We start from the raw sequence: 115,343 nt of genomic DNA, 5'->3' as shown, positions 1-115,343 counted from the left end.
TTGGTACTGCAAATATGGCATCAGCTATCGTGCGCTTCAGGAGATGTTGGCTGAACGGGGAATCAATGTTGATCATACGACAATTTACCGTTGGGTACAGCGTTATGCGCCTGATTTAAATCGGAGATAATGCAATCTTGTGGCTTTGTTTACCATAATTAATCCTATTTCTAAAAAAACGGTGTTTAATAATTGATATTAGCCCCTAGGGTGCGAGCATACTTTGATTAGTATTTATCCTTAAAATGTAAATATTGTTCTTTAACCCTATGGTTTACTATAAAAGTTGAATGATTTTTTTGTGGTCATATTTTTCTCTATATAAATACTATAAAACTTCATTTTTAAAAACAATCGTCTTTAAAAGGTGATTAAAATAGTGTGCTCGCGCCCTGTATCAAACCCAACATCAGAAACTATAAATAAATCATGTTAGCTTCTGACGTTGAGATGATTTAATAGATATTTATAATTATTCTCATTGAGATATATTATTTATTTTCCAATAATCAATGGAGTCTCTGTTTAAATCTATTTTTCCATCTGGGTATTCAACTCTTGCATTTCCTCGAGGATATATTCCAGGAGGATTTTCTGAAACAATTATTTTGGGCATTTTAGTTTCGTCCAAAGTGGGCATGTAGGTGATTTTCCATTCACTTCCAGGAATCAAATTTAACCCGAACGAAGTTGTTCCACCTGATTCTCCATATAATCCTATTTGATTAGGCGTATCATAATCCTTTCGGAGAAAAGGATAAATAATTGGTTTATAATTAATATAATTTGTGAATTCTTTCATTTCCTTAGGCTTTTCTGAGTCATTGATATAAATCGTTATACCTGTTCCAGTATAGGGCACAGCATCTTTTATTAAATGATTAACATCAGTGTACATAATAACGAATACAATAGTATTGATGTGCCATTGACACCAGCCCCCTCCTTGAAGAGGTATTTTTTCCTTAAAATAACCAGTTGTGGGATTTACTGAAATATTAACGTCATCACCTTGATGCCTAGGGGTATGATAAATCGCTCCTCCAGCAGTATTGTGAGTAGACAAACATTTATTTGAGATATATCTTCTCTTCAAAATGGGAGTAGTATTCGGAGGAATAACACCTTCAACTGTGATCCACTGATTGTTTTCAGGAGGTGAAAATGGTTCAGAATTATCTTTATAAGTTTGCCAAGAGTCCGAAATGGCATTAGATAAAAAGTCACACCCTGTTAGGCACAAAGTGAGTGGTAATAATATAAATGGCATCAACTTTATCATACTCGCTGCGATTCCTATCTTTATTTAGAATAACGTTGTAAGGCAATAATGCCTCTTTCATCTTTTCGGGTTATTTCCAACGTAGTGGCCAATTGATTATCTATTTCTCTTAAGAAATAATATTCTCTGATTTTTTTTCTTTGAAATACTGCGCGAATCGAATGCGGTTCACTTTCAAGAAATGATAAATCTTCCTGCTTCCTTTGCAATTTTTTATCCGGTGAAAGAGTGCACAGTTCTCGCAATCTCTTATCAATATATTCAGCATATAAGGCGCTACTATGGTCAAGAAGGCCTGTCCCACGCTTACCTGTAGGATTTTCGTCACCCTGAAAAAATGAACGTATCTCTTGCTCTCTGTATTTATCTACTTTGGTCTGTTGTTCAATAAATTCTTTAGTCTCTTTTCTGGTTTTTTCATTTAACTCCGGAAGTAAATAAAGTTTTGATTCTGAATCAGGGAGAGCATAAAAGTAAACTAATTTACCATGGTGTAAAAAGGGGTCGTTATCACGGCTGAGTGACTTAACACTTTTTGCAGTGAGAGCACCTGCTATACTTAATGATGTTCCAATAGCAGTATCAAATACTTCGATTGCGTATCCTACAAATTTTTAATCTGCTTGAAGAGCAATATTATCCATATCCTTGTTAAACGGTACAGATGGAACAAAATCATCTTCATTAACATGACGATAATGAGTAATTTCAGTGAGTTCCTGCACTGCGCTTTGGGTAAATAAACGTGGCATACCGTAGGTATAGAGGCAGGGATTATAGGATTTGAGTTGTGCACTATGTAACAAGGCGAGGGCACCACCCAAACTATGACCGCAGACGAATAGTTTTCTTACTTTTGCTAGTCCCAAAACATGTTCGAATACTGTTTCCCTTTTTTCTATATCAGGAACTTGGATATCTTTGACAAGATGAAAAGCTTCCCAAAAACCTTTATGGACCTTTCCTTTTTCGCTAAAACCGCTACATACACCTTTAGGTGTACAGCCTAATTCTAGCGGCTGGAATGTTCCATCTGTGAGAATATCCTTTTTTTCCGTCATTTCAGTGCCGCGCCATCCAACAATAACTTCTTTATTATTTGCTACATAAAAAAGCTGAGTATGTCCCTGAGGGATATCTTGTTTATTTGAGTCAATGTAGACGACCTCAGTATAGCGATCACTGAATGGGACATCATAAACAACCGGGGTAAAAGATTGGTCATTAAACTTATAGGGAAGTTCTGAAATATCAAGCATCTGGTTATTAAAAACATTCACAATAGAGCCAGTGGCGTACTTATTGTCATCACCATAAGTTAATATGCTCATCAGTGAAAAATTATAGGCGTTAACCAGTGAATAATCTTTTTGGTGATGCAATAATAAAGACCATGCCCTGAATGGGCAGACCTCAATCACATAGCGATAAGTATCAAAAGCGGAAGGTATGACTTCAAGACCTACTGGTTCATCATTGGGAAAGTGGCAACTAGGAAGAGGGATTCCTTTTTTCCATCCTTTAATAACGGGCATTTTATCAACCAGCTCTCCAATCATTGCATAATAATATTGACAGCCTAATTTTTGACTTTCTGCAAAAACGGTTGAAATTTTGGACATAGAATCCTTAGAGCGTGCATATTTGTATTCGCCGTTACGCTTGACTCTCAATGGGCGTTTTTCCATTTCATCTGCAAATTCTTGCCCACTAAGAAATAAACGTAAAGGAGAAGCCAATAATTGTTCTTCCCGGATCATACCATTTCCGTCTGTTGTTCCTTTGCGCGTGGTTTTTCTATTTTTTAATGTATAGGGCATATTGGCTATGGGTTTATTATGTTCATCGACAAGCTGAATTTCTATTTTGTTCTTTAACATAGCCTGACAATCATGACAATAAATCGAATTTGCATTACTCATCAATCTTTCTCCTGTTCTTTTCTTGTTCCATCGTCAACAGATAATCCTGACCAGAGATTTTCTCAACGTATTGGCCCGCTTCAATTTTTTGCTGCAACCACTGTTCTATTCGTAGCTCCAGACTACCCACAGGTTGATCCAGTTGTTTCGCCATCTCACCGTGGTTTTCCCATAAATCATCATAAAGTGAACTGCTTAACACTTTCAGACCGTAAGGGGATCGCAGCCAGACTGTCAGCAGGTGTTCACCCAGTGTAAACGGGATTTTACTGTTACCTTCACCACAGGCTTCGGGACGGCAAAACCACATCGGCTGTGGTGTGTCGATCATCAGTTCTGTGACGGGAGTCAACATCAGTGACCAGTCGCTGGGTGTGAAGGCGGGTATCATCGAACCAAAAACACGGGCATCCATGATGCGGAACAGCACCTGCTCGCCATTCATCATCACCAGTTGTCGCCGCTGCCAGTGAGTAAGCTGCTCCTGCCACGGCATATCGCTGCGGTAAGCCCAACCCCAACTGTTATCACTCACCGCGTGGCGATCCAACACCATTCCTATCTGGAATAACTGATGGATTTTCGCCTGTACCAACCACGGGCTTTGTTTCAGCATTTTGCGCATCGGCGTACCGCTATACAGCGGAAATGCCTCCTCCACCCAGTCATTCAGGTAAAAATGTTCCACCGGATTCGGTGTTGCCAGCGAATTGAGGATAAAGAATACCGGGGCATCATTGGGTTTATTCAGCCATGCCTGCCAGCTTGTTGTAGTTTCTGTCATCGTCTCTTCCGTCATTATGATTATTCCTTTTTGGTGGGTTTAATCACTGGGCTGGCATCTTGCTGAGCCAGTAACGGGCAGTATGGGTGAGCTGGAAACTCCACCTCCGGCAACGGTGCCACACCTTCCGGTAATTGCAGTGCCAGCCCGCGCCCGCTGCCACCCGACCCTTGCCCGACATTAATCGGTGAACAGAGAATGCCGCCCGGCGTGACTTTCAGAAAACTGCCGCCCACTTTCAGGGTGATTTCTGCTGCGGCTTCCAGCACCACTTTGCCACCGCTTTTTAGGTGGATTTCCTGCCCGCTGTCAATGACGGTGGCATCCCCGGTCTGGATATGCTGGCTGCCGGCAATCCGGTGCGACACATCCCCTTCGGTGGTGATTTTGCGGGAACCGGCAACCTGATGGTGGTCATCGGCACGGATATCGTGATAACGGTTGTTATCGATGCGGCTCTTCTGGTCGTGCTTGATATGCCAGTAAGCATCATTTTCGATATGCGCGGTCAGGTCTTTCTGGCCGTGGAGATAGATTTCTTCGCGGTCTTTCGCATCCTCAAAGCGCAGTTCGTTAAACCCTTTGCCCTTGTGCGTCTTGGTCTTAAAGGTAGTGCGGGTTTTTTCTGCCGGTAAATCCAGCGGTGGACGGTTCAGGCCATTGTAGACACAGCCGGTGACAATCGGACGGTCAATATCCCCATTGAGGTAAGAGATAATCACTTCCTGCCCGATACGCGGTATCGCCATAAAACCAAAGCCGTTACCGTTCCAGCCCTGTGCTACCCGCACCCAGCACGACGCGCCATCATCCGGTGGGTCGTAGCGGTTCCAGTGGAAATGCACTTTAATCGCCCCGTCTTTATTGACGAAGATTTCCTCCCCTTCCGGGCCGACCACGATGGCGGTTTCATCGCCATCTGCCAAGGGTTTGTAGTGGAAAGGCGGGCGGTAATCATCGAGCCCTGAAATAAAACTGAACTGGTTGGAGAGCGTGGTGCCTTCGCCGCTACTGTCTCCCAGTGCCTGCGGGCAACGTCCGTGATGGCTGATACCGACCACCTGCCAGCGGGTATTGAGCGGGGTATGCGGATGACTTTTTATCTCGAAGATTTTGCCCGGCATCAGTTTGATGCAGTTACTGCTGCCGCTGCCGGTTTGTTTCTGGTTATCCAGCGCTTCCTGCCGGTATTTTAAAAACGGGATGGCGGCGGCATCTTTCTGGAAACGCCCGTAACTTTCAAACACGGTATAGGGGGTCTGGCTGCCAAAATCGCGGAAACCTTCGCTGCTCTGCATATGGGAGAGGTGATAGCGCGGGTTCTCCGGGTTGAAGTCTTTGTGCAGGCTGCGCTGCGGACTCATGCCGACCCCCAGCCGCACCTGATAAATCGTATCTGTCCCGTGCGCGGTTTCCGGCTGTGGTTGGTAAAGTAATGGCAGACCGGCGGTCATCCCCAGATGGCTGTCACTGAAAAACACCGTTTCATCCTCAAACCAGAAACTGACTCCCTCTTCCGCTGCTAACCGGCAGAAAAACGCATAATCGGATTCGCGTTTCTGGGTAACATACTCCCTGTCCTGATGCGCATCGTAGAGCTTCGAATTCGCTTTTACCCGGTGCTTTTTCAGCAGGCTGTTTAAAATGGCAGGGACATTTTGCTGATGATAAATCCGGCTGTCCTGATTGAGCGTCAGGCGCCAGCAGGCAGGACGCACGGTCACAGTATAAAGCGTCTTATTGCCATCGGTGCCTGTCCAATCCGCGTGGGAAATGATGCCGGTGATTTTTCGTTGTTCCGCCTCACCGTGAAAGATTTGCAGCACCGCTTCCTGCATCAGCAGTGAGGCCAAATCAATCTCCGCCTGCGGTTTAAACGGGTTAGCGTTACCGGCTCTGACTAACGTCAGGTTCAGGGTAAACAGTTCCGATAACCCTTCCTGTAGGGAGAATTCCCCCACGGCAAAAGTGTCTTCCGGCACACCGGCGATGTGGCAGACAAAGCGTAATCCACTTTTCATGTTAATTTTTTCCTTATGATTGATGTCATGCGTGCCTTAATCCATTACATTTCCGGGCGTAACCCGCCGACATGCCAGAACTGCCACAGCACCTTGCCGCTGTCCGGGGTGAAAACCTCCAGCATGACAAACGAAGACCGGGTGATAAAACAGGCCAGCGCCTGATTGATTAACCGGCAAAATCGGTACATCTCGCCCAGATTACGGTAGCAGTCAGGGTTCAGCGTAAGTGACAGTAAATGCCCGCGAATGGGGCGGCCTCGCCGCATCCGGTCAGTCAGGCGTTCTTTGACCTGAACAATACCGTCAATATGTTGGCGGAACTGGCGACTGAGTGGACGATGCGTGTCAGCATACGGGTCAAACAGCCGGAGAAACTGTTTCAAGCTGTCGGTGGCAAACAACATCATCGGCGGACTGGAAAGGCAGGACAGCAACGGCCAGCCGCTATTTTCCTGTAACAGCGGCGGGTAATCGGTGGTGACTGGTGTGATATTGCGTGCGCTGAGATGAGACGGTGAGCCTTCCTGTGTCACGTTGATGGTCTCTTGCGTTAATCCCGGTGCCTGTTCATGGTAGCCAGTGAAATAACACGAAACCTCAATGGCGGGTAAGTCGCTTGCTGGTTTGCCCGTCAAATTAAAAAAGTGCAACCAGTGCTGTATTCTGCCTAAAAAATCCTGTTCGGTCTGAAGCTGATAGTAAAACGTGTCGGGTTGCTCATTCTCATCCCGAAAACGCCCAGCGGGAGTAAACTGTTCAATCGGCAGCCAACGATAAGGCGTGCCCCGTTGCTCACTGTCATCAGGCTGTTGCACGACCTGAATATCACGCAGCCGGAACAATCGTACCGACTCCCCCAATGGCAGGGGATAGCGGTGATTGCCAGCCTCAAGTGCAATGGTTGGGCTGACCCGGTTTTCCAGCTGAATGGCGGGAACGCAGCCCAACAAAAATGCCTCATCGACATTTTCCAGTGGCAATTCACCTTCAAAACGAAAAATCAGTTCAAACGTGCCGTCTGTATTCAGTGGCACTTTTGTGCAACTGTTGCTGATATCCAGCGTGACAAAATTATAAAGTTCAGGCAGCGCATAATATTCCACCAACGGTTGCAGGCCGGAATACGTATTCTTTGGCGCAGGCAACACCGGACTATCAAACAGGTCATGCCAGCCATAAGGGGAACAGCCCAGTTTTCGCCGTTCTCCCTGTGTTCTCAGGCTGACGTCACAGAGATGCTGATCCAGCCACAGGCTGAGCTGTGCCGCCTTTTCTGTGTCTGTGCCGAGGAAAAAAGTTAATGCGCCGCTTTGCCAGACCGGAGAAACGGCGCCGGTTTGACACAGGGTCAGCATGATTTCACTGTGGGTGCCAGTTTTTTCACCGTGCGTTGTTGCACGATCAACGGCTCAATATGCAGGGGACGGCAGGTTTTAAAGGTCAGTAACTGCCCGTTGAGGCTGGCTGAAACGGACGTGCTCGCCGGAATATCGGTGCTGCCCTGATGCTCGCCCCCGGCAGGATAGAACTGCATTATCGTGGTCGGCGGAATCGGAGACAGGGCTAACGGCCAGATACGCGAGAGAATACCGTGGGTAATTTCGGGAAAGTCATCGTCCAGTTTATCCCGTAAATTGGACGTCAGCAGGGCAAAGGCTTCGAAAACCCGTTCAATATCGGGATCATGGGATGAAATCAGAAAATCAGCCAAATGTGGCGATTCTTTCGCCACACACTGTGCCAGTTCCCGCAGGTAGGCGCGTTCTTGCAGGTACAGCGATTCCTTGTTGTTTTTCATTGAATTTCACTTACGTTTTATCCATCAGGGATCGGTATTGTGCTGAATCATATGGATATAAAATGGATACTCGTCAGTCAAGGTGGTTTATTGTACACCCTTATCAATAAAATTAATTAATCAATTAGATTCAATTTTCATCTGATTTTGGCGGGATATGGGGATGTCAGCCGTTTTTGAGAAGGAATTTAGATAAAAATAGGGGAAACTACCGTTTGATCTCTCTATACTTAACCGCTAACTCTTGGAGAATGTTATGCAACTTTCGGATTTAGGAAATAGAATTTGTATTATAGGGCCTTCGAACAGCGGTAAATCTACTTTTGCTCATGCGATCTCAAGGAGATGTGATTTAAAAGTGATTCATCTGGATCAGTTTTTTCATTTACCCAATACAGACTGGCAGGAACGTCCCGTAGATGAATTCCTCTCATTGCATGATAGGGCAATACAAGAGGAAAGCTGGGTTATAGATGGAAACTATGGAAGATGTCTGCCACAACGCTTATCCAGAGCTACAGGGGTAATTTTATTAGACGTTTCGACTCCATCAAGCCTGTTACGTTATGCAAATAGAACCCTATTCCAACGTAACCATCGCTATGGTGCTCTGGAAGGCAATAAGGACACCATCAAATGGAAAATGATCCATCATATTTCTGTTGTCACACCAAAAAGCAGAAAACGTTATGCGGTATTGTTTGAACAATTGACTATACCGAAGATCAAACTCTCATCGATTAAAGAGATTAAAAAGCAGTTTGATGAATGGGGGCTAACTCCATAACCGATTGAGATGTTTTCCTTTCATTATATTTATATCTAAGCAAAATAATTTTCTAATTTCATCTGCCACTAACAGTATATAAATCTATGGTGATGTCATTTGGGTCACTATCCAATAGAAAAGTAACCCAAAATTAAAAAATAAAAGCGAATAACAGCTTCTGCCACCAACTTAACAAGTTGTTCTTTCACTCTTTCCGCCGTCTCAAGAACTTCTTCATAACTGAGCGATTGCTCCAAAATACCATATGCTCCTGTAACTATGCTCTAAAAGTGTGTAGTACATGCAGAATGCTTACTATTCCTGCGATTGAGGTAAGAATAAGTGATTACAATTATCGATATTGCAGAAGACTAAACTGGCTTGTCTATATTTGTTTTCTTGATCGGAAGCTCTGATCTTAAACGGGCAAGTAGTTTTGTTTTTCATCCAAAGTTCAGGTTAAAAATATTAAAATAATTTAAGGGAAAAATAAGCATGAAAGCTATTAATTTGTTCAGCCTAATAACACTGTTATGCTTTGTTTTAACTGGTTGTGATAAAACCAACTCTGATACCAATATCAACACTAATACCAACACTAATACCAACACTAATCCCTACGACAATGATAATGGCCCGTCTGAAAGCCAGATACATCAAGCTATTCAAACCCATTTTGATGAATGGGCTAAACATGACAGTGAATTTCAACATCAAACAGGACAGCTTGTTTTCGAATCAGTAGAGAAAGTGGGCTATTGTGAGCCATCTAAGGCTGAACCAACTAAGTTACGCTGTCCGGTAATAATCCATGTTAATCAGAAAAGAGCGCTGAATCTCAATCCGACACGCCATGAAGTGAGTCAGAAAATGTATATCTGGCAAGAAAATGGAGATTGGGTTGTCGATTTTCGATTAAGAGGACAAATACGGGCCAGTATTATTTTCGGTGCAGTAGGTTTTGAGATTAGTCACCTGGAAGACGCGAAGTAAGCATATTATTTGCTGTATTCGGTTCTTTATTAAACTGAAATTGATGGAAGCTGATTTATTAAAGCTTCCAATTCCTTGGGAATAAAACTCAACCCCGACAATACATCCGAAAAAGCCTTGCTAAATATTCCCCGGCGGGAGTGAGTTTGGTATCTTTTCGTTGAATAAGGCCAAAAGTGGCAAACGGAAGCTGTTCTTTAAGATTTAACGCCACAAATTGCTGATCAAATAAATCTTCATCAACCACATCTACCGCCACAATTGTTAAGAAATCACTTTCGGCGGCTAAGCTCATGCACGACATCAATGTTTCACAGGTAACACTAAAGACCGGTGGGTGATGCAGTGATGAGAATGTCTCAAGTAATCTACGATAATAAGTGTCCTTAGGTGTTGGCATCGTCCAATTGCAATCAGCTAATTCGTCTAAAGAGGTTGCACTCGCTTTTGGATGCCCTTTTCGTACTATTACTTTGTATTCTTTTTCCATCAGCTTTTCGAAGTTCAATTCTGCATCCAAACTGCCGGGATAATAGGTATTGACAGTAAAATCCAATTCACCTCGTCTGAGTTGAGGCAGCATAGTTAATAACTGCCCCTCAACAACTCTTAAATTTACGGTTGGGTAATCACGATGAAATTGTGTGATCACTTTCGGCATAATGGTCCGTGCAATACTGCCGGCAACACCAATATTAACCACCCCTCCGATCAAACCAATTTGTTGCTGAATATCTTCCTGTGCAATGCGAAGTTCCTCAAGTATCAAACTGGCACGTTGTAAAAAACCTTGTCCGCACTCTGTTAAATAAATACCCTGGTTACTGCGTATAAATAATTTTGCACCAAGTGAATCTTCCAGTTCCCGAATCGATTTAGTTAAGGCAGGCTGCGAGAGTGACAAAAACCGGCTGGCAGCCCTGATACTGCCATGACGGTTGATTTCAACAAAAGCACGTAGTTGATTGAGTTTTATTGGTGTCGCCATTTTTCTCTCTTACGATAACTTTTAATTATATAGGTAAAGTTAATTGTATCTTATTTGAATTGAATTTATTGTCTACATTATAAAATAGAAATAACGTGGTTATATGGAATAAAGTGTTAATAAATATTTTTTGATTATTATTCTTAGTAAGTGGAGTGATTAAAATAAAAATAATTCAATCTATTAACTCAAACCAATATGTGTGAAATAAACCAAATAAATTCCATCCTGTCCGATAACTATATCTAATAAATTTCAAATTTCCATGCTGTAGTAAAGAAACGAATCTTAGATCACATAAATAATGATGTGATTGAACATAGCCAACAAAACAGCAAATTGAAAAATGGGGAATAAAAGAGAGCATTATTATGGGTATTTTACTAAGCGAATCTATTCAGCAAATGACTGAAAAATTACAAAATTGGCGTCGTGATTTCCACCATTTTGCCGAATCCGGCTGGTTCGAATTCAGGACAGCAACGATTGTGGCAGATGAACTGCATCGTTTGGGTTATAGCCTGAAAATGGGAAAAGAGGTTCTCAAGGCAGAAGCCAGAATGGGGTTACCTTCAGCGCAGGAATTACAGGAGCAGGAACAGCGTGCGGTTAAGCAGGGCGCTTTGGCTGAGTGGCTTCCTCACTTTTCGGGTGGCTTCACAGGCATTGTTGCGACACTCGATACAGGAAAAACCGGGCCAACACTGGCCTTTCGGGTTGATATGGATGCCCTTGATCTGAACGAGGAGCAAACCCATGTCCATCGTCCTTATGCTGAAGGTTTTTCCTCTTGCAACGCACACATGATGCATGCCTGTGGTCATGATGGTCATACTGCAATCGGCTTAGGCCTCGCACATATACTGAAAAAACACCAAAGCCACCTGACCGGAAAAATTAAACTGATTTTTCAACCTGCGGAAGAAGGAACCCGGGGGGCAAAATCCATGGTGGAAGCGGGTGTCGTCGATGATGTTGATTTCTTTATTGCTATCCATCTTGGCCTTGGTGTGTCTCACGGGGAATTAGTCTGCGGTTGTGATAACTTTCTTGCCACTACCAAAATTGATGTTACCTATCGTGGTGTTTCTGCCCATTCTGGCGCGAAACCAGAAGAGGGTAGAAATGCCTTATTAGCTGCCGCTCAGGCAGCACTGGGACTGCATGCAATTCCTCGCCACAGCGAAGGCAGCTCACGCATTAACGTCGGAGTGTTACAGGCGGGCATTGGCCGTAACGTTGTTCCTGACTACGCATTAATGAAAATAGAGACTCGTGGAAAAACTAACGAGATCAATGAATTCATTTACCATCAAGCCCTCAGCATTATTGAAGGCGCTGCCAAAATGCAGGGCGTTGAATATGAACTAAAGCTAATGGGAGCCGCGCAAAGTAGCCTGCCTAGCCCGGCGTGGGTCGATTTCATTTATCAACAAACTCAGAAAAATATCCCAGAACTTTCCTCTGTTGCCAAAAACCTCCAGCAACCCGCAGGTTCGGAAGATGCGACCTATTTTATGGAACGGGTTAAAGCGAATGGCGGTCAAGCTACTTACCTCATTTTCGGTACAGAACTTAGTGCCGGTCATCATAATGAACGGTTTGACTTTGATGAGAACGTAATGAAAACCGCTGTGAAAACACTGGCCACTATTGCACTTCATCTGCCTGATTTCAGAACAACATGATTAAAAAATAATAACGACAGCAAATACACGAAGGAAAAAACCATGAGTGAAGCAACTATCCCTGCCAATAAGAGCCCAGGACGTATTCTTGGTTGGATCGAAAAAGTTGGAAATAAAATACCCAATCCTTTTGTTTTATTCGTCTATTTAACCGCTGTTTTAATGATCGCGACGGCTATTTTTTCTTGGTTTGATTTAGTTGTAAAAAATCCGACAAATGGAGAACTCGTCAGAGTTAAAAACTTACTTGGTGCTGAAGGATTGCAGTGGATTTTGCCGAATATTGTTAAAAATTTCAGTGGCTTTACACCACTTGGCGCAATATTGGCGTTAGTTATTGGCGCGGGGCTTGCAGAAAAAGTCGGCCTGTTGCAATCCCTGATGTATAAAATGGCGTCTGGCATTAATAAACGTTATGCCAGCTATATGGTGCTATTTATCGCCTTTTTCAGCCATATTTCATCGGATGCTGCGCTTGTTATCATGCCGCCGTTAGGGGCGTTGATCTTTATTGCAGTTGGTCGCCATCCCGTTGCTGGCTTACTGGCTGCTATTGCGGGTGTTGCGTCAGGATTTACCGCGAATTTATTGATTGTCACTACTGATGTTCTGCTATCTGGTATCAGTACCGAAGCGGCTAAAATACTTGATCCTAACTTACAAGTCAGTGTCATTGATAACTGGTATTTTATGGCAACCTCCGTGGTTGTACTGACGATTGCCGGGGCTATCTTAACGGATAAATTTGTTGAACCGCGTCTTCCTGCCTGGAACGGCAGTCATAATGACAAGCTGGAAAAGCTCACACCACAACAAAATCGTGGATTGCTGATGAGTGGTTTGTCAGCGCTGGTTTTCATTGGTATTACAGCGCTGCTGGTCGTTCCTGAAAACGGATTACTGCGTGATCCACAGACTGGAACAATCATTCCATCGCCATTTATCAAAGGGATTGTGCCGGTTATCATTTTGTTTTTCTTCGTCGTGTCGATTACATATGGTGTTTCGACAAAACAGATAAAAAAGCCCAATGATATTCCTGAGCTGCTGGTTGATCCCATGAAAAGCATGGCGGGCTTTATCATCATGGTCTTCCCTCTGGCCCAATTTGTTGCCTTCTTTAACTGGAGCAACATGGGTAAATTTATGGCAATAGGGCTGACTGATATACTGGAAACTTTGGGAATGACCGGTGTTCCCGCTTTCATCGGATTAATGTTCTTATCTTCTTTCCTGTGTATGTTTATCGCGAGTGGCTCTGCCATTTGGTCGATTCTGGCCCCGATTTTTGTACCGATGTTTGTCTTGCTTGGCTTTCATCCTGCTTTTGCCCAAATCATCTTCCGTATTTCCGATTCCGCGGTATTACCTTTAGCGCCGCTGTCACCTTTTCTGCCACTCTTTTTAGGCTTTCTTCAGCGCTATTATCAAAATGCAAAATTAGGCACTTATTACACGTTAATCCTTCCTTATCCTTTGGTGTTTTATGCGGTCTGGATAGTGCTGCTGATAGGGTGGTATTTTGCTGGATTGCCGATTGGGCCGGGGATCTACCCAGTGTTGTCGTGATTTTAATTAAAAGATATGACCGGAAATAAAAGTAAGGCGCATGATCATTTTAATCATGCGCCAAGTGAATTTACACCACATGTTTGTAACCGAAGTTGAGTTGAAAGCCACCAGATTTTGCATAGCTTAGTAGGGTACTCAACAACGAAAAACATTATGTTTTTTGTTAAGTGGTTATGTCTATTTTTTATCTCATCATCATTGAGAATGAATTCTTAATTCCAATATAAGAATGCGTTTTCTGCATGCTGCATCTTTCATTTGCATTTCATCAAAAGTTAAAAAAATGTAAATATTTATTCAAAACTGCCTTCAATATTTATAGAAAAATAAGAGGTCATTATGAATAGGCAAAAGCTCATGCAGCAGATCATTATCGCCATTCTACTGGGGATTATTACCGGTTGGGGATTTCATCATTATCTTGATGCCAGCCAAACAAAAGAAGTTGCCTCCTATATCAACATCATCACCGATGTATTTTTGCGCTTGATAAAAATGATCATCGCACCACTGGTATTTGCCACGATTGTTACCGGGCTGACGTCAATCGGCGGGTCATCCTCTGTCGGGCGCATCACCATCAAAGCGATGGCATGGTTTATTATCGCAGGGTTAGTCTCACTTGGCATTGGCATGCTGATGGCTAACCTATTCCAGCCAGGTGTTGGTCTTAATATCACAGTCCCACAGCAAGGCGAGGTGAATACTGGCTTGAATGCCAGCGGGTTCTCGTTGAAAACCTTTATCAGCCATATTTTCCCGAGTAGCTTTGCCTCCGCGATGGCGAATAATGAGATCTTGCAGATCCTGATTTTTTCCCTATTTTTTGGCGCAGCGCTTTCCTATATCAGCCACAATAGCCAGAAAAAAAGCCCGATCGTGTCCTTGATTGAAGATCTGGGGCGTATCATGTTCCGTATCACCGATTACGTGATGTCATTTGCGCCGATAGCTGTGTTTGCTGCCATTGCCTCCGCTGTGACTGTTCAAGGTTTGGGATTGTTGTATGACTACGGCAAACTGATAGGACTCTTCTACCTTGGCCTATTCTTACTCTGGGCTATTTTGTCCGCCGTCGGGTTCTTTTTCCTCGGTAATGGTATGTTTTCACTGATGAAATTGATTCGGGAACCGGTGACATTAGCATTTGCGACCGCAAGTAGTGAATCGGCCTATCCCAAGACCATGAACGCACTGGATCGTTTTGGTGTCCCGAAAAAAATCTCCAGTTTTGTATTACCGTTGGGCTACTCCTTTAATCTGGATGGTTCAATGATGTACCAATCTTTTGCGGTACTCTTTATTGCACAGGCTTACAACATTGACCTGAGCGTCACAGAACAAATCCTGATTATGTTGACGCTGATGATCACGAGTAAAGGTATGGCAGGCGTCGCACGTGCTTCGGTGGTGGTGGTTGCGGCCACGTTGCCCATGTTCCATTTGCCGGAAGCTGGGATCTTACTCATCCTCGCTATTGATCAATTCCTTGATATGGGACGTACAGCGACTAACGTAGTCGGTAACAGTATTTCTACGGCCGTGATTGCTAAGTTGGAAGAAAAGCAGGGAGGCGAAATCTTGCGCCAAGAAGTTTGAACAGACTTGCTGTACTCTGCTCAGCGATTACAACAAGTTTGAGTCTATCCCAATAGGTTCTTAATTTGATGGAAGAACGGTTAATTGGTGCATCGTGTTTTCATATATTGCCAAAAGCGCTCAGAAGAAGGATTAAGGCGGGAGTGAGTTCGATAAATGAAAACCCCCATTTTTATCGAAGCTTGCTCTGGCGCCAACAAACACAGCTTTTGCTTCTTGAGTTCCTCACGGATTGAATAATCCGGCAGCCAGCCGACGCCGTGACCCTCCAGCACCATACGTTTCAACAGTTCGCTCATGGATGAAAGACAAAAATAAGTGAACTGATCTTTGAAATCTTTCTCCAGTAACTGATTGACCTGACGCCCCATATAACTTTCATCAGTGTATTTCATCAATGGTAAGGGCGTATTTTCCAGATAATGTAACGGCTTTCCATCAGGCTTACAGCCAGAAACAAGATATAACTGTGCATCCAACACCTTATGATGAAGGAACGGTGACGTCATTAGCTCTTCATTAAAGAAAGACAAAATAAAATCATTTTTGCCGTTTTTAAGATTATTGACCGCTTCATCAACATTAATGGATTCGACATTAAAAACCTTGTCCGACTTCTCTGCGAAACCGGAAATTAACTGAGGTAAGAGGGAAATAGAAAGCGAATGGGCTGCGGCGATATTAATGCGGTATTTAGATATTTTCCCACCTTTTATTTTACCGATTTGATATTCTATATCACCAAGAAGATTCCTGGCATAAACAATAAATCCTCTTCCTTGTAACGAAAGTTGTAGTGGATTTGAATTACGATTAAATATTTCAAAGCCGACCGCATTTTCAAGCGCCTGAATTCGCCGACTAAAAGAAGATTGTGATATATTCCTCCGTTCTGCGGCAAGCGTAAAACTTCGTAACTCTTCCAACATCACCGCATCATATAACCACTTCAACTCAATATTATTAAGCATGAATTAAACCTTATTATTGATTGGATTTCCTAAAATGACTTATGCAAATACAGCATGACACATAGAAATATTGCAATTACGAACAATCGTTGTTGTGCCATCATAGCGATTATTTACGGAGGTGGTACATGAAAAAAATAATTGGAGTCCTTGGTGGTATGGGACCAGCAGCAACACTGGACGCAATGGAAAAAATAATTAAAAACACACCTGCAACTTGTGATCAAGAGCATATTCCGGTGATTGCGATCTCTTTCCCAGATATTCCTGACAGAACGGCAAGTATACTTTCTGGTGGGGAATCGCCATTAAATAAGATGTTGGCCGCATTGCGAATATTAGAAGCGGCGGGAGCACAGTGTATTATTATGCCATGCAATACAGCGCATTATTGGTATGATGAATTAAGGGTATCTACTAAAGCTCATTTTTTGAATATAATTGATATTACTTGTAATAAAATTGTCAGTGAAGGTGTTAATAATATTGCTATTCTTGCGACAACTGGGACGATAAAGGCAAATCTTTACCAAGACAGATTGAGAAAAGAGAATGTAAGGTTTGTTATTCCTGATGATATTCAACAAGGAGTTATTATGGACAGTATTCTGGCTTATAAAAGTGGGGATGGGGAAAGGGCGTATCAGTTATTAAAACCTGTTATTTATCAGCTTAAAAATATTGGTGTTGAGCGGTTTATTATGGGGTGTACTGAAATACCGGTTATTCTTAGGAAAGATTGTGATAAGAAGGAGTATATTGATGCTACGGAGGAGTTGGTTAGATGTGCGATTGATTGGTGTTAGTTTATTTCAGGTGTAATCTGACAGAAAAAATAAATAGGCGTGTCTCACTATTATGAAAAAATATTTAGCTGATAATGTAGAATATGATTCATTTTTGGAAGAAGTTAGTGATGAATGTCATCATATGCTAAATATGGTTAGTATTTATCGATATTTATTCAATCTCATTATTTGACTATTTTCTAAAATACATTTTTTTCGCCGGATAATAATTTTTACAAATTAAATACAATGCAATAATAAAATATAAAGTTAACTTTAATAATTCAATAAAAAGTTCATCAATAGAATAAACAGATTGAGGAAATATAAAGGATAAATAAGGTGATAAAGAACTTTCCAAAGGAATTGCCATTCCCGGCATCATGGAAAATATCCAAATGCTCAGATGGTTAATGTTATTTAATGATTTTTCAGAATTAAATCCATAACTTAAAGCAAAGCCTGTGCCTAATACTCCCATTGTTATCATTAATAATATAATATGTATTATAGAATATAAACTGGCATTTATAAAAATAAGCAATAAAATGGAAATAAGCGTTATTGGTAATAATCGTGTAATAAAAAATAGCGTTCTTGATAAAACTAATTTATATACTTTGGTCGACATATAGGGGTAAATACCTGCATAAACTTCAACTTCCCACGACAATAAACCAGAAACAAAGGCTTGAGAAGCAAATATATAAGAATATTTGTGCAAAAATACATCAATGAAATTGTTTTTATTTTCAGAAAACATCATTATTAAAATAATAATATTTAATGGAACATGAATGAAAACAAGGATAATATATTCTTTAATTGTTATTTGCCTAAAATAGTTTTTAAAAATTAAAATCATTATTTTCATTAGCTCATCCTCATTCTGCCGTCTTGTAAATATTTTTCCAATCTTTGATTTATTCTTTTATTCAGCCAATAAACCGTAGAAAGCCAAATAAATAGTGTAATAAAAAATAGCCAAATAGAGGTATGGCTTATTTCTTGTAATAACCAATAACTCGGGAATATCATCGATATTTTATTAACCCAAGGCAAATTAAATAGATTCAGGCCAATAATAAAAAGAATATATCCAAACCACGGCAATGCCAGAATAGGTTGCTTCCATAAATTAATTAGAAAAGAGATAACAAAGCAGAATACACAGGTGAATAATAACTCGCCCGTAATATAAAATAGAATGATCGAGTTAATATTAATGTCGCGCATAATATATCCAACAAAAGGAATAATAATGGCTGGCAAGCTGATAAACCCATTAGCCGTAGATCTTAATAAAATTAATTTATAAAATGGAGTGCCTGATGAAATAACATAGGAAATAGTTTCAAATTTAAATTCATTGGATATATTTGACATGGCAGAAAACAATAAAATACTAATGCAGGTAAATAAACCTGATCTTATGGCTAAAAAAAGTGCGCTGCTATTATCGCCATTGTATAAATAACAGTGGATTGCCAATACAATACTTTGCAGACTAATGCCAATTAAAAAAGAGGAAGTGACAATTCTTTCCTGCCATTGAATTTTTGTAAAAAACATCAATTCATAGAAAAAATTATTTCTCATTTTTTATCCTCCATAATTTTTAATAATTTAATTTCCCTATGTTGATGTTTATCGATAAAATTTTTATCGTGGGAAACACAAATAATCATCCCATTGTTGGCGCAATGTTTTTCTATCTTGCTATGCAGGAAATCAATACCATCACTATCCAGTCCATTGGTCGGTTCGTCCACTATCCATAATGGATAGTGCGCCTGGCATGCCCTTGCCAAATGTAACCGTTGGCGCATTCCCAATGAATAATTAGCATAGGGTTTATAAATATCCACTTCTTTCAAACCGGTTTCCAATACCAGATATTTGGCGGCGGCTCTGCTTAATCCATTACCTTTTAAGTGAGAAAACAAAACCAAATTATCAATGGCATTCAATCGGGGATAGAAACCAGAAGGGGCACCGAAAGAAACACCGATTTGTTGCCTATAACGGGATAAATCATGATAAATATTACGGTCATGAAAAAGGATCTGACCACGTGTAGGTTGCAAGACCGTTGCCAATATATTCAATAGTGTTGATTTGCCACTGCCATTCTCCCCTGTGATGGCAAGAAATTCCCCTGCATTCAATAAAAACGAAAGAGCATTAAGAATATTCAGGCCACCATTGTTGTAACAAAGATCGGTAACTTTTAGCATCGTTTCCCCTTTTTACAACTAGTTAAAAATATCACACATTATAAATTAACCTGAAATTACTTAAATAATTTCCTTTCCATAATTTCAATGCTTGTCACATATTTTCTTAATTTTTCTGGGACTTGTTTCTGGAAAACAGATCTATCACCATCAGTTGTTAAATATATAGGTATATCTTTTGCTGGTGGTTTTATATTATAGTTTGGGTGATCATATGCACGCATTATAATTCTTCTTTCTCTTGAGAGTTTTTTAGCCCAATCAAGATCTGAAACATACCTATCACTTGTTTGTATCCAGGATGGGCCATATTCAAGGAATATATTATATCTTGTTATATTACTTAAATTCTCAGATACACGATGCCAAAGCCCTCCCCACATTAAAGTAATGTCTCCAGCCTCAACCAAAAGGTTAACTTCATCGGAAACTGGAGAATGAGTATTATATTCTTGAAATGTTTGGGAGTAGTGTGAACCAGGAATATAAATAAGGTTTCCCATATTTATCCTTGGTATATCTGTCAGCCAATATCCAACTTTGACTCTAAGTGGCAATGAACTAAATACATTGAATGGAAGGTTACGTGGGCCATCAATATGCCAATTATTTCTTGATGTTCCATTCGGTGGTCTGACGAAAAATTGGCTCAATAATAATTTGATCATTTCACCATAAATATCATAGATAAATCCTATGTGATTTTTATTATCAATAAGCTCTTCAAAGACACTATTATTTTCAACAATATTTCTATCCATATGAGAGTTATTATCATCAATCTGAGATTCAAAACTACAAGACTTTATAATCTCATTTTTATATTTTTCAATATCATATGAATTCAATGCGTTTTTTATGATTAAAAAACCATTTTTTTTGAAGGCATTCCATTGTTCAATACTAAATCCTTCAGGTGCAATATTTAACATAATATTTATCCCTATCTAATAGAATAAGAAGTCAAACCATTATATGGTGCATCATATTCCAAATAATCAACAGCCTCATATATCCCAATAAAACTCATTGGAATCCTACTATATTTTTTCATTTCCAGGATACATGGCTTTATCACTTTTCTCTCTTTAATACCTGTATTCCCATTGGAGGAAATATGCTTATGGGTATGAATAAGAATAGGGATAAAACCACCTCCTGCAAATGCACCCTTTAGCATTGCAAATCCCCCTACACCATCAACCTTGCATCCTTTTCCTAAAGCTGAAAATCTCCCCATATAATACCAACTTGGTGAACATAAACTGCCATGTTCAACATGAAATACACCCGCTTCCAACCCAATAATAGCACCACTTGAAATTCGTAATACACTTCTATAGAAACTTAACAGCAATGTTCTTTTTCTTTTATCTGGAATATGATATCGACCATTTAACAACAAAATTCTGAGGAGTTCTGCTATAGAATAATTAAAGCCTTCAAACTCAACAACTTCTTTATCCCATGAAACAATCCAATCTAAAGGGCTTAATAAACAAGAAGTTAAATCGTTTTTAATATTTTCAAATACATTATTATTATAATAAGCATCAGGTTCCATTTCCGCTTTTGATAAAAATAAAACACGCTCTATTACTGTTATTATATTTAATATAGTACAGTTCTTACTGGCATGATAAATAATTAAATCTAATTCATCATTATTATCAGGGATTGGGTATATATGATCTATTCCATCTGTTGCCAATTTCCACTTTTCGTACTGTTTTCTTCTTTTTAATTTTGATATGCACTTATTTTTTTGAATGAAATTTAACAAATTTGACTTTATATTTTCTTTTTTCTTGGTTTTTTTTATAATAAATTCAGCCAATAACATTCTATAATCAAATGTTATCAATGGATTTATTGCTATAACCGCATTTAAAATAGATTCCTCTAACCACTCTATTTCAACGCTATTAAGATATATTTTATGTAATAAATATAAAATCGTCAGCTCATTGTCAATTTCAGTATTAAGAAGAAATGAACCATAGGATTCTTCATCTACATTAATACATTTTAAAAAAACCTCAACCCATTTTACATCGTAGTCTTTTATTTTTTCCTCAATAAAATCAATTAAAGAGTATCTATCATATTTCCATTGTTCATCAACGTAAGAATCACTACATAGTAAAATGTAGCTACCAATTTCATACTTATTTATTTTAGCGGATTCATTCATGATATGACCTATAAATTGGTACGAAATCTCTGGAATTTCGAGTCGTTTGTAAAATTTTCCCTATGGAAAGAAATTTCACATCCATTAGGAAATCTATCAGTGATATATTCAATAAAAACATTATAATCTTCATCTGAAATATCTACTTTTACATCAAACTTTCCTTCGTCTACCTTGGTTATTTGATATTCGACAAGCCCTTTTATATTTTTAAATATATGCATAAATATAGTTGGAGAAAATTTTGAACCATTTATTTCCCATAAAACAATAGAACGTCCAACCAGTTCTTTTATTAAAACAGCGTGTTCATTATTTTCAATCTTAGCAATATCTTTTGTATTATATCTGACAAATGGCATATATTTATCAACTTTAGTGATTATAAGCTCCCCTTGTCCATTTTCATCTGGATTTAGAATTTCGGCTCTCAATGAAGATGAATCCAGTTGCATTACACCATCGCACCTTTCTGAGGCTATAAAACCAAATTCACTCATTGAATACTGACTTACAATATTACACTCAAATATATTTTCAATCCTATGTCTTAGCTCTTTTGTCAATACCGCCCCTCCAGATAAAATCAAATCTGGCTTTATAGTTAAATCACCTTTTAATTTTAAATCTGCTAACATATTTAATATATTTGGTTTAGATGATAATATTGATGCATTTATTTTATTGATTAATTTCAAATCATCACTAATATTGTTCTGGAATGACATTGCGTATCTTAAAAATCCTTTTGATTTCTGAAAAATATCAGGGAAGAATGCATTTCCTGCTTCTATATTATCTGTTATAAACAAAGAGCCATATAGATCATTTGACCATACATTTCTACCATAGATAGCAACTATTTTATGATATCTCAAAAGTAACATCTCTAATACCGTACATGGATGTTGCCAAAATACTAATGGGGTACCAGAACTCCCCGAAGTGTGAAATTCAATTATATCTGTTATATCTTCATCATCTGAGCAATAGTCATCATTAAAACTTACATCTCTTTTTGTTATGATAGGATAATTTTTTATAATGTTGCTATTTATTTTATTGTAAACGGGAACTTTTCTCAATTTTTCCATTTCATTTTCGTTAAAAAAACATTCAGGAAGTTGCATTGGATTAGTTAAAGAAAAGATAAAGTTATTATATTTTTTTATAATTTCTTCATTATAAATAGGTAGATACTTTTCAACAACCTTATCATTAGGAAAATTATGACGTACATTAACATTTTTCATACTATATCCCCTTTTAAAGTACTATTTAACAAATTTAAATCTATATGTTTTCAAGTGGTATTATTGGGAAATAAGCAGCATTATTAACTATATTTTTAAATTGAAGAATAGATCCATTGTAATCTTTAAGTTTATCTATATTTCTTAATAAAGACGTATCAAAATGATTTTCATTAAAGCATCTTGCGACTATGCCGCTTTCATCCTTCCTTAATAACAAGTGAGAGTTTTTATAATCTTTTTTACAATCTATTTTAATCTCATCAAATTTAAATTCAAACAAAGCAAAATATCTTGCTTTGTTTGTTTTTATATTAATAATTCTATATTTAAACTGTGACCCATAAGGTATATTCCCTGTGCTTTTGATATTTCTTTTTATATTTTTATTAAGGTGATTTAAAACCCAATTAGGTGGTAGATATTGTATGAATCCATCGAGATTAGAAATCAACGATAAATCTGATTCATCATTATTCCATGTTTCATATACTCCTACCGCCTTTTCATTTGATGACATTCTTATTTTTGTTTTTGTTTTTTTGTAATCATTTCGCTTCTTTCCAAGAATAATGTCTGCCAAACTTAATAAGTGAAACCATTCATATCCTACAATACCAATTTCATTATCAACAAATCTACCTTCACTTATATCTTTATTCCTATTTTTGCTCATTTCTATCGTTATAGAATAAATTTTTTCATCCTTAATATATTCTGCTATATTTTTCACCATTAAGGAATTTTTATAAATATCATTAACAACTATCCTTGTATTTTTTTCCTCGCATTTTCTAATTAAAAGTGATATTTTATCTATATTCTTATTATGACAAAATGGTTTTTCAACTAGAATTTTAGACCCAGATTGTGATGAGATGATAGTTTCTATTATGGTGCAATGTACAGGTGTAGGGGCAGATATAATCCATATGCAATTCTTCATGGAGTTCTTTTCAAAAAAATATATGGCTGTTTCTACATCAGAAAAATCAGCTTCTTTTTTATATGGATCAATAGTATAAACATTTGTTTTTGGTAATAGAAACTTTAATCTATCTTTATATAACCCCCCTATTTTCCCTAAGCCGACAATTATCATAAACATATATTTTCCTTATAATGAAATTATACAATAAATACATTTTTTATAAATCACAAAAAAGTAAATTATATCATAATCCTGAAAAGTGTTGGGCATGAATACCCCCAACACTTATTTTTATAAAGCCATTCAATAGTTCTATTAGCCAACGCTATCAGACGCTGTTAACTTCACGATTACTTTTTTATTTGATTTCATAATAATATCCTCATATAAGTTTATAAACTGAGATATATGCCTGAGTGATATATAACCTCTTAATTATATTAAAAATATATATATCTCTTTAAATCAATTAAGCCATAATCTCTAGTGGTTGTATCTTAACGATACGGCTGATAACATAACACAACAAATTAGAAACAACTATATTACATTTTTAACGGTTTTTAAACGTACCGCAAATTAACTAATTTTCACAGTTAACCATTTGATTTAACAGTTTTTTAAAAAATAATTCGATTAATGACCTCTAAACACTTTCTTTGACGGATAAAAAGAGCAAAAAAGATAAGTTAACAACCGAAGATTAATACGATAAATAGTTCATACACTATGTAGGTATTAAAAAGATATCCGACGACTCTCACCAGAGATACAGTAATATAATAATCGGCAACTTGGCTGTTTCAGTTTCATATTGATCTTCACATTGATATTAATCAAAAACGGGTCATGATTCCAAAGCGTTATAATGATGTTTTTCAATATAGGCACCCATAAGTTTTTCATGAATTTCTATCGAACGTGAATAACAAATCGTTCTTCTTGCTAATCGTTTGATATGAATGCGTAGAGTAAGATTATGTCGCTCTATACGCTGGGTAAAAATTTTGCCCACCAAATATTTTTCTGGTTCAATTTCCCGAGCATAACTTCCCCAGTTATCGGTCGTCATAAAACGAATATTGAAAGGTGCCAATAAATCAAGGCGTTTTCGGCAGGTTTCATCGTTTCGGGGACCAAATACACGGGCTATGACTTGTTTTCTTTTTATATCAAAAGCATACCAAAGCCAATCACGTTGTTTTTTATTACCTACGAAAGACCATTGTTCATCCAACTCGCAAATGAGCGTGACATCATTGTAAGCCTCCTGCCTTGATGTTACCTGCTTTGGTGAGAGTTTTTTAAAGTCCGTATAACCGTGTTGATGCCGATGCCTAAAACACGACCGGTATCCCTGACACCAGAACCATTCATCGCCATATCAATCACTTTTTCTTTCATGCCAGGCTTATGACCATTGTAACGATAGTTAAGTTGAAAGGTTTTTTGGCAGTCTTTACAGTAATAGCGTGGAAAACCCGCTTTACCTGTTCCGTGTTTACGGACTGGTTCTGTTTGGCTGCAGTATCGGCAAACAACTGCTATCGTGACAGACATGATGATCCCCCTCTGGAAAAGCATAATAATAATCAAATTAACGCCTTGGAGTCATGACCCAATATACTGTATTTTATTGAATTTATTTTTATTTCTTATTTGATAAATTGTGAGGTATAAGTTACATAGATATAGTAGAACAATAATTGCTAACAGTCTCAGTAAAGAAATTGAATCAATTTTATCAATTGAATAGTCATTTATATCAAAAACCCTTGAAGAGGGGTCATTACTACACCTGTGTCGTAAAAAATTATCTTGGAAAGCTGATAAATGAGTTTCAGGAGTTGCCAATAACCGCAACTCCTCCCAAACAAAAACCTCAACTAACTACCCCAATCTCCTTTCTCTTTACCACCCCATAAACTCCACCCGCTAGCATTGCACCAACCAAAATAGCGCCCAAATAAGCCAATACAGGCGTAATCGTTCCCGGAATTAATAATACAAACAACCCACCATGTGGTGCCATGAGTTGCACACCAAAGTACATCGAAAGCGCCCCCGTCACTGCACCACCCAGAATACAACTTGGCAGTACCCTAACCGGATCTTTCGCCGCAAATGGAATCGCCCCTTCGGTAATAAAACACAGCCCCAATACCAGTGCCGCTTTTCCACCTTCGCGCTCACTGTGCTCAAATTTATTCCGTGCAATCATGGTTGCCAGCCACATTGCTAATGGTGGAACCATTCCCGCGGCCATAATTGCCGCCATTGGTCCATAGGTCTGTGCACTTAACAACCCGACACCAAACGCATAGGCCGCTTTGTTAACCGGACCGCCCATATCCGTACACATCATGCCGCCAAGAATCATGCCAAGGATCACCGCGTTGGTGGTTCCCATTGATTTCAGCCAGTGGGTCAGCCATTCCATAATTGTGGCTACGGGTTTACCCACGACATAAATCATGGTTAATCCGGTGACTAACGCCGCGACCAATGGGATGATTAAAATCGGTTTTAATGTCTCCATGCTTTGCGGTAGATGTAGTTTGGTTGTCAGGAGCTTGGCAACGTAGCCCGCAAGGAAGCCTGCGATAATACCACCAAGAAATCCTGCGCCAGTGCTGACGGCGAGCATACCACCAATGAGTCCGGGCGCTAATCCGGTGCGTCCTGTGATGGAATAGGCGATATAACCTGCAAGCACGGGCACCATTAAAGCAAGTGCGGAGCCGCCACCGATTTGCATGAGTGCTGATGCTAATGTGCCGGGTTCTTTGAAGGCTTCAATGCCAAATACAAATGACAATGCGATGCACAATCCGCCTGCGACAACCATCGGCAGCATGTAGGATACGCCGGTCATCAAGTGTTGATAGATATTGGGGTTTTCCTGTTTTTTATTGATGGACGGATTGAACGCGTTGGAAGCGGAAGTGCTGCCTGTGGCTGTGTAAATCTCTGCTTCGGTTAATGCGTTATCCAGCTCTTGAGTGGTTCTTTTCAAGGCTGCGCCTGTGGAGGTACGATAGAGGCGTTTTCCGGAGAATGACGAGAGATCTACATCAATATCTGCCGCTACAATCACCAAATCCGCTGCTGCAATCTCTACGTCGGTAATCGCGTTATTGGTTCCCACGGAGCCACGGGTTTCTACTTTGATCTGCCAGCCGCGTTTTTGTGCTTCGGTCTCCAGTGCCTTGGCTGCCATAAATGTATGGGCAACACCTGTCGGACAGGCGGTGATAGCGATGATATTGACGGGGTTTTGTTGATCCATGCTGACGATATTTTGCTGTTGGTAAATATTGGCTTTTGTTTTGGCATGATGGAGAAATGTTTCCGGTTCACGGATCGCTTGTTCAGCAGGGCCTGTGAAGGCTTTTTTGCCGTGCAGGTTAAGTGAGGTTGGTGCAGATTCACCGATAATGATCACCAGCTCGGCATTGTCCACGTCGGTAACAAGAGAAAGGCCATGCCTGACGGCTGTATTTTCCAATATATGTTTAGCGAGGTAAGCGCGTGCCTGTCCCTGTTTATCGTTGCTGATAATGAGTGTTTTCATGATGTTCTCTTCTTATTGTTGTTTTTCGATGGATTAGGGGTTAACGCAGTCAGTTCGACTTTTGCCATTAGTCGGGCGAGTTGCTGGCGGTCGATGTTCCCAATGTTGCTTTGGCTGACAGTCATAGCGGAGATGGCGGTAGCAAGGCGTAATGTGTGCTCACTGTCTTGTCCCATCATCAGGCCGTAAATCAGTCCGCCGACCATGGCATCACCTGCGCCAACGGTGCTGACGATTTCGCAATGCGGTGGTTTAGCGAGCCATATTCCCGTTGAATTGACCAGAACCGCGCCTTCTTCACCCAATGAAACGACAACGTGCGAGATCTCCGTGGCACGCAGTTGATGGGCGGCAGTGATGATATCTTCGAATGTCGGTAAAGGCCGCCCCGCCCAGATCTCCAGTTCGCGGCGGTTGGGTTTGACCATCCACGGTAGAGCCTTGAGTCCGGCAGTCAGGGCTTCTCGGCTGCTATCAAATACCACGCACAGACAGATTTCGCGTAGGCGCTGCATCCATTCAGTGAAGTCATCCAGTTCTACACCCGCTGGCAGGCTGCCGCTTACGCACACCATATTGAATTCACCTAGCCACTGGATGGAATCTTTGGCGAAGCGTTGCCACTCTTCTTTGCTGACACTGAATCCTGAAAAGTTGAAATCAGTAACCAAACCATTCTGTTCAGTCAGTTTGACGTTGGTGCGTGTTCGTCCCTCTATAACCTGAAATCGATTGACGATGCCCAGTTCTGCAAAGTGTTTTTGAAAGGTGCTCTGGTTTTCTTTGCCCAGAAAACCACCTACGGTGACGTCGATACCGAGTGTTTTGAGGATCTTGCCAACGTTGATGCCTTTGCCTGCCGGATATAATCCCGCGGTCTGGATGAGATTGACTTCGCCGGTTTTGATGCTTTCAACCCGTCCAATCAGATCATAAGCAGGGTTTAGGGTGATCGTCGCGACTTTTTTGTTGATGCTATTTGTGTTCATGCCATTTCCTCGCCCATATTTTTGTTAATAAGGGATTCAATGGCGAGCAGGGCGTCTTTGGCATCGGAGCCGACCGCGGTAAAGCGAATCCGTTCGCCTTGTTTAACACCTAAACCTGCAACTTGCATCAACTTACACCCATCGACGGGAATGCTGTTTCCATCAAGATAGGTGATGGTGATTTGGCTATGGAATCGTTTGATGGTATTAACCAGAAGCGCGCTGGGGCGGGTATGCAGGCCATGTTTATTAGGTAGGATAAAATCCGCGGTCAGTGCGTTTTTTTGAGGCAGTATCGTTTCTTGTGGTACATCCATTGTCAGTAGGTCTACGATGGCTGTGCTATTTTTGGCACGTAACAGGCACTCACCTTTACCTTGTTGCAGCAGGGTGCTGAGATTATCTAGAAAACCGTGCAGTTGATCGTCTGCGCAAGCGATGGTTAATAACAATCCAACGGGTTGTTTATCAACAGTAAAAGGGGTTTTGGGGCGGGAGATGGCAATTGCATTGTGCAAATTGCCCTGCGAACTGTCACTGAACCAGATACCTTGTCCAAGGTGTATTGGCGGTTTGGTAAAGATATCGGCAATAAATTTTGCATTCACTGCGTTGGCTTGTTGTAGCCGAGAGATGTTTATTACCTGCAAGGTTGTCAGGTCATGTGCGTCAATATCCAATGTGAGCGTGGAGTTATCCAGCAAATAGGCGGATTTGGTGTTCATTAATAAATGATAGAGTTCATTTACATCAGTGGTTTTTGCCATCCGGCTGGCGCGGTTTTCATCACGAATGATCGGGATCAACTGATGCAGCAGATTAAGGTGTTCGTCGGATTTTGCCGCGATGCCGATAACAAGGTGGACCGTTTGGTTATCGCCCCAGTCGATTCCGTTCGGAAATTGCATCACTTGTACACCCGTTCTCAGTACGTTGTTGCGGGTTGTATGGGTGCCATGTGGGATGGCAATACCATTGCCCAGATAGGTTGAAGAGTGTGTTTCACGTTCCAGCATTCCTTCGACGTACTCTTTATTGGCATATCCCGCCGCAGTGAGAGCTGTGGCGACTTGGCGAATAGCATTTTCTTTATTGGTAGCATATGCTGCCAGATGGATATCTTGTAACAATAGATGAAACATTGATGTTTACCTTTTTATTATTAATTGAAACGATTCAGCTTTTTGAGTAAAAAATAACATTAAATGAATTCATGTTATTTTTATTATTTAATGAACCAAGTAATTTTGTTTTTAAATAGCAAATTCTTACCGAAATAGTTTAATCTTAATAATAAAATGAACTAATATAATTTTTATTACCAGCTTGTTTTATAGCTATTAATTATTTGTTTCGTGATGAGGATGGATAATGTCAATTACCTGTATTATTGGGAACCGTATCGCCAAAGAGTTAGAATGTAAAGTGAGGTTGTAGGTTATTTTATGAAATGGTGATGGCGATCTTGGTTATTTAAATTTTAATGCAACTTATTAATGATAAAAATAATGTTAATCGAAGGAACGTTTCAATTAAAGGGAATGAGTTATTCAAAGGAATGCCGACTCATTGGCTTCGTTTATCCGGTGCGCCGTAAAACCCCGTCCTTTAGGGTAATACCGCTCGCTTAAGGAAAATGAAGAAGAAAACTGTCGCATTCTCCATCTGAAAAATCCAGTTATATCGGGATCCTTCAGTTTTCTTTGTTAGCACTTCCATGAATAATTATTCAAAAAAATGCTTAAGAGAGCGGTATTACGTTTCAACGGTCAGTTTTTTGAGAAAACGAGAGAGCTGACTTAAATCTTCCGGAGTTTTGAGATTTTTAGCCAGCTTAGTGGCCAGGGCTTCTAACTGTTTCTCGTCCATCTTTTCACCTGTTTTAGTTAATAAATTAAACATACCAAAAACAGGCAATTACACAAATTTAGAAACAGGGTCCATAAAGTGACTAATTATGCAAAATACATTTAACTCTATCGAATGTAGCGTATCTAATCTGTGGCACCCTGCAAAATAAACTCCCGTAGTAGCTTGTTCAGTTCAATATTGACTTTAGGTGGCGTTAGCTTTGTGCCTAATTTATCTTCTAGATAGGCCTTAGCTTTGGCTTTATCCACTGTTGCCTTAAGTGCATCAAAACGACCATAATCGTTTAAGTTAGCGGCGGTGAGATTTCCTTTCGTTAGTTTTTTAAGCTGCTTACCATCAAGTCCCAAAGCATCGACCATTACCTGCAAGGCTTTATCTTCTTCCTCTGCTTGAGCACGGGTAATGTAATCCTGTAAGGATCTGCCTGCTTCGATGATTAAATTACCTGCTTGTACATCAAGCAGTAGCTTGTTTGCCTGTTTTTGTTCCGCTTGGCTTAAGGTAGCAAAGGATTTATGCAGTTCATCAAGCGTTTGTTGCATCTCCTCTGACGTGACATTCGGTTGATCGCATTGCTTAAGAAATTTGGTGAACTGAGCGTTCATATAGTTATGATCAATTCGCCCCGTGTTTTGCTTGGTTAAATAGCCCAAAATGGCATAAGGCACAGCAGCAGGCTCACCACCACCATTACCTGAAGAGGATGACAACTCTTTATAACGTTGTAACATCGCTTGATACTGATTCTCATCAAAATCAATATCCACGGTATTACCCGTTTCTTCAAATGAATAGCTGTTTTTCTGCCAGTTAAATCCTTGAACTTTCGCAGCCTCCAAGATTTTGCTGAATTCATTAAACAGACTGGCAAATTTAGCACGAGTTTCTTCATCTTTCGGTAACTGACTAAAATCGCTGATCTTCGCGTTTTTGAAAATGATTTCTATCTCGGCAAATTTTTCATTAAGAGAATGTAAGTTATCTTCCAATTTCTCCACAAATACACCATAAGGACGGTCTCCAGAATAGAGTTTGAGTGCTTTATTGATGTTGAGTTCCATTGTGTGCGGTTTGCGATAATAACGAATGTTGCCAAAAGGTTTATCGATACCAAATAATCGGTTAGTGCGAGAAAACGCTTGAATGATATTCGCGTACTCAAGTTCTTTATCCAAATACAGGGTATTCACCCATTTGGAGTCATAACCGGTGAGCATCTGATCAACAACAATCAGTAAATGTAATTGCTGATCCGGTTGTTGTTCGACATATTGATAAGGTTTTTTGTGCGCAAGACGTGCCGCAATATCCTTTTTAAATTGCGCATGAGTGGGCAGGGTATAAGTCGTATTGTAGGTTTTGTTATAGTCTTCAATAATCTCAATTAACCCAGCCTCTTTAGTCACGGCGTTACCTTTGTTATCAAGATTAGGATCAAACAATGCTGTTATCTTCAGTTGAGGAGCTTGCTGTTTGAATAATCGATAATACTGTAAGGCATCAGGAATACTGTGTGTGGCAAAAATGCCATGAAACTGATTATTACGGCTAAAACGTACCCAGTTAGCCAGAATATCATTAATGACTTGCTGTTTATGCTCTATACGATCATATTGCGTTGTAGGCAGTAATTCTTCAATGCCTCGCACTTTTTTACCATTGATTTCTTGGGTCGCCATTGGCACTCGAGCACTGTCCATGTACTTTTCATAAATTTTAGTTTTTGCAGGATCGGCAAACACTTCAGCAACACTCGTTGCTTTGGCTTTTTCAAGTGCAACCGCCTCGCGTAAGTCATCATCACGATACGTCATCACTTTGCAAGGGTCGAACCCCAGCACGTTACCATCTCTAATACCATCCGCAATGCTATAACGATGTAACTCATCACCAAAAATCGTACTGGTTGTACTGTCCTTCTTCTGGTTTTCTTCTTGGATTGGCGTTCCTGTAAAGCCAAAGAACACCGCATTAGGGAAAGTGGCTTTGATGATAGAAAGCATATCGCCAAAGGTTGAACGGTGGGCTTCGTCGACAATGAACACAATGCGCTTTTGATTAATACAGTCGATATCCGCAGTTTTTAGTTGTCCTTCATCGTGGATGTTGCTCATCTTTTGAATTGAAGTCACAATCAAGCCATCGCTTGGCTTTATGCTTTTCAGTTTGGCGATCAGGACATGGGTATTTTCTGTTCCTTGAACATCATCACTGGCATCGGCAAAGCTGCGATATTCTTCTAAGGATTGTGTTCCTAACTCAATGCGGTCCATCAAAAACACCACTTTATCGGCATCGCCAGAGTTAGCAATCAGTTGCGCAGACTTAAAACTGGTCATGGTTTTACCCGAGCCAGTGGTATGCCAAATGTAGCCACCTTTATTTTTAATAGACCAGTCCAGGCTGGCGACTTTACTTGAAATAGCATTAGCAGCGTAATACTGATAGCTGCGCATCACTTTAAGAATGCCATCGGCATTGTCGGCAACAGTATAAAAACCAATTAATTGGTGAGCCATCGGGATGGATAGCAACCCCTCGATCACTTTCTGCCAGTGGTTGATGGGTTCATTAGAAAAATCGGCCCATTGGAAGTAGTAATCATGATTAAAGATTCCGTCCTTTCCAGGGTTAGCAAAATACAAGGTGTTATCTGGATTCATTGCAACAAACACCTGCACTAACGCCATGATGCCGCCGCTAAAATGCCCTTCATGGGTGTATTTTTCTATCTGGTTACACGCTTCAATCACTGGGACGCCAGAACGTTTGAGTTCAAGGTGGATAACGGGCATGCCATTAATCAGCAACAAAAGATCACCGCGCCTGTCGTGCTGGACGGCACTTTTGCGTTCAAATCGAGGTTGCTGAACAATTTGATACCGGCTTTTCCCCGCGGCTATTTCTTGGCGGTCGTAAATATTGAGACTGATCTCTTTGCCATAGTGCAAAGTGTCTGCGGCATTGTCACGTTTAATAGAGACCGTTTTACCGTTAATAAAACCGTTTAGTTTGAGAGGTGTTTTAAGCGCATTGATTTGCTCTATAATTTGCTGCATCTCACTCTGGCTGAGTGGCACATTGTTTAGGCGATCAATGCTGTTGTTATTTTGATAAAGAATATCCGCCCAATTTTGCAGCAAATCGGCTTCGGTGAGATTGGTTAATACCTTATCTTCCCAGCCTTTCTTGCATAGCTCGGAGATAACATCTTGTTCAAATTGGGCTTCACTAGTGTAGGTCACAGCTTATCCTTAGCGTTCAGTCTAAAAAGCTCAGTTACCTTTGGTTTATGAGTGGTAACAGATAAAATTGACATCAGAGTGCGCCCCAACCCAACGTTATGAGCGCATCCATATTGAGTATTAATTCAGTGTTTAAACAAACATTTTTTCTAAGCACGCTTGCTTAATATTTTTCAGCTTATTAATGTGTTGCTGCTGGAGCACAATTAAGCGATCGAGGTTATGGAAGTAATTGCCGATTTTAGTTTGTTCAGCTAAATCATTAGGGTAATAGATTAACGTTTCTTTAATCGATGATTTTGATATTGATAACACTTTTGTTCCTTGCATTATTGGTATCAACTGATCATGATATAAGTTCGAATTCAGAAAATAGCCTAAATATTTCGGCGCGAAAGGTGTTGATGGTCTAATAGCGATAGTATGCAAGCCAGCAAATAATAACTGTTCACCTAAATTGTAAATTTCCGTACATTTACCAACGGATGTATCTTCTGCCGCATCAGCAATAACTATATCGCCATTCTGTAAACAATTGGGCATTAGGTTACTTACTAGCGCCTCATTAGAAATATACGGTATGTTTGTCTCAAAAACGTCTAATACTTCATCGAATTTAATCAGAACGTCACCATAGTGAACATTCATAGCTAATCCGGATTTATCATTTAGCTGCGCTCTGGAGAGACTGTTATTAGCGATATAATTAAAACTATCTTTAAAAACTTTAGTTTCCCAATCCCCACTAAACCCAGTAAAACGCATCTCTGGCACTTTTGCTCCCGCTTTCGGGAACATCTTACCCAGCATTGCCTTTTTTAACTGCTGCAACTTGGTATATTTTAATTGATGGAGTTTTAGTTGTTGGTCGATATGTTGGAAGAAATCTCCAATCTTTTTTTGTTCAACTTGATTTTGTGGATAGCGGACAAATGTATCCTTAATCGCTGATTTAGATATTGATAAGACCTTGATCCCTTGCATCAAAGATAACAGCTGATCATGGTAACAGTCCGAATTTAGGAAATATCCGAGATACTTTGGGGCAAAGGGCGTAGTAGGTCTTACTGCAATGGTATGCAAACCTGAAAATAGTATATTTTCACCCAAGTTGATGATTTCCGTGCATTTACCTACAGAAGAGTCTTCTGCTGCATCTGCAATAACAATATCTCCATTTTTTAAACGGTTTGGAATCAACTTCTTCGCAAGGGAATCATTAGTAATATAAGGCACTTGATTAGCCGAAATATCTAGCACTTCACCAAATTTAATTAATATATCACCATAATGAATATTCTTTGCTAACCCAGCTCTTTCATTGAGTGCTGCTCTAGATAAACTGTTGTTAGAAATATAGCTAAAAGTACCTTGAAAATCTGACGTTACCCAATCACCTTCAAAGACATTAAAACGCAGAGCAGGTTGCAACGCTTTTTCCTTACTCATCGGCGCCACCTTGCAACTTTTCACCAGAAAGGAACTGTTGCAGTTCTTTTAAGCCCAGCATATCAAAATCACTACCTTGTAACTCGCCCATCATTGCAGCCAGGCGTCGCTCCACTTGTTGCGTTTCTTGGGCAATATCGGCATACGTTTGTGCATACTTTCCTGCCAAAGTTTCTAGCTTACAGGTCAGTTGCTGCAAGATTTGATTTGGCAGTTTATCTAGGGAATTAACAATGGGTTTTACCCATTTAAGCAGCAATAGATGATCAATCTCATCTTGGGTTAAGTTTTCGATTTTTTTACGTGTTGCTTCCAGCAAATCTTCATTTGCGGCTTTGAGGTTTACCTTCAGTGATTTCTCTTCTGTTTGTAACTTATCTACAGCAAGTAACTTGCTTTCAAAGCTGTCATCAGCAAAGGTTTCGCCTTTCTTTTTGTCGGCTTTGATCTGTTTCACTTCTTTGTTCAGCGCTGCGGTAACAAATGCGGTTTTGTCGTCGTTAACGTATTCCGCTTCTTTATCATCTTCGCTAAGCGAATCGAAGATCTCTTGAACCTCGGATTCGATGCTTTGCAAACGTTCTGCCATTATTTGGATTTTTTCTAGGTCTTTTGCAAAGTAGGTTTTTTCAACCAACGCAAAGGGGAAGATGCGACCAAACCAACCGTCTTGAACCTGAACGTCTTTGCCTTTTTGCTTTTTGGTCACCATATTCGGTTCAACTACTTTACAGGTATCCATACCTTCGGTTTGGATCATTTCCAAATCCGCACTGAGCTGCTGCCATTGATCATCAAACAATTGGTAAGCATCGTATTTATCAATCAGTGCGATTCCTTCTAAGCGGCGGAAAATCTCTTCACTGATGATATCTTGTTGGTGCGATCGTTTGACTTGTAACAGTTCTTTAATCAAACTCTTTGTCAAATAAGCCTCAAAATCACTAAAAGCTTGTTGATACGTTGCCATAAATTGCTGCACATCACAGTTAGCTTCAATCGCTGCTTTCACATCAGCAACTTTTAATGCTGAGTAATTACTGGATGTTAGTTTAAACAGGCTTGCCTTGAGGTTAGGCATGGCTTGCCAATAGTGTTTTAGCGCATCCAGTTCGTTATTAGGGATACCACCAAACATAGAGGCGTAAATATCCCAACTTTCCGCTGCATCTGAAGAATCCACATAACGCGGGATATTGAGGTTATAACCATTATCGCGAATGGTGTCACGGCTAACTAAGGCTGCAAATTTTTCCTGTGGTTGACGGGTGACCACAGCATCCACAATACGTTTTATGTCGCAAGCGCGAAGTTTGTTGTTCTTACCTTCTTTCACGAACCCTTTTGAGGCGTCGATGATCAATACATCGTCATTGTTACGTGTTTGCTTAAGCACCAAAATAATGGTTGGAATGCCCGTACCGAAGAAGATATTTGCTGGTAAGCCGATAATGGCATCAATATGATTCTTTTCAATGAGGTTCTCACGGATCTTTCCTTCATCACCACCACGGAATAATACCCCGTGTGGTAAAACGATGGTCATAATACCATCGGGTTTCAAGTGGTACAGATCGTGTAGCAAGAATGCATAATCTGCCTTCGTTTTTGGCGCTAAACCAAAAGGCGAATAGCGAGGGTCTTTGTCTTTAAACTCTGGATCCCACTTTTGTGAATAAGGAGGATTAGAGACAACCGCATCCACACGCATTGGTTCATGGGTTTTATCTTCATCCAGAGGCCAATCATCTTCCAGGGTATCGGCGTTACGGGTGATGATGTTATTTGGCAAAATACCACGCATAAACAAGTTCATACGAGTTAAGTTATAGGTGTTTTGCTTGAGCTCTTGCGCGTAATAACGGATGTTATTTTCACCATCAAGACGTTTTTCTACCGATTGACCGATGTTGATCAATAGAGAGCCGGAGCCACTGGTTGGATCGTAAATTTTGATATGTTTGTGGTCTTTCAGGTGTTCAGCCATGATTTCTGACATCAATACCGAGACTTCATGGGGAGTGTAGAATTCTCCGGCTTTTTTCCCCGCATTCGCAGCAAACGAGCTGATTAGGTATTCGTAGATAAAACCAAGCACATCATAATCATGCTTGTCTTTCATCGGAATACCATTAATCAGATGAATCAGATTCATCGCCGCTTTGGTTTGTGCAGCGGCACTTTCGCCCAACTTGCTTAGCCCGGTTTCCAGGGTAGTAAAAATACCGTCAAACAAGTCTTTATGATCTGGATTAATCAAGCGGCTGAACGCCGATAACGCATCACGTACATAAGCAATGTCGAAATCTTTACCATCACTGATCCAAGTTGAGAACAGATTGTCATAAGCGATGAAGTAACCTAATTCGTCTTGAATGTATTTGAGAGTGTCGGTATCGCCCTCATTCAATTCTTTGATCGATTGCTCATCAAATTCGTTTTGGATTAAGAACTGAATTTGCTTATCAGACAAAAACTTATAAAAAATGAAGCCTAAGATATAATCTTTGTAGTCGTTTGCTTCGATTTTAGAACGCATTTGGTTAGCCGATTCCCAAATCTTGGCGGCCAGTTGTTGTTTATTCATGTTTTACTCTAATTACTATTCATCAATGACTGAGCAATGCGCTTAAATGAGGCAAAGCAGGTATCAAAATCGGGTGTTTCTGTATCAAACACCATTGGGGTGACAAAGTCTGTAAACCTTTGACTAAACAGCGGGTTAGACTCTAGCTCTTGCAAGCCTAGCTTTAATTCTTGAACAGGGTTAGCAACAAACTCCGCATGCTGATTACCAAATCGCTTAACGTCTTCTTGTAACACGGTTTGGAAAAGGGACATAAGAGTTTCAAAATCAAGTTTCTGGTCTGCGTCAATACAATGTACATCGTAGATATGGCGTATCAACGTAGCGTCATCTTTGCGCTCAGAATCTCGTTTGACTAGCATGGTACGGCGCAGCATAGAAATGACTTTCTCCACCAAAGTGGATTGAACGGAGATACAAGAAAATGCGTTGACTTCGTGAGGCTGATGATACAGCTCAGCAACCAGTGATTGAATGCTACGCTGTTCTACTTGAAACAGAGGTATGGTCTCCATCAGTTCCAGTTTAATGATTGGGCGCAAGCAAGGTGCTTGTCTAAATTGCTGTGGGTATTTCAGTTCATATTCGACGTAGCGGTATTCATCACGGGCCTTTTTTTCTTTAATAGAAAAATGGCTTGATTGGTGAGTTAGAGACTCTTCGATTTGTTGCACCAGAGCCTTACGTGTCGCCTTGCGCTTGTCACGACCGAATGAGTTAAATACATCCGTTGGGATGAGTTTGATGTCGACATCTTCCGACATCCTGAGGATTTTTACATTGGATTTAGCCAGTGCCGTCCCGCCAGAAAAGACCATTTGATGCGTATCAAAAGCAAGCTTTGCTAACTCAGCAAGCAAAGCCACTACCCAGTAATCTTTTTCAATAATGGCTGGGTTTCCGAGCTCTAAGGCATCGGAAACCTCTAAGAATTGATCTTTTAATTTTTTCATTTTTAACTTGGTGAGTTAAGTACGCGATTACCAACAACCAGCTTGCGATTAAACTGTTTAGGATTCCACGAATACTGCACAGATGAAGGGATTTGCGTGCTATTACCGGAAAGACTTTGCAACGACAGATTATTTACTTCGAAGTCTACGCCTTTCATCTTAAGAATTTCACGTAAAATCGCATCGGTGCCACCAGGATTCGTTGGCATTAGGCGACCTGTGAGGCTGTTCTTACGTGCTTTAGTATACAGGCCATATCCGATTTTCATCAGTTCACCTTGCTTGATCAATTGATTAAGTGCACGGCCGATCTGGTCATAACTGGCAATGTCTTCAAAATCTTTGCGCTCAAAGACGTAACGTCTCGAACGTTTCAACTTTTGATTGATTCGATCTGCTGCTGTCATAGGACCTCCTTCTTTATGTATAGGAAGTATACACTAGAGGAAATAAAACTGGAATAAATACGACATCATCTCAAAAATAGATACGGCATTAAAACTAAAAAAATATTTTTAATGAATTGATTTATAATAAGTATTTTTGATTAGCATGAATGTCAGTCCAAATTATCAAACATAATGAACTCGTTTATAAACCAATGTCTTCGGATAGTTTCAGAGCATCTTCAATTTCAACACCCAAATACCGAATTGTGTTATCGAGTTTGACATGCCCGAGTAAGAGCTGAACTGCCTGAATATTTTTAGTTCTGGCATAAATCAAAGTTGCTTTGGTTCTTCTCATCGAATGAGTTCCATATAGATATTCATCATACCCAAGTTCTCTTGCCTATCGTCGAATTATGCTGGCGTTATAACTATAACTCATAGGCTTACCGATTTTACGGGGACTGGGAAAAAGATAATCAGAAGTAGTTAACCTTCGAAGTGATACCCACAGTGTAATGGCTTGAGCTGTTTTTGAGGTTATTTCAAATTGAACATCGCGATCAGTTTTGCTTTGCTGATAAAGCACTCTGTTAATGGATAACACCATTACTACTAATATCACGAACCTTGATCCTGAGTAGATCGTATGATCTCAACTTGCTATCAATAGCTAAGTTGAGCAAAGCAATATATTGAATATTCTCCTGGGCGGGTAGGATGTCAATCGTAGTTCTTTTCATTACAGGGATTAGAACCAGATTTAGGCTGTTGCTTTTCATGTCCCAGATAAGCAGCCAGAATTCAGCCTTAAAAATGGTTTCAAAACGGTCAGTTTTTTAAAGAAGCGGAAAAGCTGGCTCAGATCTTCTGAGGTCTTGAGATTTTCAGCCAGCTCAGCGTCAAAAACTCACTTCCCAATCCCAACCGGATAAGACTCAAACAAAAAACCATCAAAATTAGGATCATCCACATCTGATAATTCAAGCAAACTCTGTTTCACGTTTTCTAAGTGTTGCCACATCGTTTGCTTCGCTGCCGCGGGATCTTTTTTGATCATAGCCGCCAAAATAGCCTGATGATCGCTCAACCATGCTTTACGATAGTCGGTATTGGTAATTCGGCTATGTAACTTCACCCACATAGGATTATTCTCACGCCACGCCCAAGATTGCTTAAGTAATTCAACTAACATACTGTTATGCGTTGCCTGCGCGATGGCTAAATGAAACTCTCTATCTCCGGATTCACTTTCTCCCGAAATCAGATCATTTTTCTCTTTTTCCAATGCGTTGCGCATATTGGCAATATCGACCGGAGTCACCTGGAGCGCCGCAAACTCAGCGATATTACTTTCCAATAATTGGCGCGCTTGTAATAACTCAAAAGGCCCTGCGGCATTGATAGTTGTATCGCTTAAATAAGAGCATGGCAGGCGGGTGAGATAAATACCTGAGCTTTTGCGTACTTCAATGAGGTTTTCCAATTCCAGTACAATTAACGCTTCACGAATAAGAGTGCGTGAAACGCCAAACTTTTCTGCAATTTCACGTTCTGTCGGTAGACGATCACCGGGAAAATAATCCATATCTACAATCATCTGACGTAATGATTGGGCTACTTCATGATAGGGGCGCTTGGAGTCTGCAAAGTTCATCATTTAATGCCGCCGTAAGGTAATATACTTAAATGGAACGACTAAAAATGATGTTATTCTAAGGCATCAATGCCAGAAATATAACCACCTATTCTTGTTACAATAGGTGGTTTTGAGAGAAAATTATTCTATTTTACGCACTCGATTTACCATTTCGAATAATTCCGGTTGGGTTTTAGCAATATCGTCATACATGGGTTTAACCGCGTCTTGAAAGAGGGTTTTATCCACGACAACAAACTCAACACCTTGTTTTTCTGCTTTAGCCCGCTCTTCCTTTTCTGATTTTTCCCAAAGTTGAATCATGTATTTTGAGGAGTTCAGAGCCGCTTTTTTCACAATCTCTTGCTGACCAGTGGTTAATTTACTCAATGAATTGTTCGAGATTAACAGGACATCAGGGATCATCGTATGTTCATCCAGCGAAAAGAATTTTGTCACTTCACTATGGCGGCTTAGCGTAAAAGAAGTAATGTTGTTTTCAGCCGCGTCTACAACACCCTGTTGTAATGCGGTATAGAGTTCACCATAAGCTAATGGTGTTGGATTTCCTTCCAACCCTTTCACCATCGCAATTGCCGTTGGACTGGGCTGTACGCGAATTTTCAAACCTTTTAGATCTTCTGGCGTTCTAATCGGTTTTTTCGCATAAAAACTGCGGGCGCCCGCATCATAATAAGTGAGACCAATAAATCCCATGTTTTGGCTTGAATCGAGGATTTCTTTACCGATATCGCTATTGATGACTTGTTGATAGTGCCCTTTATCGCGGAATAAATAGGGCAGGTTAAAAATGGAATAAGCCGGAGAGAAGGCTTCTAATTCTGCCGCATTGGATTTAGCAATATCCAGAGCACCGTTCTGCATCAATTCGATGGATTCACGTTGGTTGCCCAATTGAGAATCAGAATAGATGCGAATACGGACTTCCCCGTTGGTTTTTTCTTTCACTTCGTTAGCAAACTGGGTCATGGCTTTATGAACAGCATGATCTCGGTTCTGGTTATGGTTGAGTTTTAACGTTGTCACGGCGAAAGCCTGAGATGCCCCCAGCATAAACATTACGCCTGCTGCTATGCCGACTATATCTAAGACCTGTCGTTTGTTGTTCTGCATGTTTGATCCTCCAGAGATGAGTGTCGATTTTTGTTATTTTCTTCTGTGGGCAAACCATAATCAGATCTCACTTATTGGGCAAAGGGTAAAATCCAATTGGTCGATCTGAATCGCAAAAAATGGCATTATTGGTTGACCTTTTGAGTTTGTGATCTATCTCACCCTCTTTCAACTACTTATTTCAATGTTTTTAGTGCGATCAGTATAGATTCTGATGTCTGGGTAGACTTTAATTGGTAAACCAAAATGACAGGAATCGGATAAATGAAAAACCTTGTAGCGATGACCAATAAAAGTTTGGCATTTTTTACCATCTGCCTGCTGGTCTTTCTGGTTTTATGTGTGTCGTGGCAGGTAATTTCACGCTATGTCTTAGATGCACCAAGCACCGAGACTGATGAATTAGCGCGTTATCTGTTTATGTGGATCGCAATGATTGGCGCTGCATATACAACCGGGCAACATCGTCACCTTGCTATCGATCTGTTGATGATGAAATTAACAGGAGTAAAGAAAAGTATTGTTGGTCTGATTATTCAGGCAGTAATTATTTCATTTTCTTCCATTGTGCTGCTTTATGGTGGCAGCCTGCTTGTTTCATCGACACTGGAAAATGGTCAAATCACACCTGTATTAGGTTGGAAGATGGGGTACATCTATTTATGTTTGCCTATCAGCGGAATATTGATGATTTTCTATGCACTCGTTGATGTGATCTCGATTCTTCAGCATTTTTCTGGTCAACCGCCAGTTGTGTCTGAGAGTCATTAATTTGTGGAGATAAGGGGAATAGAGTATGGATTGGTATGTCATTGCCGCACTCTTTGGCACATTTGTAATATTACTGGTATTGAGTGTCCCTATTTCTTTTGCAATCGGCTTCTCTTCGTTAGTCGCTATTACGATGACATTGCCGTTGGGATCGGCGATCACGGTTGTTGCACAACGTATGGCTGCGGGAGTAGATAATTTCTCTTTATTAGCGATCCCGTTCTTTATCCTGGCAGGAAATATTATGAACCAAGGCGGGATTGCTGCGCGTTTGATCAATCTGGCTAAAGTGATTGGCGGCCGTTTGCCGGGATCATTAATGCACGTCAATATTATGGCGAACATGCTTTTCGGGGCAATTTCAGGCTCGGCAGTGGCATCCGCTGCTGCGGTAGGGGGGACAATGGCGCCGATGCAGAGAAAAGAAGGATATGATCCTGAGCTGTCTGCTGCTGTGAATATCGCTTCTTGTCCTTCTGGTTTACTGATCCCACCCAGTAATACCTTGATTGTGTACTCGTTGGTTTCGGGGGGGACATCTGTTGCTGCCTTGTTCTTAGCGGGTTATATCCCCGGCATTATTATGGGGATTTCACTCATGATTGTGTCTGCCATTATTGCCAAGAGGAAGCGCTATCCTGTTGCACCTCGGCCAACATGGAGCGAATTTTTTGATACAGCGTGGAAAGCAATACCGTCATTAATGCTCATTGTGGTGATTATGGGCGGAATTATTGCGGGGATCTTCACGGCGACTGAAGCTTCAGCCATTGCCGTTCTCTACAGTTTTATTCTCGCAGTGGTGATTTATCGTGAAGTGAGTTTCAAACAACTGCCCAAAATTATTCTTGATTCTGCCGTTACCACATCGATTGTTTTACTGCTGATTGGCGTATCAATGGGCATGTCCTGGGCGATGGCCAATGCTGATCTGCCATATTTGATTGCGGATGCGTTGATGGCGGTTTCTGATAATCCACTGACCATCCTGCTAGTCATTAATATCATCCTGCTGATAGTGGGGATCTTTATGGATATGACACCTGCCATTTTGATCTTCACGCCTATTTTCTTACCCGTTGCGATGAGCTTGGGTATCGATCCTGTTCATTTTGGCATCATCATGACGTTTAATCTGGCCATTGGGATTTGTACCCCTCCCGTAGGCAGTGCTTTATTTGTGGGTTGCTCTGTGGGGGATGTGAGTATTGATAAGGTATTGAAGCCACTGTTACCAATGTATATTGCGCTGATCTCGGCGCTAGCACTGGTGACATATCTGCCGCAATTGAGTTTATGGTTACCTGAATTAGTCTTGAACTGAATTAGTCTTGAATGAGTTATAGGGGGGAATTATGAAACAAACTTGGCGTTGGTATGGGCCTGAAGATCCCGTTTCATTAGCGGATATCCGTCAGGCAGGAGCAACAGGGATTGTGACGGCGTTGCACCATATTCCCAATGGCGGAGTCTGGCCTATCGAAGAGATAAAACAGCGTAAGGCACTGATTGAAGAGAATCAACTTGAGTGGACAGTTGTAGAAAGTGTTCCCGTTCATGAAGATATCAAAACGCATACCGGGGAGTACGTTCGATGGATCGAAAACTATCAACAAACCTTACGTAACCTCGCTGCCTGTGGGATCAAAACAATATGCTACAACTTTATGCCTGTTCTGGATTGGACCCGCACTGATCTCGAATATGAATTACCTGATGGTTCAAAAGCGCTGCGTTTTGATCAAATCGAATTTGCTGTTTTTGATATCCACATTTTGCAACGCCGTGGCGCAGAAAAAGCATATTCCGATGCCGAAATTGTACAAGCACAATCACGCTTCGCCTCAATGACAGAAGAAGAAAAACAAAAACTGACAAGCACGATCATCGCTGGTCTTCCCGGTGCAGAGGAAGGCTATACCTTAGAACAACTTCGCCAACACCTAACACGCTATACTGGAATTGATAAGGCCAAGTTGCGTGAGCACTTTGCTTATTTTCTGAAAAAGATCATTCCGGTTGCGGAAGAGATCGGTATCAAAATGGCCGTCCATCCTGATGATCCGCCGCGTGAGATTTTAGGTCTGCCACGCATTGTTTCTACGATAGAGGATATGCGTTGGATAGCCGAAACGATAGACAGCAATGCCAATGGCTATACGATGTGCACCGGATCTTATGGCGTGCGCGCGGATAATGATTTGGTGAAGATGGTCAAATCATTTGGTTCCCGTATCTATTTCCTCCATTTGCGTTCAACTGTACGTGAAGAAAACCCATCCACATTCCACGAAGCGGCGCATCTTGCTGGTGATGTAGATATGTATGAAGTGATCAAAGCGGTTGCGGAAGAAGAACATCGTCGGTTGGCAGCGGGTGAAAATCACCTTATTCCAATGCGGCCTGATCATGGTCATCAAATACTTGATGATTTGAAAAAGAAAACTAACCCCGGCTATTCGGCAATCGGCCGCCTGAAAGGGCTGGCTGAAATTCGTGGCCTTGAGTTGGGTATCCATCGTGCCATCATGGAAAAAAACCTTGTCAATGCGATAACTTCTGTCCCATGCCCTCGCTGGACAACCAAACGCCTTACTTCCCGTATTGTGCATTTAGGGTGCGGTGCTTTTCATCGCGCGCATCAGGCGGTTTATACACATCATGTATTAGAACAAACAGACAGTGATTGGGGATTCTGTGAAGTTAATCTGATGCTAAACGATGCCTCACTGATTGAAAATCTTAAAAAACAATCCATGCGCTATACCGTCGCAGAGAAAGGGCAGGAGGGAATCACATTAAAAATCATTGGCTCAATGAAAGAAGGTATGCACCCATTAATTGATGGCGTTCAGGCGATTATCGAAAAAATGGCGAATCCTGATGTCGCTATCATCTCTTTGACAATCACTGAAAAAGGATATTGTACCGATGCCGCGACAGGGCATTTAGACCCCAATAATGAATTGATTATTAACGATATTGCCAATCCTGCTGTGCCAAGATCAGCCATCGGGTATATCACTGCGGCCTTAAGATTACGTTTTGAACGAAGGTTACCCGCTGTGACGATTTTGTCGTGCGATAACGTTCGGGAAAATGGGCATGTTGCCCGTGAAGCCGTATTGGGTCTGGCGCGTTTGCAGGACGAAAAATTGGCACAATGGATAGAAAACCAAGTGACATTTCCCTGTACGATGGTGGATCGTATTGTGCCGGCAGCCACACCAGAAACGTTAACTGAAATTGCCCAACGGCTGGGCGTTGAAGATCCTTGCGCTATTGCCTGCGAACCTTTCCGTCAATGGGTGATTGAAGATAACTTTGTGAATGGGCGTCCAGATTGGGATCTGGCCGGTGCGCAATTTGTGGACGATGTAGTGCCATTTGAAATGATGAAATTGCGCATGTTAAATGGCGCCCATTCATTTCTGGCCTACCTGGGCTATTTGGGCGGCTATGAGCATATTTCCGATACGATGACAAATGCCGATTATCGTCGGGCAGTGTATGCACTGATGCTGAATGAACAAGCTCCAACACTGTCGATGCCAGAAGATATCGATTTAATGGCTTATGCCGATAAATTGATCGAACGGTTCACTAACCCTGCGTTAAAACATCAGACATGGCAAATTGCGATGGATGGCAGCCAGAAATTGCCACAGCGCATGATTGATTCCATTGAATGGCACCTTTTGAGGGGAAGTGATTATCACCATTTAGCGCTCGGTGTGGCGGGTTGGATGCGTTATGTCAGTGGCGTGGATGAACAAGGTCAACCCATTGATGTGCGTGATCCATTAAAAGGGACCTTTGCTGCGATTTTTGCCGCGATTTCTACCCAATATGGTAGTGGTCATTCTGTTGCTGTGGCGGAAGATGTGGTGAAAGAGCTACTGGCAATTGAATCGATCTTTGGTAAGGAATTGGTAAAAAACCGTGACTTTGTCGATAACGTAACCAAGGCTTACCAGAACTTACTGAATGTTGGCGCACGCCAAGCGGTTGCGGCTCTTTAGGCCATAGAGGAAAATATGATGAAAACCTTTATGTGTGAAACTTTTATGGGTGAAAATTTCCTGTTAAATAATGACGTAGCCCGCCGCCTTTATCATGATTACGCTGCGTTGATGCCTGTCTATGATTATCACTGTCATCTCAATCCAAAAGAGATTGCGCAAAACCGCAGTTTCCACAACCTTGGTCAAATCTGGTTGGAAGGCGATCATTATAAATGGCGGGCGATGCGTGCGGCAGGGATTGAAGAGGGGCTGATTACCGGTACTGAAAGTAGTGATTATGAAAAATACCTCGCATGGGCGAAAACGGTTCCTCTGACGATCGGCAATCCACTGTATCACTGGACACATCTGGAATTGCGACGCCCATTTGGCATTAGCGGAAAATTATTTGGGCCTGACACCGCAGAGGCTCTCTGGCATGAGGCGAACGAGAAACTCTCTCAGCCTGAATTTTCTGCCCGTGGCATTATGCAGCAAATGCAGGTACGAATGGTTGGAACAACGGATGATCCCATTGATTCTCTCGAATATCATCAACAGATTGCAAAAGATAAAGACTTTACCATCAAAGTATTACCAAGCTGGCGTCCAGACAAAGTCTTCAAGATTGAGTTGCCGGGTTTTTGTGACTATCTCGAACGATTAGGAGAAGTCGCAGATATTGTTATCAGGCGTTTTGCTGATTTATTGCAGGCGTTAGAGCGCCGCCTCGAACACTTTCAGGATCACGGTTGTGTGGCATCGGATCATGGTATTGAACAGTTACGTTATGCGCCGACACCTGACGAAAAAGTGTTAGATATTATTTTGCAAAAGCGCAGACAAGGGCAATTACTCAGCGAATTAGAAATAGCGCAATTCACAACCGCGGTGCTGGTTTGGTTAGGTAAGCAGTACGCAAAACGCGGCTGGGTAATGCAAATACATATTGGCGCTTTGCGCAATAACAACACGCGTATGTTTAATCTGTTAGGGCCGGACAGCGGCTTTGATTCCATTGGGGATAATCAGATCGCTTACCCATTATCACGCTTGCTGGATGAGATGGATAAAACAGACGAATTACCGAAAACCATTCTCTACTGCTTAAACCCCCGCGATAATGAAGTGATCGCTACCATGATCGGCAATTTTCAGGGCGGAATTCTTGCACAGGATGGGAAAAGTATCGGGGGAAAAATCCAATTTGGATCGGGCTGGTGGTTTAACGATCAAAAAGATGGTATGCAGCGCCAACTAGAGCAACTCTCTCAGTTAGGCTTATTAAGCCAGTTTGTCGGTATGCTGACAGATTCACGCAGTTTTTTATCCTATACCCGTCATGAATACTTTCGGCGCATTCTCTGCGATATGCTGGGGAACTGGGCCGAAAATGGCGAAATCCCACATGATGAAAAAATGCTGGGACAGATAGTTCAGGATATCTGTTTCAATAATGCTGAACGTTATTTTCAGGCAGTGAAGGGTTAAAGAATGCAGATGCGGAAAATTGCCCTGATTGGCGAATGTATGATTGAGCTAAATGGCATCCCATTTGGTGCCATGACACAAAGCTATGGCGGTGATGTGCTGAACAGTGCGGTCTATCTGGCTCGCGCTGGGGGCGATATGCTTGATATCCATTTCGTTACGGCGATGGGAACGGATCCCTTGAGTGAAGGCATGATCTCACGCTGGCAGCAAGAGGGCATTAATACTTCGTTAGTGTTGCGTGATAGCGCACATCAGCCCGGTTTATACCTGATCCAACTTGATGAAAAAGGTGAGCGCACGTTTCTTTACTGGCGCAATAACTCGGCGGCGCGTTATCTCTTGCAGCATCCTGATTACCCCATAGTGCGCCAGCAATTGCAGAACATGGATGTGCTCTGTCTCAGTGGGATCAGCCTGGCTATTTTGCCCGAAAATGATCGCCAATTGCTGCTAATTGATTTGAAACAGTTATCTTCTGAAGGGAAAGTGATTTTCTTTGACAGTAATTATCGTCCGGCCTTATGGGAACATGAAACGCAAGCCCGTGAGTGTTATCAGCAAATGTATGCCATCACGGATATTGCATTAGTCACTGACGATGATGAAGCGAGTCTCTGGGGAGATACTTCAACTGAGGAAAGTTTTCATCGCCTGCAAAGAATGAGGGTTAAACAAGCCATTATCAAAGCGGGTAAACGGGGCTGTTTTTATCGTGACTTAAGCGGTTGCAATGCCACACAACATATTAAGACTCAACCTGTTACACCCGTCGTTGATACCACTTCGGCGGGTGATGCTTTTAATGCGGGTTTTATTGCGGGGCTGTTAAATGGGAAATCCGTTCATGATTCAGCATTAATGGGGCATCAGCTCGCAGGGGTTGTGATCCAGCATAAAGGGGCGATTATTCCGCAGGCTGCGACACAAGAGGTTACCGCCCGTTTTTTTAATTCGAACGAAATCGGAGAGAATGAAAATGCAAGAGATGATGATACGTCTGCGTCAGATTAAAATTGTACCTGTGATAGCCATTGAAGAGGCCAGAGATATCATTCCTCTTGGTCACGCATTAGCAGACAACGGCCTGCCTGTGGCTGAAATTACGTTTCGTACCGAGAGTGCCGCCGAAGCGATTAGCCTGCTGAAGGCTGAGCGGCCAGATATGCTGATCGGTGCAGGAACCGTGCTTCATCGTGAACATGTTCGTCAGGCAAAATTAGCAGGGGCAGAGTTTGTTGTCTCCCCGGGACTTAACCCAAACACCGTACAGGCGTGCCAGCAAATCGGTATCCCTATCATTCCCGGTGTGAATAACGCCAGCACGATCGAACAAGCGCTGGAATTAGGCATCGATTTTGTCAAATTCTTTCCTGCTGAGCCATCGGGCGGAATTGCGATGATTAAAGCATTACTTGCACCGTACCCACAGTTACAAGTCATGCCAACAGGTGGGATCAGTGTTAAGAACATTCGCGATTATCTTGCTATCCCACAAATTGCTGCATGTGGTGGATCCTGGATGGTCAGCCCACAGTTGATCCGAGATAAGGAGTGGAAAAAGATAGGTAAATTGGTACGGGAGGCGGTGGAGTTAGTTACTGTTTGCTGAGGTGAGAATTTTGGTGATTTTTACCTTGGGTTTGTAGCATCTATGATACGTTGAGTGTATCACGTGGTTGACCACATGAAGTTTCTCTGCCAGCATCTTCTTTATTCTTGATGAGCCTATTGTTGCCTTACCACGTCAATTTTCGACGCATGATTGGTTTGTTATTCTGTTCCCCATATATATGGATATATGGGGATCGTCCTCATAATAATCTTCCTTATTACAAGGATAGTGGGCTTATGAATTATTTATTAGTGTAGAGTTATGTAAGTAACTTACATAACAATAGGATATAGAAGAATCTGCTGTATTTTTGTGGATCAAATCTCATTAGCAGTTATTTATTTCAGAAAATCCATGATAAGAGAGTTAATCACTGCTATCAGTGTCGTGAAGAGCTATATTAAACCGACGATTAGGTAAGTTTCAGGAGTTGCAGCCACCTACAAAAAACCTCAATCAACACCGTCCTAACCAAGATCGCCTCTTCGGAGATAAAAGCACAATCCAAGCTTAATTATTTTAATTTCAGTAAAAATAATAAATTATAAAACTCGTTATTAAAACAATAAAAAATAATACTAATAAATTAATGAATTCCGATATCAAAAAAAGAGTTCTGTTTTTGAATGATGATTATTAGTATGAAAAGAGAGTCAGAATGTTGCAACAGGAAGACAAATGTTGGTGTTTTTGTAAGCCTCGGTGGGTGGGGGGAATGATTGAGGTGAAACCGGGGTGTTTGTGTGGTTGCAAAATAATCAATAAGAAATTATTTCCAACAGGAAAAATTAGGTTCGAAATAGTACATAATGTTATCATCCGTGAAATGATAATAAAAAATGACATATTGTCATTGTTTCGGCTTTCAATTTGGGCTTACTGCGTTTATTATGCGCGCTTCGTAATTTCAACCGGCGCCACTGGCTTTGAGCTTTAGCGAAGAAATGATGCTTCCTGCTAGCTAACACAGTCTTTTCCCGTGGCGGTTCTATCTGCATTATTCCAAGGGATAGATGATAGCATAAATGACTGAGAATACCTCTCTGACACCACTTGTTGAATTGAAAGCCTTAAGTAAAGGCTTCGATGACAAACAAGTTATTTCACAGCTCGATCTGACAATCAATGATGGCGAGTTCCTGACCATTCTTGGGCCATCCGGTTGTGGCAAAACCACAGTACTCCGTCTGATTGCCGGGCTGGAAGATGCGGACTGCGGCAAGATTTTACTGGAAGGGCTGGATATTACCGATATCCCGGCCGAGCACCGTCACGTTAATACGGTCTTCCAAAGTTATGCCCTGTTCCCCCATATGACCGTATTTGAAAACGTCGCTTTTGGCCTTCGAATGCAGAAAACACCGGAAAAAGAGATTGCTCCGCGTGTTGAGGAAGCATTGCGCATGGTTCAGCTTGAAGAGTTTGCCCAGCGTAAACCCGCCCAGCTTTCCGGTGGCCAGCAGCAGCGTGTGGCAATTGCCCGTGCGGTTGTGAATAAACCCAAGGTCTTGCTGTTGGATGAATCACTGTCCGCACTCGATTACAAATTGCGCAAGCAGATGCAAAATGAGCTGAAAGCGCTTCAGCGCAAGCTCGGTATTACCTTTATCTTCGTTACCCATGATCAGGAAGAAGCGCTGGTCATGTCAGACCGTATCGTAGTGATGCGTGACGGGCGGATCGAACAGGATGGTTCTCCGCGTGAGATTTATGAAGAGCCGAAAAACCTGTTTGTTGCCCGTTTTATCGGCGAAATCAATATCTTTGATGCCGAAGTGTTGCATCGTATTGATGAGCAGCGGATACGCGCCAATGTCGAAGGACACGAATGTGATATTTTCACCGCACTGCCAGTGACGGTTGGGCAAACGCTGAAAGTGTTGCTGCGCCCGGAAGATCTGCGCGTGGAAGAGATCAATAACGGTGAGCAAGTATCGGGTTTGATTGGTTATGTCCGTGAACGTAACTACAAGGGCATGACACTGGATTCTGTGGTCGAAATGGAAAATGGCAAAATGGTTATGGTGAGCGAATTCTTTAATGAAGACGATCCTGATGTTGACCATTCCCTGAACCAGAAGATTGCCGTCACTTGGGTAGAAAGCTGGGAGGTTGTGCTGGTCGATGAAGAAGACGCGTAAACTATTCCAGAATGTCGTCATTACGGGCGTGGTATCGTGGTTGATGCTGTTCGTCTTTCTGCCGAACCTGATGATCATCGGAACCAGCTTCCTCACCCGTGATGATGCCAATCTGGTACAGATGGTATTTTCACTGGATAACTACACCCGGTTGTTCGATCCGCTGTATGCCGAAGTGTTGCTGCATTCGCTGAATATGGCGATTGTGGCGACGCTGTGCTGTCTGGTGATTGGTTATCCGTTTGCTTTTTTTCTGGCACGAATGCCGAAGAAACTGCGTCCGCTCATGCTGTTTTTGCTGATTGTACCGTTCTGGACGAACTCGTTAATCCGTATTTATGGCTTGAAAATGTTCCTCAGTACCCGTGGCTATTTGAATGATTTTCTGCTGTGGGTGGGGGTTATCGATAAGCCGCTGCGCATAATGTATACCTCTGAAGCGGTTGTGCTGGGACTGGTTTATATCTTGCTGCCGTTTATGGTAATGCCGCTCTATTCCAGCATTGAGAAACTGGATAATTCCTGTCTGGAAGCGGCGCGCGATTTAGGTGCAGGTAAGTTACAGACCTTTATCCGCATTATCGTACCACTGACGATACCGGGCATTATTGCGGGTTGTCTGCTGGTACTGCTGCCTGCGATGGGGCTGTTCTATGTGGCTGACTTGATGGGCGGGGCGAAAAATCTGCTGATCGGTAACGTGATTAAGAGCCAGTTCCTCAATATCCGCGATTGGCCGTTTGGGGCGGCGACCAGCATCTGTCTGACGCTGGTGATGGGGCTGATGTTGTTGGTTTACTATCGTGCGGCTAAGCTGCTGAACAAGAAGGTAGAACTGGAATGATCGGACGCCTGTTGCGCGGTGGCTTCATGACCATCGTTTATGCTTACCTGTATATCCCGATTATTATTCTGCTGGTAAGTTCGTTTAACCAGTCACGCTTTGGCATTAGCTGGCAGGGTTTTACCACCGAGTGGTATAGCCTGCTGTTCTCCAATGACAGCCTGCTACAAGCGGCAGGCCACTCCCTGACGATGGCAGTAGCATCCGCCACGTTCGCCACGCTGATTGGTTCCCTGACTGCGGTTGCCCTGTATCGTTACTCGTTCCGTGGCAAAAAGTTTGTTGGCGGTATGTTGTTTGTCGTGATGATGTCGCCGGATATTGTGATGGCGATTTCATTACTGGTGCTGTTTATGCTGCTCGGCATCTCACTTGGGTTCTGGTCACTGCTGTTTTCGCACATCACTTTCTGCCTGCCGTTTGTGGTTGTGACGGTTTACTCCCGCCTGAAAGATTTCGATGTCAAAATGCTGGAGGCGGCGCGCGATTTGGGGGCAGGTGAACTGACTATCCTGCGTAAAATCATCCTGCCATTGGCGATGCCGGCAGTGATGGCAAGTTGGTTACTGAGCTTTACCTTGTCGATGGATGATGTGGTCGTTTCCTCATTTGTAACAGGGCCAAGTTATGAAATTCTGCCACTGAAGATCTATTCAATGGTCAAAGTCGGGGTTTCGCCGGAAGTTAACGCATTGGCAACAATTTTGTTAATGATGTCGTTGGTTCTGGTATTGATTAGCCAATTTGTTATGCGTGATCGCACCAGTAAATCCTAAACTTCTCTATTCAGCGTGGTTGCAGGTTGGCCACGCTTCAGGAATAACATCGTGGTATTCAGAGCTGTTCGCTTGTTTTCATCAATAAAAATATGACCGCGAGCAATAGCGAACCAATATGTTGCGGCTAGTTCGTAGATAGATGTAAAAGATAGTTATGAAGGGCAATCACTTCAGGCTTTACCCTATAAAATGCGGCTTTTATAATAGCTTTTTTTGGGGGGTAGGTTCATGTTGAACCTATATACGATACTAACGCACTGACTGCGTGGAAAGCATGACATGAAAAAGTGGTTTTATCTGTTAGCCGCTGGGATGATGGCATTAAGCATGGGTTTGGTGAATGCCGCTTCTGCTAATGATGGCAAGACGCTGTATTTCTACAACTGGACTGAATATGTTCCGCCTGGTTTGCTCAACCAGTTCACTAAAGAAACTGGGATTAAGGTGATTTATTCCACCTATGAATCCAATGAGAGCATGTATACCAAGCTGAAAACCTATAAAGACGGCGCTTACGATTTAGTGGTTCCATCTACTTACTTTGTCTCAAAGATGAGTAAAGAAGGGATGTTGCAAAAAATCGATACAAGTAAATTGAGCAATTTCCATAATCTTGATCCTAACTTGCTGCATAAGTCTTTCGACCCGAATAATGATTATTCGATTCCTTATATTTGGGGCGCAACGGCGATTGGCGTCAACAGCGATAATATTGATCCTAAAACTATTTCTTCCTGGGCTGATTTTTGGAAGCCAGAGTACAAAGGCAGCTTAGTACTGACTGACGATGCGCGTGAAGTCTTCCAAATGGCGCTGTTGAAACTGGGATATTCCGGTAATACTACCGATCCGAAAGAGATTGAAGCTGCTTATCAGGAACTGAGAAAACTGATGCCAAACGTACTGGCATTTAACTCTGATAACCCGGCCAATCCATTTATGGAAGGTGAGGTTGATATCGGCATGATGTGGACTGGCTCTGCTTATGTTGCGCGTCAGGCTGGCACACCTGTTGATATTATCTGGCCGAAAGAAGGCGGAATTTTCTGGATGGATAGTCTGGCTATTCCGGCGAATGCCAAGAATGTCGATGGTGCAATGAAGTTAATTGATTTCTTGTTACGTCCAGAAATTGCGGCACAGGTTGCCAATAAAATTGGTTACCCAACCCCGAACTTGGGTGCGAAAAAATTACTGTCAAAAGAAATGACAGAAGATAAATCTTTGTATCCCGATGAAGCTGTGATCCAGAAAGGGGAATGGCAGAATGATGTTGGCAATGCCAATATCCTGTATGAAGAGTATTTCCATAAATTGAAAGCAGGTCAGTGACCTGACATTCAGTTGAATTATTGGGGGAGCTCTGGCTCCCCTTTTTATATATTTTCAGGTTATTCTTTAAAAACCTGATTACGATGCCAGGTGATGAAATTTTCCAACGGATAATAGTTTTTATTTTGGGGAAGTAATATAGGTTGTTTTGCAAAACTCCAAAAAAGCTGCTTAACCATTCGGCCGCCATTAATACTTTCTGAAACCAGTAAATTCATATTATTGTCAATACTGATTGAACCCATATCAAATGCGGAATGGTGCAGTGAACATAAGGCCAGCCCGTTATTTACGGTACACGGCCCACCGTGTTGTTTCCATTTGATATGTGCCGCCTCCAGCCCAACGGGAGTACTGTCATGCCGCAGGTTGTAACCACATATAGCACACTCGTAGTTATAGGCGCGTAATATTTGCCGGCGAAAATGCGGATCACGTTTTTTACGGATATCACTTAAAGAGAAATCCAATTGATTGGCGAGCAGTTCCTGTATGCTGTCAGGGAAATGTTCACTGAGGATTTGTTGTGCCAATTTATCGATGGTAGCGGGTTTACTGCGCAATAACTTATAGCTTGATTGGTCGAAACCGGCCTTAACACCGAACTCAATTAGCTCACGTCTTGGCGGTTGCCTGCTGCCATTTTGTGGTGTGCAAAGCTCGGCATTCTGCAATTCCCAAAATCCATCGCCGCGTAATCGCCAGAAGGGTAAGGAAGGATCGTGGCTTTTACGTCTTGGACCAAAGTTATTGAGTAATTCCAGTAATGGCCGGTGGATCTCCTCCCCATAATCAAACAGTTGTTCATGGCCTTTCTGATATTGAGAGAGCACGTACAACAACAATAATGGCTTATGTGGTGCACGTTGATCCCCTTTACGCCATATAGAAAGGTTTGAGATTGCAACTTGTAGTTCTTTGATTGTAGGCATGTAAGCTGTTTGATTAATGAAGAAAGGTATTGCGATCATGCTCGCAAAAGTGAGAGAGGGCAAGGTGTTGGTTTGGGTGTTTTTTGTCGTGAGTTATGTCATGGTGTGTTGATCGGTTTTTCCATCATTCAGTTACGGCGGCATTTATTTATTGATCTTATATCGGGGGTATTGACGGCAATTGTTATTGGCGCATTGTGCCAGCTAATCTTACAGGCGGCTGTCGCGCGTTCTGATTGTAAGAGCAGCAGAAAATGGGATATGGGAAAATAGGAATAAGAAAGAAAATAGCATTTTATTTAGTGGATTATTCCTCTAAATAGTCTGCTATTAATTCAGAGGATTAAACTGGATGTTTTTATTTTCAAAAGATATATGTGCTGGTGAATTGATTATTTTCTTTTGTTTAAGAGCAAGTAAAAGAATTGGATTAATACTTGTACAGTATTTATATCATGCCTATATATAAGTAATTTATTTATGAAATAAAAACAAAAATGACTATTTTTAATGATTAAATCAAGTAAGTTTATTTGTAAGATAATATTAATTTTTACGTTACATAAACACAACAAACACGATGATTAAATCTCATAATACATTTTTTTATTAAAAAAAGTTTATGGCATTGAAATGGTTAATTGATAAAACTTTTTATTTTTCATGTATCTGTAATCTATATTTCAATTTAGTAATGTGATGTATCATAAATATCTACTTCCTGTTTAATCAGCTATCTGATAAATACTAAATTGATTTAAGCCCTATACTCAGAATTCATTTCATATTCTGACAATATATTTAAACAAAAAATTAACATTCGGAAGTAATAAAAAAATGAAAAACTCAAACGAATTGATCCCATTAAAGATCATTGCCTCTGGAACTGCTTTGCCTGAGCATAAGGTGTATTCATCCGATTTAGATCTGAAATTAAATAAACCGACTGGATTTGTACAAAAGCATTCGGGAATTGAATATCGTTATCATTCTGATTATGAAGCCTCTCCGGCCAAATTAGCGGTAGAGGCATTGCATAATACTTTACAAACATACCAAATTTCGCCGGATTCGATTGATTTATTGATTTCAGCTTCCGCAATACCCATTCAGGCTTTACCTTATTCTGCCGCGCATATTTTGAAAGAGAGTCAATTAAAGGCAGGAACCGCCTGTTTTGATATTAATGCAAGCTGCGTTAGTTTTGTTTCCGCTTTGGATATTGCAGCAGGGTTATTGGCAACCAAACAGTATCGACGTATTGCAATTGTTTCTGCGGAGATGGCTTCCCGTGGTATTGATTGGTCACATCAAGAATCCTCATTGATTTTTGGTGATGGCGCGGCTTGTATGATCGTTGAAAGAGGGGATGGAAAAAGCGGGATTGTGACTTATAAACATGAAACTTATCCAGAAGGCCTTGAGTTATGTGAAATTCGCGCTGGAGGAACCCGTAAAAATCTCCGTACGGGTATGGAAGATAAGGATTTTCTGTTCCAGATGCAGGGGCGGCCATTGTTTAAACTGACCGCTTCATTAATTGAAGGTTTTACAGAGCGCGTACTGGCGAGTGCTGACCTTAAGATGTCCGATATTGATACCGTGATCCCCCATCAAGCCAGTCATTTGGGATTGGAACATATCCGTAAGCGGCTGAATATCAAAGATGAGAGATTTGTGAATATCTATCGTTATCGTGGCAATCAGGTCGCGGCATCGATTCCCACTGCGTTGCACGAAGCCATTATGACGGATCGCTATTATGGTCGTGATTATGTGATGTTGCTTGGTACGGCGGCCGGGCTTTCACTCAGTGAGATGATTCTGAAACCATGAAAATTCTTGTAACTGGTGCAACAAGTGGCTTAGGGCGTAATGCCGTTGATTACCTGTTATCACATGGGGAGTCAGTTGTGGCAACCGGACGTGATCAGCGGGCGGGAGGGGTATTAACCCAGTTGGGTGCGGAATTTCGCTGTGCTGAATTGGAAACCTTAACCGTGGATGAGGCCATTGAGTTGATGGCAGATTGTGATGCGGTCTGGCATTGTGCCGCTAAATCCTCTCCCTGGGGCGATCCTGATGAATTTGACCGCATCAATTTGACCGCAACGTCTATATTGGCACAAGCAGCGGGAATATGTGGTATCCGGCGGTTTGTTCATATTTCCACCCCTGCCGTATATTTCAATTTCTCGCACCAACAGCACATAACTGAAAATCAACGTAGCCAGCGTTTCGCAAATGATTATGCCCGAACGAAATTCTTGGCTGAGGAATGTGTACTCCGGCTGATGCGCCGTTATCCTGAGACTACGTATATTATTCTGCGTCCTCGTGGGTTATTTGGCCCGCATGACAGAGTATTGTTACCACGCTTGATGGCACAAGTTAAGGCCAGCAAGGGAGTCATGGTCTTGCCTGCGGGCGGGAAGAATGCTCTGGATCTCACTTATGTCATGAATGTCGTCCATGCGATGTCATTGGCGACGCATCGGGAAGGATTGCAAAGTGGGGCGATATATAACATTACCAATCAACAGCCACAGCCATTGGCAAAAACATTAGGGCAGTTATTTGACGAGATGAAGTTTGGTTATCGGATTAAATCATTGCCTTATTCACTTTTGTATGGGTTTGCGGCGGTGTTGGAAGGTATTGCGATGCTCACCCGGAAAGAGCCGTTATTGACGCGTTATGGTATTGGTGCGGCCTATTACTCTATGACGCTGGATAATTCAAAAGCACGGGAAGAACTGGGCTATGAACCGGTTTATACCATGGAGGAAGGCATTCATTTAACAGCCAATTGGTTGAAACAGATAGACAAGCAGGCGGGTTAAGATGGTTAAGATGCGTGTTTTTGAAGTGGGATATTGTACCCATCCCGGCTGTATGGCGCTAAAAGGTGCAAGTCTTCGCGTATGTAAATTTCCTGCCCGCGCATGGTTGTTGGAGTGCCATGACAAGCGCTGGCTGCTTGATACCGGATATGCCAGCCATTTTTACGATCATACCCGCAGTGGGGTTATTCGGTTTTATCGCACTGTCACGCCAGTCTATTTTGACACCAAAGATTCGTTGGTGATGCAACTGAAAGAGGAAGGCATTCAACCCCATGATATTGATGGCATCATCATTTCTCATTTTCATGGTGACCATATTGCTGGATTGCGGGATTTTCCTCAGTCCAAATTTATCTGTTCGGGAGAAGGCTGGCAGCAAACACGCAATTTACGGGGTATCGCTGCGCTGAAAAGGGCGTTTGTACGGGGATTAATTCCTGAGAATTTTGAATCCAGAGTCAGTTTTTATGAAGGGTTTGAAGCGTGTCCGTTGCCAGAAGAATTGGCGGTATTGGGTGAAGGGTATGCTGTGCCAGATAGCCAAAAACAGATGCTTATTGTACCACTGCCCGGTCATGCGGCGGGGCATCTGGGCCTCTGTGTATTGACTGAACAAGGCTGGATCGTGTTGGCGGGCGATGCGGCATGGTCACCGAGTAACTATCGTGAATTGCGTGGGCCGGCACGGTTGGCGAATATCATTATGGATGATAGCCGCGCCTATTATGAGACGTTAAATAAGCTGCACCAGATTGACCAAAAGCAGGTTCCTATCCAGCTATGTCATGAGGGAGATTTGGAATGATACTTAAAACGCTTTGGTACTATTGGCGTGCCAGAAAACTGTGGAAATTTTCCAGCCGCCAGCAGCTTGAACAGCATCAATCGAGAGAATTAGCGGCATTTCGGCGCAATGTACTGACGAAAAGCCCCTATTTTGCCTCGTATGGCAATTTACCGTTGGCGGCATATCCGCTGATGAATAAAGCCATCATGATGGAGAACTTTGACCAGATGAATACGGCGGGTCTCAAGCGTGATGAACTGTTGGAATGCGCACGGTTGAGTGAACAATCACGTGACTTTAAGCCGACAGTCGGTAAATTCAGTGTCGGAATGTCGTCAGGGACGTCAGGACAGCGGGGTATTTTTGTTATCAGCCCTAAAGAACGGAGCATTTGGGCGGGAACGATGCTTGCCAAGATGCTGCCAAACGGTTTATTTCACGGCGAACGCGTCGCACTGTTTTTACGGGCGGGAAATAACCTTTACGATAGTGTGCAGAATCGTTGGATATCTTTCCGTTTTTTTGATTTGTTCGCTGACTTTAATCAGCAGGTGCAAGCGCTGGTGGAATACCAGCCTACTATTGTTGTTGCACCCGCTCAGGTTTTGCGGGCGCTGGCATTGAAGATCCAGCAAAGAGAGGTGTCATTATCGCCAACGAAAGTGATTTCGGCGGCAGAAGTGTTGGAACCACAAGATCGTCAATTATTAGAGAATGTATTTCGGGAAGTGGGCGAAGTTTATCAGGCAACGGAAGGTTTTCTGGCGTGTACTTGCCCACAGGGAACGCTGCATCTTAACGAAGAATTTCTTCATGTTGAGCCGAAATGGATCGATGAATCACGTTTTAATCCGATCATCACGGATTTTACGCGGGAAACTCAACCTATTGTGCGTTATCAGCTTGACGATATTTTGGTGGCGAAGAAAACCCCGTGCCCTTGTGGCAATCCGGCATTAGCGATAGAGCGCATTGAAGGTCGCAGCGATGATCAGTTGATTTTGCCAGCACATAATGGCGGAAATGTGAGTATTTTTGCCGATCCTTGTTCGCGGATTATTGCCAATACTTTACCGCTGACGAGTGATTATCGGCTGACACAGACGGATTTATTACTAAACTTGGAAGGGGATTGTGATATGGCGATCCTTCAACAATGCCGGTCCGCCTTGACGGACTATTTCGCCAAACAGGGCGTCAATGTAGATAAAATTGAATGGCAGTGTGTGTCACAGGCAATATCGCCGGATCTGTTTAATAAACGCCGTCGGATTATCAGGAAAAAGGGATAGCTGGGGGCAGGGGAGACTATTTAAATAGGCTTGGAATAGACTGCTTGCCTGTCACAGCGCAATCGTACCGGAGGTAGTCGATTGCGCGTTTTTATTTTGGAGATTCGGATGGGAAAATTTCGGCGTATAAAATTAATAGTGATAGCGACATTGCACAATAACTATTGCGGTGTCTGTAACCTTGTAAACTAGACGATGCTCGCGATCAATCCGCCTGGACCAGTATCCTGACCAGCTGTGCTTTAAGGGCTCTGGAGCACCCAGACCATCAAAGGGCTGCCGTGCGATATCCCTAATAAGAATATTAATGCGTTTTAGGGTTTTTTTATCGGTTTGTTGCCAGTAAAGATAATCTTCCCATGCAGTTTCTGCCCAAGATAGAATCATTCTTCCAGCAAGCCTTTTTCGAGGGTTTTAGCGCTTTCCACTTCTGCAATGGCTTGGTTTAAGCGAGCTGCATTTTTAGGGCTTGCCATCAAATAGGCAGTCTCTTCATAAGCTCGAAAATCTTCCAAACTGAGTACAACCGCTGGCTTACCATTCTGACGAGTGATCATGATGGGTTGATGATCATCGTTCACTTTATCTAGGGTACTGGCTAAATGAGTTCGAAATGCTGAATAGCTCATAACATTCATGGTCATTACCTCATAATGCTTACGTACTTATTATTGTACATGTACAATAATAAGTACTCAAGTGTAATATTTGAACAAATTGTTTCCTTTACAACCCTAATTTTCATGGGTAATTAACTTATCAATAATAAATATTGGTTTCCTGATAATTTTTTATGATGAGTGTCATCATTTTTATTATTTCATCGATATCAATAAATATTGATATCGATGATTTATTATTAAATCAATAAATAATATTGAAAATTATTTTGCTGCATCCAGAGCTTGTGCAAGATCGGCAATAATGTCATCGCTGTGTTCGATGCCGATAGATAGGCGAATCAGATCGCGAGACACCCCTGCTTTTTCCATTTCTTCGTCATTCAATTGACGGTGAGTGGTGGATGCTGGATGACAAGCCAGTGATTTGGCATCACCAATATTGACCAAACGTACGATCAGTTGCAGGGCATCAATAAAGCGTACACCTGCTTTTTCCCCGCCTTTGATGCCGAAGGATAGAATGGCAGCAGGCTTCCCATTCATATAACGGATAGCCAAATCATGTTCAGGATGTGACGGCAAGCCCGCATATTTAACCCAAGAAACTTGAGGATGTTGTTCCAGATACTGCGCAATTGTCAGGGCATTTTCAGTATGGCGTTCCATACGAAGAGCCAATGTTTCAAGGCCCTGTAAGATCAAGAAAGCATTAAAAGGAGATAATGCTGCGCCAGTGCTACGCAGTTGCCCGACACGACAGCGAGCGATAAAAGCTGCGGCTCCAAAATGTTCGGTATAGTTTATTCCGTGGTATGACGGATCCGGAGTATTTAAAATCGCAAAGCGATCTTGATGCTCTGCCCAAGGGAACTTGCCTGAATCGACAATCATTCCGCCGATAGAGGTTCCGTGGCCTCCGATATATTTGGTCAGGGAGTGGATAATGATATCTGCGCCATGTTCAAACGGGCGGCATAAATAAGGTGTTGCGACAGTATTATCGACAATAAGAGGAACTCCGTGCCGATGGGCAATGTCTGCCAATGCCTGGATATCAACGATATTCCCGCTTGGGTTGGTGATAGATTCGCAAAAGACCGCTTTGGTTTTTTCGTCAATCATCGCTTCAATGGTTGTGAGATCGTTATGATCAACGAAACGTGTTTCGATCCCCATACGTGGGAAATTGTGCGCCATCAGGTTATAAGTTCCACCATACAATTTCGCTACGGAGACAATGTTATCTCCCAGACTGGCAATCGTCTGGATAGCGTAGGTGATTGCCGCCATGCCAGAAGCAACCGCAAGCGCCCCAATTCCTCCTTCTAAAGCGGCGACACGTTTTTCCAGTACATCATTGGTCGGATTCATGATGCGGGTGTAAATGTTGCCTTCAACTTTCAAATCAAACAGGTCAGCGCCATGTTGGGAATCATCAAAGGCGTAGGAAGTTGTTTGATAAATTGGAACAGCAACGGATTTGGTGGTGGGATCAGGTGAGTAACCGGCATGGATGGATAGCGTTTCTAATTTCATTCTCATTTCCTTTAGTGAATTGCAGGGTGAAATTATTTTGATATTACAGGTACTAAGAAAGTGATTTTATTTTGAAAACATAAATAGAATGATAATGTTGAATATTATTATTAACTTATTAAACTGGAATAAAAATTGTATCTAATTTACAAAAAAATAATGTAATGGATCAATATCAAAAATAAATGTTTAGATATCAGTTTGATATCTGTTTAAAACAAAAGTTCACTTGTTTTTTGAAGGTGTAATTTCTATAGGTAATGATTACTCTCCATCGTCAATAATTCTATTTTTTCAAGTTTATCGCATTTTATCTAAGCATCCCGCAAAAACTATCTATACTTTAAATAGTTAATAAACATGAAGGGTAATTATTAATTATGATGATGAAAAAAGCGTTTATTGCGACTTTAGCCGTATCCGGTTTTATGTATGGTTCATTGGCTTATGCGGATTCTAATACTGTTGCTGTAGGTTACGCACAAAGTAAGGTTCAAAATTTTAAGAATATTCGTGGGGTGAACCTTCACTACCGTTATGAGACGGATTCTCCTGTCAGCATTGTTGGTTCATTCACCTATATGAAGGGTGATAGAGATGGTTACTACGCTGAGAGTAATTTTGTTGAAAAATTTAATATTGACATAAAATATTATTCATTTATGGCAGGGCCTGCTTATCGTATTAATGATTATGTGAGTGTATATGGTTTATTGGGCTTTTCGCATTCAAAAGTTGATGCAACTTTTAACTTTGTTAAGAAAGGAGGCAAACAAGATCATCATGATAGCGGAGAGTTGAATAGAAAATCGACCAATCTGGCCTATAGTGCCGGCGTAGAGGTTAACCCAATTCAAAACCTCAGCCTTTATGCTGGCTACGAAGGATCATCAATAAAAGATCATGATGTACGTCATAACATCAATGGGTTTAATATCGGTGTAGGATATCGGTTTTAAGTAACAGTCTTGGCTAAAAAATAATTCAGGCACACACAAAAACAAGGCGCTTTTCAATATTGTTGAATGCGCCTTATTTTCATGGGGTGAATTAATATGTTTTATGTATTTTTTTAGAGAAAAAGCCTATCTGATTTGGAGGCTGGTTAAACCATTTCTGGCTATTACAAGATAATAAACTCACTCTTTTTCTGAATTTTCTCCTTTTTAAAATATTCATGACATACCTGCACTGAATGGATCTTTTCTGCATATAGCGGCTATTTGAACCTTTATATTTCACGTAATGATGACTCCCTAATTACATATCGCATTACGTATTCGCCCACCATTAAGCCCAGAGTAATGATTGATTATGGGTAAAAGTCATGGTGGGCATATACGGCAAAAGGGGAGCACTCATGAAGGGCTTAAACGATAAAGTCGCTATTGTCACTGGTGGAGCCACCAAAATAGGTACAGCCGTTGCCAAGGTATTGAGTGAATATGGGATTAAGGTCGCGATTTTTGATATTGATCAGGAAGGCGGGAAAAATGCCGCCAGCCTCCAACCCGAATCCATCCGTTTCTGGCATGTGGATATTACTGATGACAAACAACTCTCCCAGGGAGTACATGAAGTCGTTGCTTATTACGACCGTCTGGATTATCTCGTCAATCTTGCCGCAACTTATCTGGATGGCGGCGCCAATGCCGACCGTGAAACATGGCTGACGGCCTTGAATACCAATGTGGTCAGTGCTGTCAGGGCAGCTCAGTTTGTGCGTCCTTACCTTATTGCCGCAGGTGGTGGAGCCATTGTTAATTTCACCAGTATCTCCTCCTCTATTGCCCAGACTGGTCGTTGGTTATATCCCGCTTCAAAAGCCACTTTATTACAAGTCACCCGCAACATGGCAATGGATTATGCCGCCGATCGCATCCGTGTTAATTCCGTCTCACCGGGTTGGACGTGGTCACGAGTCATGGATGAGCTGACTCAGGGCAATCGCCAGAAAACCGATGCTGTTGCCGCCGATTATCACTTGCTTGGCCGTGTGGGCGATCCCGAAGAAATCGCTCAAGTCGTAGCCTTCCTTCTGTCTGATTCAGCCAGCTTTGTGACAGGGGCGGATTACGCCGTTGATGGTGGCTATTCAGCAATGGGGCCGGAGCAGGCAAAACCTGCCATTCCACGTTTAGCGGAATAGTTTAACGGAGTAGTTGGGCGGAGTAGTGGACGGAATAGCTGGACGGAATAGCTGGGCGGAATAGGCGTTCCGGACAATTGGTATCGCGGGACGAAATAACTTTAGTTCCGAAATCCGAAAAAAATGAAAGAGGAAAATATTATGCGCCGTATAGCTATCGTAGGAGGTGGTCAAGCTGGACTGCCTTTGGCCCTTGGTCTGCTGAACAAGGGCTATCAGGTGACGGTTGTTACCAATCGCACTCCCGATGATGTTCGCAATGGTCGGGTCATGTCGAGTCAGTGTATGTTCGATTCCTCTTTACAATTTGAACGTGATTTAGGATTGAATCAGTGGGAAAAGCAGTGCCCGCCCGTTGAAGGCATCGGTTTTACCGTTCCCCACCCTGAAATTCCTGATGAGAAGGCGATTGCATGGAGTGCCCGGCTGGACAAATACGCGCAAGCGGTCGATCAACGTATCAAGATGCCATTCTGGATAGAACAGTTCGCTGCCCGTGGCGGTAATCTGGAAATCAACGACGTGGGGATCATTGAACTGGAACAGTTGGCTGCCCGCCATGAGCTGGTTATTCTGGCGGGAGGCAAGGGAGATATTGTGAAATTACTGGAGCGTGACGCTTCACGTTCTCCTTTTGATGCCCCCCAACGCGCACTGGCATTAACTTATGTCAATGGCATGCTGCCAACGCCTGAATATTCCCGTGTTTCTTTTAACCTGATTCCGGGGGTGGGAGAATATTTTGTTTTTCCTGCCCTGACGCTGAATGGTCCCTGTGACATCATGGTGTTTGAAGGCATTCCCGGAGGGGTAATGGATGGCTGGCGAGAGGTCAGAACACCACAAGAGCATCTGGCCTACAGCAAGCAAATCCTCAAGACTTTTATGCCGTGGGAAGCTGAGCGTTGTCAGCAGGTGGAGCTTACCGATGAAAATGGTACTCTGGCGGGGTGCTTTGCGCCAGTGGTGCGCAAGCCGGTATTAACACTGCCTTCTGGTCGTCAGGTTTTTGGATTGGGGGATGCGGTCGTCACAAACGATCCACTGACCGGACAAGGCTCCAATAATGCAACCAAAGCCTGCAAGGTATATTACGAAGCCATTCTTGCCCACGGTGACAAACCCTTTACGGCAGAATGGATGAACGACACCTTCGAACAGTTCTGGAAATATGGTCATCATGTTGTGGAATGGACAAATAGCCTGCTTATTCCGCCAGAGCCACATATTTTACATTTATTGGCAGCAGCCCAACAATTGCCGGCACTTGCCAGCACGCTTGCCAATGCTTTCGATCATCCTCCCGTGTTGTTCCCGTGGTGGAAAGACAGTCACGCCTGCGAAGAATACATTCATTCACAGATGGTTGAAAAAACCAGAGCTTGAGCGGGGAACTTGTCATGACTTTGAATATTCTGAGCAGTCAGATACCGTTGCCTGATACCGAATGGGGGGCAACTGAATTTGAAGCAAGGGCGTTGCGCGCACTTTTGGGTCATTATCCAACAGGCGTTGCCATTGTTGCGACACGTACTGCTGGCGGGCGCAATGTGGGATTGACCATCAACTCATTTGCTTCACTTTCATTAGAGCCACCGCTGGTACTCTGGAGTCTGGTCAATCACTCCCCCAATCTGCCCGTCTTCCGTGATTGTGAATATTTCACGATCAGCATTCTTGGATGTGAGCATCAAGAGTTGGCTTTGCGTTTTGCCAACCCGAGGGTTGAAAACAAATTTCGGGATATTCCCGTACAGGAAACACCGGAAGGCGTTCCCTCGATTGGAGGAGCGATAGCGACCTTGGTTTGTGCCAATCATCAACAAACGCATTTGGGTGATCATTTGCTGATGATTGGTCACGTGAAGCGTATTGCCAGCATTGAAGGTAAGCCACTGGTTTTTCATAGCGGTATGTTTACTGTACTGCATGATGTTCGAGAAATATGAAAAAAATCATTCTGTTGTTTTTTGTCAGTACGTTCTTTTGTTGGGAAAACATTCAGGAGAACATTATTAATGAAAAGTCCATTACGTGCGTTTGTCACTGCATTAAATCAGGGGAATGTGAAGATTATCGACCTCACCCAAACATTGACCCCTCATTTTCCGGCCTTACAGTTACCTGAACAGTTCGGGCAAGTCTGGTCATTCAAGTCAGAGCGTATTTCTCACTATGACGAGAATGGCCCGGCCTGGTATTGGAACAATTTCAGTTGTGGTGAACATACAGGCACGCATTTTGATGCCCCGGTACATTGGATCAGCGGTAAAGATCATCCCGATAACACGGTCGATACTATTCCCTTGCACAACTTTGTTGCACCAGCGGTGGTAGTGGATGCCAGCAGGCAAGTGGCACAAAACCCCGACTGGCTACTGACGGTTGAGTTCTTACAGTCTTGGGAAGGGCGGTACGGGCGTATTCCTGCGGGTGCATGGTTACTGTTCAGAACGGATTGGTCTAAGCGGGCAGATGATCCCATTCGTTTCCTCAATATGCACGATGACGGCGCTCACACGCCGGGGCCGAGCCAGGAGGCTGTAGAGTGGTTGATCCATGAGCGTGATATCAGGGGATTCGGGGTCGAAACCATCAATACAGATGCCGGACAATCCTACGCCTGGCCGGTGGCTTATCCTTGCCATACCTTGATGCACGGGGCGAATAAATACGGCTTGCAGTGCCTGAAAAATCTCGATTTTCTGCCACCCACGGGCGCAGTCATTATTGCCGCTCCTCTCAAAATTGAAGGGGGTTCGGGAAGCCCGCTGCGTGTTCTGGCTCTGGTCGAATCCCTTGATGGAGGAGAGTCATGACAGTATCAAAGCCACAAGTGATTATCGTTGGCAGTGGGATAAATTCTCTGGTTTGTGCGGCTTTGTTGGCACTCTGGGGTAAATCCGTCCTGGTACTGGAACGGAATGCAGTACTGGGGGGCTGCATTCGCACAGAAGAACTTTTCCCCGGTTATGTCCACGATGTGCTCTCTTGCTGGTATCCGCTGTTTTTGAGCAGCCCTGCTTATCAAGTGCTCAAGCCCGCTTTGGAAAAGGCGGGTCTGGAATTTATACAAAGTGATTATTCAACCGGATTGGTGCAACCGAATGGCAAGGGAATTGCCTTGAAACGGGATGTTCTGGCTGCTGCCTTGCGGCTTGATGAAATTTCGATGGGAGATGGTGTGGCATTAAATCGCATGGCACAGCAAATCCTCCATGATGATGCAGCACTGGTCTTTGGCCTGTTGGGGCAGAATCCTTATGGTTTGGGCATGCTGAAATTGCTGTTCTCAGAGTGGCGGAAACGTGGCATTGATGGGCTGGCAGCGTTTGCTGGCAACTCGCTGGAAACTTTCCGGCGTTGGGCTGAGCGTGAATTACAGTCCGATTTCAGCCGCGCTTTGATTGCACCGTGGGTACTGCATACGGGGCTGGGGCCGGATGATGCCGGCTCAGCCCTGATTGGCAAGCTTACTTTCGCTGCGGTGGTTGCGGGAGGCATGCCTGTGGTGAAAGGGGGCAGTATTCGCATTGTGGAAGCACTTAAGGCGATCATTGAGCAGCATGGCGGTCAACTTATTACCCATGCTCACGTTGATCGCATCATCACCCACAAAAGAGGGAAAAAGTGTTATGCCTCTGGCGTGATAGTCGAGGGAAACGTTTATCACGCAAGTGAAACGGTGGTTTGCAATGTGACCCCTCAACAGCTTTATGGTCATCTGTTGGATAACATGCCTGAAACTGTTCTGCAACGGGCGCGGAACTATCGTTATGGGCGGGGAGGAATGCAGATCCACTTTGCCTTGAATGCGCCGCCGCCGTGGTGTGAGCCGGAATTACGCCATGTGCCGCTTATCCATCTGACGGAGAACATGGAACAGGTCTGTCTGTCCGTGGCACAGGCGAATAACGGTTATTTGCCGAGCCATCCTACATTGAGTATAGGGCAGCCAACGGTCCTTGATCCTTCTCGTGCTCCAAACGGCGGTTGGATTTTGTGGATTCAAATGCAGGAATTGCCGACACACTTGAAAGGCGATGTTTTGGGCGAGATTCCAATTCCCGCAGATGGCAGATGGAATACAGCCGTTCGCGAAGCGGTTGCGGATCGCGTGCAGGCCCGTTTGGAAACGGTGATGCCCGGTTTTTCATCCTCCATTGTGGGGCGTAAATCCTACTCTCCAATGGATTTGCAGGCATTGAACTGTAACTTGGTAGGTGGTGATCCCTATTCCGGTATTTGTTCACCCGACCAATTTTTCTGTCTGCGTCCGTTTGCTGCTTCACAGGGCGCAAAGGCGCATCAAACTCCTGTCAGTAATGTTTTTCACATCGGGGCTTCAACGCATCCCGGCCCCGGATTAAGCGGGATTTCCGGCTATCTTGTTGCCCGCCGGCTTGCGCGGCGCTGAGCAAATTAGCCACTCAATTTACTCATTATGGATTCATCTCTTACAGAGAGGAGAGTTGTATGGCGATAAAACTTAGAGATCTTGTTTGTACAGCGGCTTTATCACTGACTTTATCTTTATCACTGATAAGCACTTCGGTCATGGCGGCAGAAGGTGGTGGTGTGGGTACTTATCCTGATGGCTTGGATAATTATTTGGCTGGTGCTTTACCGCCTCCGGGTATTTATGCGCTGTTTTATGGTGGCAATATTCACTACAAAAAGCTTAGGGGAAATAACGGTGCTTTGATCCCGGTACCGGGTTTCAAAGTGAATGTGAATCTTCTGGCACCCAGATTGGTTTGGGTGACGGGAAGACAGGTTTTGGGAGGTCAACTGGCCTACCATACCATCGTACCGTTACTGGATGTGACCACAGACGCTGCTGGCAAACACAACAACAGCAAAGGAATAGGAGATATCACCTTTGGTCCTGCCTTGGGCTATCATCCCGCTCCTGATTTAGGCTATGTCATTGGGTTGGATGTCAACATACCAACAGGTCACTATGATCGCAATGATCCTTCCAGCTTGGGAAAAAATTACTGGACGATTCGGCCTGTCTGGGCAGTGAGTTATTTTCCTGCTAATGGCATTAATGCCGATTTGAAAGTGATGTATGACGTCAATTCCAGCAATAAAGAGACCAAAACCACTTCTGGTCAGGCGATCCATGCAGATTATGCGTTGGGTTGGGGATTTGGCAATGGGCTGGTGGCAGGAGTGGGAGGTTATGTTTTCCAGCAAATCACCAACGACAGCGGGCCAAATTCAGCACAAGGTAAAGCAAGCGCGTTTGGTTTTGGTCCTTCTATCCGTTATGCCAATGCGAAAGGTTGGCTGATCGCGCTGAAATGGCAAAAAGACCTTGCAGTGAATAACCGCCCGGCGGGTTCGCAATTTTTCTTAAAAGCGGCGATTCCATTTTAATATGAGTTTATTTTTATCGTGGTATAGCACTTTTTTACGGATTAAAGTTAAAGGGCTAAAAATACCCATTCATATAGGGTGACAAGATAATATGGAAAGAAATAAGAACGCTATTCATTAATATGAGTAGCGTTTATTTTTATCAGTTAGTTAACAATTCCAATAATCACAATTAGGTACTTAATATATTGTTACTATTTTCTCTATTATCAGATAATAACTTGACCTCATTTTCCTTTGAATATATAAGTTTTGTTTAAAAAAGTATCACTCTAAGATTAATGAAGATTTTTACGATGGGGACATAATAAATGTCAACGCTGATTCATTGTAATAAGGTCAAATTTAGCATTAATGCCAAGCCATTATTTAACAATCTTTCCATAACCATCAAAGAAAACGACAGGATTGCATTAGTTGGCTATAACGGTACGGGAAAAACGCATTTACTGAAACTATTGGCGGGCATTGAAAAACCGGATGATGGACTGATTGAATACGCCAATGGCTTGAGGCTGGAAATGGTTTCTCAGTTTATCGACGAGGCATTACTTGAAATGACCTTACTTGAGTCTATTTCTCAAAAAGTCAAACAAGTTGATGAATATGGTGACTATAAGGCGGTATCCATACTGCATGGTTTTGGTTTTCAGGATGCTGATTTTACGACTAAAGTGGCTGATCTCAGTGGTGGACAAAAGACGAAACTGATGTTTGCCATGAGTGCGGTTGTGGAACCGGATATTATTTTATTTGACGAACCCAGTAACCACCTGGACTCAAATACCTTGAAATTCTTCGAGGACTTCTTTAATAACAGCCTGAAAAGTGCCTTTATTATTGTTTCCCACGACCGAAACTTTTTGGATAACGTCACCAACCAGACGATTTTTTTGCGTGATCAACAACTCGCTGCTTTTTCCCTGCCGTTTAGTCAGGCATTTTCTGCTTTACAGGAAAGAGATGAAGCGGATGCTTTGCGCTTAAAAGCAGAAGAAAAGAATATTCGCCGCATACAGGAAAGTGCAAAACGTTTGGCGCAGTGGGGAAAAATTTACGATAACCCTAAATTCACCAGAAAAGCCAAATCGATGGAAAAACGGGTTGAAAAACTTGAACAAGGCAAAACGAAAATAACCGAAGGGGAAACTTATCGACTATCGCTGGATGCCGATCTGATCAAATCCAGACATATGCTGCAAATTGGGGAAAAGTGGATTGGCTATCAAAAAAATGGAGAGTTTAACCCGTTATTTTCCATCAATGGCTTGTATATTCGTCCGGGAGATAGAATCGCGCTGTTAGGTGATAACGGAGTGGGGAAATCCACCCTGATTCATTCTCTGGTTGAAGCTTATAAAAAGGCGAGAAGTGCACATGATGGCAGGTTGGATAATTCAGCCTATGATACCGAAAATATTACTTTCTCACCGCAATGTAATATGGGCTATCTCGATCAGGAATTGGAAAAAATCCCATTGAATGAACCGATATTTGATGTGGTAAGAAATAATGCACCGAAAATTGATGATATCACCTGTAAACAACAATTAATTTCGGCAGGGTTTGAATATGCGGATTTTACTAAATTAGTAGGAAGATTGAGCGGTGGTGAACGTTCAAGGCTGATGTTTTTAATATTGAAATTAAATAAACACAATTTCTTGATTCTCGACGAACCCACCAACCACTTGGATATTTTCGGCAAAATGGAATTGGAAAGTGAGTTAATTAATAACGATATGACTCTATTAATTACCTCGCACGATCGGGCATTTATCGACAACACCGCCAATCGCTTTTTGCTGATAAAAAATGGCAAACTGGAAGAAGTGACGTCCAGTGATGGATATTATCAGTTCCTGAATGAAAAAGTGATTACCTATCAAAAAGAAGAGATTAAGGCTAAGGAAATCACTCATAATGAGCCAGAGGTATTCGCGAATGAAGAGGACATTCTTCAACGCATTGTGATATTAGAGAAAAATCTGGCAGAGGATTTGGCGCGGAAACCGAAGCATCAGAAGCCGAAAAGTCAGGATATATGGAAAAAGGAAATTGAGAGGCTTTATGAAATTTTGGGATAAATACCCAAGGTGAGCTATAAACTATGTGCCCCTTATTTGGGGCACTCATATTATTCATAACTACAGAATACGTTCAGCAATAGCGGCGTCGTACCAATCTCTAAACTCTTCCAACAACAAGTCGTACAGCACATCTTCTTTTACCGTTGCAAAATTGTCGATCTCGAAGAAATGGGTGTTATCCAGACGACGATCGGTAAAGTTATCGAGATCTTTCAGTATCCCGTAACTTGAACCCCCCAAACCAACAAACTTCCAAAAAATAGGATAATTCGCTGAACGTCGAATGGCATCCTTAATTTGACGGGTTTTACTGATCCCTCCATCCGTAATAAATACGACATAGACAGGCAGGTCACTGTCTTTAAAAAAGTCGATAACCTCTTCCATCACTGGCGGTTCATTGTTTGTACCGCCGAGGCCGGGAAGAATTTCCCATCTGGAGCCTTTTATCGCGGTCTGTATGGTATGAATATAGCCATCAAGGTTATCAAGGGTGACGTCCTGGTATTTCTTGTGTTTCGCAGCAAATCCCCAGACATCCATCGAACCGTCATCATCAAACTGCACCGCCAATACCGCAATACGATCCAGAACCGCCTGCACATGTCCCTTTTTGAATTCAGAGTGCATTGATCCTGATGCGTCAAGAACAAAAGCAACACGCGCCTTGACCGATTGCAGCTTGTGCTTATTCAGGCTGACAGTGGCATTCTTGGCAAGGTTTACAAGGCGCGGTGCTTTATCCTGTAGCTTTTTCTCAAGGCTGATAGTCGGGACGGGAGGTGGATTTGAAGAAGCGGGTTGCTCTATATCCACACCAAAATTCACCGCCAGAGGCTCCAGCCCGCCATTGAAACCTTGCCCAAGAGCCCGAAGCTTCCAGTTGCCGGAATGCCGATAAATCTCTGCAATAATCATGGCCTTTTCCGTTCTGCCCGCAGTTGAAATGGTGAAGTCTGCCATATTTTTTGCTTCAACACGTTGCGTTTCAAGACATTGCGCTTCAAATTTCAACTGTTGAAGATTGGCGACAGAATCCGGGCCGTCGATCACCAATGTGATAGCAATTTTATTCACATCAGCCGCTATTTTTGTCAGGTCTACAGCGATAATACTGCTCTGGTGAGATGTCTCTAAAACCAGACTGTTATCTGCGGCTGCACGATTATTGTAAAAGTAGAAATCACTATCTCCCCTGACTTTTCCATTGGCATTCAATAGAAAAGCAGAGGCATCTACTTCACTACGAAAAGAAGGTGTTGTTGGGTAAGAGAGAGTAAGCCGAAGAGAGGTTTGAGATAAAACGATATTTTGTCCTGCCTGAAGATTCATACCTGATATCCTTTTAAATATGTAGTCAATGTTTCTGGCGGGTGTTTTTTGTCACGTTAATGGTTTTTATTTCATTATAAAATTTTCTTATGAATGATAACAGAAAACGTCTTGTGTTGCTGCTATAGTTGCATTCCTTAACGGAAATCTTGATATTTTTATCTCAGTTCCTGATATTGCCAGAAAAAAAACTATAAATTCCCCTATTATTATTTATTGGGAACCAGCGTCTCATATTTATTTTCTTCTTTGTGTTTAATATTAAATCTTATTTCATCTATCTATTTGTTTTTTCCTCCAGCAAGAAAGTCTGAATTAAATTCTCTTGTTATACATTTGGTGGAAATATATTTTGCTGAAACTTTTGGTTCGGTATTAAGCGGAAAATAGCCATCTTCACTCACGTTTCAGGCTCTCGCTCGGTGTTTCTCCATAGCGGGCTTTATATTCTGCACTAAAGCGTCCCATATGGGCGAATCCCCAACGCAGAGCAATTCCTGTAACGCTGCTGGCTTCTCCCGCCAGTAGTTCTGTGCGGACATGCTCCATGCGTAAGTTGCGTAAATATTGCATCGGGCTGATGTCCAGAAATTCTTTGAAGCCGGCGTAGAGGCTGCGCAGGCTGACTCCGGCTATTTGGGCGAGCTGTTCTACCGTAATGGGTTCGTGGGCATGAGCCTGTAAATATTCCTGTACCTTACGTACATGTCGTGGACGAATGGTACACCGACGATTCGCCGAAGATTCACTGTAATTATGTTGATGTGTGGATAGCAATGTCACGGAAAGCAATTGCTCGATTTGGCTGGTAATCAGTTTGTGTTGCAAAATATCGGGCACTTGGGTGGTACATTCCAGAAGATAAGGCATCAGACAGCGCCATGCCTGACAGCGTTGCCACTCAAAACCCAGTTCAAATATCAGCGGTTGATCCAGCGGATGCCCCAATTGCCCGACAAGGGTTCTCTCCAGCAGAGAGCGGGAAATTCGGACCATAAACTGGTCGTTGTCAGTACTCCAGCGCATAGACGTCTGTTGGTTGGGGCTAAGAACAGAAGCAATATTCGGTGTTGAATCCAAGTGTTGTTCGCCACTTTCAATGCAGGCACAACCCGTCAGCGGCATCTGGACAAGAAAGAAGTTGTCCAGTTCTCCCGGATTGATTTCAACGTTGGCACTGTAACGCAGCCGGCTTATAGAAAGATCCCCAAGTGGAATGTAGTGCATTCTGGCATTCAGTTTTTGGCTGTGACCCAGTATCTTCAACTGATGGGGCTGCATGACTCTTCCAACCATAGATTTGACTTCATCAAGATCATTAGATGAAAAAAGCAAATGTTTTGGGGAATTGAGGTGTGACTCAATTTTTGACACCGCATATTTGGGATCTGAGCATTTTGAATCTGCATATCTTGATTCAGCGCTTTTAGATTCAGAATAACCGTGAGGCCACGAGCTGCCCGTCATTTCAGATACCTCCAGTCAATAACATGATTATTATGATTGTGTGAGATACCCCGCCAATAATGTGTTTATTCTCCGTTGTGATGTTTCGGTTGCGATGATTCGGGATATTTATCGAATGGTTAAAAGTAATAAAATAAATAACAAACTGATTGTTTCTACTCACAGTATCCACATTTTACTTAAATGAAATATATATGATTGTGAATATATTTATGAATGACACTATTTATCGTTATCGACCTTATCGTTATCGACTGTAATTTATTATTAGCGACGGTTATTTCCTCTGACCATCCCGCTTTTGCCTGCGTTTATGGATAATTTTTCCGTTTTGCTGCGAGCTTTATCCAATCACTGCATAAATCACAAGTACATGACAAATCATGTATTGACCATTAACTGACATCCGAATTACATAGAAGACATAGCGAAAAAGACGTAAGGCAGAAAAACACGATGAGGTGAATATGTGAGGTGAATATGGCTGAGCGATCATTTGTCGAAGAAGTGAAAAAATTACGTCTGGGACAGGGCGAAGTTTTCAGCGGCGAAGGCATACTTGCCGTGACAAAAGCACTACTGGAATCGGGTGTTGCCTATGTGGCGGGCTATCAGGGAGCGCCGATTTCCCATCTGATGGATGTACTGGCAGATGCGCAGGATATTCTGTCTGAGTATGGCATTCGTTTTGAAAACAGTGCCAGTGAAGCGACTGCGGCTGCGACCCTTGCGGCCTCCGTTAACTATCCAATGCGGGGGGCTGTTACGTTTAAGGCCACTGTTGGTACGAATGTTGCCTCGGATGCGCTGGCGAATTTGGCATCGGGCGGTGTGCTTGGCGGTGCGTTGATTATTGTCGGGGAAGATTATGGCGAGGGTTCCTCTATCATGCAGGAGCGCAGCCATGCTTTTGCGATGAAATCTCAACTCTGGTTGCTCGATCCGCGCCCTAATCTCCCCTCAATTGTGCAGGCTGTGAAGATGGGGTTTGCATTGTCGGAAGCCAGCCATACGCCAGTGATGTTGCAGATGCGCATTCGTGCTTGTCATATGCGTGGCCGGTTTGTTTGTGAAGACAACCGTACGCCAGCTTTTATGATCAAAGATGCACTGGAAAACCCGACGCGTGATCTCAGCCGCATTGTTCTGCCGCCCGCCAGTTTTTTGCATGAGAAAGAGAAAGTGCAGGATCGTTGGCCTGCTGCGGTACGTTTTATTCAACAGCACGGATTGAATGAGTTTTTTGCCGAAGATGCTCAGGATATTGGCCTTGTTCTGCAAGGTGGGTGCTATAATACCGTGATCCGCGCCCTGAACTTACTTGGGCTGGCAGATGTTTTCGGAAAGAGCCAAATCCCGCTGTATGTGATGAATGTGGCTTATCCGCTGATCGATGAAGAGTTTAAGCGCTTTTGTCACGGTAAGCAGGCGATTTTGGTGCTGGAAGAAGGTCAGCCCAATTTTGTGGAGCAGAATGTGGCTAATATTTTGTGTCAGCATGACATAACTACCCGGCTGCATGGCAAGGATTTGTTGCCAATGGCGGGAGAGTACAACACGGCGACGGTGTTGGCGGGGCTTCGTGCTTTCCTTGAACGTTACGGCAAGATTGAAACCGAAGTTCCGGTGGCGGCCTGTCAGGTACGTATTCCTGCTGTTAATTTATCGGTTGATGATGAGCTTTATGGCACAGATGTGGTATCGGAAGATTCACTGGAAAAGGCCGTTCATGCCCGCCCCCCCGGATTTTGCACGGGCTGCCCGGAACGCCCGATCTTTACGGCGATGAAGCTGATAGAGCGGGAATTGGGGCCACATCATGTCAGTGCTGATATTGGTTGTCATCTGTTTGCCATTCTGCCTCCCTTTAATCTGGGCAACACCACAATGGGCTATGGATTGGGGACAGCAAGCGCAGCAGCGTTGAATACGCCGGTAAAGCATAAACGGGTGATTTCGGTGATGGGGGATGGTGGGTTTTGGCACAATGGCCTGACGAGCGGCATTGCCAATAGTGTTTTTAATCGCAGTGACAATCTCACCATTATTGTCGACAACAGCTACACCTCCGCGACGGGCGGACAGGATATTTTGTCCTCAACTGCATTGAATCCCATTCGCAGTACAGGCCACGAAATTGAAAATGCCGTCAAAGGTGTTGGTGTGAAATGGGTGCGCACGATCAAGCGTACTTATGATCTTAAAACCATGACTCATACCTTACGTGATGCTCTGACAACGGGCGAAAAAGGGCCAAAAGTCGTGATTGCGCAGAGTGAGTGCATGTTGAATAAGCAGCGCCGCGAGAAGAAAAAGGTCAAGCGTGCGCTTGCTGCGGGAAAAAGGATCGTCCGGGAGCGTTTTGGCATTGATCCTGATACCTGTACCGGCGATCACTCCTGTATTCGCTTATCTGGCTGTCCTTCCTTATCGATTAAACCGAATCCAGATCCGCTGCGCACCGATCCGGTGGCGACGGTTTTGAATAGTTGTGTGGGTTGCGGGTTGTGCGGTGAGGTTTCCCACGCGGCGGTGTTGTGCCCCTCCTTCTTCAAGGCTCGGATCATTATCAATCCCAATCGCCGGGAGCGGCTGATTCATCGTATTCGCAAAGGGATCATCGGTTATTTGCAACGTCGTGATGCTAAACGTCGTAAGCAATATGATTTTTAGGGGGATTATGCAGATGAAATCATCCACTGGTTTATCTAATCAGGTACCGCTTGCTCAACCGATCAAAATTGCGATTCTGGCGATGGGAGGAGAAGGGGGAGGCGTACTGGCTGATTGGATCGTCAATTTGGGCGAAGAAAATGGCTATTTTGCTCAGACAACTTCAGTACCCGGCGTAGCACAGCGAACCGGGGCAACGATCTACTATGTCGAGCTGTTTCCCGGCGCGGATGATCCTGAGGTATCGGCTCCCGTACTGGCGCTGATGCCAACGGCGGGTGATGTGGATATCGTGCTGGCTTCTGAATTGATGGAAGCCGCACGTGCGGTTCAACGCGGTTTTGTGACGCCGGATCGCACGACGTTGATCGCTTCAAGCCATCGGGTGTACTCAATAGAGGAAAAATCAGCAATGGGGGATGGACGTGTGGATAGCGAAGTGTTGATCCAGCAATCCCGTCAGGCAGCTTTGCGTTTTATTCATTTTGATATGGCGCTGATGGCTGAGAAGAGCGGCAGCGTAATCAGTGCAGTGTTATTTGGCGCACTCTGTGGTACGGAAAATTTGCCGTTTAATCGCCTCCAGTTTGAGAAGGCGATCATCAAGGGGGGGGTAGGAACAAAACCGAGTCTACAAGCCTTTAGATTGGGAATGAGCCGGGTACAGTCAGAAGCATCAAATCCCGGTATTCGCAAAAAAATACACTCTTCCTGTCAGCGCGTTTTCAAACGCAACCTGTCTGATCAACAGGTTTCTATACAACAGCATAATAATAGCGTGAGTAACTTGTTGCTGCGTATCCGGCAAGAATTGCCGTCTTGTATCCATGATATTGCGATCGAAGGGATCAGACGTTTGATGGATTATCAAGATCCGGCTTATGCCAGTTTGTATCTCGATCGGTTGCGACATTTGATCAATCAGGCAGTCAGGCATGATGAACAATTATTGCACGAAACCGCCCGTCATTTGGCGCTGTGGATGGCTTATGAAGATACCATTCGGGTGGCCGATCTGAAGATCCGTGCCAGTCGGTTCGAGCGGGTTCGTAAGGACGTAAAGGCACGTGACGATCAACTGGTTGAGATCAATGAATTTCTGCATCCCAGAGTGGAAGAAGTATGCGATACCTTACCTGCCAGCGTTGGCCGCTGGTTGTCTCGTTCCCATTTCGTTAAGCGAATGCTGGCGAAATTACTCAGTCGTGGCCGTGTGATTACCACGAGTTCAATTTGCGGATACCTGCTGTTTTATACGTTGGCAAATTGGCGTCGAATGCGCCGTCATACTCTGCGTTTTCAGCATGAAACAAAACGCATTGAAAGCTGGTTACAGCGAATAGTGGTAACAGCAAAACGCGATCCGGGGCTGGCTTTGGAAATTGCACAATGCCAGCGATTAATCAAAGGATATGGCGATACCCACATCCGCGGACTGCGCAATTTCCAAACCCTGATGGACATTGTTGATCATCATCTGAATCACCTGTCTTCTGCCAGTTTGCGGCAACTGCGTGAAGCTGCGTTGGCGGATGAACATGGCAACCAATTACGCGAATGCCAACAGCGACTCTCTTTATATTAAAGCAGTACGATATTGAAACAATACATTGAAATAACACATTGAAACAACACAGTTTATTGAAATGACGGTATTAAGGAGGAATTTGCAATGAGCCTGCTCAGGTTTATACAACCGCATAAAATTCGGTTTGCTGAATGCGATCCTGCGGGAATCGTCTTTTATCCTCAGTATTTCGTAATGTTCAACAACTTGCTGGAAGATTGGTTCGATGAATTAACACCAATGGGGTATGCCAATTACATTGCCAAATATCGCTTTGGCCTGCCAACGGTTCATTTAGAGGCGGAATTTAAAGCTGTCAGCAGAATCGGGGATCAGGTCTGGCTGGAATTAAATGTTGAGAAAATCGGCAAAAGATCATTGAAATTGCTGCAACGTTGTATCAGTAAAGGCGGGGAATTGAGGATGAGTGTTACCCAGACTTACGTCACGACTTCACTGGATACCCATCAGGCCATCCCCATACCTGATGAGATTTACTATGCGTTAACTGAACAGATGCCTTAACCCATTTATATCCTCACCGGGCCATCGCGTAGGTAATCGTATCGTGGCAGGCATTGTGTAACAGGTATTTGTGTAACAGGCATTGTGTGACAGGAGAGGAAGCATGAGCATAAAAGCGATAAACGAAGGTACAAATAACGAAGGCATAAACATAGTCTGCATTGGCGGTGGCCCGGCAGGATTATATTTTGGCCTGCTGATGAAGCTGCAAAATCCTGATAATCGTGTCGTGGTGATCGAGCGCAATCGCCCGTATGACACTTTTGGCTGGGGCGTTGTGTTTTCGGATGCAACGCTGGAAAACCTGAATATGGCGGATCCCATTTCAGCCAGAACGATTGGCGGGGAATTCTGCCGTTGGGACGATATTGATATCTATTTCAAAGGAACACTAAACCGCAGTGGCGGCCATGGATTTATTGGCATTGGTCGTAAAAGATTACTGAATATTCTGCAAGATCGCTGTCAGGAATTAGGCGTTGAATTAGTGTTCGAAACTCAGGTTGAAGATGAACAGGAAGTCGCCCGTCAATATCATGCAGATTTACTGATTGCTTCTGATGGGATCAATAGTCAGATCCGTACTCGTTACGCGGAAGTGTTTGTGCCGGATATCGACCAACGCCATTGCCGTTTTGTCTGGCTGGGAACCCGCAAGATATTTGATGCTTTTACGTTTCTGTTTGTCGAAACAGAACATGGTTGGTTTCAGGTTCACGCTTATCAATTTCAGGAAGGACTATCGACTTTTATTGTTGAGACGACGGAAGAGGCGTGGCTGGCTGCGGGTATCGACAAAATGTCACAGGAAGAGAGCATCGCATACTGTGAAAAGATATTCGCGCAGTGGTTGGATGGGCATGAATTAATTTCTAATGCAGCACATTTGCGTGGGGCGGCCATTTGGATACGCTTTCCCCGGGTTATTTGTACTCATTGGGTGCATTGGATCAAACCGGAAGAGAACAGCGGCAAACATGTCCCGATCGTGTTAATGGGAGATGCGGCTCATACAGCCCATTTCTCCATTGGTTCTGGTACGAAACTGGCACTGGAAGATGCGATTGAACTGGCGAACAGCCTGAAAGCCTATCAAGGGAATTTACCTGCGGGTTTGTCACATTATCAGAAAGTACGCAGCGTGGAAGTGCTGAAGATCCAGAACGCAGCGCGCAACTCAACGGAATGGTTCGAAAATGTGGCGCGTTATAAAAGTCTGCCACCTGAACAATTTGCTTATTCATTATTGACCCGCTCACAACGTATTTCCCATGAAAACCTGCGCCTAAGGGATAAAGCATGGTTGGAGAATTATGAACGTTGGTTTACCCAACAACTTAATCACGAATTTCCCTTAGTCCCGCCGTTGCTGACACCTTATAAAGTACGGGGGGTGATCCTGAAAAATCGTGTCGTCGTTTCGCCTACGTTGCTCTATAACGCAGTGGATGGTGTGCCGGGGCAATTCCATCAGATTCACCTGGGTAGCAGGGCATTGGGGGGAGCGGGTCTGGTGATCGCTGAAATGACAGCAATTTCACCTCAGGCGCGCGTGACGCCCGCTTGCACAGGGTTATGGAACGAACAACAGGCACAGGCATGGAAGACGATCACTGATTTTGTCCATCAGAACACAGATGCCCTGATAGGGGTCCAACTGGGCCATGCAGGGCGCCGGGGATCAACGCAACTGGGGTGGGAACAATCCGATCATCCTTTGCCTGAGGGTAACTGGCCCTTGGTTTCGGCATCAGCCATCCCTTATCTCTCCGGTGTTTCACAAGTGCCTGCCGCTATCACCAAAGCACAGATGAGTGAACTCATTGAACAGTTTGTCGCGGCGACGCGCCGTGCCATCGACGCGGGTTTTGACTGGCTGGAAATTCAGGCAGCTCATGGCTATTTGCTCTCCAGTTTTATTTCACCGCTCACTAATCAGCGTGATGATGAATATGGGGGTTCACTGGAAAACCGGCTGCGTTTCCCGTTGGCTGTTTTTAAGGCGGTGCGTGAGATCTGGCCTGCTGAATTACCGATATCTGTGCGTATCTCTGCCACCGATTGGGTTGAGGGAGGAACGAGCGTTGATGAAGCGGTTGTGATTGCCCAATATTTTCGTGACGCGGGGGTGGATATGGTGGATTGCTCCACAGGTGAGGTTTCCGCCGAGCAACGGCCCATTTACGGGAGAATGTACCAGACCCCAATGGCTGATCGCCTTCGTAATGAGGGCAAAGTGCCGGTTATTGCTGTCGGTGCGATTACAGATGCAGATCAAATCAACGGCATTATTGCTTCTGGCCGCGCCGATCTCTGTGCCTTATCACGCCCATTCTTATCCAATGCTGCCTGGCTGCTACATGAATGCGCCAGATACGGCTGGAATATTGATTGGCCGAAACCCTATCTTTACGGCAAAGAGCAATTTATAGCAAAGAGCAAATTATAGAAAAAGGCAATTGGAGCGTCAGTTAACTCAGAGATATACCCGATAAATTTCAAATTGCAGTCACTTTCGACTTTATCCGTACAGGAGATATCCCATGTCTCAAAAAGAAAATATTCAATCCCATGATCAATACCGGGAAGATATTGCTGGCCGTGCTAATGTCGCTGATAGCCCTGAACTGTTGGCGTATTACAAGGAGTTGGAAACTTACAAGACAGGGGCACTCTGGACAATCGCCAATAAAATAGAACCGTGGCAACCGAAATCAGCGTCGGTTCCGGTACTTTGGCGCTATCGTGATCTGCGTGAACTCGTCCTTAAATCCGCTGATTTGGTCACACCGGAAAAAGCGGGACGTCGTGTGGTTTATCTGAACAATTCTGAAAAAGCAGGTTTATCTTCCGCTGTGGGGTTGCTCTATTCCGGTCTTCAGACAATGCGACCGGGCGAAGCCGCATCGGCCCATGCCCACTCTTCTTCCGCCCTGCGTTTCATCATGGAAGGACACGGCGCTTATACCATTGTCGATGGGCAGAAAATGTTGCTGGAAGCGAATGATTTTGTCTTAACCCCCACTGGGACATGGCATGAACACGGCGTTGATTCTGATGGTTCACAGTGTATCTGGCAGGATGGTCTGGATATGCCGCTGGTCAATGTGCTGGAAGCGGGTTTTTATAAGGTACACCCTGACTTACGTCAGGCTGTGACTGAACCGCTGGATTCCTCTGTTGGGCTTTGGGGTGCACCAGCCTTGCGTCCCCAAAATGTCGGCTGGAATAAGCCATATTCTCCGCTGTTCAGATATCAATGGGGAGCAACTTATGAGGCTTTGCAACGTTATGCCCGTGTTGCAGAAGGCTCACCTTTTGATGACATTCTGATGTACTACACCAATCCACTGACAGGCGGCCATGTTATGCCGACTCTCGGTGCCAGTATGCAGTTGTTAAGGCCGGGCTTCGTTGGCAAAGCGCATCGGCATACCGGCAGTTTCATCTATCAGGTAGCGAAAGGACAGGGTTATTCCGTGATTGACGGCCAGCGGTTCGATTGGCAGGAGCGGGATATTTTCTGTGTTCCTTCATGGGCATTCCACGAACATGTGAATAGCTCACAAACAGAAGATGCTTGCCTGTTCTGTTTCAGTGACCTGCCGGTCATACAGGTATTGCACTTGTATTATGAAGAAGCCCTGATTGATAACGATGGGCACCAACGAGTGGGGGGATAAAGATGCGTTTAATTACTTACCGTACTGAAATGACGGCTGACACACGATTAGGGGCAATTGTGGATGACCATGTGGTGGATTTAGCAAAGTTAGCAGCCTGTATGGGTAACGTATTGCCGGATAATATGCTGGATTTTATCGACTTGGGGCCATTGGCCGTAAGCAGTGTAACGGCGTTACTGGATTCATTTGAAGGTTTATGGCCAGTGGGCGTGGCCCTGCCATTGCAGAATGTGAAAATACTGGCGCCGATTCCTCGTCCACGGAAAAACATCTTTGGTATTGGCCTGAATTATGTTGAGCATGTGGCTGAATCCAGCCGGACTCTGGATACGGGCAAAGATCTGCCAAAAGAACCCGTCATTTTTTCGAAGCCGCCAACCACGGTGATTGGCCCAGGTGATGCAATTGAACACAATAGTGAAATCACCCAGCAATTGGATTGGGAAGTGGAACTGGCAGTGATTATCGGGACACGCGCCAAGGGAGTATCGGAAGCTGAGGCACTGAAATATGTATTCGGCTATAGCTTGATTATTGATATGAGTGCCCGTGATTGCCGCCGTGCCGGACAATGGATTTATTCTAAGGGGCAAGATACTTATGCACCTTTCGGCCCTTGCATTGTCACCGCGGATGAAATTCCCGATCCCCAAAATCTCGCGCTTAACCTAAAAGTTAACGGAGTCACTAAACAGGACTCCAATACACGCCATATGTTATTCAAGGTTAACACCCTGATTGCAGATATCAGCAAGGGCATCACATTGGAACCGGGGGATATTATCGCGACGGGAACCCCGGAAGGTGTCGGGGCTGGCCGCAACCCACAAGAGTGGCTATGGCCGGGGGATGTTGTTGAAGCACACCTTGAAAAGATTGGTGATTTGCGTCATTCCGTTATCGCCGTGTAAGAACGGAAATACAGGAGCCTGATATGCTGAATCTCCCTAAGTTCAAGGCGGCTGCGGTACAGGCTGCACCCATCTTTCTGGATACGGAAGCGACGGTTGAGCTTGTTTGTCGGCTGATCCGTGAAGCCGCCGACAATGGCGCTGCTCTGGTGGCTTTTCCTGAGGTATTTGTTTCGGGTTATCCCTATTGGAACTGGGTCATGAACCCTGTTCAGGGTAGCCCGTGGTTTGAAAAACTGTGCAAATCTGCCATTGAAGTGCCGGGGCCGGAGATCCATAAAATCGCACTGGCTGCGGCACGCCATCACATCAATGTTGTGGTCGGCGTGAATGAGCGTAGCCCCAATGGCATCGCGACGCTCTATAACACATTGGTGACTATTTCTGATGAAGGCCGCATTTTGGGACGCCATCGAAAACTGGTGCCGACATGGGCAGAGAAACTAACGTGGGCGAATGGAGATGCTTCTTCGCTAAAAGTACATGATACCCGGATTGGTCCATTAGGTACGCTGGCTTGCGGAGAGAATACCAACACATTGGCGCGTTTTACTTTATTGTCTCAGGGAGAGTTAGTACACGTTGCCAGCTATATTGCCTTGCCTGTTGCACCTCCGGATTATGACATGGCTGAGGCGATCCGCTTACGGGCGGCAGCCCATTGCTTTGAAGGGAAAGTTTTTACCCTCGTTTCTTGTTCCACTATCTCACAAGAAATCGTAAAAGCGATGACAGCCACTCATCCTGAAGCCGAAGAGCTGTTGGCACGTCCTGATAGCGCGTTTACGGGAATTATCGGGCCTGATGGCCACGTAATGGGTGATTCCCTGATTGATGAAGAAGGGATTGTTTATGCAGATATCGATCTGAATCGCTGCATTCAGCCTCGTCAGATGCACGATATAACGGGGCATTACAACCGGTTTGATATTTTCGATCTCAAAGTAAACCGCCGCCCGATGAATCCGATCCAGTTTACAGATCTACCTTCGGAGCAGACGGATCTGAATACTTATGTCGATTGGGCGGATCCTTCACAGGAGAACCTGCCATGAACGAGAAGCGTTATTTTCGGGTTGGGCAGATTGTGCCTTCTTCAAATACGACAATGGAAACGGAAATTCCGGCCATTCTGCGTTCTCGTGAAGCGGTTAGCCCTGAACGTTTTACCTTTCATGCCAGTCGCATGAGAATGAAAAACGTCACGAAAGAAGAACTGGCGGCAATGGATGCGGATAGCGATCGCTGTGCGCTTGAATTATCGGATGCTGCGGTGGATGTGCTGGGGTATGCCTGTTTGGTGGCGATTATGAGCATGGGTAAAGGATATCACCGAATCTCTGAAAAACGCCTTCACTTGCGGACATTAGAAAACGGTTATCCGGCTCCGGTTGTGACCAGTGCAGGGGCGTTGGTGGAGGGATTACATGCTTTGGGAGCGAAACGGATCTCAATATTGACGCCTTACATGAAGCCATTGACCCAACTGGTGATTGATTACATTGAGAGCGAGGGGATTGAAGTTATCGATAGCATCTCATTGGAGATCCCCGATAACCTTAATGTCGGACGACAAGATCCCCTTGCACCGTTGGAAATTACCAAACGGCTCAACAGCAATGTGGATGTGATGGTGGCCTCTGCCTGCGTACAAATGCCTTCTCTGGCCTCGGTGCCATTGATCGAAGATCGTATTGGATTGCCTGTTATTTCCTCATCTGTGGCAACAACCTACATGATATTGAAACAACTGGGGCTGGATACATACGTTCCGAGATTTGGCTCACTGTTATCAGGAAAATATTGATTGAATCACGGTCGTGGGCGTGTTTTTCATGGATGAACCTTTTAGAATCGGAAAACAAAAAACCTCCTGAGATAAAAAGGGTTGTTCAACTTATGCCAGATGCAAAAGTGTTTGTTGACAATTACTTGCCTGCCTTGCTTGGGCAGGCATGGATGCTAGTTTCCTCTGAATTTCATGATACCGTTGAAGCGCAGGGATTGTCAGTGTTGGAATGGCGGGTGTTATCGACGTTGGCGGGAAGTGGCCCGGTCGGCATCAGCCTTTTGGCCCAGAAAACGGTCAGTAAACAACCGACCATTACCCGCGTTTTGCAGCGCCTGGAATTGCAGGGGTACGTAGCACGTTTTTCCAACGGTGGCGGTGATCGCCGCGTCACTTTGGTACATTTGACAGAGGCCGGTCTGCAAGTGGTAGAAGGCCTATTGTCTGAAGCAGAATCCCATGAAAAAAGTGTGCTGGAGCCATTGGGCAAAGGCAAGAGTCAGTTATTGAAAGAGGTATTACAAGAGCTGATTAAGCGGCATACGCCAATACGTAGGGCATTGGGAGAATTGGGTAAGTAACCTGATTTCTGAAGGAGGCATATTTATATTTTTGTCTCCTTTGGAAGGAAATACTTTTAATAGCCATACTTTTCATTAAGCAATAATGATATTTTTTGCGATTTTAATTGTTTTTTAAATGAACAGCGTGCCAATATTCCAGATGTTTTCAATAAATATCTAAAATAGAGTATGTATATTAAAAATATTATCAAGATTGAATTATTTTAATAAGCTAATAGTTAATGGCATAAATCTTAACATGTGCATAATTCAATAGATTTGTTTGTATCCCTCGCCTCTACGGGAATTAGGAGTATGACTCCAATCTATATTAGCGCGTTCGGTTTATCCCCGTACTTACGGGGAACACAGGTACTTCTGTGATACCGAATCCGCACCAGTCGGTTTATCCCCGTACTTACGGGGAACACAGGTACTTCTGTGATACCGAATCCGCACCAGTCGGTTTATCCCCGTACTTACGGGGAACACACCCATGAATAATTTTGGCCAGAATATTCAAACGGTTTATCCCCGTACTTACGGGGAACACTGTCCATGGTGACAGCATGTCTCCGGTAATCCCGGTTTATCCCCGTACTTACGGGGAACACTTTTCAGCAACACGGATGAATTAATACAATGGCGGTTTATCCCCGTACTTACGGGGAACACAGCCTAAAAACTGTGCATGTACAGGTTGTTAGCGGTTTATCCCCGTACTTACGGGGAACACTGTGGACTAATTGTTTCTTTGATCAGAATTTGCGGTTTATCTCCGTACTTACGGGGAACACCGAATTTCCTCTTCAAGAGGCATCAAGACCTGCGGTTTATCCCCGTACTTACGGGGAACACTGTCTGAGTCATGTTTAGCTCATATCTACGCGCGGTTTATCCCCGTACTTACGGGGAACACCGCCTTATTGATCGCACCACCCTGCCGTAAATCGGTTTATCCCCGTACTTACGGGGAACACTCCTTCTTCTGGCTGTGCCTTCCCTAACACCCCGGTTTATCCCCGTACTTACGGGGAACACAGTGTCACTCTCAAAATCGTTCTCGCGTTCCACGGTTTATCCCCGTACTTACGGGGAACACTCCGTCATGCTGACAATATCCTGCGAGGCGTACGGTTTATCCCCGTACTTACGGGGAACACTCCTGTTACTGACTGCCAAACATGCATCTCTACGGTTTATCCCCGTACTTACGGGGAACACATACCATGATCGACCTTATCCCGCCAATGCGCCGGTTTATCCCCGTACTTACGGGGAACACTCCTGTTACTGACTGCCAAACATGCATCTCTACGGTTTATCCCCGTACTTACGGGGAACACTCTTTGGGTAGGTTGCTGAGCAGAATTGTTGGCGGTTTATCCCCGTACTTACGGGGAACACTGACCCAATTGACTCAACAGGGCAGGAATGACCGGTTTATCCCCGTACTTACGGGGAACACGTTTTATAGACTGGAATGCCGATCAGTTCGGTCGGTTTATCCCCGTACTTACGGGGAACACGAGGCAAGCAAGGTAGCCATGCAAGCAATTTTCGGTTTATCCCCGTACTTACGGGGAACACTTTTTTATCAGCTGATCACCATCATCAAATCCCGGTTTATCCCCGTACTTACGGGGAACACTGATGGCTACGCCACATAGCAATTAAATCACACGGTTTATCCCCGTACTTACGGGGAACACGAGGATCGGTACACTCTCCGGTCAGAATTCGACGGTTTATCCCCGTACTTACGGGGAACACACGTGCCGGACTTCCCAGACCGGGTAAAAGCTCGGTTTATCCCCGTACTTACGGGGAACACTCTAAATATAGCCATCTGTTTTATAAATACTTTTTAGAGATAGAAAATTCTACCATTTTTCTAGCTTATAAAATAGACAAATTTATCCTTCTATTTTTCCTGCCAATCTTCTATAAATTTGAACAAATTTTATCCTGATTTTTTTAACACTCATTCATTGAGTCTTTGTGATCTCATCTAATAAGTGTTCCCCATAATTACAGGGATAACGTTAACCTCTTACACATAAGAACACATAAAAATAACTACTCATTAAACAAAATAACCACATACCAGAGAAGTTTTATCAATAATGTCGTTATAGTGATTTATTTTGGTTTAGTCAGTAGGTAAATAGAAGTAAAAAATTTTCTATAGTTTATATTATTTTAATCAACTGAAATATACCGAAAATAAAAAATTAACATTTGGAATTATCATTATATTAAATGATTAGTTTTATTAAGATATGAGGAAGAGAAAACGCATTTAATTTGGTGGTAAAACGAACGAATATTCTGAATTTTGCGATATGCGATCGACAAGCATAATTCGTTAATGCTTGTCAAAAACACCTATGATAACCTACGCGGCTTTCCATCCTCAATTGTTTGCAAAACAAACAATTAACTGTCAAAAATAGGAAGCGAGTTTATTTATGAACTTAACTAACACCAGCAAATTGTTAGCCGCTACTCTGTGTCTTGCAACCTCGTACAGCTATGCTGATGGTGATCGCCCACTTTTCTCATTGACCATGTCAGAATCTGGCGTTGCGAAAACGAATAGTGATGGTAGCTTATCCCACTCTGCCAAATCTGAATCTCGTATTCTACCAATTTGGGGTGACGCTGCACGAGCAAAAGGCTACGACCTGCCTGAGCCGTTTGGTGCTAGTTACAGTTATATGAATATGCGGCAAAATGTTGTGGTAGATAGCATTAAATTCAAATTCACTAACCCGAATTTTCATCTTTGGGAAAAGGGTATTACTGTTAATGCAGGCGATACTCGGGAGAAAAGCGAAACTCATATGCTTAAACTGGATTCCTGGGTGTTGCCTTTCCTAAATGTCTACGGTGTCTATGGAAAAACCAAAGGCAAATCTAAAACGAATTTGGACAGTGTTTTCGTGTTTGAAGATCATGACACCTATAGAAACATTCCGTTTGAACTGAACTTCAAAGGAAAAACTTTTGGTGGTGGTGCAACCCTCGCTGGTGGTTACAATCAATTTTTTGCCACATTAGATGCTAACTATACTCGCACAAATCTGGATATTTTAGATGGAGATATTAGTGCGTTAGTTATCACCCCACGGGTTGGTTACGAATTTGTTTTTTCACCTTTAATAGCTGGACAAGGAAATACTAAGGTTCAAGTCTGGGTAGGTGCTATGTATCAGGATATTACTCAACGCTTTAAAGGCGATGTTAGTGGGCTCGATTTACCACCACAGCTTTCATTATTTGAGTATATTAAGCCTATGACAGACATCAAATTCGACGTCGAACAACATCTTGCCCATAAATGGAACAATACCGTTGGTGCCCGCGTCGAAATCACCCGTAATTTCAATATCCTGTCAGAAGTCGGTTTCGGCAACCGAAACAGTTTCTTTATTTCCGGTGAGTTCCGTTTTTAATGTTTGGCCTCGTAACACCCAAAAGGCTGGTTGCTTCCAGCCTGCTTATTTTTACTGTTTCGTCAGCACACGCTGATATCTTGCCTGATCGGCAAAAAATTGATGGTTGGTTAAACGAATTAGGGGGCAGCAACCATTTTGATGCCCGCAAAAAAATCGACTGGGGCGTATTGCCCGGCCCTTTTTATACCCCTGAAATGGGAATGGGAATTGGTGTCGCCGTAGTCGGTTTGTATCGCCCTGATAGCTCAGACCATATCAGCCAGACTTCCTCACTGGGGCTTAGCGGTTTTGGTTCCTCTACTGGCGCATTTGGCCTGAATTTTACCAATTACAATTTTCTTGCCAGCGACCAATGGCGGTTATTTGTTTCCGGTACGCTGAATAACATCCCGACTTACTATTGGGGCAAAGGCTATAGCGCCGGTAAAAATAACGGTAATAAAGAGAAATACCACTCTCAGGAATTTGATATTCGTCCCCGCTTCCTCTATCGCGTCACTGACGCCACTTATATGGGATTAGGCTGGCATTTCTCATCCGTCAATGCCAGTAATCCAGATAGTGGTGCAAAACGGTATTTTGATCAGTCCGTTGGTGGCCGTTCTGTGATGAGTTCTGGTGTAAGTGCCTACTTCAGTTATGATACACGGGATTTTTTGCCCAATGCTCGGCACGGGCAGGCGTTTGAGATCATTTATACCTATTTTTCCCCAGAGTTGGGAGGCGATCACCGTTTCCATACCACACAGTTTCAGTTCTCGAACTATCACCCGTTATCTGAAAAGACAGTACTGGCTTTTGATAATTATGCCCGTTTCAGCGCAGGTGATGTGCCGTGGAACCAGTTATCGCTGCTCGGCAATGGTCAGAGAATGCGCGGATATTATGAAGGTCGTTATCGTGACAATAATATCTTTGCGACACAACTGGAGTTAAGGCACAAGCTTGACTGGCGTCATGGTGTGGTCGGCTGGATAGGAGCCGGGGCATTAGGAGATACGCCTTCCAAATTAGGAACCAAACACTGGCTGCCTTCCGTGGGTATTGGTTATCGTTTCGAGTTTAAGCCACGTATGAATGTCAGATTAGATTTTGGTGTCGGTAAGGACAGTACAGGGTTCTACTTTCAGGTTGGGGAAGCGTTTTGAGATTGTTAATGACACTGTGCCTCAGTTTTTTGTTGATGGCATGCCAAGGTAACTCCCAACCTGTTGAGCCTGTAAAACCTGTTCTCACCAGCGATACCGATGAACAATCACAGGAAGATTGGCCGGCATTAGCGCCAATTAAACCACCGGAAGGCTTGAGAGCCTGCTGTGTTTTTGGTTACAACCTTAAAGCCCAACTGTGGAATATTCCCATTCCTTTTTACGACATCGACAATATAGTTGAAGCCGAACAATTGGGTGAGCATCACTATAATGACAGTGTTATCGGTGCCAGTGCTGCGTTGTTAGGCGTAAGCAATGAAAAGGTTGGCCTGCTCTATACACATAAAGGCGGATTTATTGATATTTCCCATGTCAGGGATACCGCAGACTATACACTCTATTTGTTCAGCCAGATTTATGCCCATCTTGGACAAGAACGGGAATTAACTCTGGATAATGAACTTGCGGCGCGTAAAATCCACTTTTTTGCTTTTACGCCGCCAGAAGATCCCGCTGAACGTTATACCTTGAGCGCCTATTTAGCTGCCAAACTTGCTTTTCAACTCGCAGCCTGGCATGAAATCGCGCAATGGTATGGCTATCAATCCGTTCCGGGATTTTCAGAAAGCATTTCGGCTTTTTCTCCGGAAGATCTCTATTCGAATCTGTTAGGCGCACGATTGGCACTAACGCTGATTCTGGAAGGCCATGCTTCCTCTGTGGCTCAGTTTTCAACCTCAATGGCAAGTATCTTGCCGACGACCCTGCATGAACTGGGCGCTTATCCCAAGTCAGGCACAAAAGAGATGTTTGATAGCGTAGATGGCTTATGGTGGAACAGCTATCAACGCGTTCCTGAGAAGTTTTTAGTGCTGCACCGCAATTATGATACCCACGATAATCGCTATCCACTCATGCCTTCGGGTAAAGAAAACTTTGCGTTACGTCTCTCTTTACCTGAGTATTATCAGCATCTTTCGTTGGATAAACTGGCTGAATTTCAATTATGGCCAACCAATGAGATGAAAAACCTGCCTGCCCCAAAACAATATTGGACAGTGAAAGAGTTTAAAATGCTGGCGGAAAATGCCCAGCGTGAAGATAAACGGCAATTGTTGATTAAATGATAAATCGCGGTTTATCCCCGTACTTACGGGGAACACTTGCGACCGAATTTCAGCGTATTGTTGAATAACGGTTTATCCCCGCACTTACGGGGAACACTAATACGGAATTAAAAGCTAACATACTGACATCGGTTTATCCCCGTACTTACGGGGAACACTAAAGAGCGTTACAGCTATACTGCTATTTGTCCGGTTTATCCCCGTACTTACGGGGAACACAAGCGATTGGCGACCAATTGCCACTGTTGCGCCGGTTTATCCCCGTACTTACGGGGAACACCCTAAATATAACAATATATTTTTGAACAACTTTATCAGAGACGGAAATTCTACCATTTTGTATGGCCTTTTAACCCCTCTAAATTAATCCTCAGCAATCGGTTTAAATTTCACTAAACGCAGGCCATCAAAATCTATCGGTTCCCTTCTGTTTTCCCCCATAGTCTGAAAATCAAATCCAGATTCAGTATTCGTTTGCCAAGCCATAACGGCATTGCCATCTTCGGTGAGTTCAGTAACTTGTTCCCAAATCATCTCCCTAATCTTATGAGAAATATCTCCGACATAAACCCCGGCTCGTATCTCCAGTAACCAAATGGCTAAACGTCCCCGTAATCGTGGAGGAACGGCTTCCGTTACAACAACCGTCATACTCATAGTTATTGGCTCCTGTGCCCAATGTCACCAATGGATATCGGTTCGGGAATAGCGGGAGGTTGTGCATCAGCAGGAGGGGATGGTGGAGATATTTCGCCCGCGGCAAGGACTTCTTCAATTAATGGAATAAGACGTTTCAGAATTCTGTCTGTTCTGAATTTCTCGCGACAGGCAATTCTGACTTGCCTGTCAGGCGCGATGCTATTCGACGCAGCAACTTTAAAAGCAATGGGGACGACAGTGTCAAACTTCAAAATATCCGCAATATCATAAACAAAGGATAAGGGTTTGCCTGTATGTAAAAAACCAATGGCCGGAGCATAGCCAGCCGCCAGAATTGCGGCTTCGGTTACGCCATACAGACAAGAAGTGGCTGCGCTGATACAGCGATTGATGAGGTCGCCTTTATCCCAATCCGTATGATCGTAGTTGCGCCCGTTCCACTTTACACCATATTGTTTTGCCAATATTTGATAGATTTTCCTGACCCTGGCTCCCTCAATTCCTCTGAGCTGTTCAACATTCCGCTTTTGGGGAGCCGGTTCACCGAAGCGCAATTCAAACATTTTGCGGACGACTTTTAGCCGTAAATCTTCATCCAGCGCCAATTTTGCCTGATAAAGTAATCGGTCTGAACGAGCACCGCCCGGCTGTCCGACGGAATAGAGCCTGACCCCCGCCTCTCCTACCCAAATGAGTAACGTCCCGGTTGTTGAGGCCAGTTTCACTGCGGCATGGCTGATGCGGGTGCCCGGCTCCAGCATAATGCAGGCGATGGAGCCGACAGGAATATGTATGCGTTCACCGTTGACTTCATCGATCACAACGAACGCATTATCTTTGACGTCAATACGCCCCATTCCGATAAAGATCATTGAGTTTCTGTCTTTGATGGGAATGGGTTTTAATGGAATGAATGCCATGACTATACCTTTACGTTACAGTGCCCTTATCAGCATTAACCCACACCCAAACGATTTTGCCCTACCAAACCCTTTCCGGTATTGCTCCAGAAAAAGCGTGCTATCTGACAAGGTGAGTACGCCCTGAAAATCCACGCTGGAAAATTCCACTTTCTGGCCTGACGCTTTAAAGCTGCGATGTTGGGTATAGCGCTCAATATCTGGCGGAAAATCAAACCGGATACCCCATCGGTCAAGCCGTTCCTCAGCCTGTATCCAGTTTTGGGCGGCTTGTGTCATCAAGGCTTCTATCTCATCAGCGCCGATACCAGCATCTTGTGCCTGACGCTTGGCGTGCATCAAAACATCATGGCGGCGCTGTCTGCCTGAGTCTTTTTTCGTGATGCAGACAGTGGGATTAACACGGAGTTTGAACGCCAGTTTTTGCCCGTTATGTAACTTAGGCACAAAAGGTTTGGTCTGAATCTGGAAGCGCGGTGAATGGGTTATCGGTGTGGTCGTGGATAACACCAAAAACTCCGGCCTGCCGCTCAAATTCGTTTCTTCCCTGAAAAGGAAATTGCGTTCTTCCTGCTCTGTAAACAGTTGCCACAACAGTTGGTGGGAAGCATAAACATCATTTTTTGTCCGTCGCGACGGCGGTTGTATATGAGAAACAGAAGGTCGCAAAGTGACTTTAGACAGATACATTTGTTTCCTCCATTTTTGTCCCCTTCATTACTGATACCTGATGTATTATGCGTTGTGTAAATTGCCAGCGGCTGCGTGATAGCGGCTCATCCCAGAGCTGATGAGTCAGTATTGTGGTATCAGGAACTTCGATCTCGTTTTTATCTCCCTCCCAGAAGTAGCTCACCACATCGTGATAACCCAACCAATAGCGGTCAGCTTTCTCTGATTGGGTTAAGGGAGGAAAGGGAGTATCAAGCGCGGATTTTAATGACGGATATTCTGCCAGTAGCGGCATCATGGGAAGAGCCAGCGGGCAGGATTTTCTCCCAAGACTGAGCGTAAAGACGGGTTTCTTCAGTGCATCTTGCAAGTTGGAAAGTGTGAGAGTGGCCTGCTCAGTCAATGAAATGGCGATAATCCACATACCGTCGGTGCGATAATCTCGTGAAGACAGTACTGTGTTTAATTTAGATTTATCATTTAACTCACTTTTGCGGGTCAGGTGCGTCTGTTTTTTCTCTTGAGAGGGAACCTGGGCTGTATGGTAATCCCGCATTAATGAACCGGAAATGCTCTGTTTGATGGCGATTCTGACACTTTGCTGCAACGCTGCAAGTTGGGTTTCATTATCTCGTCGGATACCCAGCGCAGCACCTAATAGCCCTAAAATAGCTGAACGGGTGGGATAAATGCCTGTTGGCCGGCTTTCACCGACCGCCTCCACACCCCAACTGGCAAGTACACCGTATAAGCGAAAGACCAGGTAATTCTTCATATTGGCCCCTTTCTTACTCAGTGACGAACTGAACCAGCTCAGTAAAACGACCTTCACCCGTGACAGCATTGATGCTATAGCGGGTGTCAGCGCAAGCGCCATAAACGTTATCGAAGTTATCCTTCTGTTCTTCCAATGCCGTGATAGCATCGGTTGCCTGATCTTCACCATAAATAGGCTTTAAAAACGCAACAGAAAGGGAACGAGGCTGATACTCTCCCTTTTCCGCCAACACATAACTGGCATAAGCGCGCGAGCCGAAACTGTTTTGTTTGCCGGATGGCGCAACTTTAACGGCGGCTTCTGTCAGGGCGGCAATCGCTTTATTCGCCAGCGCTTCATTGCCCGCCAGATTTTCTATTAATAAAGATTTGTTGATGCAGATATAGCTGTAGAACAGGGCAGCCCCAAAGCCCGCTTCGCCAATATGTGCTGAACCGGAATTACTTTTACCATCATTGAGATCATCGACAGCAGTAAAATAGTCATCTTCTACGGTGACACTGTGAACGCTGATAGCATGGGCAACCTGACAGGCGGCTTCCATACTGTAGGCAGGGCTGGACGCCAGCATGCGGCCAAACATTGCAATATCCACAGCGATTTTTTCTTTGCTCAGTAGCATCAACTCTTCTTTGGTTGGCGCGTGATTTTCGGTGATGAGTTTATCGGCCAGTGCAAAGGTCGCTTCTTTTTCTGTCGGGCTGATATGAGCCAGTTGTTCGATTTCCAGAGGTTCATCTTTTTTATTTTTGCCGAACACCTCAGCGATAGCGGTAGCCCATTCAACCGCTTGCTTCTCCTTAACGCCCCCATTAAGCAAGCGTTGATACACCTGATATCCAAAACGTTTGGTGCGAAAACCAAGATGGTCTGCGAGGGCAGCCTGAAACAGATCAGAAACTCGCCAGTGGCGCTTCAAACTCTGGGAACTAATTCTTAATCTCTCCGCTCCCCCCATTCTGGCCGTTTTCGGGCGTCCAAGATCGTCGCGGTTCAGGTTGGCAGGCGGGTAGGAAGTTAACAGATGTAGCTGAATAAACTGGCTCATTTAAAATTCCTTATAGATGAAAAGAGATTCTGGATGAAAAGTCATTTGGGTGATTTAGCGGCTTTTTATTTCGCGGCCTTGTAGTAATCCATTGCCCATCGCACACTAAGGCGTTTGTTGGCCCGATACGGTCTTAACTGGTGGTGTTCCTCCATCCACTGTTCAATATCATTGGCGAGAGATAGCACGGAAACCTGACCGTTGAGTTGTTGCAGAATACGCCGCAAACGCATAATGAATTCATCGGGGGTTTTGGCGGCCTGCAATTGAGCGAAACGGAGTGCACTGACAACGGATTTGTCATTTTCTGTTTTTGTGCCTGCGGCAGTTGCCAGATTGGTGGTGGTATTCACTTTTACATACACCAGAGTGACGGCAATCATTGCCCATATTGTTATGTTTTTTTGTTCATTTTCTTCGCTAATGCTTTTTTCGGGGTCCTTTTCAAGCAAACTGAACCAGAGTGCCCGAAAACCCTCAGTTAACGTTACATCATCAATATCCTGACAACGCTTGAGTTGTGCTTTGTAGAGTGTAGGCGCAGGGGGGATCTTTTTTTCTTTCAATTCTGAGGCTGATAAGAACATGCTTTCCCACCAACGCATTAAGCGACTTTTGCTTAGATTATTCATTGATAACCTCCTTTTTCTTATTCTTGGATGATTGGGTTTCTATATCGTGTTCTGCCATAAATGATTTGATATCTTTAGAACCCATCAGCCACTTGGTCAGAATTTGCCGCGCCTCGATTTTCTTAGGCAGGTTTTTGGGGGAGATATCTTCTGACAGCACGAACTCATCAAAGAGATCAAAGCAGGTATTTTTGAGCTGATGGAGCCAGGTTTCGGCCTCTTTGGTGGATAAAGCAGACGCTTTGTGCTGGCTTCTGATAATTTGTTGCGCAGCTTTAAAGAAGGTAGCTTGGGTGCGTTGATAGAAAATGGCATCAATAAACGACATATCGCCTTTTATTTCATTCGGGCGATTGAACCACGCGCTTTTGATTTGGGTACGACACTGAGTCAGTGCATAGAGTGAGAGATTTTGTAGTGTTTTGACTCGCCGGAAAATAGCGTCTTTCTTTTCAATCGGCATGGAAAACAAAGGCAACGTGGTGGAATACCAACCGCGGGCCTTCATATTGTCCATATCATAGCCAAAAACCCATAACCGTGGGGTGGAACTCTGTTTATCCGCAAAATAATCATTGAGCTGGTTAAAATGGTCAACCACCTGTGCGGCTTGTTGTCCATTTCCATCATCGGAAAAAGTCAGGCTATCCCAGATCTTATAAGTGATGCCACCGGGTTGCCCTTTGATAGAAAGACGCTCTTCATTCGGTTTTTTCGGGTTCCATCGATAGGGTGTTAAGGGATGATTCCATGTGCCGGCATAATTGTTGCCATAGTTTTGAGTGCGATAACCCGAAATGGATTGCTCAGTTGCCAGTCCCGTTAATTGGCAAGTGGCGGGTTTATTCTCTACTTCCAGACGAATCCGCCGTGGCATCGCCCAATACATATGCAGTTCATGCACATTATGCGCGTAGATTTCTGTACCTTTTTCTTGGCTGGCACGGGTTTTACCTAGCCACGGAAAAACATCTGAGCTATTGAGATCAGGGTCAGGATAGCGCCAATGATCCCGATTAATGACATTGAGCCAGAGCTTTTGCCATAGTGAAGCATCCAATTCCTGTGGTTGAATCAAAGTCGTCAGTGGGCCACCACCCCGTAATCCAACACGATACCCGACACCGCCGGCAGGGGCATTAATCTGTAAAGTGAAGAGGGCAATGGCGGCTATTTCAGGGGAAATCACTTCACATTGACCGCGTTTAATAAAATGGTCAGTATTGAGCCTGAGTGTATTTGCCCCCGGTGCTTCGATCAGTAACCCTGAAATCTCCGTTGATTTTGCGCCATCCAGAGAATCAAAATCCTGCATAAACAGCGGGCCATTGCCTGTCAGATTGAAGGCATGTTCCACCCGATTAAAAGCGGTTTGCAAATCTGCCTGTGTCGGGGCTTTTTCATAACAGTCATGCCATTCGTATTTATCTTCGGGAGCAAAAACCGTTTGCAGTAAGCCTATCGCCAGTTGATAAGCGGCTCCCTGAAAATCAGCCCGCGGCAGGGCGAAATCGACAACGGCGGGATCGCAGATTGCCGCCAGCGGCAGTTTTTCCTCTCTGCCATTTCTCATTCTAAAAGTCAGCCATGTATCTTTAACGAGGTTCATTACGCCTCCTGCTTAGGGGGTTCATAAAAACCCATGTTGGGATCGTAAGTAAAATTAGGATCAATCTCCGGCAGCCAGATTTGCAGGTATTTGGCGGACTTAAATCGGTTCTGTAACTGCTCCACCGCCTGAGAAAGCGATTCTGGTATGGGTTGCAACTTATCGGCATATTTATTTTTGGAGAGTTTGATCGTGCTGAGTTGAACGGGGAACTTTTCATCTTCTATCCACGGTATTAATTCTCCTGCTTCGGTTAGTTTAACGAGCAGTACGTTCACCGTTTCGATGTCGCTAAACCGGGTACTGATATCTCTGTCATCGTCATACCAGCCGCCTGCACTGCGTTTACTGTATTCATAGCGTTGCCATTGCAGAGCTTGTGATCGTGCGATGGCGTCTTTGCTCCGCCCTTCCGCGATTGCTTCATCATCCTTGTATTTGAGTGCTGCTGGGATTTGCTCATCAGCATCTTCACCGTAAACCGATTCAATCAACGTTCGTGCTTCGGCAGGCATACGAATAGCCCCTAAGCGCAGTAGTTCACGCAAGCCAAGCCATAAGCGCCCGGCTGAACGATAAACATATTGGGTATTGCGGAAATCTTTGCTCAGCCAATCGGCTTCGGGGTGATCGTCCCATTCTGGTGCGTGGAAATATAATTCAGGGGCTGTGCGACTGTCGGTAATACCTTTCTGATATTCGCCTTGTGTATTGCGGGTATGACGATGCAGGCGGCCAGCTCGTTGAATCAGGTCGTCGATTGGGCAGATATCTGAGATCATCACATCCGTATCGGCATCAAGACTTTCCTGAAAAACCTGTGTTGTAATCAGGATCTTCCCTTGTCGATCCTCCCGATTGCTTTTTTGACCCAATGTCCCCAGTACACGGTTTTCTATTATTTTTCGGTCATACAAAATAAAGCGGCTGTGAAATAGCGAACAATTTTCCGGTGTGTCCATTTGTGATGTGATGAGTTGGAACGCATGGAGTGCATCGTCCACGGAGTTGCGAACCCAAACCACACATTGCCCATTTTTAGCGGCATTAAGGGCGATTTTTACGCATTCATCCAGATGGTTCACTGTTTTTATTGCGACGGTACGGCAGACATCGGGCCGACTGCGCAATGGTGTTTCAATAATGGGATTTTCTGGATCTAATGTGACTTGTGTTGCCAGTGGAAAAGCGGTTTCCTGCAACTTTTGTGAAGGTATTCCGCTGGCAGGTAACCAGATATCCACCAACCGTTGGCGCTGTTTTAAGGAAAGAGTGGCGGTCAGCAATATCACAGAACCCCCTTGATGCAGGTGCAGGCTTAACAGACTTTCCAGCAGCGCAAACATGTATTCATCCGCGGCATGGACTTCATCAAAGATCAATACCTTACGGTTTAGTCCAATGAGCCGAAGTGACTGGTATTTTCTCGGCAGAACCGCAAGTAATGCCTGATCGATAGTCCCTACGCCCACCGATGCCAATAACGCCCTTTTGTTGGAGTCTGCCAGCCATTGATGGCACTGTGCTGTCGCGGTGATATCGTCTCTGGTGTAATCACTGTCGTTGTGCTCAGAAGTCAGGATGATGTCACGGAAATTATCATTCATTTCACTTGCGCCATGGGCAAGAACGAGGCTGGGCAGTTTGCCATTTTGGGCTTTGAACATACGGGGGTAATGTTCGGCGATTCGGCTAAACATGGCATTGGAGGTTGCCATGGTTGGCAGGCCAAAATAGAAACCGTCCGCAGCACCGGTTTGCATTAAACGATGAGTCAGGGCAAGAGCGGCTTCTGTTTTTCCTGCTCCCGTTACATCTTCCAGAATAAAAAGTTGTGGGGAATCATCAATCGGGACTTCCTCAGCCCATTTTTGTAGTGGGGTGGGAGGGAACTGATAATATTCCTGGATAGAGGTATACGGAGATATCAGAGGGGTATTCAGGATATTAATGTCATTCAGGACAATTTGAGCCTGTTTTTGAGTAAATTGCCAATATTTTTCCAGTGGAAAGGCTTTGGTTTGATAACGAAAATGATAACAATCGGAGCCTATCCAGTCAGCCAATACCACAATACCGGCAAGTTGCCAGCTTACTTGTTTCAGTTTTTGTTGCCACTCTTTTGACAACAGTTTTTCCAGTGGCACACGAGGTTGAAAAAGTTTAAGCAGATCATGGGTAAATGCCGTTGCATCGACAATATTTTGATGTTCAGTAAAATCGACAATATCCTTCCAACGACCCCCATCAATGGGTTTACCGTGATGGCCGAGCATACACTGCATTAAAATCATCAACGCATCTTGAGCACGGTCTTTTTCTCTGGGTTGCAGGTTGTCATTTCCTACCAACGCAACCAGAACCTCACCCTGAATTTTTTTCCAGAAAAATAACCCGAGCCGATCATGCCGGAAATGTCGGGAATCGTAGGGTCTATACTGATCAGGCTTAATGAGGTCAGTACTTTCCTGAGAATATAATTGCTGAAATGCAGAGGCAAATTTACCGATATCGTGTAGTACCAGAAAAAATGAAAATAGATTCTGTAATGATGCTGGTGATAATTCCAAAAACTCAGCAAGATCTTGCGTGAGCTTTTTTGGGGGGGCCAATAATAATTGGCCTACAGCGGCAACATCCAGACAGTGATAAGCGAGAAGATGGTAGTCTTCGTCAGAATAGGGGTTTTTTCTAGCTTTGCCCCAATATCGCGTGAGGTAGCCAAAAGTAGTTATTAGCTCGGGCATGTTTTTTCACGGTGAAATAAAATAATAACCGTGCTCCATTAATGAATTGTTATTGATCTTCGTTGTTTCCGATATATTGACTGAAACGAAGTAAATAACCATCTGGATCTTGGGCAAGAAACTCTCTCTGACAGACTTGAGTATCGCCTATATTGTAATAGTTATCTTTCAGTGGGCGAAAAAGTGTGATTCCATTAGTTTCCAGACTGGCCAAAATTGGTGTGATATCGTCGACTTCAATTTGCAAATTAATACCACGCCCTAAAGGCTTGCTGAGTTTTCCGGTATTCCAGCCTCTGTCATGAAATGCTTCTAGCATTAATTGTGCCTTGCCTAAGCTTAAATAAACAAAGTCAGGATCTTCTCGCTGAATTAATATTTCGAAGCCTAATATTCTCTGATAGAAATTAAGCGAAACAGGAAAATCAGTCACAGTCAGTTCTGGTACCATGCGATTCCAGTATGTTGTTTCTGTTGTGGTGTTAGTGCTCAAAGGGTTTTCCTGTGTTAAAAATAGCGTTCTAATTAAAAAGATAGTTAAAAATTTCTATTTAATGACTGATTTTGATAGGTTACCCCATATTCTATCGTGCTGGCACTAGGATTTTTTATTATGTGGAATAATGATCACAGATCGTATGTGGACAGATGATGATGAGAATCCTATAGTTATATTGTTTTGGTGTCTCTATTTATAGTCATAGTCACTCGTAATAAACCTTGAATGTTTTTATCTGATAGAGTTTTTTCTTTATAAGCTAAAGCTTGTTCTAGTTTTCTAATTTTTTGTGGGTATTTTTTTATTATTGAAAGTAATGCGTCTTCTAGCCATCGATTCAGAGTATTCCTAGAGATCCCTTCTGATTCAACCAGGGAAGAAATGTTGATATTAAGTAATAGCATTTTTTCCTGAATAGTGCGTTTTTGTTTGCCTGAATAGCGTTTCATTGTTAACCTCGTATGAAAAAATTTGCTAGTTACTCTAATGTTAGTTAGTTTTTTTCATTTTTCAAATTTTTAAAATTTGAAAAATGAAAAAAACTACTTCTAAAAAATATTTTCTTAGTAGAGACATCTATCATCAGTATTTATCCCCGTATTTACGGGGAACGACAAAATAATAAAAATGAAAATAACAACGGTTTATCCCCGTACTTACGGGGAACATGTTCACATTACAAGAGCAGATGCGTTCCAATTTTACTCATTTTTCTTTGGTCAAAAAAGTATAGGTGCTATTACTGGCTATGCTTTCTTTTTTGTATCTTGCTTTGTTATGTCTGGATTGGCTTTTCTATCTTGTTATCAAATTTACAGAAGATAGGTAAAAAAATAGAAGGAAGAATTCGGCTGCTTTTTATCCTAAAAAAATGGTAGAATTTTTATTCTTTAAAAAGTGTTTATAAAACAGTTGGATAAACTTAGTGTTCCCCGTAAGCACGGGGATAAACCGTAACCATTACCCCACTATACATGTGTATAATGGGGTAATGGGTTATCATTTCAGAGTGGTATTATTAAATTAATTATTACCTTATGCGGTTGCTTGCAAGTTTATACACTTCGTTCCGCTCGCGTTTGCCAACTGCAACCACGGCAATAATTAATTTGTCTTCAATCACTTGATAAACCAATCTAAAGCCGAAAGCTCTTAATTTTATTTTGTAGCAATCCGGCATTCCGTTTAATTTTGCGGAAGGGATGTGTGGGTTTTCACAACATTTTTTCAATTTTTTAGCGAATTGTCTTTGAATAGTGCTATCCAGTCGATTCCATTCTTTTTGAGCATCTTCCCTAAATTTAACCTTATAATTCATAAATATTGATCCAAATCTACATCAACTAAGGACTGATTCTCCCGCTCTTTCACTATCTTAGCTAATTCCTGATCATCAAGAGCTTCTAACATTTTTTCGTACAGCTCCGCAGGAACACAATAAAATGCGGGTTGATTTCTATTCAGTATAGCGACCGGATAACCTTCCCCTGCGCTGACAGTTGCCATAGGGTTTTTCTTTAATTCACTGATGCTGGCAGTGATGTCACTCAAAATGATATTAGCCATAATTCCTCACTAAAAGACCTGTTAATAGGTCTTAATTTTAAGTCACAAGAAACCTGTTAACAAGTCTTTTGTGACCAATTTATTTCCGTGATTATGGGGGAAGCATCTACATAACAAGAGCAAATACTGTATTTGGGCGCAAACCCGTTTCCCCCGTAAGTACGGGAAACAAGTGCTCGAATTAAATTTTCTCAACAACCAAATTTTTTCATTGCGTAAAAAAGCCAATAGAAATAAAAACCGTCCACGATAAAACGATATTTAATAACTTTTGATTTTTAACATGAAATAACAAGAATGAGTAATGTTAACCATCGCCCAGTCTCACTCATTAAGTAAATAGACAAATCATCACCATTACGGTTTATCCCCGTACCTACGGGGAACACAGTTCATCCCAGAAGATCGATACAAGTATCAGCGGTTTATCCCCGTACCTACGGGGAACACAAAAACAGAGAAGCACTCACTAAACGTATTTCCGGTTTATCCCCGTATCTACGGGGAACACAGACTAATGCAGACAATATAAAACGCGGGTTTCGGTTTATCCCCGTATCTACGGGGAACACTGCAACTCAACAGGGTGGTGAAAAATTGAATGCGGTTTATCCCCGTATCTACGGGGAACACTCAGATTTAGGGCATTGCAGAAATGAAAAAAAACGGTTTATCCCCGTATCTACGGGGAACACCGCCTTGTATTTACTGGTGCTGGTGGTACTGGCGGTTTATCCCCGTATCTACGGGGAACACATATAACATATGTAACTAACTATAAGGCATAGCGGTTTATCCCCGTATCTACGGGGAACACATATAACATATGTAACTAACTATAAGGCATAGCGGTTTATCCCCGTATCTACGGGGAACATAATCAGCAAACTGTCCCACACAGTGACAGCAACGGTTTATCCCCGTATCTACGGGGAACACACAAAAGAAGGGCTGATTGATAAAGCAAAGTTCGGTTTATCCCCGTATCTACGGGGAACACTGACGATTAGTACCACATAATCTTTTGCAATTCGGTTTATCCCCGTATCTACGGGGAACACTTTTTAATGACTAATAAGAATGTAGCAAACGGCGGTTTATCCCCGTATCTACGGGGAACACGGGCTTCTTCGCTCAATGGTGTATACGGGTTACGGTTTATCCCCGTATCTACGGGGAACACTGTATAATGGTGTATTATGATACTAAAATAATCGGTTTATCCCCGTATCTACGGGGAACACCTAAATCGGGCTATCAGAAATTCCCCGGCGGGCGGTTTATCCCCGTATCTACGGGGAACACGATTTCGAGCCCCATTTTTAGTCCTGTATTCCCGGTTTATCCCCGTATCTACGGGGAACACTGCAGCAATTTAATTAGTACATGAAATCATTGCGGTTTATCCCCGTATCTACGGGGAACACATCGTCAGGGTAAAAATGCGATGGCATGGTGACGGTTTATCCCCGTATCTACGGGGAACACACTCACTCGCCTGACAATATTATTGTCACTCACGGTTTATCCCCGTATCTACGGGGAACACCATAGAGAACAATATAGCTCTTCGCTGGCCCTCGGTTTATCCCCGTATCTACGGGGAACACAAGCATTGGTAAGACCCCTAGTCGTTACAACCCGGTTTATCCCCGTATCTACGGGGAACACCCTAATTATACCCATATGTTTTATAAGCATTTTTTAGGGTGGAAAAATTCTACCACTTTTTTCGCCTATAAATCAGTCCAATTTTCCCTTTCATTTTTCCTTATTTACCATTTGTAATGCAGCTCGCATTTTATCCATATTCTTAATTGTTGCTTATCAAATTATGAGACTCCCATCGCAGCAATCACAAAATAACCTGTTAGCCTTAACTTAAATGAGAGCGCTCTCATTTAAGTTAAAGTGAAATAGATTTGAGCGAAATAATAACGAGATAACAATAAAGAGAACAAAATCATGAAAACCATTCTATTGTGTTGTGCAGCGGGGATGTCTACCAGCATGTTGGTGCAGCGTATGCAGTCGGAAGCCGAAAAACGGCAGTTGGATGTGGCTATCAAGGCCGTGCCGGCGCTGGAGCTGGAAGCGTGCATTCATGAAGCCGATGTGATTTTACTTGGGCCGCAAATTCGGTATGAGCTTGCCCGTTTTACTGCGCTGGCTGAGCCAGCCGGTAAACCCATCAGTTTGATTGATATGTTGGACTATGGCGCGCTTCGGGGTGACAAGGTGTTGGATCATGCCTTAAGCCTGCTGGAATAAACTTTATGAATATTTATGCTTCAATGACACGCATTGTAGAAAGCCATATCGCGCCCATTGCAGGCAAAATCGGTAGTCAGCGGCATATTATTGCGATACGTGATGGTTTTATCTCAGCAATGCCTTTCCTGATTATCGGCAGTATTATGTTGATCGTGGCAAATCCGCCTTTTGATGCGCAAACTTCATCTTCTTTTGGTCAGGCTTGGTTAACATTCGCCAAAACCCATTGGGCAACCATTACAATGCCTTTCTTTATGACGATGGGCTTGATGAGTATTTTTGTCTCCATTGGCACGGCCTATAGTCTGGCGAAGTCTTATGGGTTGGATGGGTTGACTTCTGCTTTGCTGTCTTTGATGGCGTTTTTGCTGGCAGCAGCGCCACAGGTTGAAAATAAAATGCCGCTCGATTTTCTGGGCGGGGCAGGGGTATTTACTGCGCTGATCTGTGCAATTTGGTCGGTAGAGTTGATTCGATTACTTAAGAAATACAATATCGCCATCCGTATGCCTTCTCAGGTTCCACCCGCCATTGCCCGATCTTTTGAACTGTTGTATCCCGTTATTGGTATTCTGTTGACGGTTTATCCCATCAGTTTGTTGTTACAAAGTGAGTTTAATCTGTTGTTGCCCGCGGCAGTCATGCAGGTATTCCAGCCACTGATTGCTGTCGGGGATACGTTGCCCGCGGTGATGTTGTTAGTGCTGGTCGCTAATTTGCTATGGTTCGCGGGCATTCATGGCGACAATATTGTCACCGGGCTGCTTAATCCGATCTTTATGACCAATATTGCTGCTAATGCCGCGTTGATGACTCAGGGAATGGCAACCACGCAGATTTTAACCGCGCCTTATTGGTCTTTTTATGTCTGTATCGGTGGTTCAGGTTCAACTTTGGTATTAGCGTTTCTTTATCTACGCAGCCGCTCAATTCATCTGAAAACTATTGGCAAATTGAGCGTTGTGCCAGCCATGTTCAATATTAATGAGCCGCTGCTGTTTGGTTCTCCGGTTGTGATGAATCCCACTTTATTGATCCCACTGCTGATTGTGCCGCTGGTGAACGCGGTGCTGGCCTATGGCGCACTGCATCTGGATTTAGTGCAAAAGATGATTGCCATTGCTCCGTGGACTGCGCCAGCCCCGATTGGTGCGCTGATTTCTGCTGCCTGGGATTATCGTGCGATTGTGCTGGTCGGGGTGTTGATGGTGATCGATTTGCTGATTTGGTATCCCTTCTTCAAGGTGTATGAAAAACAGCTTTTGGCACAAGAGCAGCAAGCAAAAGATTTCGCTGAGGCAACGCCATAACTTCAGGAGGAGCGATGCGTGTCTATTAATTTGGAACAACAGGATTTTGAGCAGCAAATTATCGAGTTATTGGTTCATGCCGGCAGTGCGCGCAGTAGTGCATTAATGGCGTTGCAGCAGGCGAAGGAAGGAAACTTTCAACAAGCCGGGGTGTTGATGGAGGAGTCCCGGCAGGAGACTCGCGCAGCTCATATTATCCAGACAAAACTGATTGGACTGGATGAAGGGTGCGGAAAATTACCCATCAATTTGATCACGGTTCATGCCCAGGATCATTTGATGAACGCGATGGTGATTCAAGATCTTGCTGACAACATGATCGATCTTTATCAGCGCTTGCCAGTTCCCGATCGTCAGACGGTATAAAAAGAGGTTCATATGAAACCGATCAAAATTGCAGTGATTGGCGGTGGCAGTAGTTACACACCAGAATTGGTGGAAGGAATTATTCAACGCAGGCAAATGATCCCACTGTTTGAACTGGCATTGGTGGATGTGGAAGCCGGGCGGCAGAAGGTGGAGATCATTGCAGGATTGACACGCCGTATGCTGGATCGCCACGGTTTGCAGCACGTTGCAGTCAGTGTGCATTATTCGCTGGATAAGGCGATCAGCGGGGCCAGTTTTGTTCTCACTCAACTGCGGGTTGGTCAGCTTTCTGCCCGTGCTGCTGATGAGCGTCTGGGGTTGAAATATGGCCTGCTTGGGCAAGAAACAACGGGTGTTGGTGGATTTGCCAAGGCATTGCGCACCATTCCTGTTTTGTTGGAGATTGCACGTAAAGTCGAACATCTTGCACCGGATGCGTGGATCATCAATTTTACTAATCCGGCGGGAATGGTGACAGAAGCGGTGTCGCGCTATAGCAAAGCCAGGATCATCGGGTTGTGCAATGTGCCGATCTCCATGCACCATATGATCGCCAATATGTTGCAGCATCCTTATCAGGACGTGCAGTTACGTTTCGCGGGCCTTAACCATATGGTCTGGGTGCATCAGGTATTGGTGAAAGGGAAAGATGAAACAGAGCGAGTGCTGGAGTTGCTGTGTAGCGGTGCAGAATTGACGATGAACAATATCAAGGAAGAACCTTGGCCGCCGGAGTTTTTACGGGCGTTGGGGGCGATCCCGTGTCCTTATCACCGTTATTTTTATCAGACTGGCAAAATGTTGCAGGAAGAAAAGGAAGCGGCAGCCAGCAAGGGCACACGGGCGGAGCAAGTCATTCAGGTAGAGCGGGAGTTATTCGGGTTGTACGCTGATCCAACGCTGGATCACAAACCGGAGCAATTAAGTTTCCGCGGGGGATCTTTCTATTCTGAAGTTGCATTGGAATTGATCTCTGCAATCCACAATAATCTCGGGACACCGTTGGTTGTGAATACGGTGAATCGTGGTGCCATTAACGGCCTGCCGGATGATGCGGTGGTTGAAACCAACTGTGTTGTTGATGCCCAAGGAGCACACCCTCTGGTATTTGGTCAGTTGCCGGATAGTATGCTGGCGCTGACACAGCAAATAAAAACCTTTGAGCGTTTGACGATTGAAGCCGCGGTTCATGGTGATCGCAAGGCCGCTCTGTTGGCGTTGGTGACGCATCCCTTGATTGCAGATGTTGCATTGGATTCATCATTATTGAATGAAGTATTGGATATCAATCGCATGTATTTGCCACAGTTCCAATAGAACAGGCATTAATTCATTGGGATCACAAGGAAAAAGCATGGTGACACTGGAAGATGTGGCCGCTTACTCTGGCGTTTCCCGCGCCACGGTATCACGGGTTGTCAATGGTGATAAAAATGTGAGGGCGACAACGCGCGCCAAAGTAGAAAATGCCATTGTGGCGTTGGGTTACAGTCCCAATCTGGCGGCGCGTGAATTGGCATCCAGTCAGAGCCATACCTTGGGGTTAGTGACCACTTCTTATCGTGGCGGCTTTTTTGGTGCTTTGATGGATAGCATCCAGACGGAAGCCGAATTACACGGCAAGCAGCTTTTGGTTACGCAGGGAAGAAATAGTGCAGAGAATGAATGGCAGGCCATCACCTATCTGCATAGCCTGCGTTGTAATGGATTAATCCTGCATGTACGTGCTATCAGCGATGATAAATTGCGGCAGCTTGCACACGGCGGGCATGCTTTTGTGTTGTTGGATCGGTTGGTATCCGGGTTGGAGCAGCGCTGTGTTGCCTTTGATCATCATAAGGCCGGTTACCTTGCAACCCAAACTTTGCTTGAATACGGGCATACCCGCATAGCTTGTGTCAGTGGCCCTTTGATACGTTATCCAAGCCTACAGCGTCGTCAGGGGTTTTTGGATGCTATGCAGGACGCAGGATTACAACCGATCGCGAGTCTGGAGGGAGAGTATGATTTGCAAAGTGGTTATCGGCAAATCCGCGCGATTTTGGCAACATCACGGCCTGATGCGCTGTTTTTCTGTAGTGAAGAAATGGCACTCGGCGGATTGTTGGCGATTACGGAGCAAGGTTTGAGCGTTCCTGAGGATATTTCCATTATTTGTTATGACAGCGGTGAACGGGCGGCATTTATTCACCCTGCGTTAACCAGTGTCCATTTTCCTATCACTGATATGGCGCGTTTTGCCACGCGCCTGCTGCTTGAACCTGACACACAACATCCCCTATTTTCGCCTCAGATTATTTATCGGGATTCGCTCAAACACATGTAAAGCATCACAGTTTGGGAAGCCATTGATAAATGAGTGAGAGTGCACCAGCATTTTTCGCTAAAAAGCGTATTGTAATGGTATATAAATGTGTTAAAACCGCGGACTGTTCATTTGTATCTATTCATCTGTACCTATTCATCTGTACGTATCAATAACTGATTGCATTACATTGAAAATGAAGAAAAAACGCCCAGTTTTACAAGATGTTGCAGACCTCGTCGGGGTCACCAAAATGACGGTTAGCCGCTTTTTACGTAATCCGGATCAGGTTTCTGAAGCATTGGGAAAACGAATCGCTGAAGCAGTGGATCAACTGGGTTACATTCCCAATCGTGTGCCGGATATCCTTTCCAATTCCACCAGCCATGCAATAGGCGTTTTACTTCCTTCATTGACGAATCAGGTTTTTTCTGAAGTTATTCGCGGGATTGAGTCCATCACAGATCGCACGGGATATCAGACGATGCTTGCCCACTATGGGTATTCTGCCCAGAAAGAAGAAGAACGTTTACTTTCCCTGCTTTCTTATAATATTGATGGCCTGATTCTGGCAGAACGCACACATACTCCTAAGACGTTGAAAGTGCTGCAAACAGCAGGTATTCCCGTGGTGGAATTAATGGACAGCGTATCGCCTTGCCTTGATATTGCGGTGGGAATCGACAATTTTGAAGCAGCGAGTCAGATGACGCTGGCAATGCTTGAACGTGGTTGCCAGAACGTGGTTTACCTCGGTGCCCGGCAGGATGAGCGGACGCTGATCCGTTTGCAGGGGTTTGAAGCGGCGATGCGAAGTGCAGGGCTTCAGCCAAGAAAAGTCATGACGCCAGTCAGTTCATCCTATTCTTTGGGGGCGGAGCTTTTGCAGGAAACCTGCCAGAAATACCCTGAAGTTGATGGCTTGTTTTGTACGAATGATGATATTGCTATTGGGGCGATTTTCGAGTGCCAGCGTCAGGGAATCAAAGTACCGGAAGAAATTGCTGTAGCCGGTTTTCATGGTCATGATATTGGTCAGGTAATGACACCGAAACTTGCCAGTGTTCTGACTCCCCGTAATTTGATGGGACGCAAGGCGGCAGAAGCCTTGCTCGTTCGTTTGAAAGGGGAGCAGCCGGAACAAACGCTGATTGATGTTGGATTTACGCTTTCATTAGGTGAAAGTGTTTAATTTTTGTAGCTTATTATGCTGTTTTTCCATCTTCAATTGCGATAAGCCTCACATTTTCCTTTTTTGACGATCCTGATTGATTGCTCCCCATCCTAAGCTACTGTTAATGTTACCGGTAATAGTTACCGGTAACATTTTGCAGGTAAGTCACAGAGATCCAGACAGTAAGATCTGCATAAAGGAGTTTGATATGAGCGATACCCAACAGCGAAACCATGTTTTTGTCTTGATGGGGGTATCCGGCAGTGGTAAGTCTGCGGTTGCCAATGGTATTGCCCGTGAATTGGGAGCTGCATTTCTGGATGGGGATTTTCTTCACCCTCGCGCCAATATTATGAAAATGGCACAAGGCCACGCCCTGAATGATGATGATCGCCAGCCGTGGTTGAAGGCACTCAACGACGCTATTTTTGCTATGCAGCGCACCAATCATGTCTCCTTGCTTGTGTGCTCTGCTTTGAAAAAAAGCTATCGGGATATGCTGCGTGATGGCAACAAAAACCTGTCATTCCTCTATATGAAAGGGGATTTTGATTTAATCGAAAGCCGCCTGAAAGCACGCAAAGGACATTTCTTCAAGCCACAAATGTTGATTTCACAATTTGAAACCCTGGAAGAGCCGACCAGCGATGAAACAGATGTCCATCAGATTGATATCAAACCTGCTCTTGATGAAGTGATCAAAAACACCATGCAATCTATCGAGCGCACAATAAAAACTACTGACCGTATTAGCAAGGGACATTCATGAGTACATTAACTCTGGTTATGACGGCCGTCGGTTCTGTTCTTCTATTATTATTTCTGGTGATGAAAGCCAGAATGCACGCTTTTATTGCCCTGATGCTGGTTTCAATGGGGGCGGGAATTTTTTCCGGGATGCCATTGGAAAAAATCACCCAGACCATGCAAAACGGCATGGCGGGCACGTTGGGGTTCCTCGCTGTTGTTGTGGCATTGGGCGCGATGTTTGGCAAGATCCTGCATGAAACAGGGGCGCTCGACCAGATAGCGGTGAAACTGCTAGGTCGTTTTGGTGAAAAGCGGGCAAATTACGCATTGGGTATTGCCGGGCTTATCTGTGCATTGCCACTGTTTTTTGATGTGGCGGTCGTTCTGTTGATTGGCGTGGTGTTTGCTGTTGCCCGTCGTACGAATGGTAATGTGGTGAGACTGGCGCTTCCTCTGTTTGCTGGTGTAGCCGCCGCTGCTGCGTTTTTGGTGCCGGGCCCAACGCCTATGCTGCTGGCTTCCCAAATGGGAGCAGATTTTGGCTGGATGATCCTGATTGGCCTGAGCGCTGCGATCCCCGGTATGTTACTGGCTGGCCCGATATACGGTAATGTTATCAGCAAATATGTCACGCTGGATTTACCCAAAGATCTGAGCACGCCTAGCATTGGTAAAAGCCAAATGCCTTCCTTTGGTTTCAGTCTGGCGCTGGTGTTGTTCCCTCTGATATTGGTTGGTTTGAAAACCATCGGTGCGCGTTTTGTTGATCAGCAATCTACGCTATACCAATGGCTGGAATTCATTGGTCACCCTTTCACTGCAATTTTGATTGCCTGTTTGGTGGCGATTTATGGTCTGGCAATTCGTCGGGGCATGAGTAAAGACAAAGTGATGGATGTCTGTTCCGCTGCGATTCAACCTGCGGGGATTATCCTGCTGGTGACAGGTGCGGGTGGTGTGTTCAAACAAATTTTGGTGGATTCCGGCGTTGGGCCTGCATTGGGGAATGCGTTGGTCGGTGCTGGTCTGCCTATCGCGTTGGCATGTTTTATTCTGGCAGGGGCTGTGCGTGTGATTCAGGGTTCGGCCACTGTGGCGTGTTTGACTACAGTAGGATTAGTTATGCCAGTGATTGGTGAATTGGGGTATTCCGGTGCACAAATGGCGGCGTTGTCAGTATGTATTGCCGGTGGTTCTTTGATTCTTAGCCATGTGAATGATTCCGGCTTCTGGCTATTCGGTAAATTCACCGGCGCGACAGAATCTCAGACCCTGAAAACGTGGACGATGATGGAAACCATTCTCGGCACAACCGGCGCAGTTGTTGGCATGATCTATTTCGTCATACTGTAATGTGCTGACGTTTTTTTAGATATTTCTGACGGCACCTTATGATGGATTAAGGTGCCGTTTTTACTCTGTTCCAGTGTTATCCGCGTTTGTCAGCCGCTAAATAAACCTCATTCCCTGTTCGTTTACCAATAGCAATCACTAATAAAACAATGACGTTGTCATTGACTTCGTATACTAATCGATAGCCAGAAGAACGTAATTTGATTTTGTAGCGATTGCTGCGACCGCTCAATCTGGCCGCAGGAACATGGGGATTTTCTAAACGTTCGGTCAATTTCTTTTTGAACTGTTCACGAATGGGATGCCCCAGTTTTCCCCATTCTTTTAGCGCCCGTTTTTCAAATTTGAGACTATAAGTCATCGAGATTGACGCTTACGAATTCAGGGGTTTTCATGCGTTCATCTGCAATATGATTTAATTCGGCATCTTCCGCAAGTTCCAGATAATACGCATAAAGCTCTGGAGGAACACAATAGAATGCAGGTTCATTGCGGTTTAGGATGGCAACAGCGCCACCTTCACCATCAGCCACTATTCCCATTGGATTGCGTTTCAAATCGGTAATACTGGCTGCTATTGTTGTCAGAATTTGATATGACATATAGCTCTCCTTGTTGAAATTTTATTCAGTATAGCACCTTTAAAAGTATCGTTTAAAGACTCTTTCGACTTGTACGTAAATCATAGGGAACGTTTTATCTCTCAACCAAACCAATAAACTGTTTATAAAGCGCCTCAGCGCTGCGTTCATAACCGGCAGCGGAAAGGTGAACATAATCAGGACGTGCAAGATTTTGCTGTTCCCAGCCTATAATCGAACATGGCCCGCCCATATATTCCCGCCAATCCCAGAACAGGGCGTGCTGTTTTTTGGCAACGGCTTGCTGAACTTGAATAACGCCGTTGAGTAGCGCAGGTTGCTGTTCACTACAGCTTGCCGCAGTTTTATTTTTCAATGAATCATTTGGCCCAATCAGCAGGATAACGGCTTGTGGTATTGCTTTGCGGATCTCTTTGATTTTGGATGTCAGCTCGTTCTGATAAGCAACCAGATCCAGAGAATCATTAAAGGCTTCATTGGTGCCGTAGGCGAGGATCACCAAATCCGGCTTCATTTGAGCCAAGGTATTGATCCATTGAGGTTGCCATTTATCTAACATATTAATGGTCGCGCCATTAATGCCCAATGCCGATAGCATGATGCCGGGGCTTTGGCGTTTTATCAGCCAGCCGCCGATTTTCAATTGTGTATCCTGCGGGTAGAGCGAGATTGGAAACGTGACGCTCTTTTCTGGTGAGAAATGCCATTCACTGTTTGTTGCAGGTAAATCCCATGCTCGCATTGAAGCAAGTTTAGCCTTGATTTGAACCGTTTCATGAGATTGATAGAGGGCGCTTATCCAATATTGATCACGTCTGGCAGGGGATAAATCCAGCCGTAATGTGCTGTTGGAGCTTTCCGGGATGGCGATAAACCCACCCAATGGATAATCTGCTCGATTATCCTTACGGCTGCTTGAAAGCCACCAGCCCGTTTTATCCTCAGTAAACTTTACGATGGCGTTACGCTGCCCGGGAATGCTCATTGGAGGAACAAAACCCGGCCCGGCATCGCCATAGCGATTCTGTAATAAATTGCGCAGCTTGCCCGTAAAAAAATCGGCGGCGGTGTGTGAATCCCCTAATTGTACAAAATGAAGCTGGCGAGTATCGCTGTAACGCAGCTTATCCGCCAGTCGTGCGAAATTGGGATCACCAAAATCCGTCAGTTGTTGCTGGCGGTAGGTCTGCGTGATTTGGTTTTCCGGTGAGGGCTTGGATTTTTTATCGTGGCATGATGACAGGCTCGTAGCGAGCGCGATAACCAGCCCTGCCCCCATTATCCGATAAAACCCACGGAATATGCTAAATGGTTGCATCTTTTTTAACTGGCTCCTGAATAAATGTGATCAATGAAAAGAGATAGTTGGCGATGGTTTGTTGCCCATTTAAACTGAAATGAATACCGTCGCCACTCCGGAGCTTTATTGTGCTGCTGTCATCACCAATATAGTCTGAATAATTATTTGACTTATATTTGAACATATCATTAGCAGCAATATAGATCTCCCCCATTTTGGTTACCTCAGTCTGATACAATTTATTAAGGTAAATCATGCTATTGGAGAGTTTTTTCTGGCGCA

The 115,343-nt window shown here is 43.5% G+C and carries 97 protein-coding genes, 5 pseudogenes and 3 CRISPR repeat arrays (2 of these 105 cut by a window edge); of the genes and pseudogenes, 51 read left to right on the top strand and 51 right to left on the bottom strand.

What is annotated here, in order from left to right; all coding sequences use genetic code 11:
• Positions 1–127: pseudogene (locus Xmir_RS00725) on the top strand (IS6 family transposase) (its annotated part extends 5 nt beyond the left edge of the window); the annotation flags it as partial.
• 351 nt (positions 128–478) lie between these two features.
• On the opposite strand, the gene Xmir_RS00720 reads toward Xmir_RS00725, so the two are convergent.
• The 5 genes and pseudogenes from Xmir_RS00720 to tssF all read right to left on the bottom strand — a co-directional run bounded on the left by Xmir_RS00720 (position 479) and on the right by tssF (position 7,810).
• Entirely contained in the window at positions 479–1,282 is an 804-nt protein-coding gene (locus Xmir_RS00720) for a hypothetical protein (RefSeq protein ID WP_244170824.1), read from the bottom strand.
• 614 nt (positions 1,283–1,896) lie between these two features.
• Entirely contained in the window at positions 1,897–3,204 is a 1,308-nt protein-coding gene (locus Xmir_RS00715) for a lipase family protein (RefSeq protein ID WP_244170823.1), read from the bottom strand.
• Positions 3,197–4,003, bottom strand: coding sequence for a DUF4123 domain-containing protein (locus Xmir_RS00710; protein ID WP_099112589.1), 807 nt, complete (start codon positions 4,001–4,003; stop codon positions 3,197–3,199). The genes Xmir_RS00715 and Xmir_RS00710 overlap by 8 nt, the downstream gene beginning before the upstream one ends.
• Before the next feature lie 5 nt (positions 4,004–4,008).
• The gene (locus Xmir_RS00705) at positions 4,009–6,009 is read right to left on the bottom strand and encodes a type VI secretion system Vgr family protein (RefSeq protein WP_099112588.1); all 2,001 of its coding nucleotides are present in this window, start codon (positions 6,007–6,009) and stop codon (positions 4,009–4,011) included.
• Between the two features lie 44 nt (positions 6,010–6,053).
• A pseudogene (tssF, locus tag Xmir_RS00700) lies at positions 6,054–7,810 on the bottom strand (type VI secretion system baseplate subunit TssF).
• 256 nt (positions 7,811–8,066) lie between these two features.
• On the opposite strand from tssF, the gene Xmir_RS00695 reads away from it, so the two are divergent.
• Positions 8,067–8,597 carry a P-loop NTPase family protein gene (locus tag Xmir_RS00695; protein ID WP_099112587.1) on the top strand — a complete coding sequence of 177 codons (531 nt, stop codon included), beginning with the start codon at positions 8,067–8,069 and terminating at the stop codon, positions 8,595–8,597.
• Between the two features lie 107 nt (positions 8,598–8,704).
• Here the strand turns inward: Xmir_RS00695 and Xmir_RS29760 are convergent, their stop codons facing one another.
• The gene (locus tag Xmir_RS29760) at positions 8,705–8,836 is read right to left on the bottom strand and encodes a hypothetical protein (protein ID WP_279627195.1); all 132 of its coding nucleotides are present in this window, start codon (positions 8,834–8,836) and stop codon (positions 8,705–8,707) included.
• Between the two features lie 238 nt (positions 8,837–9,074).
• Between Xmir_RS29760 and Xmir_RS00690 the strand changes: the two genes are divergently transcribed.
• Complete coding sequence (locus tag Xmir_RS00690) at positions 9,075–9,572, top strand: hypothetical protein (protein ID WP_099112586.1); 498 nt, start codon at positions 9,075–9,077, stop codon at positions 9,570–9,572.
• Between the two features lie 88 nt (positions 9,573–9,660).
• Here Xmir_RS00690 and Xmir_RS00685 read toward each other — a convergent pair whose 3' ends face one another.
• Positions 9,661–10,560: a LysR family transcriptional regulator gene (locus Xmir_RS00685; RefSeq protein ID WP_099112585.1), complete on the bottom strand. Its 900-nt coding sequence runs from the start codon at positions 10,558–10,560 to the stop codon at positions 9,661–9,663.
• Between the two features lie 371 nt (positions 10,561–10,931).
• On the opposite strand from Xmir_RS00685, the gene Xmir_RS00680 reads away from it, so the two are divergent.
• From Xmir_RS00680 to Xmir_RS00670, 3 genes are all read left to right on the top strand, one after another.
• A complete protein-coding gene (locus Xmir_RS00680; RefSeq protein WP_099112584.1) occupies positions 10,932–12,248 on the top strand; it encodes an amidohydrolase in 1,317 nt (438 codons plus the stop codon).
• 42 nt (positions 12,249–12,290) lie between these two features.
• Positions 12,291–13,817: a p-aminobenzoyl-glutamate transporter gene (gene abgT / locus Xmir_RS00675; RefSeq protein ID WP_099112583.1), complete on the top strand. Its 1,527-nt coding sequence runs from the start codon at positions 12,291–12,293 to the stop codon at positions 13,815–13,817.
• Positions 13,818–14,159: 342 nt separating this feature from the next.
• Entirely contained in the window at positions 14,160–15,419 is a 1,260-nt protein-coding gene (locus tag Xmir_RS00670) for a dicarboxylate/amino acid:cation symporter (RefSeq protein ID WP_099112582.1), read from the top strand.
• An 80-nt stretch (positions 15,420–15,499) separates the two neighbouring features.
• Here the strand turns inward: Xmir_RS00670 and Xmir_RS00665 are convergent, their stop codons facing one another.
• Positions 15,500–16,390 (bottom strand): LysR substrate-binding domain-containing protein, encoded by an 891-nt coding sequence (locus Xmir_RS00665; protein ID WP_099112581.1) that lies wholly within the window; start codon positions 16,388–16,390, stop codon positions 15,500–15,502.
• A gap of 128 nt (positions 16,391–16,518) precedes the next feature.
• Here Xmir_RS00665 and cuyB point away from each other — a divergent pair, with 128 nt between their 5' ends.
• Positions 16,519–17,196: a cysteate racemase gene (cuyB, locus tag Xmir_RS00660; RefSeq protein WP_099112580.1), complete on the top strand. Its 678-nt coding sequence runs from the start codon at positions 16,519–16,521 to the stop codon at positions 17,194–17,196.
• 175 nt (positions 17,197–17,371) lie between these two features.
• On the opposite strand, the gene Xmir_RS00655 is transcribed toward cuyB, so the two are convergent.
• From Xmir_RS00655 to Xmir_RS00560, 20 genes and pseudogenes are all read right to left on the bottom strand, one after another.
• Positions 17,372–18,052, bottom strand: coding sequence for a hypothetical protein (locus Xmir_RS00655; protein WP_099112579.1), 681 nt, complete (start codon positions 18,050–18,052; stop codon positions 17,372–17,374).
• The gene (locus tag Xmir_RS00650) at positions 18,052–18,777 is read right to left on the bottom strand and encodes a hypothetical protein (protein WP_099112578.1); all 726 of its coding nucleotides are present in this window, start codon (positions 18,775–18,777) and stop codon (positions 18,052–18,054) included. The genes Xmir_RS00655 and Xmir_RS00650 overlap by 1 nt, the downstream gene beginning before the upstream one ends.
• Entirely contained in the window at positions 18,774–19,415 is a 642-nt protein-coding gene (locus Xmir_RS00645) for an ABC transporter ATP-binding protein (RefSeq protein WP_099112577.1), read from the bottom strand. The genes Xmir_RS00650 and Xmir_RS00645 overlap by 4 nt, the downstream gene beginning before the upstream one ends.
• 56 nt (positions 19,416–19,471) lie before the next feature.
• Positions 19,472–20,347, bottom strand: coding sequence for a phytanoyl-CoA dioxygenase family protein (locus tag Xmir_RS00640; RefSeq protein ID WP_099112576.1), 876 nt, complete (start codon positions 20,345–20,347; stop codon positions 19,472–19,474).
• An 11-nt stretch (positions 20,348–20,358) separates the two neighbouring features.
• Positions 20,359–21,609 carry a hypothetical protein gene (locus Xmir_RS00635; RefSeq protein ID WP_099112575.1) on the bottom strand — a complete coding sequence of 417 codons (1,251 nt, stop codon included), beginning with the start codon at positions 21,607–21,609 and terminating at the stop codon, positions 20,359–20,361.
• Between the two features lie 8 nt (positions 21,610–21,617).
• On the bottom strand, positions 21,618–22,862 hold the full coding sequence (locus Xmir_RS00630; RefSeq protein WP_099112574.1) for a phenylacetate--CoA ligase family protein: 1,245 nt from the start codon (positions 22,860–22,862) through the stop codon (positions 21,618–21,620).
• A 40-nt stretch (positions 22,863–22,902) separates the two neighbouring features.
• Positions 22,903–23,970, bottom strand: a complete 1,068-nt coding sequence (locus Xmir_RS00625; protein WP_099112573.1) for a Gfo/Idh/MocA family oxidoreductase — start codon at positions 23,968–23,970, stop codon at positions 22,903–22,905.
• Between the two features lie 670 nt (positions 23,971–24,640).
• Positions 24,641–25,353 (bottom strand): IS1 family transposase gene (locus Xmir_RS00620; protein WP_208620367.1). Its coding sequence is split into 2 segments (ribosomal slippage): positions 24,641–25,101 and positions 25,101–25,353, totalling 714 coding nucleotides; the frame shifts between segments, so codons are not numbered across the junction.
• Between the two features lie 322 nt (positions 25,354–25,675).
• On the bottom strand, positions 25,676–27,367 hold the full coding sequence (gene fruA, locus Xmir_RS00615) for a PTS fructose transporter subunit IIBC (RefSeq protein WP_099112572.1): 1,692 nt from the start codon (positions 27,365–27,367) through the stop codon (positions 25,676–25,678).
• Positions 27,364–28,341, bottom strand: coding sequence for a 1-phosphofructokinase (gene fruK, locus Xmir_RS00610; protein WP_099112769.1), 978 nt, complete (start codon positions 28,339–28,341; stop codon positions 27,364–27,366). The genes fruA and fruK overlap by 4 nt, the downstream gene beginning before the upstream one ends.
• 11 nt (positions 28,342–28,352) lie before the next feature.
• A complete protein-coding gene (gene fruB, locus Xmir_RS00605) occupies positions 28,353–29,498 on the bottom strand; it encodes a fused PTS fructose transporter subunit IIA/HPr protein (RefSeq protein ID WP_099112571.1) in 1,146 nt (381 codons plus the stop codon).
• A gap of 852 nt (positions 29,499–30,350) precedes the next feature.
• Positions 30,351–33,473, bottom strand: a complete 3,123-nt coding sequence (locus Xmir_RS00600; protein ID WP_099112570.1) for a type I restriction endonuclease subunit R — start codon at positions 33,471–33,473, stop codon at positions 30,351–30,353.
• Positions 33,474–33,605: 132 nt separating this feature from the next.
• Positions 33,606–34,922 carry a restriction endonuclease subunit S gene (locus Xmir_RS00595; RefSeq protein WP_099112569.1) on the bottom strand — a complete coding sequence of 439 codons (1,317 nt, stop codon included), beginning with the start codon at positions 34,920–34,922 and terminating at the stop codon, positions 33,606–33,608.
• Positions 34,915–37,509 (bottom strand): type I restriction-modification system subunit M, encoded by a 2,595-nt coding sequence (locus Xmir_RS00590; protein ID WP_099112568.1) that lies wholly within the window; start codon positions 37,507–37,509, stop codon positions 34,915–34,917. The genes Xmir_RS00595 and Xmir_RS00590 overlap by 8 nt, the downstream gene beginning before the upstream one ends.
• Before the next feature lie 8 nt (positions 37,510–37,517).
• Complete coding sequence (locus Xmir_RS00585) at positions 37,518–38,375, bottom strand: nucleotidyl transferase AbiEii/AbiGii toxin family protein (RefSeq protein ID WP_244170822.1); 858 nt, start codon at positions 38,373–38,375, stop codon at positions 37,518–37,520.
• Between the two features lie 89 nt (positions 38,376–38,464).
• Positions 38,465–38,869, bottom strand: a complete 405-nt coding sequence (locus Xmir_RS00580) for a DUF6088 family protein (RefSeq protein WP_099112566.1) — start codon at positions 38,867–38,869, stop codon at positions 38,465–38,467.
• A 184-nt stretch (positions 38,870–39,053) separates the two neighbouring features.
• Positions 39,054–39,209: a site-specific integrase gene (locus Xmir_RS27780; RefSeq protein WP_244170821.1), complete on the bottom strand. Its 156-nt coding sequence runs from the start codon at positions 39,207–39,209 to the stop codon at positions 39,054–39,056.
• A 383-nt stretch (positions 39,210–39,592) separates the two neighbouring features.
• Positions 39,593–39,746, bottom strand: a pseudogene (locus Xmir_RS33030) (IS256 family transposase); the annotation flags it as partial.
• 15 nt (positions 39,747–39,761) lie between these two features.
• Positions 39,762–40,511 carry an FCD domain-containing protein gene (locus Xmir_RS00565; protein ID WP_099112565.1) on the bottom strand — a complete coding sequence of 250 codons (750 nt, stop codon included), beginning with the start codon at positions 40,509–40,511 and terminating at the stop codon, positions 39,762–39,764.
• Positions 40,512–40,631: 120 nt separating this feature from the next.
• Positions 40,632–41,624, bottom strand: coding sequence for a TRAP transporter substrate-binding protein (locus Xmir_RS00560; RefSeq protein WP_099112564.1), 993 nt, complete (start codon positions 41,622–41,624; stop codon positions 40,632–40,634).
• A gap of 264 nt (positions 41,625–41,888) precedes the next feature.
• On the opposite strand from Xmir_RS00560, the gene Xmir_RS00555 reads away from it, so the two are divergent.
• The 10 genes and pseudogenes from Xmir_RS00555 (at position 41,889) to potC (ending at position 53,266) form a co-directional block, all read left to right on the top strand.
• Complete coding sequence (locus Xmir_RS00555; RefSeq protein WP_099112563.1) at positions 41,889–42,395, top strand: TRAP transporter small permease; 507 nt, start codon at positions 41,889–41,891, stop codon at positions 42,393–42,395.
• A 25-nt stretch (positions 42,396–42,420) separates the two neighbouring features.
• Positions 42,421–43,719 carry a TRAP transporter large permease gene (locus Xmir_RS00550; RefSeq protein ID WP_099112562.1) on the top strand — a complete coding sequence of 433 codons (1,299 nt, stop codon included), beginning with the start codon at positions 42,421–42,423 and terminating at the stop codon, positions 43,717–43,719.
• Positions 43,720–43,750: 31 nt separating this feature from the next.
• Positions 43,751–44,932: pseudogene (gene uxuA / locus Xmir_RS26085) on the top strand (mannonate dehydratase); the annotation flags it as partial.
• Positions 44,924–46,417, top strand: a complete 1,494-nt coding sequence (locus Xmir_RS26080) for a fructuronate reductase (RefSeq protein ID WP_208620375.1) — start codon at positions 44,924–44,926, stop codon at positions 46,415–46,417. The pseudogene uxuA and the gene Xmir_RS26080, both read left to right, overlap by 9 nt.
• A gap of 30 nt (positions 46,418–46,447) precedes the next feature.
• A complete protein-coding gene (uxaC, locus tag Xmir_RS00540; protein ID WP_244170832.1) occupies positions 46,448–47,890 on the top strand; it encodes a glucuronate isomerase in 1,443 nt (480 codons plus the stop codon).
• A 3-nt stretch (positions 47,891–47,893) separates the two neighbouring features.
• Positions 47,894–48,904, top strand: a complete 1,011-nt coding sequence (locus Xmir_RS00535; protein WP_099112559.1) for a sugar kinase — start codon at positions 47,894–47,896, stop codon at positions 48,902–48,904.
• Positions 48,870–49,502: a bifunctional 4-hydroxy-2-oxoglutarate aldolase/2-dehydro-3-deoxy-phosphogluconate aldolase gene (locus Xmir_RS00530; protein ID WP_099112558.1), complete on the top strand. Its 633-nt coding sequence runs from the start codon at positions 48,870–48,872 to the stop codon at positions 49,500–49,502. Before Xmir_RS00535 ends, Xmir_RS00530 begins: the two co-directional genes overlap by 35 nt.
• Positions 49,503–50,530: 1,028 nt before the next feature.
• Positions 50,531–51,646: a spermidine/putrescine ABC transporter ATP-binding protein PotA gene (gene potA / locus Xmir_RS00520; protein WP_099112556.1), complete on the top strand. Its 1,116-nt coding sequence runs from the start codon at positions 50,531–50,533 to the stop codon at positions 51,644–51,646.
• Positions 51,630–52,490, top strand: a complete 861-nt coding sequence (gene potB, locus Xmir_RS00515; protein ID WP_099112555.1) for a spermidine/putrescine ABC transporter permease PotB — start codon at positions 51,630–51,632, stop codon at positions 52,488–52,490. Before potA ends, potB begins: the two co-directional genes overlap by 17 nt.
• Entirely contained in the window at positions 52,487–53,266 is a 780-nt protein-coding gene (gene potC / locus Xmir_RS00510; protein ID WP_099112554.1) for a spermidine/putrescine ABC transporter permease PotC, read from the top strand. The genes potB and potC overlap by 4 nt, the downstream gene beginning before the upstream one ends.
• A 32-nt stretch (positions 53,267–53,298) precedes the next feature.
• On the opposite strand, the pseudogene Xmir_RS00505 reads toward potC, so the two are convergent.
• Positions 53,299–53,412, bottom strand: a pseudogene (locus Xmir_RS00505) (Fic family protein); the annotation flags it as partial.
• 136 nt (positions 53,413–53,548) lie between these two features.
• On the opposite strand from Xmir_RS00505, the gene potD reads away from it, so the two are divergent.
• On the top strand, positions 53,549–54,601 hold the full coding sequence (potD, locus tag Xmir_RS00500; protein ID WP_099112553.1) for a spermidine/putrescine ABC transporter substrate-binding protein PotD: 1,053 nt from the start codon (positions 53,549–53,551) through the stop codon (positions 54,599–54,601).
• A 59-nt stretch (positions 54,602–54,660) separates the two neighbouring features.
• On the opposite strand, the gene Xmir_RS00495 is transcribed toward potD, so the two are convergent.
• A complete protein-coding gene (locus tag Xmir_RS00495) occupies positions 54,661–55,533 on the bottom strand; it encodes a phosphorothioated DNA-binding restriction endonuclease (protein ID WP_099112552.1) in 873 nt (290 codons plus the stop codon).
• 9 nt (positions 55,534–55,542) lie between these two features.
• Here Xmir_RS00495 and Xmir_RS00490 point away from each other — a divergent pair, with 9 nt between their 5' ends.
• The 5 genes from Xmir_RS00490 (at position 55,543) to Xmir_RS00470 (ending at position 60,458) form a co-directional block, all read left to right on the top strand.
• Positions 55,543–55,806 carry a phosphatase PAP2 family protein gene (locus tag Xmir_RS00490; RefSeq protein ID WP_099112551.1) on the top strand — a complete coding sequence of 88 codons (264 nt, stop codon included), beginning with the start codon at positions 55,543–55,545 and terminating at the stop codon, positions 55,804–55,806.
• A gap of 564 nt (positions 55,807–56,370) precedes the next feature.
• Positions 56,371–57,369 (top strand): 3-oxoacyl-[acyl-carrier-protein] synthase III C-terminal domain-containing protein, encoded by a 999-nt coding sequence (locus Xmir_RS00485; RefSeq protein WP_099112550.1) that lies wholly within the window; start codon positions 56,371–56,373, stop codon positions 57,367–57,369.
• Complete coding sequence (locus tag Xmir_RS00480; RefSeq protein WP_099112549.1) at positions 57,366–58,376, top strand: NAD-dependent epimerase/dehydratase family protein; 1,011 nt, start codon at positions 57,366–57,368, stop codon at positions 58,374–58,376. Before Xmir_RS00485 ends, Xmir_RS00480 begins: the two co-directional genes overlap by 4 nt.
• A 1-nt stretch (position 58,377) precedes the next feature.
• Positions 58,378–59,184 (top strand): MBL fold metallo-hydrolase, encoded by an 807-nt coding sequence (locus Xmir_RS00475; RefSeq protein WP_099112548.1) that lies wholly within the window; start codon positions 58,378–58,380, stop codon positions 59,182–59,184.
• Positions 59,181–60,458 (top strand): F390 synthetase-related protein, encoded by a 1,278-nt coding sequence (locus tag Xmir_RS00470; protein WP_099112547.1) that lies wholly within the window; start codon positions 59,181–59,183, stop codon positions 60,456–60,458. The genes Xmir_RS00475 and Xmir_RS00470 overlap by 4 nt, the downstream gene beginning before the upstream one ends.
• Before the next feature lie 132 nt (positions 60,459–60,590).
• Here the strand turns inward: Xmir_RS00470 and Xmir_RS00465 are convergent, their stop codons facing one another.
• From Xmir_RS00465 to Xmir_RS00455, 3 genes are all read right to left on the bottom strand, one after another.
• Positions 60,591–60,845, bottom strand: coding sequence for a Txe/YoeB family addiction module toxin (locus Xmir_RS00465; protein ID WP_099112546.1), 255 nt, complete (start codon positions 60,843–60,845; stop codon positions 60,591–60,593).
• Positions 60,842–61,102 (bottom strand): type II toxin-antitoxin system Phd/YefM family antitoxin, encoded by a 261-nt coding sequence (locus Xmir_RS00460; RefSeq protein WP_244170820.1) that lies wholly within the window; start codon positions 61,100–61,102, stop codon positions 60,842–60,844. The genes Xmir_RS00465 and Xmir_RS00460 overlap by 4 nt, the downstream gene beginning before the upstream one ends.
• 240 nt (positions 61,103–61,342) lie before the next feature.
• On the bottom strand, positions 61,343–62,617 hold the full coding sequence (locus tag Xmir_RS00455; protein WP_099112544.1) for a bifunctional O-acetylhomoserine aminocarboxypropyltransferase/cysteine synthase: 1,275 nt from the start codon (positions 62,615–62,617) through the stop codon (positions 61,343–61,345).
• A gap of 386 nt (positions 62,618–63,003) precedes the next feature.
• Here Xmir_RS00455 and Xmir_RS00450 point away from each other — a divergent pair, with 386 nt between their 5' ends.
• From Xmir_RS00450 to Xmir_RS00415, 8 genes are all read left to right on the top strand, one after another.
• Positions 63,004–63,576 carry an Ail/Lom family outer membrane beta-barrel protein gene (locus Xmir_RS00450; protein WP_167385924.1) on the top strand — a complete coding sequence of 191 codons (573 nt, stop codon included), beginning with the start codon at positions 63,004–63,006 and terminating at the stop codon, positions 63,574–63,576.
• Between the two features lie 401 nt (positions 63,577–63,977).
• On the top strand, positions 63,978–64,766 hold the full coding sequence (locus Xmir_RS00445) for an SDR family oxidoreductase (RefSeq protein WP_099112542.1): 789 nt from the start codon (positions 63,978–63,980) through the stop codon (positions 64,764–64,766).
• A gap of 141 nt (positions 64,767–64,907) precedes the next feature.
• A complete protein-coding gene (locus Xmir_RS00440) occupies positions 64,908–66,152 on the top strand; it encodes a styrene monooxygenase/indole monooxygenase family protein (RefSeq protein WP_099112541.1) in 1,245 nt (414 codons plus the stop codon).
• 14 nt (positions 66,153–66,166) lie between these two features.
• A complete protein-coding gene (locus tag Xmir_RS00435) occupies positions 66,167–66,715 on the top strand; it encodes a flavin reductase family protein (protein WP_099112540.1) in 549 nt (182 codons plus the stop codon).
• Between the two features lie 69 nt (positions 66,716–66,784).
• Positions 66,785–67,585 (top strand): cyclase family protein, encoded by an 801-nt coding sequence (locus Xmir_RS00430; protein WP_099112539.1) that lies wholly within the window; start codon positions 66,785–66,787, stop codon positions 67,583–67,585.
• Positions 67,582–69,183 carry a phytoene desaturase family protein gene (locus Xmir_RS00425; protein ID WP_099112538.1) on the top strand — a complete coding sequence of 534 codons (1,602 nt, stop codon included), beginning with the start codon at positions 67,582–67,584 and terminating at the stop codon, positions 69,181–69,183. Before Xmir_RS00430 ends, Xmir_RS00425 begins: the two co-directional genes overlap by 4 nt.
• A gap of 59 nt (positions 69,184–69,242) precedes the next feature.
• On the top strand, positions 69,243–70,151 hold the full coding sequence (locus Xmir_RS00420; RefSeq protein WP_099112537.1) for a SphA family protein: 909 nt from the start codon (positions 69,243–69,245) through the stop codon (positions 70,149–70,151).
• Positions 70,152–70,462: 311 nt separating this feature from the next.
• Positions 70,463–72,238 carry an ABC-F family ATP-binding cassette domain-containing protein gene (locus Xmir_RS00415; protein ID WP_099112536.1) on the top strand — a complete coding sequence of 592 codons (1,776 nt, stop codon included), beginning with the start codon at positions 70,463–70,465 and terminating at the stop codon, positions 72,236–72,238.
• A 60-nt stretch (positions 72,239–72,298) separates the two neighbouring features.
• Here Xmir_RS00415 and Xmir_RS00410 read toward each other — a convergent pair whose 3' ends face one another.
• Entirely contained in the window at positions 72,299–73,573 is a 1,275-nt protein-coding gene (locus Xmir_RS00410; RefSeq protein ID WP_099112535.1) for a VWA domain-containing protein, read from the bottom strand.
• A 396-nt stretch (positions 73,574–73,969) separates the two neighbouring features.
• Positions 73,970–74,947, bottom strand: a complete 978-nt coding sequence (locus Xmir_RS00405) for an AraC family transcriptional regulator (protein WP_279627198.1) — start codon at positions 74,945–74,947, stop codon at positions 73,970–73,972.
• A gap of 573 nt (positions 74,948–75,520) precedes the next feature.
• On the opposite strand from Xmir_RS00405, the gene Xmir_RS00400 reads away from it, so the two are divergent.
• The 12 genes from Xmir_RS00400 to Xmir_RS00345 all read left to right on the top strand — a co-directional run bounded on the left by Xmir_RS00400 (position 75,521) and on the right by Xmir_RS00345 (position 92,493).
• Positions 75,521–77,713, top strand: coding sequence for a thiamine pyrophosphate-dependent enzyme (locus Xmir_RS00400; protein WP_099112533.1), 2,193 nt, complete (start codon positions 75,521–75,523; stop codon positions 77,711–77,713).
• A gap of 13 nt (positions 77,714–77,726) precedes the next feature.
• Positions 77,727–79,298 carry an indolepyruvate oxidoreductase subunit beta family protein gene (locus Xmir_RS00395; RefSeq protein WP_099112768.1) on the top strand — a complete coding sequence of 524 codons (1,572 nt, stop codon included), beginning with the start codon at positions 77,727–77,729 and terminating at the stop codon, positions 79,296–79,298.
• A gap of 87 nt (positions 79,299–79,385) precedes the next feature.
• Positions 79,386–79,805 carry an acyl-CoA thioesterase gene (locus tag Xmir_RS00390; RefSeq protein ID WP_099112532.1) on the top strand — a complete coding sequence of 140 codons (420 nt, stop codon included), beginning with the start codon at positions 79,386–79,388 and terminating at the stop codon, positions 79,803–79,805.
• A gap of 103 nt (positions 79,806–79,908) precedes the next feature.
• Positions 79,909–82,254, top strand: coding sequence for a bifunctional salicylyl-CoA 5-hydroxylase/oxidoreductase (locus Xmir_RS00385; protein ID WP_244170818.1), 2,346 nt, complete (start codon positions 79,909–79,911; stop codon positions 82,252–82,254).
• A gap of 94 nt (positions 82,255–82,348) precedes the next feature.
• A complete protein-coding gene (locus Xmir_RS00380) occupies positions 82,349–83,488 on the top strand; it encodes a cupin domain-containing protein (protein ID WP_099112531.1) in 1,140 nt (379 codons plus the stop codon).
• Positions 83,489–83,490: 2 nt separating this feature from the next.
• Positions 83,491–84,402, top strand: a complete 912-nt coding sequence (locus tag Xmir_RS00375) for a fumarylacetoacetate hydrolase family protein (RefSeq protein ID WP_099112530.1) — start codon at positions 83,491–83,493, stop codon at positions 84,400–84,402.
• Positions 84,403–84,425: 23 nt separating this feature from the next.
• On the top strand, positions 84,426–85,457 hold the full coding sequence (locus Xmir_RS00370; protein ID WP_099112529.1) for a carbon-nitrogen hydrolase family protein: 1,032 nt from the start codon (positions 84,426–84,428) through the stop codon (positions 85,455–85,457).
• Positions 85,454–86,209: a maleate cis-trans isomerase family protein gene (locus tag Xmir_RS00365; RefSeq protein ID WP_099112528.1), complete on the top strand. Its 756-nt coding sequence runs from the start codon at positions 85,454–85,456 to the stop codon at positions 86,207–86,209. The genes Xmir_RS00370 and Xmir_RS00365 overlap by 4 nt, the downstream gene beginning before the upstream one ends.
• Positions 86,210–86,301: 92 nt before the next feature.
• A complete protein-coding gene (locus Xmir_RS00360; RefSeq protein ID WP_099112527.1) occupies positions 86,302–86,772 on the top strand; it encodes a MarR family winged helix-turn-helix transcriptional regulator in 471 nt (156 codons plus the stop codon).
• Positions 86,773–87,095: 323 nt separating this feature from the next.
• Positions 87,096–88,588: a CRISPR direct-repeat array (repeat unit 29 nt; unit sequence CGGTTTATCCCCGTACTTACGGGGAACAC).
• Between the two features lie 637 nt (positions 88,589–89,225).
• Positions 89,226–90,212: a hypothetical protein gene (locus tag Xmir_RS00355; RefSeq protein WP_099112526.1), complete on the top strand. Its 987-nt coding sequence runs from the start codon at positions 89,226–89,228 to the stop codon at positions 90,210–90,212.
• Positions 90,212–91,363, top strand: a complete 1,152-nt coding sequence (locus Xmir_RS00350) for a BamA/TamA family outer membrane protein (RefSeq protein WP_099112525.1) — start codon at positions 90,212–90,214, stop codon at positions 91,361–91,363. Before Xmir_RS00355 ends, Xmir_RS00350 begins: the two co-directional genes overlap by 1 nt.
• 8 nt (positions 91,364–91,371) lie before the next feature.
• Positions 91,372–92,493: a DUF4056 domain-containing protein gene (locus tag Xmir_RS00345; RefSeq protein WP_099112524.1), complete on the top strand. Its 1,122-nt coding sequence runs from the start codon at positions 91,372–91,374 to the stop codon at positions 92,491–92,493.
• A 7-nt stretch (positions 92,494–92,500) separates the two neighbouring features.
• Positions 92,501–92,773: a CRISPR direct-repeat array (repeat unit 29 nt; unit sequence CGGTTTATCCCCGTACTTACGGGGAACAC).
• An 83-nt stretch (positions 92,774–92,856) separates the two neighbouring features.
• On the opposite strand, the gene cas2e is transcribed toward Xmir_RS00345, so the two are convergent.
• The 12 genes from cas2e to Xmir_RS00285 all read right to left on the bottom strand — a co-directional run bounded on the left by cas2e (position 92,857) and on the right by Xmir_RS00285 (position 103,624).
• On the bottom strand, positions 92,857–93,150 hold the full coding sequence (cas2e, locus tag Xmir_RS00340; RefSeq protein WP_099112523.1) for a type I-E CRISPR-associated endoribonuclease Cas2e: 294 nt from the start codon (positions 93,148–93,150) through the stop codon (positions 92,857–92,859).
• Between the two features lie 2 nt (positions 93,151–93,152).
• Positions 93,153–94,073 (bottom strand): type I-E CRISPR-associated endonuclease Cas1e, encoded by a 921-nt coding sequence (gene cas1e, locus Xmir_RS00335; protein WP_099112522.1) that lies wholly within the window; start codon positions 94,071–94,073, stop codon positions 93,153–93,155.
• A gap of 15 nt (positions 94,074–94,088) precedes the next feature.
• Positions 94,089–94,763, bottom strand: coding sequence for a type I-E CRISPR-associated protein Cas6/Cse3/CasE (gene cas6e, locus Xmir_RS00330; protein WP_099112521.1), 675 nt, complete (start codon positions 94,761–94,763; stop codon positions 94,089–94,091).
• Positions 94,750–95,520: a type I-E CRISPR-associated protein Cas5/CasD gene (cas5e, locus tag Xmir_RS00325; protein ID WP_099112520.1), complete on the bottom strand. Its 771-nt coding sequence runs from the start codon at positions 95,518–95,520 to the stop codon at positions 94,750–94,752. The genes cas6e and cas5e overlap by 14 nt, the downstream gene beginning before the upstream one ends.
• A gap of 13 nt (positions 95,521–95,533) precedes the next feature.
• Positions 95,534–96,571 carry a type I-E CRISPR-associated protein Cas7/Cse4/CasC gene (cas7e, locus tag Xmir_RS00320; protein WP_099112519.1) on the bottom strand — a complete coding sequence of 346 codons (1,038 nt, stop codon included), beginning with the start codon at positions 96,569–96,571 and terminating at the stop codon, positions 95,534–95,536.
• Positions 96,572–96,636: 65 nt separating this feature from the next.
• On the bottom strand, positions 96,637–97,203 hold the full coding sequence (gene casB / locus Xmir_RS00315; protein ID WP_099112518.1) for a type I-E CRISPR-associated protein Cse2/CasB: 567 nt from the start codon (positions 97,201–97,203) through the stop codon (positions 96,637–96,639).
• Positions 97,196–98,812 (bottom strand): type I-E CRISPR-associated protein Cse1/CasA, encoded by a 1,617-nt coding sequence (casA, locus tag Xmir_RS00310; protein WP_099112517.1) that lies wholly within the window; start codon positions 98,810–98,812, stop codon positions 97,196–97,198. Before casA ends, casB begins: the two co-directional genes overlap by 8 nt.
• Positions 98,812–101,559, bottom strand: a complete 2,748-nt coding sequence (locus Xmir_RS00305; protein WP_099112516.1) for a CRISPR-associated helicase/endonuclease Cas3 — start codon at positions 101,557–101,559, stop codon at positions 98,812–98,814. Before Xmir_RS00305 ends, casA begins: the two co-directional genes overlap by 1 nt.
• Positions 101,560–101,608: 49 nt before the next feature.
• Positions 101,609–102,010, bottom strand: a complete 402-nt coding sequence (locus Xmir_RS00300) for a bleomycin resistance protein (RefSeq protein WP_099112515.1) — start codon at positions 102,008–102,010, stop codon at positions 101,609–101,611.
• Between the two features lie 218 nt (positions 102,011–102,228).
• Positions 102,229–102,507 (bottom strand): hypothetical protein, encoded by a 279-nt coding sequence (locus Xmir_RS00295; RefSeq protein ID WP_099112514.1) that lies wholly within the window; start codon positions 102,505–102,507, stop codon positions 102,229–102,231.
• A 581-nt stretch (positions 102,508–103,088) separates the two neighbouring features.
• Positions 103,089–103,376 carry a type II toxin-antitoxin system RelE family toxin gene (locus Xmir_RS00290; RefSeq protein WP_099112513.1) on the bottom strand — a complete coding sequence of 96 codons (288 nt, stop codon included), beginning with the start codon at positions 103,374–103,376 and terminating at the stop codon, positions 103,089–103,091.
• The gene (locus Xmir_RS00285; protein ID WP_099112512.1) at positions 103,373–103,624 is read right to left on the bottom strand and encodes a type II toxin-antitoxin system Phd/YefM family antitoxin; all 252 of its coding nucleotides are present in this window, start codon (positions 103,622–103,624) and stop codon (positions 103,373–103,375) included. Before Xmir_RS00285 ends, Xmir_RS00290 begins: the two co-directional genes overlap by 4 nt.
• A 360-nt stretch (positions 103,625–103,984) precedes the next feature.
• Positions 103,985–105,295: a CRISPR direct-repeat array (repeat unit 29 nt; unit sequence CGGTTTATCCCCGTATCTACGGGGAACAC).
• 294 nt (positions 105,296–105,589) lie between these two features.
• Between Xmir_RS00285 and Xmir_RS00280 the strand changes: the two genes are divergently transcribed.
• The 8 genes from Xmir_RS00280 (at position 105,590) to gntU (ending at position 113,159) form a co-directional block, all read left to right on the top strand.
• A complete protein-coding gene (locus tag Xmir_RS00280; RefSeq protein ID WP_099112511.1) occupies positions 105,590–105,895 on the top strand; it encodes a PTS sugar transporter subunit IIB in 306 nt (101 codons plus the stop codon).
• A gap of 5 nt (positions 105,896–105,900) precedes the next feature.
• A complete protein-coding gene (locus Xmir_RS00275; RefSeq protein ID WP_099112510.1) occupies positions 105,901–107,208 on the top strand; it encodes a PTS sugar transporter subunit IIC in 1,308 nt (435 codons plus the stop codon).
• Positions 107,209–107,226: 18 nt separating this feature from the next.
• Positions 107,227–107,574 carry a PTS lactose/cellobiose transporter subunit IIA gene (locus tag Xmir_RS00270; protein ID WP_099112509.1) on the top strand — a complete coding sequence of 116 codons (348 nt, stop codon included), beginning with the start codon at positions 107,227–107,229 and terminating at the stop codon, positions 107,572–107,574.
• A 12-nt stretch (positions 107,575–107,586) separates the two neighbouring features.
• Positions 107,587–108,894: a 6-phospho-beta-glucosidase gene (locus Xmir_RS00265; protein WP_099112508.1), complete on the top strand. Its 1,308-nt coding sequence runs from the start codon at positions 107,587–107,589 to the stop codon at positions 108,892–108,894.
• A 37-nt stretch (positions 108,895–108,931) separates the two neighbouring features.
• Entirely contained in the window at positions 108,932–109,903 is a 972-nt protein-coding gene (locus Xmir_RS00260) for a LacI family DNA-binding transcriptional regulator (RefSeq protein ID WP_099112507.1), read from the top strand.
• A gap of 175 nt (positions 109,904–110,078) precedes the next feature.
• Entirely contained in the window at positions 110,079–111,074 is a 996-nt protein-coding gene (gene gntR / locus Xmir_RS00255) for a gluconate operon transcriptional repressor GntR (RefSeq protein ID WP_099112506.1), read from the top strand.
• Positions 111,075–111,264: 190 nt separating this feature from the next.
• Positions 111,265–111,825 (top strand): gluconokinase, encoded by a 561-nt coding sequence (gene gntK, locus Xmir_RS00250; protein WP_099112505.1) that lies wholly within the window; start codon positions 111,265–111,267, stop codon positions 111,823–111,825.
• Positions 111,822–113,159 (top strand): gluconate transporter, encoded by a 1,338-nt coding sequence (gene gntU, locus Xmir_RS00245; RefSeq protein ID WP_099112504.1) that lies wholly within the window; start codon positions 111,822–111,824, stop codon positions 113,157–113,159. The genes gntK and gntU overlap by 4 nt, the downstream gene beginning before the upstream one ends.
• Positions 113,160–113,235: 76 nt before the next feature.
• Here gntU and Xmir_RS00240 read toward each other — a convergent pair whose 3' ends face one another.
• The 4 genes from Xmir_RS00240 to Xmir_RS00225 form a co-directional block, all read right to left on the bottom strand.
• Positions 113,236–113,520: a type II toxin-antitoxin system RelE family toxin gene (locus tag Xmir_RS00240; protein WP_099112503.1), complete on the bottom strand. Its 285-nt coding sequence runs from the start codon at positions 113,518–113,520 to the stop codon at positions 113,236–113,238.
• Positions 113,510–113,761, bottom strand: coding sequence for a type II toxin-antitoxin system Phd/YefM family antitoxin (locus tag Xmir_RS00235; RefSeq protein WP_099112502.1), 252 nt, complete (start codon positions 113,759–113,761; stop codon positions 113,510–113,512). The genes Xmir_RS00240 and Xmir_RS00235 overlap by 11 nt, the downstream gene beginning before the upstream one ends.
• A gap of 94 nt (positions 113,762–113,855) precedes the next feature.
• Positions 113,856–115,079, bottom strand: coding sequence for an SGNH/GDSL hydrolase family protein (locus tag Xmir_RS00230; protein WP_099112501.1), 1,224 nt, complete (start codon positions 115,077–115,079; stop codon positions 113,856–113,858).
• Positions 115,066–115,343, bottom strand: the end of a protein-coding gene (locus Xmir_RS00225) for an SGNH/GDSL hydrolase family protein (RefSeq protein WP_099112500.1). Its footprint extends 859 nt past the window's final position; the window shows 278 of its 1,137 coding nt (coding positions 860–1,137); the start codon falls outside the window, past its right edge; it ends in the stop codon at positions 115,066–115,068. Before Xmir_RS00225 ends, Xmir_RS00230 begins: the two co-directional genes overlap by 14 nt.

It is taken from the genome of Xenorhabdus miraniensis (assembly GCF_002632615.1).
This window is presented reverse-complemented; position numbering and strand designations above follow the sequence as displayed.

Bases quoted from the DNA above. Each gene is read 5' to 3' on its own strand.
- Xmir_RS00380 (WP_099112531.1), top strand. From the start codon at position 82,349: ATGTCTCAAAAAGAAAATATTCAATCCCATGATCAATACCGGGAAGAT.
- Xmir_RS00555 (WP_099112563.1), top strand. From the start codon at position 41,889: ATGAAAAACCTTGTAGCGATGACCAATAAAAGTTTGGCATTTTTTACC.
- Xmir_RS00355 (WP_099112526.1), top strand. From the start codon at position 89,226: ATGAACTTAACTAACACCAGCAAATTGTTAGCCGCTACTCTGTGTCTT.
- casB (WP_099112518.1), bottom strand. From the start codon at position 97,203: ATGAATAATCTAAGCAAAAGTCGCTTAATGCGTTGGTGGGAAAGCATG.
- Xmir_RS00665 (WP_099112581.1), bottom strand. From the start codon at position 16,390: ATGCTTAATAATATTGAGTTGAAGTGGTTATATGATGCGGTGATGTTG.
- cas2e (WP_099112523.1), bottom strand. From the start codon at position 93,150: ATGAGTATGACGGTTGTTGTAACGGAAGCCGTTCCTCCACGATTACGG.
- Xmir_RS00365 (WP_099112528.1), top strand. From the start codon at position 85,454: ATGAACGAGAAGCGTTATTTTCGGGTTGGGCAGATTGTGCCTTCTTCA.
- Xmir_RS00685 (WP_099112585.1), bottom strand. From the start codon at position 10,560: ATGGCGACACCAATAAAACTCAATCAACTACGTGCTTTTGTTGAAATC.
- gntK (WP_099112505.1), top strand. From the start codon at position 111,265: ATGAGCGATACCCAACAGCGAAACCATGTTTTTGTCTTGATGGGGGTA.
- Xmir_RS00385 (WP_244170818.1), top strand. From the start codon at position 79,909: ATGAGCATAAAAGCGATAAACGAAGGTACAAATAACGAAGGCATAAAC.
- casA (WP_099112517.1), bottom strand. From the start codon at position 98,812: ATGAACCTCGTTAAAGATACATGGCTGACTTTTAGAATGAGAAATGGC.
- Xmir_RS00590 (WP_099112568.1), bottom strand. From the start codon at position 37,509: ATGAATAAACAACAACTGGCCGCCAAGATTTGGGAATCGGCTAACCAA.
- gntU (WP_099112504.1), top strand. From the start codon at position 111,822: ATGAGTACATTAACTCTGGTTATGACGGCCGTCGGTTCTGTTCTTCTA.
- Xmir_RS00390 (WP_099112532.1), top strand. From the start codon at position 79,386: ATGAGCCTGCTCAGGTTTATACAACCGCATAAAATTCGGTTTGCTGAA.
- Xmir_RS00495 (WP_099112552.1), bottom strand. From the start codon at position 55,533: ATGCCTACAATCAAAGAACTACAAGTTGCAATCTCAAACCTTTCTATA.
- Xmir_RS00550 (WP_099112562.1), top strand. From the start codon at position 42,421: ATGGATTGGTATGTCATTGCCGCACTCTTTGGCACATTTGTAATATTA.
- potD (WP_099112553.1), top strand. From the start codon at position 53,549: ATGAAAAAGTGGTTTTATCTGTTAGCCGCTGGGATGATGGCATTAAGC.
- Xmir_RS00580 (WP_099112566.1), bottom strand. From the start codon at position 38,869: ATGACAGCAGCAGATCGAATCAATCAAAAGTTGAAACGTTCGAGACGT.
- Xmir_RS00425 (WP_099112538.1), top strand. From the start codon at position 67,582: ATGACAGTATCAAAGCCACAAGTGATTATCGTTGGCAGTGGGATAAAT.
- Xmir_RS00370 (WP_099112529.1), top strand. From the start codon at position 84,426: ATGCTGAATCTCCCTAAGTTCAAGGCGGCTGCGGTACAGGCTGCACCC.
- Xmir_RS00375 (WP_099112530.1), top strand. From the start codon at position 83,491: ATGCGTTTAATTACTTACCGTACTGAAATGACGGCTGACACACGATTA.
- Xmir_RS00720 (WP_244170824.1), bottom strand. From the start codon at position 1,282: ATGATAAAGTTGATGCCATTTATATTATTACCACTCACTTTGTGCCTA.
- Xmir_RS00680 (WP_099112584.1), top strand. From the start codon at position 10,932: ATGGGTATTTTACTAAGCGAATCTATTCAGCAAATGACTGAAAAATTA.
- Xmir_RS00625 (WP_099112573.1), bottom strand. From the start codon at position 23,970: ATGTTTATGATAATTGTCGGCTTAGGGAAAATAGGGGGGTTATATAAA.
- Xmir_RS00715 (WP_244170823.1), bottom strand. From the start codon at position 3,204: ATGAGTAATGCAAATTCGATTTATTGTCATGATTGTCAGGCTATGTTA.
- Xmir_RS00450 (WP_167385924.1), top strand. From the start codon at position 63,004: ATGAAAAAAGCGTTTATTGCGACTTTAGCCGTATCCGGTTTTATGTAT.
- Xmir_RS00240 (WP_099112503.1), bottom strand. From the start codon at position 113,520: ATGACTTATAGTCTCAAATTTGAAAAACGGGCGCTAAAAGAATGGGGA.
- Xmir_RS00560 (WP_099112564.1), bottom strand. From the start codon at position 41,624: ATGCAGAACAACAAACGACAGGTCTTAGATATAGTCGGCATAGCAGCA.
- Xmir_RS00285 (WP_099112512.1), bottom strand. From the start codon at position 103,624: ATGGCTAATATCATTTTGAGTGACATCACTGCCAGCATCAGTGAATTA.
- Xmir_RS00295 (WP_099112514.1), bottom strand. From the start codon at position 102,507: ATGAAACGCTATTCAGGCAAACAAAAACGCACTATTCAGGAAAAAATG.
- cas6e (WP_099112521.1), bottom strand. From the start codon at position 94,763: ATGTATCTGTCTAAAGTCACTTTGCGACCTTCTGTTTCTCATATACAA.
- Xmir_RS00300 (WP_099112515.1), bottom strand. From the start codon at position 102,010: ATGGTACCAGAACTGACTGTGACTGATTTTCCTGTTTCGCTTAATTTC.
- Xmir_RS00350 (WP_099112525.1), top strand. From the start codon at position 90,212: ATGTTTGGCCTCGTAACACCCAAAAGGCTGGTTGCTTCCAGCCTGCTT.
- Xmir_RS00420 (WP_099112537.1), top strand. From the start codon at position 69,243: ATGGCGATAAAACTTAGAGATCTTGTTTGTACAGCGGCTTTATCACTG.
- cas1e (WP_099112522.1), bottom strand. From the start codon at position 94,073: ATGGCATTCATTCCATTAAAACCCATTCCCATCAAAGACAGAAACTCA.
- Xmir_RS00690 (WP_099112586.1), top strand. From the start codon at position 9,075: ATGAAAGCTATTAATTTGTTCAGCCTAATAACACTGTTATGCTTTGTT.
- Xmir_RS00710 (WP_099112589.1), bottom strand. From the start codon at position 4,003: ATGACGGAAGAGACGATGACAGAAACTACAACAAGCTGGCAGGCATGG.
- potA (WP_099112556.1), top strand. From the start codon at position 50,531: ATGACTGAGAATACCTCTCTGACACCACTTGTTGAATTGAAAGCCTTA.
- Xmir_RS00530 (WP_099112558.1), top strand. From the start codon at position 48,870: ATGCAAGAGATGATGATACGTCTGCGTCAGATTAAAATTGTACCTGTG.
- Xmir_RS00650 (WP_099112578.1), bottom strand. From the start codon at position 18,777: ATGAGAAATAATTTTTTCTATGAATTGATGTTTTTTACAAAAATTCAA.
- Xmir_RS00645 (WP_099112577.1), bottom strand. From the start codon at position 19,415: ATGCTAAAAGTTACCGATCTTTGTTACAACAATGGTGGCCTGAATATT.
- Xmir_RS00290 (WP_099112513.1), bottom strand. From the start codon at position 103,376: ATGAATTATAAGGTTAAATTTAGGGAAGATGCTCAAAAAGAATGGAAT.
- Xmir_RS00230 (WP_099112501.1), bottom strand. From the start codon at position 115,079: ATGCAACCATTTAGCATATTCCGTGGGTTTTATCGGATAATGGGGGCA.
- Xmir_RS00430 (WP_099112539.1), top strand. From the start codon at position 66,785: ATGAAAAGTCCATTACGTGCGTTTGTCACTGCATTAAATCAGGGGAAT.
- Xmir_RS00670 (WP_099112582.1), top strand. From the start codon at position 14,160: ATGAATAGGCAAAAGCTCATGCAGCAGATCATTATCGCCATTCTACTG.
- Xmir_RS00485 (WP_099112550.1), top strand. From the start codon at position 56,371: ATGAAAAACTCAAACGAATTGATCCCATTAAAGATCATTGCCTCTGGA.
- Xmir_RS00535 (WP_099112559.1), top strand. From the start codon at position 47,894: ATGCAGATGCGGAAAATTGCCCTGATTGGCGAATGTATGATTGAGCTA.
- Xmir_RS00235 (WP_099112502.1), bottom strand. From the start codon at position 113,761: ATGTCATATCAAATTCTGACAACAATAGCAGCCAGTATTACCGATTTG.
- fruB (WP_099112571.1), bottom strand. From the start codon at position 29,498: ATGTTTCATCTATTGTTACAAGATATCCATCTGGCAGCATATGCTACC.
- potC (WP_099112554.1), top strand. From the start codon at position 52,487: ATGATCGGACGCCTGTTGCGCGGTGGCTTCATGACCATCGTTTATGCT.
- Xmir_RS00435 (WP_099112540.1), top strand. From the start codon at position 66,167: ATGACTTTGAATATTCTGAGCAGTCAGATACCGTTGCCTGATACCGAA.
- Xmir_RS00455 (WP_099112544.1), bottom strand. From the start codon at position 62,617: ATGAAATTAGAAACGCTATCCATCCATGCCGGTTACTCACCTGATCCC.
- Xmir_RS00465 (WP_099112546.1), bottom strand. From the start codon at position 60,845: ATGATTCTATCTTGGGCAGAAACTGCATGGGAAGATTATCTTTACTGG.
- abgT (WP_099112583.1), top strand. From the start codon at position 12,291: ATGAGTGAAGCAACTATCCCTGCCAATAAGAGCCCAGGACGTATTCTT.
- Xmir_RS00395 (WP_099112768.1), top strand. From the start codon at position 77,727: ATGAAATCATCCACTGGTTTATCTAATCAGGTACCGCTTGCTCAACCG.
- Xmir_RS00630 (WP_099112574.1), bottom strand. From the start codon at position 22,862: ATGAAAAATGTTAATGTACGTCATAATTTTCCTAATGATAAGGTTGTT.
- Xmir_RS00345 (WP_099112524.1), top strand. From the start codon at position 91,372: ATGACACTGTGCCTCAGTTTTTTGTTGATGGCATGCCAAGGTAACTCC.
- Xmir_RS00400 (WP_099112533.1), top strand. From the start codon at position 75,521: ATGGCTGAGCGATCATTTGTCGAAGAAGTGAAAAAATTACGTCTGGGA.
- Xmir_RS26080 (WP_208620375.1), top strand. From the start codon at position 44,924: ATGGAAAAAAACCTTGTCAATGCGATAACTTCTGTCCCATGCCCTCGC.
- Xmir_RS00460 (WP_244170820.1), bottom strand. From the start codon at position 61,102: ATGACCATGAATGTTATGAGCTATTCAGCATTTCGAACTCATTTAGCC.
- Xmir_RS00695 (WP_099112587.1), top strand. From the start codon at position 8,067: ATGCAACTTTCGGATTTAGGAAATAGAATTTGTATTATAGGGCCTTCG.
- cas7e (WP_099112519.1), bottom strand. From the start codon at position 96,571: ATGAGCCAGTTTATTCAGCTACATCTGTTAACTTCCTACCCGCCTGCC.
- Xmir_RS00470 (WP_099112547.1), top strand. From the start codon at position 59,181: ATGATACTTAAAACGCTTTGGTACTATTGGCGTGCCAGAAAACTGTGG.
- Xmir_RS00280 (WP_099112511.1), top strand. From the start codon at position 105,590: ATGAAAACCATTCTATTGTGTTGTGCAGCGGGGATGTCTACCAGCATG.
- Xmir_RS27780 (WP_244170821.1), bottom strand. From the start codon at position 39,209: ATGAGAAGAACCAAAGCAACTTTGATTTATGCCAGAACTAAAAATATT.
- Xmir_RS00595 (WP_099112569.1), bottom strand. From the start codon at position 34,922: ATGAGTAAGGAAAAAGCGTTGCAACCTGCTCTGCGTTTTAATGTCTTT.
- cas5e (WP_099112520.1), bottom strand. From the start codon at position 95,520: ATGAAGAATTACCTGGTCTTTCGCTTATACGGTGTACTTGCCAGTTGG.
- gntR (WP_099112506.1), top strand. From the start codon at position 110,079: ATGAAGAAAAAACGCCCAGTTTTACAAGATGTTGCAGACCTCGTCGGG.
- Xmir_RS00305 (WP_099112516.1), bottom strand. From the start codon at position 101,559: ATGCCCGAGCTAATAACTACTTTTGGCTACCTCACGCGATATTGGGGC.
- cuyB (WP_099112580.1), top strand. From the start codon at position 16,519: ATGAAAAAAATAATTGGAGTCCTTGGTGGTATGGGACCAGCAGCAACA.
- Xmir_RS00475 (WP_099112548.1), top strand. From the start codon at position 58,378: ATGGTTAAGATGCGTGTTTTTGAAGTGGGATATTGTACCCATCCCGGC.
- fruA (WP_099112572.1), bottom strand. From the start codon at position 27,367: ATGAAAACACTCATTATCAGCAACGATAAACAGGGACAGGCACGCGCT.
- Xmir_RS00705 (WP_099112588.1), bottom strand. From the start codon at position 6,009: ATGAAAAGTGGATTACGCTTTGTCTGCCACATCGCCGGTGTGCCGGAA.
- Xmir_RS00480 (WP_099112549.1), top strand. From the start codon at position 57,366: ATGAAAATTCTTGTAACTGGTGCAACAAGTGGCTTAGGGCGTAATGCC.
- Xmir_RS00265 (WP_099112508.1), top strand. From the start codon at position 107,587: ATGAAACCGATCAAAATTGCAGTGATTGGCGGTGGCAGTAGTTACACA.
- Xmir_RS00275 (WP_099112510.1), top strand. From the start codon at position 105,901: ATGAATATTTATGCTTCAATGACACGCATTGTAGAAAGCCATATCGCG.
- Xmir_RS00655 (WP_099112579.1), bottom strand. From the start codon at position 18,052: ATGAAAATAATGATTTTAATTTTTAAAAACTATTTTAGGCAAATAACA.
- Xmir_RS00415 (WP_099112536.1), top strand. From the start codon at position 70,463: ATGTCAACGCTGATTCATTGTAATAAGGTCAAATTTAGCATTAATGCC.
- Xmir_RS00445 (WP_099112542.1), top strand. From the start codon at position 63,978: ATGAAGGGCTTAAACGATAAAGTCGCTATTGTCACTGGTGGAGCCACC.
- uxaC (WP_244170832.1), top strand. From the start codon at position 46,448: ATGTGTGAAACTTTTATGGGTGAAAATTTCCTGTTAAATAATGACGTA.
- Xmir_RS00410 (WP_099112535.1), bottom strand. From the start codon at position 73,573: ATGAATCTTCAGGCAGGACAAAATATCGTTTTATCTCAAACCTCTCTT.
- Xmir_RS00640 (WP_099112576.1), bottom strand. From the start codon at position 20,347: ATGTTAAATATTGCACCTGAAGGATTTAGTATTGAACAATGGAATGCC.
- Xmir_RS00440 (WP_099112541.1), top strand. From the start codon at position 64,908: ATGCGCCGTATAGCTATCGTAGGAGGTGGTCAAGCTGGACTGCCTTTG.
- potB (WP_099112555.1), top strand. From the start codon at position 51,630: ATGAAGAAGACGCGTAAACTATTCCAGAATGTCGTCATTACGGGCGTG.
- Xmir_RS00360 (WP_099112527.1), top strand. From the start codon at position 86,302: ATGCCAGATGCAAAAGTGTTTGTTGACAATTACTTGCCTGCCTTGCTT.
- Xmir_RS00260 (WP_099112507.1), top strand. From the start codon at position 108,932: ATGGTGACACTGGAAGATGTGGCCGCTTACTCTGGCGTTTCCCGCGCC.
- Xmir_RS00635 (WP_099112575.1), bottom strand. From the start codon at position 21,609: ATGAATGAATCCGCTAAAATAAATAAGTATGAAATTGGTAGCTACATT.
- Xmir_RS00565 (WP_099112565.1), bottom strand. From the start codon at position 40,511: ATGATGAACTTTGCAGACTCCAAGCGCCCCTATCATGAAGTAGCCCAA.